Here is a 115343-nt window from a genome sequence, read left to right as displayed (position 1 = left end):
TGTCCGGAAACACATGAAATATCGTCAAGCGCAGAAAGTATTTGAGGGACTTGTACAGGAAATAAAATCTCAAGCGGGATTCCTTAGGACTTATAAGGAAGAAAATATCCGCCTTAGAGCAACAATAAGGGCGTATGAAATGAAATCCCGCCAGAATGGCTTTGATAATGATATGCTCATGAGGGAGGCAGAAGAGACGAATCCGGAAATTTTTATTCCCGAAGATATAAAAGCGGCAAAGGCTTTGCTCGATACTCCTATCACAGAATTGAAATTCGATATTCGGTCGCAGCGGATCATTTCTGAAGCTGATATAAAAACACTCCGGGAACTGCTACAAATCACTTCTCAATATGGGTTTAGGAAATTGCGTGATATGTTACGGAATTTCGGGCTGGTTTCACAAAAGAAAGTGGAAAAACGCTTGAAAGAGCTGAATGTACTGGACGTTGCCGGTAACTGTAATTTATATAGGTATCTGGATGAATGACACAGATTGGGCTGGAGTGTTTCTTTGATAGTATAATAACATGACTGATTTCTTCAAAAATCATTAAAATAGAAAACTTTTCTTCGTTTGTATTGTCTTATAGCCATAAACTTTTAAAACGAGAACTTATGGATGATATGATTAACAGGCATGATTCGATAGCCGAAGAAAATATCGAACCGAATGGTCGTCCGGCTAAGAACCAGTTTGAGGAATGGAGTGGCGAGGTTGCCGACCGTGCCGATGACGCATTTAAGAATGACAAGAAAGACGGTCCCATTAAAGACCGTGAGAAACGTATAAAAGAAATGGACGAAGTGATTAAAAAGGACCTTGAATAAAGGTCCTTTTTTGTTTTCTGCGATACGGAAAGATAGTACAGAAAGATGCATACGGATAAATAAAAATAAGAAATTATACTATCATCCAGTAAATCAATATAGGTATTAAAATTCCTATTATCGTTAGAATTCCGCCGATGCCCCACAATCCCTTTTTCCCGGGAACAATCAGTAACCCGGTGATGAGCAAAATAAACATGAGTAAGAGGAATGCATCGGAGGTTATTGTCCATAAAGAACCCGGATTGCGATGTAACTTATTCAATGCGGTTAGGAAAGCGGGACGATGCATTTCTTTGATAAATGCCTGCTGGCTGGTTGCATCCAACTTGATTACCAATTGCTCTTTGCCAAAGATGGTCAGTTTGTTTTTACTGAGGCTGAAACGGTTATACAGGTCGGGATTGCATGAGAGATCGGAGATAATCTTTCGTGCATCGGCTTCTGTAAAATCGTCTTTATTGGCAGGGAGCTGGAATATATAGTCCACTGTGCGTTCCTTTTTCTGATTCATGAATGTAAATTCTTTCCGGTGGTTGAGCAGGAAGCCGGAAAGGAGATAGACAAACAGGATGCCTGCACAAATGAAAGATACATAACGGTGCGTTAAACGTAAGTATTTTAGAGTTTTGGGAGATAACATTTTTATATAGAATTTACTAAGTTAGTGAATGTCCAATTCGTTTAATATGTATTGGGAATGTGAGTATTGCTCCAAAGTCCATAATACATAGCGGATATCTACTGCGATGTTACGGCTTTTCTCATTGCCTGCAGTTTCGTAATCGGAACTAAGTCCCTGCCAGATACGGTCGAAGTTGATACCCACCACTTCTCCTTTGGCATTCAATACCGGACTGCCCGAACTACCCGAAGTGGTATGTGCATCTGTCAGGAAACAACAGGTGGGTGTCACTTTCTGGTTAAAGTAGTTACTGGGTTGGCGTTGTTCGATGAGTTTGACGAAACGTGCCGGCAGATTGAAGTCCTTGTTTCCGGCATAAAGGCGATGACGGCTGAGCATTCCGTCAACAGTTGTAAATGGAGTATAGATGACTCCTTCGCTGGGAACGGCTGCCTTTACTTTTCCCGTAGAATAACGCAGGGTGCGGTTAGCGTCAAATGCAATTTGTGTCCCCTTGTTCTTTTCAGCGTATGCTTGCAGATACAAGGAGTAGAGTTTCATGTTTTTATTCTGATACGCTTGTTTCAAACGGTTTATTTTTTCTACATACACCAGATAGAAACCGAGTGACAACTGATACAGCCCATCTTGTGACAGTGCAGCTGTTCCTTGTGTCGGTACACTGTCCAGAAGTGCGAGCATACTTTCCTGATTACGCAAGGGGGAATGATCGTACAGGCTGTCTATATAGGCAGAAAGATGTTGAGGGTAATGCTTTTCTACCTTTTTCAATGCTGTGGAGTAGAAAATAGAATCTACGTGATCCAGATAATAAGCCAACATCTTTTTCATGATATATTTGTCGTCTTCAGGTCTGAAATCACGATAGAATGCTACGGTAAGCGGTTTCAGTTTGCGGATTTCTCCTTTCATGGCAGTCTTTACATTTTTGCCTTTTCTTTGTTCCATTTGCACCAGTTTTTCAAATTTTCCGGCAAAAGGGATGACGTTGGCACCGTAAAGTGCGACTTCGCGAAACATCTGGTCTGTGAAGTTCAGTTGGGTAAGACGTTCGTAGTTTGCTTTCATATCATCGAGCAATGTTGCCCCGTAGCGTTGCGTACGGGTGTCATCAGACAGAATCCATTCTGTCATCGCCTGTTCCTCCTGCTGTTTCCGGGCAATGATGCCGGATTCTTTCACACCACTGATCTCACCAATTGATTTTAGATAGACATTAGCAGCACTTCCGGCCTTAATGTTATAGTAGGAATAAAGCGAGTCGGCAGCCGTTTCTTTACGTTGTGTGTAGAAGTCGAGCTTGATTTTGGCAATATCTGCTTCTGCTTGCGTGTCTTTGAATACAATTTTCTCAAGGGCGAACGAAGGGACATATTGCCTTGTTTGTGCAGGATATCCGGCAACCATCACAAAATCATCGGGCTTCACTCCTTTGGTAGAGATAGACAAATGAGCGTCGGGTTGATAGGGGCGGTTCTGCTTGTTGTAGGCTGCCGGTTGGTTTTTATCGTTGGCATAAACGCGCAAGATGGCGAAATCGGCGGAGTAACGGGGCCATTGCCAGTTGTCTGTGTCGCCTCCGAATTTCCCTATCGAGATGGGGGGAGCGGCTACGATACGCACATCCTTGAAGCAGCGAAAGACAGCCAGGATGTATTGTCTGCCACCAAATAAGGAGTAGATTTTTCCTTCTACACCGCGACCTTTGGCTTGGGATTTGACAATTTTATTCCCGTTCTCATTGATCTTTTGGGTAAGTGCCTGATCGGTAAGATTTCCAGTATCTTGTGTGATTTCCGTCGTTACGTCTTTGATAGTGATTAATTGATTGACCTGTAAATTCGGAAGATAAGTCTCTTCGCTGCGTTGGGTAGCCCAGCAGCCATGCTTCACGTAATCGTGGTTTGCATCGGAGATATGTTCGAGATAACGTGCGACACAGTGGAAGTTGGTCAATACCAGTCCTTCACCGGAGATGAAAGAGGCACTGGCAGAGGGAGAAAATGTACTGTTGTCATAACTTAATGAAAGGATAGCATTCGACAAGCACGACTGGTTGATGTCGTAAATGTCTTTTTCACTAAGACGCAATCCCTGTTTTTTCATTGTCTGATGTACTTTTCCTTGTATTTGAGTAGGTAGCCAGAAGCCTCCATCGGCATGCACGGGTTGTATGCACAACAGGCAGAGGAGGTAGAAGGCGGAAATAATGGTAGTTAGCTTCATTGTATTTTGTTTTTTAAATAATTATTCCAGGTAGAAGGATTAGTTGTTAACTGTTCGCGGATGCGGGTAAGATGCTCGCTGACCGTCGGGGAGAAGAGTACACTGAAAGAGGAGGTACGTGCTTCTGTTAGCAATGATTGCAAGGTCTGGAGATAGCTTTCCTGCAAATGTCGTGTGAATATGTCCGGTGTCTTGTCCGTAAAAAGATAGTTGGCAGAGACTTCCAGATAATGGGCGTAGGTAAATCCTGCTGGTGTTTCGTTCGAAGAGATTCGTTCGGCAATGATTCTGCCAAACATCTTTTCAATAATTGTCTTTTGTGCTTTTATGATGGCTTCGGTTGGGTTGCCGGCATATTTGCATACGGCATCCGTCCGTAGGAAGTTGTATCCGCCAAGCAGTTCTTTCCAAAGAAATTCGACAGCTTTTCCGGATACTTCATCGGAGAAACCAATAAAAGGAATCACACGTTCCAGATGGTCGAAATAGGCTTGCTGCAAATCGGTATAGGTGGCGGGCATCTCCTCAAACGGGTTATCTGTCAGACTTTTTTTGTTCCATTCCGGCAATTGCGTCAATATTTGTTGAAGGTTGCGGATTCCGTAGGTTGCCGATGCGACAGGGTCGTTGCCGAGATCGGAGGTTTGAACGGTAGGATCAGTGGGGATGGTGCTCGGTGCCATGCGTCCGCAATGATACATGGGGTCGTTTTGTTTTTCATCTATCCATCCGGCTACAGTTCGGGTGTTCTCGCGGGAGAGATAGGCGTATCCGATACGGATGGCGTATCGGTCGTACACTCCCAACAGGGGAGGTAATACGTAACGGACGCCGTCTCCCGGTTGGGCGACATAATTGAACCGGGCATAATCCATGATGGACGGGGTGGTGCCGTAACGTTCTGTAAATTCCGGACGGCGCAGGTCTTCTGTATTATAGGCATACGAGGCTTTGAAATTATGTTCCAGTCCGAGGCAGTGGCCTATCTCATGGGCGGCGGCGTAACGGATTAATTGTGCCGTTATGTCATCCGGTAGTGTTTTCGTGCGTGCCGCAGGATGGTAGGCTGATGTTTGCAGGAAATACCATTTGCGTAGCAGGGCTATGACATTACTGTGAAACAACACATCTGCTTGCAGAATTTCTCCTGAACGCGGGTCTACCCAGTGTTTCCCCATTGCGTTCGGGAAATCGCTGACTACATATCGGAAACAGTTGAAACGTATATCGTTCGGATCGAACTCCGGTCCGGCTTCGGCGTATGTCTTTGCTTGCATAACTTCTTTAAAACCAATCTCTTCGAATGCTTTGTTCCAATCCAGTATTCCTTTGCGTATGGCTTTTTTCCAAAGAGGAGGGAAGGCATCGTCTATATAAAAAACGATGGGTTGTTGAGGCTTCACTTGTTTGCCTTGCAAATAACTGCGTACATCTTTAGGAGAGGGGACAATCCGGAAGCGGGTGATGTAGTTTTCCGCTGCGATTGAGGAAGTATCGAAGTCGAATTTCCGTTTAGGGATATTGTCATATCCTACCCGGGCATCGTGTATACGTGGTTGCATGGGTTGCTCAGGCAGTAGTAACAGCGATTTCCGTATCGTAGTGAGGAAAGGCTGGGTGGTTCCTTCAAAACCATACTGTACGCTGACTTCCAGGTTCTTTTCGTGGACGTCTACCTGAAGTATTTTATTGAGTTGGGGCAGGGAACGTCCTGGTGACGTTTTCCCTCCAAAAGGGTCTACACCTTCTATGGGCTCACTAAGAAATTTGCTCCAGTTTACAACAATCGAGCTGTCTGTCTCCTGTTCTATTTTCCAGGATTCCGCTATGGGAGTGATGGCATTGCGCGCATAAGCCGGATATGAAAGATGAGTTGTGTCCTCACATAAGTTTTTGGAGTCGGGACGTAACAAATATAACTGTTCTTTGTCATATTTGAAACGTATCCATACCGGATCATAAAGTCGCTGGCCTGCATAAAGTTTGACTTTATTATTGGGAGAACTGACGGTCATCACACGGGCTGCTAACAGAAAATCCCGGTTTATCAATCGTTTGGGTATTTCTACCAAACATCCTTTGGCGTTTTGCCGGATGTGAAACATGGGGGCAGAGTTACCCCAAAGGAGGGTGGGAAAGAGCAGCAGGAGTAGCAACCGAAGTTTGTTATTGGCAATTCTCATCATGATTGGTGTAAATTATCTGGTTGGTTTTTGTGGGGTGAGGAAGGTTAATGGTACAGTCCGAGACTTATTCCGAACATTTTGGAATCGGTTTTCTTGTCGGTCTTCAGATATGCTCCTGTGGCTTTGACGAACCACACGTTGGTGTGTTTCTTTATAGTTACAGGCATTTGATATTGTATTTGCAGTTTTCCGTGCGCATACGATGCTCCATAATAGGTCATGTCGGGTAAAAGCACACTTTGGGCGTATTCAGTGGACGGATCGTTGAGTGACAGGTCCGATGATAGCGAAATGTGATATCCGGCTTCTGCTTCTATCCATAATGAACGGTTGTTTTTGCGCAGGAATGAATATCCGCCTTCCATGCAGATAGTTGCCTGACGGACTGTAAGCGATGAAGACGGAAGATTGTATTGATCTTCTACCGATTGGAAATAGGCGCGTGCACCTGCGTAGGCTGTGGCTTCTCCGGTGTGATGATTACTCCACAACAGGCGGTAGTGCAGATTGGCATTGAGTAAATCGACGGTGTAACGTTCGTCATACGTGAGAAGTGTGTTCCAGTAGGAGGATTCGATACCTGTTACCGGATCTTTTTCTATTATTTTTTCCTGACGGTATTCGTCGGCTTTTCCTGTCTGATAATTAATGGAAATGTCGATGATGTGTTCTGTGCGTCCGGATTTGATCCGGTTCATAGAAAGCAGGTTGTAGGTGGTGGTGTGATATTTTCCCGGTGAATATTTGATGTCTCCCCATACGTCTTCGTTGCCTTTGGCGTATGAAAGGGTGGTAAGCGTTTGAATCCGTTCGTTCTTATATTGATAAGACAATTCACCGCCAAATTCATGGTTGACGAATTCACGTTCAAAACCGGAGTAACCACCAGTGGTACCATCTGCATTTTCCATTCCGGTGAAGGTGTAGTATTTGAGGTTCGGATCGGTTTGTACGGTGGTGATGTTGGGGATTTTTTCTTTTCTGCGATGGTAATAACCGCTAAGACCCAGCGAGTGTTTGTTCCACGTGTAGGTGACGGCAGGAGTCAGTTGATAGTCTGCCAGATTGGTGCGTGAACGGGGGTCTTTCAGTCGGGAAAGATCTCCTACTTTATAATCCAGTCGTGCGCCGAAAGTGAAGTTTTTGATAGGCAGAGTGGCTAACGCTGCCGAGAGGTCGAAGTTCTGGAAGTCGTACTTTCCTTTGATGGAGCTTCCTGAAAAGTAAGGATTGGAGTGGTGGCTACGCAATACGTCGCTCCATGAACGGTTGAATTGCCGTCCCATGTCAAAGGTAAAACGCCCGTATCCGTAGAGAAATTTCCCAATTTTTTGGTATCGTTCTGAAGTGAACAATAATTTGTTTTGCTCATCACCGTCCTGAACCCGATAGTGTGTGCCTTGCTGATGAGAGAATTCGAAATAACTGATTCCCCGGTTGGTCAGCGTATCCAAAGAGAGCCCGGCAGGATTCAGGGTACGTCTCCATAACTGGGTAGCATCGGCGTACTCGTATTTTTCTTTTGTCTGTAATTCGATATCTTGGGCATGTATGTACAGTGCAGTTACCATCAGACCGGTAAAGAGTATATATCGATGGTTCATCATCATTTCTGAATTGGTTTAATTATTTCGTGAAGTAGTTGAAGAGACTGTACCGGAAGGTTATATGTTCTTGGGGCACAGTCTCTTTTGTTTTCTATTATTTGTATTCCTTCGGTTTGATTTCACTTGATACGGCAAAATCGTTACTGCTGTTATTGGTATCAGCAAGAATGGTGCGCCCGTTTTCTGTCTTGGCTGTTTTGCGGTAAACTACTTCTCCGGTATATCCGGTGGTAGCCTCCGTGTATTGATAGCCTGCATCAATATAGTTGTAAAGACGTTTAGTGTTTTTATCTACTCCCGTACTTTTGTTTTTCAAACATTCTACACCATCCATTATGTATTTTACAGGGGTTTTGACAAACTTGCTTCCTTTATCCTTGCCGTCAACGTATACAGTTTCCCATGAGGTCACATCTTCATCTGTACTGAATAATACAACAGAACAGGGGCCACCTTGTACCAGGTTCATATTACTGATTGTGGGAAATGTTGTATATATCAGTTCCACAGCCGGGGTTGCAGGATTGTTGGTTGTTTTCCCCTGCGTATCTTTAGCCTCAAAGTCGGCTTTGGATAAATCTACTTCATTATTTCCTGTGTGGTCGATGGCGCTATTGGCAACGATTATCGAGGCTCCCGGTGCAACTTCTGCGACTACATTAGATGGGAAACGGTAAATCTGCTTTAGGTAAATATATTCCGGTGTGGAGCCAAGCGTATATGCAGGAGTACTTTCCGACTCTACCAGTCCGAAATAAAGTCCGGCTATATCAACGGTTTGGTCCGAGTTATTAAAGAACTCAATGTACTTACCTGCCAGATAATTTTTATTATTGTTGTCTTTGGTTCCTGCATAGTAAACTTTGCTGATAACAATTGATTGTTTGGCAGAAATACTTGTTTGAAGTTCGATGGTTGCTGACGAACCGACAGTATATTTCAATAGACTGCCGGAAATCACATAATTTTCATTTTGCGGATCGTTGCCTGTCATTTCTTCATATTCTTCTGCAGTGATTTCGCAGGAAGTAGAGATGTCATACAAATCGGGAATCACTCCTTCGAAAGTGGCTATACCTTTTTCGTTTGTAATGGCGGTGTATTTACCCATTGTAACAGTGTGCCCTGTATATAGAATGTCGGACTTGAATCCTTCGGGCATGGATACTTTCACTTGTACGGTCAATGCTTGTGTGGCATTGTCGTCAGAGGAACATGCAGCCATGATAACTGTGACAGCCGCAAACATCATTTTTGTAATAAAAGAAATTGTTCTATTCATATTGTGATTTATAAATTAAAGAATAATTCGACACCAAAACTGAAATTACCTGTATTACGCTGTACTAGCGTGTTGGAGGTAGAGTTTTTGAGAAAAGGTTCGTAAAAGAGTATGTTGTTGGCATAGAATGAAATGCCGCCTATATTGCCCAGCTCCTTGGTGAGGCGTCCCGCCATTAACCATGTAATAGGGGCTTTGCTTGGCACATTGTCTTTAGGATTCTTGCGTTGGCTTTTCAATGATACTCCTTTTATTTTGTAGTTCTCATCTGCCAGCATATCTGCTGTTATTTCATGATAAGAGAGGTCTGTGTCTATCCATCCGATAGGGTCCATCGGAGGATTGTTGCTCTTGGAATAATTGTACCAGATGGCTTGTGTTGAGAACGAAGCTACCATACGCAGTGCCGGGATATTGGTCACAATCCGCAGAGTGTTCGTAAAGCGGCGGTAAGTGCTATAGTTTAGCCCGGATGGATATACAATTTTGAATGGAATGGTATTGGTTACCTGATATTCAGTAGGTAGATCGGTAGGATTGCTACTGTTGATGTCTGTAGAGTAGGTCTTGGATTCCATATATGCTCCTGACAGATAGAATGAAGTGTGCAGTGCCGGAATCTCGCCGAAGTCAAAGTCCATTTCTATCCCTTTATTGATAGAGACATTCGTGTTTCCTATTTTACCGGTCGTACTGAGTACAAGGTCCGTGCGTTCTGGATTATCCCAATCTATTTTTGTAGCTTGTCCAGGAGTGATAATCAGTCCTTTTTCCGCAGAATAATAGTTGGCTGTATACGTAAAATATTCTGTGGCCGATCCGAATCCGTTAGCGGTTTTATCATGATAACCGATGAGGCTTAATTTATGCTTGTCCGATAACTTTATGTCGAACCCTGCCTCCCATTTGCGATTGGTCGCATTCTTCAATCCTTTAGTTCGTTGCACGTTGTACACTTGGGTGTGGTACATCAATATTTGTCCGACTTTGTCGTCTTGAGGCATATAATTGGCAGCTACACGGTCGATGTACTTTTTGTCGGGATAGAGATAATCTAAACCGGGAGTTTTTGAGTTGAGTCCGAATCCTCCACGGATATTCAGCCATTTGTTGACGGAGAACGAAGCATTTACACGGGGAGAGAAAGAAAAGGTTGCTTCATCCGCCCACGGCTGTAAGGTGGTGAAACGTCCGCCTAACTGTATTTTCAGAAATCTGTTTTCTGATATATCCCAACGGAAGTTATCTTCTATGTAAGCGGCCATCTGATGGATGCTCGGAATATCGGAGAAAGGACGGGGACGTCCGTTACTGTTGGGTTGCAATGGGTAACGGTCGTCATCATTATAATATCCGCGGGCATTATTCCAGTCGTAGTGGTATTCCACTCCCATTTTGAAGTTCTGATATGTTTTCTTTGATTTTACGAAGAACGTGTTGCTGACTTTGGCATATACATTTCCGGGACGGCTAAGGGAACCTCCGCTTGCCTGATATGAGCTTTGCTCGAAAGGCACATTATAATACCCTGTTTCTGTGGCAGTAAGTATCGGTAGCAACCCGGACGAATTGGCAACAATGGCGCTCTTTTCCATCTCTGTTTGAGTATAGCTGACACCTAATGTGTAATTAACAGTACGTGAGAATGGTTTATTAATTGATAGTTTGCCATTATGGCTTAGTGAGAACAGCTGGTTGCGATTCTTTTGAAAAGTGCCGTCGTCGATGGCATCCGGGTCTTTTCCATTCCAGTCTTTGCCCATCATGTAACGTACCTTTGTGTCTGTATGCCAGATACGTGAAAAATCTTTGCTGTATCCCAAGCTAAAGGTGTAACGGTCGAATGACTTTGTTTTCTGGCGTGGATCTCCCCATGCTTGTGCATAGTCGAGATTGAAATTCAGGATACCGGCATCTTTGTTTAAACGCAATCCTTTACCGAGCGAGTAATTCATTGTTCCGGGATTTATCTTTCCCTTGATCTGCCAGGGAGTTTGTCCGATTTTGGAATGAACAACTACAAGTCCGGAGGTTAAATCACCGTATTCGGCAGAAGGAATACCACGGATTATTTCTACGGATTCAATATCGTCCGCACTAATTTGGCGTAAGTCTGTTCCGACAAATGCGGTACTTGAAAATCCTCCTTGCGATAGTGTACCATTGTTGGACATGGGAACTCCGTCCATTATGATACTCGAACCGAAGGCATTGGTGTTATTGTTAACAAGAGTACGGAGCTGTACATTGGAACGGGATGTCAGATCTGTATTTTTCATTAAGTGCCCCGGTATGAGTTGCATCACATCATCAAGGCTCATAGCCTGTAAATGGTCTATCGCTTGTCTGCCTATAATGGAGCTGGTAGATTCTCCGGCCGCATTTTGTTTTGCTACCACTACTACCTCTTTCAAAGCTAGCGAAGTGGGAGACATGCGGATCGTCAGATCCAGGTTTTGTTCAACGTTGATTTCCCGTTGCACAGTCTCGAAGCCTACATACGAAATATTTAATATGTATTTTCCTGTGGGGACATTTTTTAGTACAGCCTTTCCCTCCATGTCGGTTGCGGCATAAGCTCCTAGCGGATTAAGAACGCAGGTTGCCATTGGTAGCGGCTGTTTGTTTCCCCTTTCCAATAACAGGATATGGATGTCATGAGTGGTGGTTTGCTTTTGAGCAGGATAGAGTAGAATAACGGATTCATTGATTTCGTACGTCAGTCCTATTTGCTTGCAAAGGTTGTTGAGTAAAGTGCTCAATGATGTCCCTTGCGGATAATTGAGTGTTACAGTCTGTTGGCCATTAATATTCTTCTCTTCATAGACAAAATGTACATTGGCAGCTTGCCGAATCTGGGTCAGTGCGGTACGTACCGGGATATTCCGTACTGATATGACCACATTTTGGTTTTGTGCCGATACATTGGCGGCAAACAGGATAATGGCTACTGTTTGCATCATCCGGATTAAAAGATATTTTTTCATATTTGAACAACGCTTTTTCCTGTTTAATATTGGGGACGGTTCTCTGTTATCTCAATAACATTTCCCTTCTGTCTGAAGTGTACATTAGAAATTTTGGATAATATATCTACTGCTTTTTGTAATGGTTGGTCGCGGAAGATGACTCCTGCAAACTTTCGTTCACGCAATTGCGGGTCGGTAAAGGTTATGTTGACGTTATACCAGCGCGAAAGTTGTTGCACAATAGTTTCCAGTGACGTATCGGTATATTCGTATATACCGTTTGCCCAGGAAGTATATTCCTGTACCTGAACTGTTTGTGTATTAATTGTTTTTGATTGTATGACAGCTTGCTCACCGGGTGAAAGAGATTTTTGTTCTGTCCCTTTCTTTTCCTCGCAGTATACTTTTACGGCTCCTTCTTCCAAGGTTACGGTAGTTTGATTCTTCTCGTAAGTATTGACATTAAACCGTGTTCCTACTACTTCTACTATACCGTACGGGGTATGTACAATGAAAGGATGGAGCGTATCTTTGGCAACTTCAAAGAGAGCTTCTCCTGTGAGGTAGACTTCTCTTTTATTACCGGTAAAAGAAACGGGATAAGTAAGGCGGCTTTCGGCATTGGCGTGTACACGTGTACCGTCTGAAAGCACGAGTTTATATTCTCCTCCTCTGGGTACATTTAAAATATGCTTTCCTGCATTCTTTTGTATACTCGTTTGAGTGTCGTATCTTAATTCTTTTTCTGTATTTTGAGCAACTTGCATGCCGTTTGCATTAAATATAGATTTATCTTGCGACAGCAGGTCGTAAGATTCTCCGTTATTTACAAACAGGGTTGCTTTCTGTTCCCCTCTGTGTGCAAATAGAGATTGGTCATATTCTGTGAGTGTGTAAAAACTGAAAGCTGCTATTAACAGGCAGGCAGCGGCAGTGCTGCTCCAATAGGTGTACATTCGTATCCGTTTACGGTGGCGGATGCGTTGCTGGATTGATTCCCATGCTTGTGCTTCATCGCATTGTGCCGCAAATTCATTTACCCGTTTCAACCGGTACCAGTTGAGCAAAGTAATCAGATTTTTCTCCGTTTTATTATGATCTTCTTGATTCATCTTTTCTCTCGTTTTATTATATGATCCGGAATTGTGTAAAATGGGTGTCAAAAACGAGAGACTTTTTTTCTTGGAAGATTTATGATAGGTTTATCAAGAATAAAGATACTAGAAGTAATTTCTCGTTTTTACGCAGTTTCTTCATCGCTCTGGCAAGATAAGTCTTTAATGTATTGACGCTGATATGCAGTTCGCTAGCTACTGCTTTATAGCTTTTGTTTTCAATAACGACACCATAGAGTGCTTTCTTTTCTTGTTCGGGCAATGCTGCTAAAGCTTTTTCCAACTCCTTTTCTTTTTGTTCACGTTCATTCTCTTCAAGGCTTTCACATATATATAGGTATTCTTCTTCGTTTAGAAGAATATCGCTGGAGTCTATCTTTTCTCGTTTTTCAATGAATTTCAGTGATGCATTGCGAATACAGAGATAGGCATATCCTTTCAGATTGTCAGTAATGGTTTTATAGAGCTTTTTTTCCCAGAATGAAATAAAAAAACTTTGAACGATATCTTCGGATTCGGAAAAGTCATCTGTAATCTGTACTGCATACATACATAAACGGATATAGTAACGCTGAAAGAAAAGGTTGAAAGCCTTCTCCTTATCCGTGCTGAATAGACTTACTAATTCTTTATCCGTTAAATGATTCATTTTTATAATAGAATTACGCAATGCAAAATAACATAAAAATCTTAAGATATAATACTTCTTGTTTATGTTTTTATGATAAAACGTCATTGAAATACCTATTTGTAGGTATTTGATATCTTTTTGAAAGTGTAGATGTTCAGTCGGAAATGCAGCTGTAAGGCCGGAAACATGGGAGATTTAGGCGTTTTTTTCTATGAGTTTTTCTTTTGAAGGGAATAGAGGGATGGAATAGTTATAAAAAAGAAAAAAGAGTTCTGTTTTAGAACCCTTCTGCGATGTTTGTGGAGCGTATCGGACTCGAACCGATCACCTCGACACTGCCAGTGTCGCGCTCTAGCCAGATGAGCTAACGCCCCTTTTCTATCTTATATGATAACGTTTGTAAACGAATCTTTTTTGTTGCCGCAAATATAATGCATTATTCTGAAATAATTGCTATGTTTGCGGTAAATAATAGTATGAAATTAAGATATGCTGATTTATAATACAACTTTTCAAGTGGACGATGACGTTCACGACAATTTCATGATTTGGATAAAAGAAAGCTATATCCCTGAAGTACAGAAACACGGTGCTTTAAAAGCACCGCGTATTTGCCGGATATTGAGTCATCGGGAAGAAGGAAGTGCGTATTCTTTGCAATGGGAGGTGGAAAGCAGTGGGTTGCTGCATCGTTGGCATCTGGAACAGGGAGTACGTCTGAATGATGAACTAACAAAAATATTTAAAGATAAAGTGATCGGGTTTCCGACCTTGATGGAGGTGATAGAGTGATTCAACCGGTAAAAGAAAAGATAATCCTGGGGATTGACCCCGGTACGACAATCATGGGATATGGTGTTCTAAGAGTGAAAGGAACCAAGCCTGAAATGATTGCGATGGGGATTATCGACTTGCGTAAATTTGCCAACCACTATCTGAAACTTCGCCATATCCATGAACGGGTATTGAGCATTATTGAAAGTTATCTGCCTGATGAGCTGGCTATTGAAGCTCCTTTCTTCGGTAAAAATGTACAATCGATGTTGAAGTTGGGCCGTGCACAGGGGGTAGCGATGGCAGTAGCATTGAGCCGGGACATTCCGATTACGGAATATGCTCCTTTGAAGATAAAGATGGCTATCACCGGAAACGGTCAGGCATCAAAGGAACAGGTGGCGGATATGTTACAGCGGATGTTGCGCTTTCCCAAAGAGGATATGCCTACTTTTATGGATGCAACGGACGGATTGGCAGCAGCCTATTGTCATTTCCTGCAAATGGGGCGGCCGACAATGGAAAAAGGTTATAATAGCTGGAAGGATTTTATAGCGAAGAATCCGGATAAGGTGAAGTAAAGCGACTGATTATAGGGATAGATAGGAAATATCTAGGGGAGGTTTAAATGAAGATGGGAAGTAATTATTTAGCAATATTAGGGGTGACTACAGTGACAACAGTAATGAGCTGCTCCCCTGCGAAAAAGGAATATGCTTCTTTTGAGCTGTATCCGGTTCGTACGGGAAGTCTTATGGAAATGGAATATACGCCGTTGGCAACCAAATTCTATCTTTGGTCACCAACTGCAGAAGAAGTACGCCTGATGCTATATGATGCCGGTGAAGGCGGACATGCTTATGAAACAGTAAAGATGGAGCCCACAGAAGATGGAACCTGGACAACTTCAGTAGATAAGAACCTGCTTGGTAAATTCTATGCCTTCAATGTAAAAATCAATGATAAATGGCAGGGAGACACGCCGGGAATCAATGCACATGCTGTCGGAGTGAATGGGAAACGTGCCGCCATTATTGACTGGAAGACTACAAATCCCGAGGGATGGGAGAGTGACAGACGTCCTTCTCTGAAATCTCCTGCTGATATGATTATCTATGAAATGCATCATCGTGACTTCTCGGTTGATTCTACTTCGGGAATTAAGAATAAAGGTAAATACCTCGCATTGACTGAACACGGGACCATGAATTCGGATCGGTTACTGACCGGTATCGATCACTTGATAGAACTGGGAGTGACACATGTACATCTTCTTCCTTCCTCTGACTATGCTTCTATCGACGAAACAAAACTGGAAGAAAACCACTATAACTGGGGATATGATCCGGCGAATTATAATGTGCCGGATGGCTCTTATTCAACTGATCCTTATCAACCTGCCACTCGTGTGAAAGAGTTCAAACAGATGGTACAAGCACTGCATAGAGCTGGTATCCGTGTGATAATGGATATGGTTTATAATCATACTTTTAATACTGTTGAAAGTAACTTCGAACGTACTGTTCCCGGTTATTTTTATCGTCAGAAAGAAGACGGGACATTGGCAAATGGTTCCGGATGCGGTAATGAGACGGCAAGTGAACGCCCTATGATGCGCAAGTTCATGATAGAGTCCGTTCTTTACTGGATAAAAGAATATCATATTGACGGTTTCCGCTTTGACTTGATGGGAGTACATGATATTGAAACCATGAATGAGATCCGGAAAGCTGTGAACAAGGTTGATCCTACCATCTGTATTTATGGAGAAGGTTGGGCAGCCGACACTCCCCAATATCCGGCAGATTCGTTGGCTATGAAAGGGAATGTTTCCCATATGCCCGGAATTGCCGTATTCTCGGATGAATTGCGTGACGGGCTTTGCGGACCTGTATGGAAAAAAGAGAAAGGTGCTTTCCTTGCCGGAGTTCCCGGAGCAGAAATGAGTGTTAAATTCGGTATTGTGGGTGCTATTAAGCATCCGCAAGTACGGTGTGATTCCGTCAATTACAGTCAGAAACCGTGGGCGGAACAGCCTACCCAGATGATTAGCTATGTTTCCTGTCATGACGGTTTGTGCCTTGTTGATCGCTTGAAAGCAAGTATGCCGGGAGCTACTCCCGAACAACTGGTCCGGCTTGATAAGCTTGCGCAAACAGTAGTCTTCACTTCGCAAGGTATTCCTTTTATCTATGCAGGAGAAGAGGTGATGCGCGATAAACAAGGAGTGGACAATAGTTATAAGAGTCCGGATGCAGTCAATGCTATCGATTGGCGACGTAAAACGACGAACGGAGATGTTTTCATGTATTATAAACGACTCATAGATTTGCGTAAGTCCCATCCCGCTTTCCGTATGGGAGATGCGGAAAAGGTCCGGAAGCATCTGGAGTTTCTTCCGGTGGAAGGACAAAACCTGATTGCATTCCGCCTGAAGGATCATGCGAACGGAGATAGTTGGGAAGATATTATCGTGGCTTTTAATTCCCGTATGACTCCTGCGCGTTTGGAAGTGCCTGTTGGTAAATATACAGTGGTATGCAAAGACGGCGTGATAGATGTGCGTGGATTAGGTACGCAAACCGGGCCGGAAGTGATTATTCCCGGACAGTCTGCATTGATCATGTATAAGTAACTTTTGTTTGAAGACAGAGAATCTTTCCGGTATACATTTCAATAACAATTTCGGTAAATCTACCTGCTTTATGAATATTTAGCGGGGCAATTCTTAATGATTATTCATGAAAACGGATTGAATGAATAACAATAACTGCTGTAATCCGTTCTTGTTAAATCTTTCTTTTTCCTCCTGTTCATTGGTGGTTTCAGCTTGGATGTAACATCGCAACAAGTTTTTGTAACATACGTAAACGATGATGTAACAAGCGAGTAATGATTTGAATCAGAATTTCTGGGTAAGTGGGAAGAAACTTCCTAAGTTTGCAAAGTGGAATCCCGATGGATTTCTTCTCTTGCTAAATTATCATGAAATAAAGACATATAAAAGAAAAGACAGAATGAATAAGTATTGGTTTTATAAGGTAGGGTTAGTAGTTGTGTTCCTTTGCTTCGCCTTGTTGGGCGGAGCAAAGGTTAAACTTCCGGCTCTTGTTTCCGACGGAATGGTACTTCAGCGTGGGGAACCTGTCAATATCTGGGGAACGGCTGATCCTGATGAAACCGTTGATATAACTTTCCTGAAAAAGAAATATAAGACTGTTGCCGATGTACAAGGTAACTGGAAAGTGACTTTGCCTGTTTTGAAAGCCGGCGGACCTTATACGATGACCATTAATGATATCGAATTAAAAGATATTCTTATTGGTGATGTTTGGGTATGTTCGGGACAGTCGAATATGGAATTGCCTGTTTCACGGGTTACAGATCGTTTTCGCGATGAAATATCTACGGACAGTAACTATCCGATGGTGCGCTATATAAAAACACCTCTCCTCTATAATTTTCATGCCCCGCAGGCAGATATTCCGGGAATTTCCTGGCAGGCAATGACTCCTGAAAATGTGATGCCTTTCTCTGCTTTGGTCTATTTTTTCGCTAAAGATATCTATCAGAAAACAAAAGTTCCGGTAGGAATCATAAATTCCAGTGTCGGAGGTTCACCGGTAGAAGCGTGGATCAGCGAGGAAGGGTTGAAGCCTTTTCCATTTTATTTGAATGAAAAGCGTATTTATGAGGCGGACGATTTGATGGAGTCGATGAAAAGAGAGGAAAGGAAGAAAAGTCATGCCTGGAATGTGTCGTTATATCAGGGAGACAAAGGGATGCATGAGGCTACCCCTTGGTATGCTACCGATTATGATGATAGCAATTGGAAAGAAACGGATTTGTTTGCTTCTGGCTGGGCAACAAACGGACTGAATACCATCAATGGCTCCCACTGGTTCCGTAAAGACTTTCAGGTGTCTGCAAAACAGGCGGGAGAGAAAGCGACTCTTCGTTTGGGATGCATCGTCGATGCAGATTCAGTCTATGTAAATGGCACATTTGTGGGGTCTGTCTCTTATCAGTATCCTCCCCGTATCTATACCATTCCTGCCGGATTGTTGAAAGCCGGAAAAAATACAATAACCATACGCCTGTTCAGTTATGGCGGTCGTCCTCAATTTGTAAAGGAAAAGCCTTATAAAATCCTTTTCGGAAAAGGGCAGCCTGAAAAAGGAGGGTCGGAGATCAATCTGGAGGGGAGTTGGAAATATCACCTCGGTGCTCCTATGCCCGCTGCTCCGGGACAAACAGCTTTCCATTATAAACCCACAGGACTGTATAATGCCATGATTGCTCCTTTGCTGAACTATACGGTATCCGGTGTCATCTGGTATCAGGGAGAATCGAATGTTTCGCGCAGAAATGAGTATAAAGATTTGCTGACAGCCATGATTACCGATTGGAGACAACGATGGAATAAGTCGGATATGTCTTTTTATATTATTGAGCTGGCGGATTTTCTTTCACCCACAGATAAAGGAGGACGCGCTGCCTGGGCGGAATTCCGGAAAGCGCAGGCGGAAGTAGCCGATACAAATAAAAATGTTATTCTGATTAAAAACAGTGATTTAGGAGAATGGAATGATATTCATCCATTGGATAAAAAGACGCTAGGGAAACGAGTGGCAGCAGCTATCTTGATAGAAATGAATACGAAAAACTGAAAATGACCAATTTATCTATTTTATGGAGAATACAATAAAGACCAATGAAGCGAAAGGTTTCTATAAACTCTCTTGGCTTCAACGTATAGGATTCGGTTCCGGTGATTTGGCGCAAAACCTTATTTACCAAACCGTATGTATGTATCTGCTGATTTTTTATACCAATGTATATGGACTTAAACCGGAAGTGGCAGCCGTGATGTTTCTTATTGTCAGGATAGTGGATGTGCTTTGGGATCCTCTGGTGGGTGCTTTCGTCGATAAGCACAATCCTAAACTAGGCAAATACCGTTCATACCTTATTTGGGGAGGAATTCCGCTGACAGGTTTTGCTATTCTTTGTTTTTGGAACGGCTTTTCGGGCTCACTGTTCTATGCCTATTTCACTTACGTTGGATTATCCATGTGTTATACATTGATTAATGTGCCTTATGGAGCATTGAATGCGTCACTTACCCGTGATACGAATGAAATCACGGTGTTGACGTCAGTGCGTATGTTTCTTGCCAATTTGGGCGGTTTGGCCGTGGCATACGGTATTCCGATACTGGTGAAGGTGTTGTCTCCCGATGGTAAAATCAATACTACTGCATCTGCTAACGCATGGTTTATTACGATGACTATTTATGCTGTTATCGGATTGGTATTATTGGTGTTTTGTTTTAGCCAGACACAAGAGCGTGTAGTTATGAACCGGGAGGAGACTTCTAAAGTAAAAGTGTCCGACTTGTGGGTAGAATTTTGTAGAAATAAACCTTTGCGTATTTTGGCATTCTTTTTCATTACTGCTTTTGCAATGATGGCCATTGGTAATTCTGCCGGTTCATATTATATGATTTATAATGTACGTGCACCGGAGATGTTACCTTATTTCATGGCCTTGGGCTCGATACCCGCATTCATTTTCATGCCGATGGTACCTGCCATTAAACGTGCTATTGGAAAAAAGCAAATGTTTTATGTATTCCTTTCAGTCGCTATATTGGGTATGGCATTGCTGTATATTATTTCTGTGGTTCCGGTACTCAAAACACAGATATGGCTGGTCTTTGTGGCGCAGTTCATAAAATCTACCGGAGTCATTATTGCAACAGGGTATATGTGGGCTTTGGTTCCTGAAGTAATTTCGTATGGCGAATATACTCATGGTAAACGTATTTCGGGCATAGTCAATGCTTTGACTGGTATTTTCTATAAAGCGGGAATGGCTCTTGGAGGAGTTGTACCGGGACTTGTTATGGCTTTTGTCGGATTCGACCAGACAAATGAAGTGTCACAATCGCCTTTTGCCGAACAGGGAATACTGTGGCTCGTGGCCGTTATTCCGGCATTGTTACTTTTGGTAGCTATGTTCATTATTTCTAAATATGAACTGGAAGATAATGTGATTGACAATATTAATGAGGAGATAGAATCGCGCTGTAAGAAAGGCGAATAGATAAGATGTAGAATGTTTATTACTCAAAAATATAACGTATGAAACTCAAACGAATAATTCTGTTGTTATTGACAGTGATGTTTTCTTTTTCTTATGGAGAAGTGTTTGCGAAAGATGGAAATTCGCTGAAAAAGGCTTTGAAAAACAAGTTTTTGATTGGCGTGTCAGTGAACACACATCAAAGTTCCGGTAAGGATGTCGCAGCTGTTGAAGTTGTAAAGAAGAATTTTAATTCCATCGTGGCGGAAAACTGCATGAAGTCTTCTGTCATTCATCCGAAAGAAAATAAATATAATTTTACGCAGGCAGATGAATTTGTCAGTTTTGGTGAGAGCAATCAAATGGCTATCATCGGTCACTGCCTGATTTGGCATTCACAATTGGCCCCTTGGTTTTGCGTAGATAAGGATGGGAACAATGTTTCTCCGGAAGTCTTGAAGAAGCGGATGAAAGACCATATCACGACTATCGTGAAACGCTATAAAGGCCGCATCAAAGGCTGGGATGTAGTAAATGAAGCGATTGAAGATAATGGAGCATATCGCAAGACAAAGTTTTATGAGATTTTGGGGAAAGAATATATTCCATTGGCTTTCCAGTATGCACACGAGGCCGATCCGGATGCCGAACTTTACTACAATGACTACTCTATGGCTCAACCGGGCAGAAGAGATGCAGTCGTGAAGATGGTAAATGGTTTGAAAAAACGTGGAATCCGTATTGATGCCGTAGGTATGCAAGGACACATAGGCATGGACTACCCGAAAATCAGTGAATTTGAGAAGAGTATGCTGGCCTTTGCCGGAACAGGGGTAAAGATAATGATAACAGAGCTGGATTTGACGGTGATACCATCACCGAATCCCAATGTAGGTGCAGAAGTTTCCGCTTCCTTTGAATATAAAAAAGAGATGAATCCTTATCCGGATGGATTACCGGAAGAGGTATCGAAAGCATGGACTGAAAGAATGAATGACTTTTTCCGTCTGTTCCTGAAGCATCATAACCTCATCACCAGGGTTACTCTTTGGGGAGTAGCCGATCAGAACTCTTGGCGTAATGACTGGCCGATGAGAGGCCGCACGGATTATCCGTTACTTTTTGATCGCAATTATCAGCCGAAGCCGGTAGTCGACCTGATTATCAAAGAGGCTGAAAAAACAAAATAAGTTTCTAACAGAAAAAATAGAAATAATATGAAAACAGAAAAAAGATATTTAGTTCCCAGTGATTATATGGCTGACCCTGCCGTACATGTATTTGATGGCAAACTGTATATTTATCCCTCGCACGATTGGGAAAGTGGTATTGCCGAAAATGATAATGGCGATCATTTTAATATGAAAGATTATCACGTGTATTCTATGGATGATGTGATGAACGGTGAAATAAAAGATCATGGAGTGGTGCTTTCCACAGAGGATATTCCTTGGGCGGGCCGTCAACTTTGGGATTGTGATGTGGTTTGTAAAGATGGTAAGTACTATATGTATTTTCCATTGAAAGATCAGAATGATATATTTCGTATCGGGGTAGCTGTGAGTGATAAACCTTATGGTCCTTTTATACCGGAAGCTAATCCGATGAAGGGAAGTTACAGCATCGATCCGGCTGTATGGGATGACGGAGATGGTAACTATTATATGTATTTCGGTGGATTGTGGGGTGGACAACTTCAACGTTACCGTAATAATAAAGCCTTGGAATCTGCTATTTTGCCGGAAGGAGAGGAGGAAGCAATCCCGTCGCGTGTCGCTCGTTTGAGTGAAGATATGATGGAGTTTGCCGAAGAACCCCGTGCAGTGGTAATTCTGGATGAAAACGGCAAGCCGTTGACAGCAGGGGATACGGAACGCCGTTTCTTTGAAGCTTCGTGGATGCATAAATATAATGGCAAATACTATTTCTCCTATTCTACGGGAGATACTCATCTGCTCTGCTATGCAATAGGTGATAACCCTTATGGGCCGTTTACTTATCAGGGAGTCATTCTGACTCCGGTGGTAGGATGGACTACTCACCATGCTATTGTAGAGTTTAAAGGTAAGTGGTATCTGTTTCATCACGATTGTGTGCCATCAGAGGGAAAGACATGGCTCCGTAGCCTAAAAGTCTGTGAACTTCAGTATGATGCAGACGGGCGAATCATTACTATCGAGGGAAAAGATGAATAATAGAATACATTAAAACAACCGCCTCTATCTGAAAAATATGCCTAGAAATATATTTGCATTGATATTCACTATCCTTTTTTGCTTTTCTTCTATTTGGGCAGAAGATGGAAGTGCCTTGTGGCTTCGTTATGCATCGGGAGCGAAAGCGGAAATCACCAGCAAGAAACAATCACCTACATTACGTATTGCGGTTTCCGAATTACAGAACTTCTGGCAGGGAGGAATCTCGGTTACTTTGGAGGTTCGGAGCAATAAAGAACTTCGTGCACTTGGAAATGAGGGATATACGATTCAGACCTCCAAAGGTGGCAATCAAATAACGATAGCTTCTTGCGGTGAACAAGGAGTACTTTATGGAACTTATCATTTACTCCGTCTGCAAGCTACCGGACAACTACCGGAATCAGCTTTGCAATCCCTCAATATCTCTGAACGACCTGATTATCGAATTCGTATCCTGAATCATTGGGATAACTTGGATGGTACAATCGAACGCGGATATGCCGGACATTCACTTTGGAAATGGGACGAACTTCCGTCTGTTGTCTCTCTCCGTTATGAAGCCTACGCTCGTGCCAATGCTTCTATCGGCATTAATGCCACCGTAATAAACAATGTCAATGCAAGTCCTAAGATACTATCTAATGATTATTTGCAGAAAGTCAAAGTCTTGGCCGACGTTTTCCGCCCTTATGGCTTGAAAATATATCTTTCTATCAATTTCTCTTCTCCCGCAGCTTTAGGTGGTTTGTCCACTTCCGATCCGTTGAATAAAGAAGTGATAGACTGGTGGAAGCAGAAAGCCAAAGAGATTTATTCTCTGATTCCCGATTTCGGAGGTTTCTTGGTGAAAGCGAATTCCGAAGGGCAGCCCGGTCCATGTGACTACGGACGCACTCATGCCGAAGGAGCCAATATGCTTGCCGATGTGTTGAGGCCCTATCATGGTATTGTGATGTGGCGCGCTTTCGTTTATTCTCCTACTGACAGCGACCGTGCCAAACAAGCCTATCTTGAATTTGAACCTTTGGATGGTAAGTTCCGGGACAATGTTATTGTGCAGATCAAAAACGGTCCGATAGATTTCCAGCCCCGTGAGCCATTCAGCCCGCTGTTCGGAGCTATGAAGAAGACGGCAGTTATGCCCGAGTTTCAAATCACACAAGAGTATCTTGGCTTTTCCAATCACCTTGCGTTCCTTGCTCCTATGTGGAAAGAATGTTTAGATAGTGATACTTATCTACAAGGCAAAGGCTCCACCATTGCCCGTGTGACGGATGGTTCGTTATTCCCTCATCCGCTCACGGCTATTTCCGGAGTGGCAAACATCGGTGATGATACTAATTGGTGTGGACATCCTTTTGCCCAAGCTAACTGGTATGCTTTCGGACGCTTGGCATGGAAGCATTCGCTCTCTTCCGAACAGATAGGAAATGAATGGTTGAAACAGACTTTTCTTCCCGTTACCGGTGCGCAAATCGATACTCCGGCAGGAGAAGTCATTCAAAAAGAGCAAATTGACGCTGAACTCTCCTTTCTCAACTCCCAAGTGCTTCAGAAATCGAGAGAAGCAGTAGTAGACTACATGATGCCTCTCGGCTTGCATCATATCTTTGCATGGGGACATCATTACGGACCGGAACCCTGGTGTGATATTCCCGATGCCCGCCCGGATTGGCTACCTCCTTATTACCACCGTGCCGACAACATGGGAATAGGTTTCGACCGCAGCAGTACAGGAAGTAATGCTACCGGACAATACCATTCTCCATTATGCGAGCAACTGGACAATGTGAATACCTGTCCGGAGAATCTGCTCCTTTGGTTTCACCATGTCCCTTGGAATCATCAGATGAAGAGCGGGCGTACACTTTGGACAGAACTGTGCTACGCGTATGATCGTGGTGTAAACGAAGTGAGAAACTTTCAAAAAGTGTGGGACAGGATGGAACCGTATATTGATTTCGAACGTTTTCGTGATGTGCAACACCGCCTGAAGATTCAGGCACGGGATGCTGTCTGGTGGCGGGATGCTTGTTTGCTTTACTTCCAGCAATTCAGCAGACAACCGATACCTTACGAATTGGAACCTCCCATACACGAGTTGAAAGATATGATGGAATACAAATTGGATATTACCAATTTTGAATGTCCACCTTATGGGTTTAGTAAGTAAACAAAGATATTCCCTATACGGAACGAATAAGAATATGTTTGCAATTTGGCGTCTTTTATGATAAAATTGTTACCTTTGCGGGCAATAATAAAACAGAATAAAAGAATATGAACCAAAATACATTCTGCATGGCGGGGGGCGTAGCACGCAACCCGCTTGTGCGTTTAGCCAAACCCATCACGGCAACTATCGGAGCGAATGAGCACATAGCCATTGTAGGTCCCAATGGTGGTGGTAAAAGTCTTTTTATAGATACCCTGATCGGAAAATATCCATTGCGTGATGGAACCGTGCAATATGATTTTTCCCCCTCTGCCACCCAGACTCTTTATGATAATGTGAAATACATTGCTTTCCGCGATACTTATGGAGCTGCCGATGCCAATTACTACTATCAGCAGCGTTGGAATGCTCATGATCAGGATGAGGCTCCCGATGTTCGTGAGATGTTGGGAGAAATCAAGGACGAGCAACTGCAATGCGAACTGTTTGAACTCTTCCGTATCGAACCGTTGCTCGACAAGAAAATCATTCTCCTTTCTAGCGGTGAATTACGTAAATTCCAGCTAACCAAAACCCTGTTGACTGCTCCCCGCGTGTTGATTATGGATAATCCGTTTATCGGACTGGATGCTCCTACGCGTGAACTGTTATTCTCTTTGCTCGAACGTCTGATGAAAATGTCGTCCGTACAAATTATTCTGGTGCTTTCCATGCTCGATGATATACCGTCATTCATTACTCATGTCATTCCTGTGGACAAAATGGAGGTCTTTCCTAAAATGGAACGTGAAGCCTATCTCGAAGCTTTCCGTAGTAGAGATGTGGTTACCTCTTTTGATGATTTGCAGCAACGGATTATAGATTTGCCATCTGATGGCAACAATTACGATTCGGAGGAAGTAGTGAAACTGAATAAGGTCAGTATCCGTTATGGCGACCGAACTATTCTGAAAGAACTGGACTGGACAGTCCGTCGTGGTGAGAAGTGGGCGTTGAGTGGTGAGAACGGTGCCGGGAAATCGACTCTGTTGAGCCTTGTCTGTGCAGACAATCCGCAATCGTATGCCTGTGACATCAGTCTCTTCGGACGGAAAAGAGGGACGGGAGAAAGTATTTGGGAAATCAAGAAACATATCGGTTACGTAAGTCCGGAGATGCACCGTGCTTATCTTAAAAATCTGCCCGCTATTGAGATTGTAGCCAGTGGTTTGCATGACAGTATCGGTCTGTATAAACGTCCTCAACCGGAACAGATGGCTATCTGTGAGTGGTGGATGGATATATTCGGCATTGCAAATTTGAAAGATAAACCATTCCTGCAACTATCCAGTGGAGAACAACGTTTGGCCTTGCTGGCAAGAGCTTTCGTCAAAGACCCGGAACTGCTGATTCTGGATGAACCGCTTCATGGCTTGGATACCTATAATCGTCGCCGGGTAAAGAAAGTGATCGAGGCTTTCTGCCGACGCAAAGATAAGACGATGATTATGGTGACACATTATGAATCGGAACTTCCCAACACTATAACAGACCGTATTTTCTTAAAGAGAAACCGGTAAACATTATTTTCTGATATTTATTTTTCTTTGAAATCAGGTTTTAGTTGAGCGGATGCGTAAACCAGAAACAGGACCCTTCTCCCGGTTTCGATTCCACTCCGATTTTGCCACCCAGCTGTGTGACGATACTCTGACAGATGGAAAGTCCCAATCCTGTGCCGGCAATGAAATTATTCAATTTCACGAATCGGGTGAAGATAGCTTCCTGTTTTTCCGGTTCGATGCCCATTCCCGTATCCTGAACCGAGAATCTGACTTCATTTCCGTTGATTTGGTAATCAATGACAATACTACCCTTGGAAGTAAATTTCAGAGCATTCGTTATAAAGTTCAGCAATACCTGATACAACCTGTTTTTGTCGCTGGTAAAAGTAAGTTCGGGAAGTTCCGGTGCTAAAAGAATCTCTACTTGTTCAGTAGCCTTTACCTGCATAGCCTGTAGCAGTTCGTTGCAAAGTTGTTGTGCATCCACTTGTTCCGGGATAATGTCGAAAGTCCCGGCCTCGATCTTTGACAAGTCAAGAATATCCGAGATCAGTTGTAACAAGAGTTTGTTATTCTCTTCAATAATTGTTATATACAGATGTTTTTCTTCTGCATCCTCCGCTTCCTCAAGCAGACTGGAAAAGCCTACTATCGCATTGAGTGGAGTACGTATCTCATGACTCATATTCGCAAGAAAAGCAGATTTTAGTCGGTCGGCTTCTTCAGCTTTCTCTTTGGCGCCAATCAGCATCCGCTCTGTCTCTTTCAGTTCGGTAATATCAAAGTTGATACACAGCATTTCGATGATATTATCCTGCGGCTGATAATTCCTGACTAATACGTTAACCCGTGTCCAAGTGTAATTTCCATCTGCTCTGCGGATGCGGACATCGCGGGATAGCTTGGAACTTTCTCCTTTTATCACTTTATCCAGGAAGTCGATCATCACAGCCCGATCTTCCGGATGGAAATGGGAATGAATACCGATGATTTCCGGCAATGGGGTACCCTCTTCTTCACCTACATTCATGTACCAGCTTCTCAAAGCATACCCGTCCCGACTCAAAGCATCGAAGTGTGCGTAACCTACTTTTGCATAATCTCCCACCAGATCGAAAAAACTCTCGAATTCCTGAATCTTATTATAGGCAATTGTATCTTCGGTCTTGTCTACATTTATTAAGAGGTAGTTGATAGGTGCGTGGTTGTGATCGTATAGAGTGGTGACTTTCGTTGTTAAGTCAATGAAACCGGTTGTACTGTCAGGCTGATAATATTTGTTGATTTTGGAAAAGTCATACCGGAATGTAAAATCTGCGTTCTCATTGTCTCTAATCTTTTGTTTTATTTCCTCCGGCAATATAGGATTCTCGAAAATGTTGACTCCCAGAATATCTTCTTTATTGGAAATACGGAACATTTCCATATCTTTTTTATTCAGGTCGACCATTTGACCGTCCTTATCATATAATTCGATGCCGACCGGAAGATTCTTATAAATATTATGCAGGATCCGCTCGCTATTTTGTAGAGCCTGATGTGCAGAGGCTATATGAATTCCCTCTTGTGTTTCGGCAATTCCATATACTTTGGTGTTACCGTTTTCGTCTGTTTCCTGAAAGCATGCCTTGCTGCGAATCCATACATGGCCTTTGGGAGTATCAAACAAGTATATTTCTTCTACAGTCTGTTGCAATTTGTCAAAAGACGGAAAAGTGGCGTATCCCTGGTCTTCTTTTAGAATACGCTTGTTGAAATCTTCGAAACTGATGAGCCCGTCTTCTCCTATTCCGAGTAGTTGGGAGATAAGTTCCGAACACTTGTAAGTCTTTGCTTTTAAGTCAGCTTCCCACCATCCTATATTCGCTTTGTTCATAAGCTTTTGTAGGAATTCACTTTCGTTTTGTTCGTTTATTTTCAAGATATGTCTGTATTATCAAGAGTTAGACAATAATTTGCTCGTAAAAATAATCATTTTTGTTGAATTCCACCTTAAAAAAGTAAAAGATAGTATGATTGTATCATAAGGAAAGTCTGTACTACAAAGAAAACGGGCATATATGAACAGAATATCAATAAATTATCTTCGTGTAAAAAAAATAATCGAAGCATTCTGTAAGCGTAAAGATAAAGCGAAGATTAAATCAACATCCAGATGAATGGGAACGGTCGGATATAGTTGTGAATCGTATCTTTCTGGGGAGAAACAAGGTGTCAAAATATTAAGAGCCAGACGATGGGAATAGAATATGTCTATAACAACAAATGCATTTATATGAATTATAATCTTTTTTAATAAATAGAATGTTTTTTGCTCTAATTGGTTATCTTTGCGCTCTATAAAATGCAAAAAGTAACAGGAAATACATGAATGATAGTCAAAATGCTATAACTGTTATATACAGGGAACATTGGCAAAAACTCTATATTCATGCATATAATCTGCTGAATGATGAGGAAAGTGCAAAAGATGTGGTGAACGATGTCTTTTGTTCGGTGCTTGAGAGCAGCGAACGGTTGACAACGGAAGAGGATCTGCTGCCGTTATTCTTCGTCATGGTGCGAAATCGTTGTATTGACCAAATACGTCATCAGAACGTGGTGTATAAAAATGCGGAAAGGTATCTGGAAGAACTTTACAGTGGCTGGACTGTGAAAGAATACCGTGAGTATGAAGATAAGATAAACCGGATGCAGGAGAGTATTCGCCAGATGGCTCCACAAATGCGAACCGTAGTGGAAGAGTTTTTCTTAAATGAAAAGAAATGTGCGGAAATCAGTGAAAAGTTACGTATTAGTGATAATACCGTTAGAACGCACATTGCCAGAGCTTTAAAGATACTCCGAAAACAATTAACCATCTTTTTTTAAAAAAAATCCTATCGGGGTGTCATCAGTTTCAGTAACCTCTACGTGTTTAATGAAACTATTGACACTATGATAGACCATTCAGATAAAAATTTAGATTATGCACTTCGTGCCATACAACATCCACAATTAAGGGAAACTGATGAATTCCTTCAGTGGATAAATATATCTGGTAATAAAGAACTTTTCTTGGAATTAATGGCTTGTAAGGAAGCTGTGATACGTGAGAATCTGGAACGGAAACGTAGAGTCAGGTCAAGAATGTATATAGGGGCAGCAGCTTTTACTGCGGCTGCCGTATTAGTGCTGGTTTTTCTGATTCCTTCGTTATTTCCGACTACTTCCCGGCAAATGGAACAACCCATACGGTTCTTTGCTGCAATCACTGATGGAGAACATGTGATGCTGCAAACGGATGGTCATAGTGAACAACTGCTGGAAGATAGTGTGATGAATCTTAAAGAAGTGGAAGCATTAACTTCGGACACAATATGTTGTCAGACTTTGACTACTCCACGCGGGAAGAGCTTTCTATTGGTGTTGTCGGATGGTACTAAAGTCTGGATTAATGCTGAAAGTAGCTTGCGTTATCCTGTGGCCTTTAATGGTAAGGAACGGCGTGTGGAACTGAAAGGGGAAGCCTGTTTCGAGGTTGCGAAGAATGAAAAATGTCCGTTTATTGTAAGTACCGATGGGATGGAAACTACGGTATTGGGTACTAAATTCAATATACGTTCATATAAAACGGAAGACCGGCACGTGACCTTGGTACAAGGAAAGGTGGAGGTTACGAATATGACCAGTCATCAATCCGTTATACTCCAGCCTGGTCAGGATCTCACTTATACGGAAAACGGAGAAGAAAATATATCACGTGTGAACATTGCGACTTATACAGCTTGGACTGAGGGAATGTTCTATTTTGAAGATGCATCACTGAAAGACATCATGAGCTCTTTAGGCAGATGGTATAACGTGAATATTGATTTTGAACAAGCGGAACTATACCATATCCGATTAAACTTCTGGGCTAACCGTGATGCCCGCTTGGAAGAAGCTTTGGAACTTCTGAATAAACTGCAAAAAGTACGTGTGGATTATCAAGACGAGACGATCACGATTAAACATATATAACTTTACAAATACAACTCTTATGAAAAAGCAACAATTTACATTGTCTTACAAAAAGGCAACGAGAAGGATCGTGTGGATGAAAACCGCCTTTTTATTGCTGATGTTTGTAACTGCCTTGCATGGATGGGCACAAAGTACGGACAACAAACTAATTTCTTTGGAACTGAAAGAGGTATCGTTGGGAGAGGCTTTGAAGCAGTTCAGTAATGTGTCCGGTTATAAGGTGAATTTCCCTAGTGAAGATGTCGGTCCGTACCGGGTAAGTGTCAGTATACGCCAGCAGGCACCTTTGTCTGCACTTCAGAAAATTCTGGAGGGAAAACCTTTTGAATATGAGGTGAACCAGCATTTCATTACTATCCGTAAAGTGAAAACCACTTCCACTGGCGTTGTACGAAAAACTAGAAGTGTAGAGGGGCGGGTGGTAGATGAAAAAGGCATCCCGTTACCAGGTGCAAATATCCGGGGAATCAATAGTCCGTTTGGAGCCATTGCCGATGTCGAAGGAAATTTTACCTGTAAGGTGCTGGAGGAAACTCACACTTTGGAGGTCTCTTTTGTCGGTATGCAGACAGAAAAAGTTTCTATTAAAGGACGTACCCATGTCAATGTGATTATGCATGAAGACAAACAACAATTGGGAGATGTTGTAGTGACCGGTTATCAGCGTATTAGTCGGGAGCGTTCTACCGCTGCTTTCGGCTTTGTGGATTCCGAACAGCTGACAAGACAGATGCATACGGACCTGACTTCTTCTCTGGAGGGGCAAGTGGCTGGTTTGCGTATGAATATAAATCCGAATAACGGTGATATGAGTCCCATCCTTCGTGGTGTAGGCACATTCTCGAATGATGTGGGAACAGATCCGCTGATTGTTGTAGATGATATGCCGACAAACTTAACTTTAAGTGAGATAAATCCTTATAATGTAGAGAGCGTGACTGTCTTGAAGGATGCAGCGGCAGCCAGTATTTATGGTGCTTTGGCTGCAAACGGAGTTATCGTGGTAACAACCAAGCAGGCTAAAGAGGAAGGAGCACATGTTAGTATCAATGCAGACTGGTTTATCACTAGCAAACCTAATTTCAATAGTTTGAATCTGGCGTCTACGAGTGATATTATTGATTATCAAACAGCAGTGTTTGATGCTAATGTGGCTGAACTCGGAAGTGCTTCCAGTTTTTTATCCTCTTATAAATCTGGATATTATTATCCATTGTTTCAGCTCTATTTAGATAGGGAAAATGGAGTGGTAAGTAATAGTGAAGTGGAGGCTACACTGAATCAGTGGCGCAATAATGATTACTATAAGGAGTATCGTGATAACGCTTGGCGCGCGGCTGTGACACAGCGCTATAACGTGTCTGTTTCTCAAAAAGTGGGGAACAGTAATCACTTCCTTTCTTTTAATTATGAAAATGATAAAGGGCGAACTATAAATGACAAAAGTAATAGAATCTCCTTATACTACAAATCGAGTTATGCTATCACTAGTTGGCTGAATGTGAATGCCGGAGTGGATGCCCGCTTGGGACGTAGTGACACGCCTAATAGTCTATTTACCGGTTATACCTTACAACAACGTTATGAAAGAATACTGGATGACGATGGCGGGCATTACAATTCTCCTTATGTAAATGTAAGCGGATATTCAGGTGGCTCTTACAATGGGGGAGTGGTAAGTCAGGCGGAAGGTGTTTCACCTTATAAATCATTTGGCTTCAATGTGCTTGATGCCTTAGGTGAAAGTGGTACAAAATCGCATGATGTTAGTATACGTCCGTTTGTCAGCTTGCAGGCTCGTTTCTTGAAGATGTTCAAATACAATTTTATGTATCAATATGAATGGAACAATAATAAAAGTGAGGTGTATGATGCAGAAGATTCTTATTTGATGCGTATGACGCACAATTCCATGATTGATACGGATGGGAACTCGGGTATGCCGAAAGGTGGACGATTCTATCAAAGTGAAGTGGGCAGTAACCGTTATACGGTCCGTAACCAGATAGATTTTGATAAAAATTGGAAGGATCATTCTGTAACAGCTATCGCCGGATTGGAATTTCGGGAAAATAAAATTCCTAAATTAACCAGACAGCTAATGTATGGTTACGATCCCCAAACGTTAACTTCCGATATAATAGATTGGCAGGCATATCGCGATGGAATAGGGACAAGTGCTCTTTCCGGTAATACTATTAAGTTAACAGGTTTGTCGGCTACATTACAGGAATCACGCCATCGTTATGCGTCTTTTTATGCTAATGCGGGTTATTCGTATCTGTCACGTTACAATGTCTCCGGAAGTATTCGCTGGGATCAGGCAGACTTGTTCGGACTTGATATTCGTAACCAACGTCACCCTCTGTGGTCGGTCGGTGCTTCTTGGGTTGTGTCGGGCGAGTCATTTATGAAAGAATTTTTTTGGCTTGATTTCTTGAAATTACGTATGACATATGGTATTAATGGTAATGTAGATCAAAGTTCGACTACCTATTTTGTGGTAAAGCAAAAAACTCAGAGTAATCCGATTAAGACGAATTATCTGACTTATGAAGATAATGATCTTCCGAATCCTAAACTTCGTTGGGAAAAAACTGCTACTTATAATGTGGGAATGGATTTCCGTCTTTTCAATAATGTGATTGCCGGTAGCTTGGAATATTATAACCGTTCTGCGTCAGATTTGCTTGTACGTCGATACATGGATCCCACTTTGGGAGCTAAATCACGTGTCGTGAACAATGGTAAAATGCGTAACCGGGGTATTGAGTTATCACTTACAACCAATATTATCAGGAAGAAAGACTGGAACTTTGCCATTGATTTCAACTTTGCTCATAACAAAAATAAAATGATAAAAGTGGATCATAGCGATTCGGATACATCGACAAGCTTTATCAAGAGTCCGCTGAACTACTTTATGGAGGGAACCAGTCATAATACGCTTTGGGCTTACCGTATCGATCGTATTGAGAATGGATATCCGGTAGCGGTGGATAAGGACGGAAATGATCTTGTAACATTTAATGAAGATGGAACGGTGGCTAACATCACTACCGGATCATCCCTTAAAGGTACAGATGATCTGGTAAATCTTGGTTCACTGACGCCTAAGTTCAATGGAGCACTGACTTTCAGACTAAGCTATAAAGGAATTGATCTGAATGCTTTCCTTGTATATGCAGGTGGTAATAAATTACGTAATAGTGTAGTGGATATGAATGATCAGGTGGGAAGTCAGACATTGAAAGATATTACTAATCGTTGGAGTGCTGATGACCCGAATGGAGATGTACGTATGTATATTGATATGCCTACAAAAGTGAAAACTTATGCGGGGACTTTTCAGGATTGGTGGCAGTATGGTGACATCAATGTGAAAGATGCCGGCTATGTGAAATTACGTAGCCTGAGCTTGGGATATAATTTGCCGTCTGATATTTGCCGTCAACTCCGGCTTAGTTCGTTGAAGGTGAAGTTGCAGGTGAACAATCTTTTTACTTGGTGTAAGGCAGGAAATGATATAGACCCGGAGAGCTACGATCTAAACGGAGGTACTCGTGGCATGGCCTCGCCCAAGACTTACTCTATTGGATTATCAACAAGTTTCTAATTATTAAAAAGACTATAGAATATGCGTAAACTACTTTATATATTGCCGGTTCTGCTGATATTGGGACTTGCTGCTTGTGAGAATTACGTGGATATAACTCCCACAGGGAAGAAGACTGTGGACTCTACTGATACTTATTATGAGCTGGTGGCTTTGCCTAACCGGTGTTATTATCCGTCGGCCTTTGCCCTATTGAGTGATAATGTCTGGTCAAAAGAATCGAATATTATTGGCAAAGAATATCTATCTTGGGATGGAATCAATATGACATTTAATGAAGATGCTTATCGTAAGGATTTGAGTGATAATAATTTATATGCAAATTGTTATGAATATATCTTGCGGTCGAACATTGTGATTTCATTGGTAGATTATAGTACAGGTGACAAGGGTACTAAGGAACTGGCAAAAGCGGAAGCAAAGATAATGCGTGCTTGGGACCACTTTATTTTAGTAAACACTTTTGCGAAAAGTTATAATCCAGAGACGGCGGCTACTGACGGTGGTGTTGCCGTTGTCAGAGAGTACAATCTCGAAGCTACTCCTACCAAAGCGACTGTGGCCGAGGTCTATGATTTTATCATCAAAGATATTGAGGATGCATTACCTTATCTGCAAGAAGAACCGGTGAATGTCTATCACCCGTCGAAAGCTTTCGGTTATGCTTTGGCTGCCCGTGTTTATTTGTTTCATCGCGACTGGAAAAAAGCTGAAGATGCAGCGGAAGAATCATTAAAACGAAATAACAGTTTGATCGATTATATAGCTTTGGAGGATGAGGGAGGGCCAATGAAGGTTTCAACTTATGCTAAAGGTGGAAACCCTGAAGTTTTGAATTATGCTTATATGGGTGGCGTTACCGAAAATCCGGCTTTTACTTATGGTATGATCAGCCCGGAACTAGTACAACTTTTCGGTACGAATGATGAGCGTATGAATCTGTTTTTCAAGACGACTGGAAATCTTGAATACTACTTCGATGAAGGGTCTGGGGCTGCTTTGTGGAATACGTCACTTACTTATGCCAAGTTCCAGTATATGGCTGTAGGTATGCGTACAGCCGAAGTTTATCTGATTCTGGCAGAAGCAAAGGCACGTCAGAACGATTTATCCGGAGCTGTTGAAGTCTTGAATCAGTTGCGTGAAAAACGAATCAAAGGAACAGAGGCAGTATTACCGGAACCGGCTACCCAGCGTGAGATGATGCAGGAAATCATTAATGAGCGTCGTAAGGAGTTGCTTTTCGGTTTTAGTCGTTTCTGGGATTTGAAGCGGTTTAATACGGAAGCGGACTATGCAAAGACGATCACCCGTGTTTTCCCGCTGGTTTCTACTAATGTCGAACAGAAGACATATACGTTGAAACCGGATTCACGTTTGTACGTCATTCCGTTCCCGTTGGCTGCCCGTGAGAAAAATCCGAACCTGACATTAAATACTAACGAATAAAATAGATAGAAAAACAATGCAAAAGATTTTGATGATAACTGTATTGCTACTTTGGGCACTGCAAGGAGCAGAAGCACGGGCCGGTGTTATGAATCCGTTTGAACATGGAAAGAAAAGTCTGGTGGTCCGTGAAGATACAGTTAAGAAAGACACTGTCAAGAAAGCGACAGCTTACGAGAAACTTTTGAAAGATGGAGGAAGTGAATGTCAGGGTATGTTTACAGTGCGTCATATCAAGGATGACTGGTATTTTGAAGTACCGGATTCTTTGTTGGGACGATTGTTATTGGTTGTTACTCGCTTTAAAGCTGTGCCGCAGGGGTTCAAAATGCTTAGTGGGGAAGAGGTGAACCGGAGTGTGGTTTATTGGGAACAACATAACGACAAGACGCTCTTTTTACGTGAATATGTACAGTCACAGTTTGCTCCCACAGGTGATAAAATTGCGGAAGCATTGAAGCAGTCAACGATAGATCCGGTTATTTGTAAGTTTGACGTTATCGGTAGAAATCCGGAGACTCAGGCGCAGCTCATCAATGTATCCAAGTTTCTTTTGGGTGATAATAAGACGTGTGGCTTTACATCAAGTGACCGTTCTATTCTTGGCATTGGTTCTTTAGCACAGGACCGTACATTCATGGATACTATAAAAACCTATCCCATTAATGTGGAAGTGCTTACTTTACGTACTTACAATATAACTTCCGGCAAGTTGCCGGCTGCGGCAACAGGTTCGGTGACAGTGAAACTGAATACCAGTATGGTGATGTTACCCAAAGAACCTATGCAGCCGAGATTGGCAGATGAACGGGTCGGATTCTTCCAAAATCCGGTGACAGAGTTTTCGGATGACCAGCAAGTCACGACCCGTGGAGCCATTATCCAGCGTTATCGGTTGGAACCGAAAGATCCGGAACGTTATCGCAAAGGGCAACTTACTGAACCTAAACGTCCTATTGTGTATTATATAGACCCGGCGACACCAAAAAAATGGATTCCTTATCTTAAAGCTGGTGTGAATGACTGGAATGTAGCTTTTGAAGCAGCCGGATTCAAAAATGCCATTATTGCCAAAGAATGGCCGGACGATCCTACAATGAGCCTGGACGATGCACGTTATAGCGTATTGCGCTATCTGCCTTCGGAATCGGAAAATGCTTATGGTCCGCGTATTGTAGATCCTCGTAGCGGAGAGATCATGGAAAGTCATATCTGTTGGTATCACAACGTAATGAACTTACTTAAGAAATGGTATATGGTGCAGTGTGGACCTTTGGATAAACGTGCGCAATCAATGACCTTTGATGACAAATTAATGGGGACTCTGATCCAATTTGTTTCCTCACACGAGGTAGGTCATACGCTTGGATTGCGTCACAATATGGCTGCCAGTTCGGCTACCCCGGTAGAGAAATTGCGTGATAAAGCATGGGTGGAGGCCAATGGTCACACAGTATCTATTATGGATTATGCACGGTTTAACTATGTAGCACAACCCGAAGACCGGATTTCAGAAAAAGGGCTTTTCCCCCGTATTGGCGATTATGATAAATGGGCGATAAAATGGGGGTATCAATACCGTCCGGAATTTAAAGATCCTTTTAAGGAGAAAGCAGCGTTGCGTGCTGAAGTCACGAAGAAACTTCAAGGCGACCGTCGTCTGTTGTTTATCGGTGATGAAGGAAAAGGGACTGATCCCCGTAGCCAGAGTGAGGACTTGGGGGATAATAATATGAAGGCCAATGAGTATGGTATGAAGAACCTGAAAAGGGTGATGGAAAATATTATGACTTGGACTGCACAACCTGACGGCCAATATGACGATTTAAATACGATTTATAAATCAGTGCGTGCCCAATATATGAAATATACGCTGCATGTACAGAGAAACTTGGGGGGCCGGTATACTAATAATCTGCCAGGGCAGGATCCTCATGATTACTTGCCACGTAGTGTGCAGAAAGAAGCTGTAGAATGGTTAGGACGGAATTTGCTTGTAGCTCCACTTTGGCTCTATCCTGATAAGGTAGTGAATTGCACGGGAGTGAAAGCTGTGGATGAAATTCGTGATCGCCAAAGTTCTATTATAGCCTTATTACTGGCATCGGGAATGTTGCAGAATTTGTATTCGGCTTCGATGTGTGCTTCGGATCCTTATCCGCTCGAGGAATATCTGGACGATGTGTTTGCTACAGTGTGGAAACCTTTGAATGAGTCAAATGAATTAGAGAATAATTTCCGCCGTCAGCAGCAACGGACTTACCTGGGATTTATTGAACGTATGATGAACCCAAGTGATAAAGATGCCGGAAATGTAAATGCGACGGTGAACCGTTCTGATATTTTGCTTTTTATAGAAATGCATTTGGATAAGATTGAAGAATATGTGAAAGAGCAGCTTACCGTATGTAAAGAAGGAGATTTCAATTATAGGCATTACACGGCTTTACTACGGAATATTAAGAAAGCAAAAGAAGAGTATTACGGAAAAAATGCCGAGATATCTTGAAGAAGGACCTTTAAAAGAAACGGAAAAACAGAACAGATTTTCTTGTATATATAAACTCTCTCTCTAACAGGCTTACTCTTCTCTGACGATAAACTTGTTTTGATTCATAAGCGATCAATACATGCAAGTTTTGAGTTAGAGGAGAGTAAGTTTTTTTATATGCCTAATTACTGCACCTTACTTCTTAGCTGAAAGAATCATAATTTCTGGGTATTGATAACTATTTGTTTTCTAGTGAACTTTGTGAAGAAACAATCTGTTGTATATATAAAAAGAAGAAAGGAGACTTTTAGCAATGAAAAAGATAGTATTGCTCCGTCATGGAGAAAGTGCATGGAACAAAGAGAATCGTTTCACCGGTTGGACCGACGTAGACCTGACAGAAAAAGGGGTTGCCGAAGCCGAAAAAGCCGGAGAAACATTGAAAGAGTATGGCTTTAATTTTGATAAAGCATACACCTCTTATTTAAAACGTGCAGTGAAAACGTTGAATTGCGTACTCGATAAAATGAATCTCGACTGGATTCCTGTCGAAAAGAACTGGCGTCTGAACGAGAAACATTATGGTGACTTACAGGGATTGAATAAAGCCGAGACTGCCGGGAAGTATGGTGAAGAACAAGTGCTCATCTGGCGCCGTAGTTATGATATAGCCCCCAATCCACTTTCGGAAAAAGATTTGAGAAATCCGCATTTTGATTACCGTTATCATGAAGTGCCCGATGCAGAATTACCTCGTACGGAATCGTTGAAAGATACCATTGAACGTATTATGCCTTATTGGGAAAGTGATATATTTCCTAGTCTGAAAACAGCTCATACGCTGTTGGTGGTCGCTCATGGCAATAGTTTGAGAGGCATCATCAAGCATCTAAAAAACATCTCCGATGAAGATATTGTCAAACTGAATCTACCTACGGCTGTGCCTTACGTATTTGAGTTTGATGAAAACCTGAATGTATCCAACGACTACTTCCTGGGAAATCCGGAAGAGATTAAAAAGCTAATGGAGGCAGTTGCCAATCAGGGAAAGAAAAAATAAAATAGTTACATATTAAAAAGTAAAGTTATGAGTAAAGTAGTTGAGTTATTAAGAGATCAGGCCTGTTATTATTTGGAACATACCTGTGAAACCATCGATAAATCATTAATTCATGTTCCGTCTCCCGATACGATAGATAAAATCTGGATTGATTCGGATCGAAACATAAGAGTATTAAACAACCTGCAATCTCTGTTGGGACATGGACGGTTGGCAAATACCGGTTATGTGTCTATACTTCCTGTCGATCAGGACATCGAACATACTGCCGGAGCATCATTTGCTCCCAATCCGATCTATTTCGATCCTGAAAATATTGTGAAACTGGCTATTGAAGGCGGTTGTAACGGAGTAGCTTCCACGTTTGGAATTCTTGGATCCGTAGCACGTAAATATGCGCATAAGATACCCTTCATTGTGAAATTGAACCACAATGAACTGCTCTCTTATCCGAATAGCTTCGACCAGGTGTTGTTTGGCACTGTCAAAGAAGCCTGGAATATGGGAGCGGTGGCCGTAGGAGCTACTATTTATTTTGGCTCGGAACAGAGTCGCCGTCAACTGGTAGAGATTGCCGAAGCTTTTGAATATGCTCACGAATTGGGTATGGCAACCATCCTCTGGTGTTACCTGCGTAACAATGATTTTAAGAAAGGTGCAGTCGATTACCATGCTGCCGCCGACCTGACAGGTCAGGCCGACCGCTTGGGAGTGACTATCAAAGCTGACATTGTGAAACAGAAACTTCCTACTAATAATGGTGGCTTCAAAGCCATTGGTTTCGGAAAGATCGACGAACGTATGTATACCGAACTGGCTTCCGAACATCCGATTGACCTTTGCCGTTACCAGGTAGCCAACGGCTATATGGGACGTGTAGGCTTGATTAATTCGGGTGGAGAATCTCATGGTTCTTCCGATTTACGTGATGCTGTCATTACAGCCGTAGTTAACAAACGTGCCGGAGGTATGGGATTGATTAGCGGGCGTAAAGCATTCCAGAAGCCAATGAACGAAGGAGTAGAATTATTGAATGCCATTCAGGATGTATATCTTGATCCGTCAATTACGATCGCTTAATCAGGGATGAATAGAAATAAATTCTTATCTTTGACTATTAGATCGTTAACCATTAAAAATTAAGAGTATGAAGTTTTTTATTGACACAGCTAATCTGGAGCAGATTCAGGAGGCTTATGACCTCGGAGTACTTGACGGTGTGACTACCAACCCTTCGTTGATGGCGAAAGAAGGCATTAAAGGAACGCAGAATCAGCGTGAACATTACGTCAAGATATGTAAGATCGTTGAGGGAGATGTAAGTGCCGAGGTGATAGCAACCGATTATGAAGGGATGATTCGTGAGGGCGAGGAACTTGCCGCACTCAATCCGCATATCGTAGTAAAGGTTCCTTGTATTGCTGATGGAATCAAAGCTATCAAACATTTCACGCAGAAAGGAATCCGTACCAATTGTACGTTAGTGTTTTCTGTAGGACAGGCATTGCTGGCTGCTAAAGCCGGAGCTACCTATGTTTCACCTTTTGTCGGCCGTCTGGACGATATTTGTGAAGATGGGGTGAAGCTGGTGGGAGATATCGTACGTATGTATCGTACGTATGATTATAAAACACAGGTGTTGGCTGCTTCTATTCGCAATACAAAACATATTATCGAATGTGTGGAAGTAGGAGCCGACGTGGCTACTTGTCCGTTGAGTGCTATCAAAGGATTGCTCAATCATCCGTTAACTGATTCAGGATTGAAGAAGTTTCTGGAGGATTATAAGAAAGTGAATGGCTGAATGTAAGTGAGATGCAATGATAAAATGGGTGGTGAACATCATCGTGGATATTTTTTGTCCGCATGATGTTCACCTTTTTTATTTTCCTTCTTTCCTTTTTTGTTTCTGTTTTTCTTTGTATTGAGTCGGCGTTTCTCCTGTGTATTGTTTGAAAGCCGTACTGAAATAGCGTGAAGTAGTAAATCCGATCTTCTCGGCAATTTCCGTAAAAGACATATCCGTATGAGTGATGAATGTGATCGCTTTCTCCATCCGGAATTTATTGATGTAATCATTGGCTCCCATATCGGTTAGAGCTTTCAGCTTATTGTAAAGGGAAGCCCGGCTCATTCCTATTTCTTTGCAAATAAGAGTGACATCCAGATTGCTGTTATCCAGATTCTCCTGAATAATTTTATTCAGTTTCAACAGGAAGGTTTCATCTGCCTGGCTGAATGTGCTTTCTTCCGGTGCAGGAACCAATCCTGCATTTAAATATCTCTTTTTGATAGATTCGCGGTTTCTTAACCGGTTACGAATGATTTCCATTAACATTTCTATCTCAAAAGGCTTTGTAAGATAGGCGTCTGCTCCATTCTTATAACCACTTAACTGGCTTTGTTTATCATCTCTTGCTGTCAGCAGTACAATAGGAATGTGACTGATGGTAATGTCTTCCTTGATGTTTTTACAAAGTTCGTATCCATTCATTCTCGGCATCATCACGTCACTGACGATAATATCTGGAGTATGGCTTCTGGTCAGTTGGAGGGCTTCCACACCGTCCGAAGCAATGATTATCCGTTTGAAATATTCTCCCAGTGACTTTTTTAGGAAATCCGTCAGGTCCGGATTATCATCCACCACTAATATACTGTAAAAACTCGTATCGAAATTACTCTCCTCCGGCAATTGTTCTTTACTGTCATCGCTCATCAATTCGTTCAGATAGGCTTTCGGTTGGCAGATAATCTCTTCTGATTGTTGGCGAAGTGGGAGTTCAAAGAAGAATGTTGCACCGGCTTCCTGATTGTCTAGGGCACCGATGGAACCTCCGTGTAATTCGACCAGAATCCTGGAATAGGATAATCCGATTCCTGTCCCGCTCTGTTCTCCTGTACCCTGATAGAAACGGGTGAAGAGTTTCTGCGTATTTACTTGTTTGAGACCGTTTCCCTGATCTATGATGGAGACACGGACCCTGTTTTCCTCTGAAAGCAACTCCGAAGTAATGATTATTTCTGCATCTTGCGGACTGTGTTTTAAGGCGTTGATAAGCAGATTGCTTAGAATAATCTCACACTTGTCTTTATCGAAACTAACAGTGTCGATATGCGGGTCAAGCTGATAACGGAGACATACGTTCTTTGCTTCGCCTTCGCTGGTGAAATCTTGTGATACATGTTCAATCCATTGATTGAGAGCGTATGGTTGTATCTGCAATTTGCTTTCTCCAACCTCCATCTTACGCACATCAAGTACCATATTGATAAGATTCTTCATTCGCTGTGACTGGCGATATATCGCTTTTATAGGTAGATATTGTGTATCTTCGGCAGAAAGCGATTTCAATATTCGGCTAAGTGGCGCATGTATGAGAGTCAATGGGGTACGCAGTTCGTGACTGATATTAATAAGGAAGCGCACTTTTTCTTCGTACACCTGTTGCTCATGTTCCTTCATTGCCCATTTCAGCTTTTCCTCTTTGCGTTTTAACGTTCTTCGGAAAGTTTCGATGACAGCAGCAGTAATGAACACTGCACAACTAATGATGAACCACCATGTTCGATACCAGGGAGGGAGAATCGTCAGTTCCAGTACCTCCTGACTGGGAATCCAACTACCATCTTTCGCTGTGCAGGAAGCCATGATCTTGTAACTTCCCGGAGGAAGTGAGCGTATGGCCAATTCGGGATTATATGATTCGATTTGCTGATCGTTCAGTCCTTCTATCTGATATCTGTATACTTTCTGCCGGAAGATATCTTTTTCTTTCGACATGATCCGAATGGTTATATTACTGTTCCAGGGAGCAGAAATTCCTATAGGGTTACTACTTAGCTTATCATTAACGGATTCTCCGTTGATAACCACATCCGAGAGTTGTAATTGCGGGAATTCGGTAGTGATTAAGGGCAAGTTGCTGTTAATATGCAGTAATCCTTTCACACCTCCCATATAGATATTCCCCTGTGAACTTAATAAACGGGGCTTGGATAGGTACTCATTCTGAATGACACCGTCGGATTCACCGAATAGAACAAATTTTCTTTCTTTGATTAACCAGGCGAAAAGCATATTGTCTGTTCCTATCCAGACTTTTCCTTGCTGGTCGCATACTATCAGAGTGACTTCTTCAAAGAGGGAGGTTGGTATCGGAGTTTGTTCTTGAGTGACAGGGTTATAATGTATTAGTCCGTAATTGTTTCCTATCCAGAAATTTCCATATTCATCTCGTGAGACAGAATTAATCAATGTGTCTTTACTGCATTGAAATATTATTTCGAGGCGGTTGGTACGGTTGTCCAGACAGAAGATATGTTTGCTGTCGTTCAGATATGTGTTATTCTGACTATTTGCTATAGGCAAAATGGTACCGATAATGTCTGCTCCTTGTTGTTCGGTAGCAATACTGAATGTTTGTTCTTTCAAGTTGTATTGGTAGATATGGTCTCCCAATAGCAGTACACTATGGGGGGAATTGAGGAATAGGTTTACTGTTTTTCCCCGGCTTCCGAGACGTTTGGAAGTTTCGGGATCAATAATAATAAAAGGAGTCTTCTTTCCCGTTGACGGGTTGAAAACAAATACGCCCTGTGAGAAAATAGAAAGCAATAGATTACCGGAGGTAAAAGGACAGATAGAGGCTACTTTATCTTCCCATGTGGAAGGAAAGTGGGTGAACTTTTCTGTAAGGGGATTAAAAAGGTTAATACCTCCACCGTCCGTGCCTATCCAAATGCGACTATCAGATTCCTGATAGAGGCTTAGTACGGTATTGTTACTTAATCCGCGGTCATTGCCCGGCAATACATCCGTATAAGTTTTCATGGAAACCTCCCGGATGCTGATAAGACCGTTGCGAATACTTCCTGCCCATATATTATTGTTCCGGTCATTATAAAGACAGAGAATGGAGTTAGCGGGCAGTGAGTAGTTATCTCTTCCCGGTACATGCTCCAATAAAGAGAAATTTCCCGTTTCAGGTTCAAGAATATTGATGCCTCCTCCATCCGTTCCGATCCATATCTTCCCTTCTCGTTCAGCAAGACTTAAGACGACATTATTGCTTAAATCCGAGTTATGTGTGGTATACGAAGCCAATGGTCTTCCGTCATGGGAAAAACAGCTTATGCCTTCGTTGTAGGGGGCTATCCATATCCGGTTTTGTGAATCAATAAGCATATTCATGATTTCCTTTCCGCAGTCAAAAGGAGGAGGTGTGTGTTTACCCGTATTTAAATCCAGAAGAAGTAATCCCTGCCATCGGCTGCAGCAAAGAAGAGTGTGCTCATTCCATAAACTTAGTAACGTGATATTGAAATTGGGCTCTCGATTAAACGTCTGTAAAAGGTGAAGAGAAGAATGCTGATAACTATAGAAATAGACTTTGTTTTGCGAGCCGAATAAAACTCCGTCTTTCATTAAACAAGTCGAGTAGGCTACTATATTATTTCCTTTCTCGTCCGTAGGTATGAAGAAATCATCACTTTGCCGTTGATAACATGCCACTCCTTTTTCTGTCAGAATCCAGATGTTATTCAGTTTATCTTCTGTTATCTGATTGATTTGGTTGTGGGGGATGGAATGAGGGTTGTCTGCTTGATGAGTATACTTTTTAAGTTCGTGGCCGTCGTACCGTCCTAGTCCGGAACGGGTTCCAATCCATACAAAACCTTGTTCATCGGTCAGGATGCATCGTACGGTAGAAGGTAACCCGTCTTTCAGGGAGATTTGCTTGTAATAATAATGTCCGGCTTGAAGGGAGGGAACACCGACAAACTGTATAATGAACGCTATACATAGCAGAATAAAGGTTCTTTTTCTCATGGTATTAGGTCAGTTAAACTGAAACAAAGATAATATATTCAAATGAATATTTGTTAAGAAAGCAAACTTATTTTATTATTCCTTTGAGTCAGAGAATGGTCTTTGAATGAAAATTCTTTTCTTTATTTAGCTGGATTCTCTATCTTTGCCCGAAAATATACGACTATGATTACCGAAGAACTACAGAAACTTTATCAGTCATATACAGGTGTTCCCGCTGAAAACATCGCAGAATTACCGTCTTCCGGTTCCAATCGCCGTTATTTCCGTCTGACGGGCATACAAACACTGGTTGGAGTATATGGAACCTCTATTGATGAGAATGAAGCTTTTCTTTATATGGCAGGACATTTCCGTAAAAACGGTCTACCGGTTCCCGAAGTTTACATTGCATCGGAAGATAAAACTTGTTATCTGCAAGAAGATTTAGGTGATACTTTATTGTTTCATGCCATTGAGAAAGGCCGGGCCACCAGTGTATTTTCCGAGGAAGAAAAAGAACTGCTCCGCAAGACGATCCGTTTACTTCCCGCTATTCAGTTTGCCGGTGCTGACGGGTTCGACTTTTCCCGTTGCTATCCCCAACCGGAGTTCAATCAGCGTTCTATCCTTTGGGATTTGAATTACTTCAAATATTGTTTTCTGAAAGCTACCGGAATGGAATTTCAGGAAGACAAACTGGAAGATGATTTTCAGAAGATGAGCGATGTTCTGCTACGTAGTTCTTCCGCTACTTTTATGTATCGTGATTTTCAGAGTCGTAATGTGATGATAAAAGACGGGGAGCCGTGGTTTATCGACTTTCAGGGAGGACGTAAAGGTCCGTTCTATTATGACATAGCCTCTTTCCTGTGGCAAGCGAAAGCGAAATATCCGGATAGCCTCCGTAAAGAACTGCTGCAAGAATATATAGACGCTCTTCGCAAATACCAACCGATTGACGAATCCTATTTTTATAGCCAACTTCGTCACTTTGTTCTTTTCCGTACGTTGCAAGTGCTAGGGGCTTATGGCTTCCGCGGATACTTCGAAAAGAAACCTCATTTTATTCAAAGCGTTCCCTATGCTATCGAAAACCTGCGTGAATTGTTGAAAGAAGAATACCCGGAATATCCGTATCTCTGCAGGGTTTTGCAGGAACTTACCGGACTGAAACAATTTACGGACGACCTGAAAAAGCGGCAGCTTACTGTCAAAGTGATGAGCTTTGCCTATAAGAAAGGAATTCCTGATGACTCTACCGGCAATGGAGGAGGCTATGTATTCGACTGTCGGGCCGTCAACAATCCCGGTAAGTATGAGCGTTACAAACCTTTCACCGGACTGGATGAACCTGTAATCACTTTCCTCGAAGAAGATGGTGAAATACTTCGTTTCCTCGATCATGCCTATGCTTTGGTAGACGCCTCCGTAAAACGCTATATGGAACGTGGATTCAGCAATTTGTCCGTTTGTTTCGGTTGTACCGGAGGGCAACACCGTTCTGTTTATTCAGCCCAGCATCTGGCAGAACACCTGAATCAGAAATTTGGTGTGAAAGTCGAACTGGTGCACCGGGAACAGAATATAGAACGTACGTTTGAGGCAACCATCTAAAGAGATTAACTATAAAGGAGGAAGTTACGAATAAAATGAAAGCAATGATATTTGCTGCCGGTTTGGGTAGCCGGTTGAAACCGCTTACCGATACCATGCCTAAGGCTATGGTTCCCATAGCCGGACATCCGATGTTGGAACATGTGATTTTAAAACTGAAAGCTGCCGGATTCACGGAAATTGTGATTAACATCCACCATTTTGGCGATCAAATACTTGACTTCCTGAAAGTCAATGAGAATTTCGGGCTTACCATACATATTTCCGACGAACGTGACTTGTTGCTCGATACTGGTGGAGGAGTCAAGAAAGCCCGTTCTTTCTTTGAAAATTCGGATGAACCTTTCCTGATACATAATGTAGACATTCTTTCAGATGTGAATCTGAAGGAATTATATGACTATCATTTACAGAGTGGCGGTGTGGCAACTTTACTGGCAAGCCGACGTAAAACCTCTCGTTATCTGCTTTTTGATGAAAAGAAGAAACTTTGTGGCTGGACTAACAAGGATACGGGACAGGTGAAGCCGGAGGGATTCCAATATGATGAATTATGCTATCAGGAATATGCATTCAGCGGTATCCATGTCCTTTCACCTGCCATTTTCCAATTTATGGATACGCCTCGTTGGGAAGGGAAGTTTTCTATTATGGATTTCTATCTTGCCACTTGTCGGCAAATAAACTATTCCGGTTATCTTGCAGAGAATTTACAACTGATTGACATCGGTAAACCGGAGACATTGGCTAAAGCTGAAAGTTTTCTATACCAAAGCACCAAATAAAGATACAGAAAGGGGCCAAAAGGTCCCTTTTCTAATATGTAGCAAAATATTTGTTTAACTTTGCCCGGCTGAACAAACGAAATTGCAATACTATACAAATCTTGCTACATGGAACAGATTCGGATAAATGGGATAGCTGATAATTTATTACATGACATTTTTAATGATTTGTCTGTAGGACTCGAGTTGTATGATAAGGATGGCATTATGATAGATGTCAATTATTCGCGGTTGAGATCAATGGGGATAAAAGACAAAAAAGACATTTTGGGTTATAATCTATTCAACTATACGAGTTTCTCTGATGAAATCAGAGAACAAATTAGAAAAGGGGAGACTGTGCGTTTCGTTGCAAAATATGATTTTGATGCCTTACGTCATCTTTTCCCTACTTGTTTGTCCGGTACTCGATTCTTTGAGATCACTGTTTCTTTCGTTCATAATGAAAAGTCTGAAATTACGAATTATATGGTGATAACTCAGGATGTCACCGAGCGTATCTTATGGCAAAACAAATATGATAATCTCTATGAAGAAGCTGTGCGCTCGAAAAAAGAACTCCTTGAGAGCGAACAAAGGATGATTCATTTGATTCGTCAGAATGAATTGGTGCTGAACAATATTAATTCAGGCTTGGCGTATATTGCAAACGACTATATCGTACAATGGGAGAATATCTCGCTTTGTAGTAAAAGCCTTTCGTATGAGGCTTATAAGAAAGGAGAACCTTGCTATTTGACAGCCCATAATCGCAACGCTCCTTGTGAGAATTGTGTGATGCAACGTGCCCGCCAATCCGGTCAGGTAGAGTCTATTTTGTTTAATCTGGATAACAAGCACGTCATTGAAGTATTTGCTACTCCTATATTTAATGAACAGGGAGATGTTGATGGTGTGGTAATTCGCGTGGATGATGTGACCGAGCGGCAGCACATGATTGGTGAACTTGAAAAGGCGAGGAGCCGGGCTGAACAATCCGATAGGTTGAAGTCTGCTTTTCTAGCAAATATGAGTCACGAAATCCGTACTCCTCTAAATGCTATCGTTGGTTTTTCCGACTTGCTGATGGTGACGGAAGATAAAGAAGAAAAAGAAGAGTTCATTCAGATTATCAATGCCAATAATGAATCACTTCTGAAACTGATTAATGACATACTGGATCTTTCGAAAATAGAAGCCGGCTCGGTAGAATTGAAATACGAGGATTTTGATCTGGCTGTTTATTTCAATGAATTGGCTGCTGCAATGCATCGTCGTGTAGTGAATCCACAGGTTCGTTTGGTTGCTATGAATCCTTATGAATCTTGTATCGTTCGTCTGGATAAGAACCGGTTGGCACAGATTCTCACCAATTTTGTAACTAATGCCATCAAATATACCTGCGAAGGAATGATTGAAATGGGATATGAAAAGATAAACGGGAGTATTCATCTTTATGTTCGTGATACAGGCATCGGCATACCGGAAGATAAAAAAGACAAGGTGTTCCAGCGTTTTGAAAAACTGGATGAGTTTGCGCAGGGGACCGGATTGGGATTATCTATTTGTAAAGCCATAGTTGAGGCTTTCAAAGGAGAGATAGGTTTTGAGTCGGAATTTGATAAAGGATCCCTGTTCTGGGCGGTTCTGCCGTGTCAGTTCGAATCGGTCGACAGCGGACTGTATATTTCCCGTCAGCGCCTTGGGAGGGAAGTGGAAAAAGAAGAACCTCATGCTTCCGAAGAGATGAAGTCTTCTAAAAGAGTGCTTGTAGTAGAAGATATTCAGAGTAACTTTTTTTTAGTATCTTCTATATTGAAAAATAAATTTCAGTTGTTACATGCTCCGAATGGGCTGAAGGCGGTTGAGATCGTCCGGACTCAACCGGTGGATCTGATATTGATGGATATGAAGATGCCTGTTATGGATGGGCGTACTGCAACTTCCGAGATCCGGAAGTTCAATACGGAAATACCAATTATCGCCTTGACCGCTCATGCTTTTGATGCCGACCGGGTGGCTGCTTTGAAAGCCGGTTGCGATGATTATCTAGTGAAGCCGATCAATGGAGCGAAGTTGATGCAGACGTTGAAAGAGTATGGTTGCTGAAAGGATCGGATTAAAAATGTGCTGATCTGAAAAAATGTATATTCCATTCATCCTGCTTTTAATATTTAGGTCAATGGTCAATGGCTTGCTGAAAAATGCGCTTCATTTTCATTTATAGAGTGTGAGATTGTATGCTGTTTTGCTGTATAGCCTTTGAAAGTGTTTCTTGTAGGTTCATTTTTTATGTTTATATGCTTCTTATTTTCCTATATAGAGAATATTCTGCTTTTTGTTTCAGTTGTTTATTTAAAGATGAACTAGCTTGCAAATAGTCTTTTCAGAAAACTTTTATACCTTGGTCGGTGACTTTGGGGCGGTTCCTCGGTGAGTAAGGAGGTATTGCTCACCGAGGAACGGTTTGTTGCTCACCGAGGAAGTTTATCAATTTCTTTGGGAAGAATGCATATTATCCGAAAATAAATGTAGTATTTCTCTTCTAATATGCATATATATGTAGTTTCTTAATGCTTTTTTATGTTAGGGTACTTTTTTCTGTTACCGTTTCATCTTCCTGAATATGAAAAATAGAACATGTATTCAGCTCAAAAGAAAAGTTAGGTCTTATCATAATTATAGCTTTCCTTATTTGACTTGAAAAGTGTTTAATGATGTCTATAACGCTATAATTTATCGATGAAATGGATGATTTCAGACAAAATTGGATATAAAATAGCGATTTTGGAACATCTTATTTTCATAGCCTTCATATTTTTGTAGCCGATAAGAGTTGTTGAATGCGTAGTTTTAATAACTCTTTTAAACTAAGAGTCTTTGAGATTTATTTTTGTTAGCTAATAAATAAAGTCTTTATTGTTAAATGTAATATTATGAAAAGAAAGAAGCTTATGAAAAAACAAAGCTGCTTTGTTGTTCTTCTGATGCTACTCCTGTTATTTCCGTCGGGAGTATTTGCACAGCAACAAATGATTAAAGGACAAGTAGTAGATGATAAGGGTGAAACTGTTATTGGTGCTACAGTCATGGTAAAAGGAGGGCAAGAAGGTGCCATAACCGATATTGATGGAAATTTCTCTGTAAAAGGTAAAGTTGGAGCCACATTAACTATTTCTTATGTAGGTTTTTCTCCTCTTGAAGTAAAAGTAACGAAACTGGAGGGTAATCGTTTCGTGCTCAAAGAAGACTCAAAAGTACTTGATGAGGTGGTAGTGGTAGGTATGGGGAAGCAGAAACGTAATACAATTACGGCTGCCGTAGCTACAGTTAAGTCCGATGCGATTGTCAATCGTCCGGTAACCGACGTGACTAGCGCGTTGCAAGGTAATGTCGCTGGTTTGAACTTTGCGTCAGATGCTGCAGCGGACGGTGTAGGTGGTGAGACTGGTGCTGAAATTAAATTTAATATTCGTGGAGTTGGTTCTATCAATGGTGGCGAACCTTATGTATTGGTAGACGGTGTGGAACAAAGTATGCAGAATGTTAATCCTGCCGATATCGAAAGTATCAGTGTTTTGAAAGATGCTTCCGCATCAGCTGTGTACGGTGCCCGTGCTGCTTATGGAGTAGTATTGGTTACCACTAAAAGCGGACGGAAGGAAAAGACACGTGTTACCTATCGCGGAACGGTTGGTTTCAGTTCTCCTATTAATATGCCGCAAATGATGAACTCATTAGAGTATGCCAACTATTGCAATCAGCGGGATGTGAATATGGGACGTACAGCTCAGATCTCAAATGCAACCATCGAAAAGATAAAAGGCTTTATGGCTAATCCTTATTCGGCAGAATTTCCCGGCATCGGTCCTAATCAAGCGGGTGACGGTTGGGCAGCAGCCGATAATGTTCAGTATGGTAATACAGATTGGTTTGATTATTATTTCAAAGACCGTGCGATACGTCATTCTCATAATTTGAGTGTACAGGGTGGTGGAGAAAAATCTACTTATTACATTGGTTTAGGATATACTTATCAGGAAGGTTTGATGGATCAGGTTCAGGATGATCTGAAAAAGTATAATATCAATACTAAATTTTCGGTTACAGCAACCGATTGGTTGAAATTCCACTTTAATAATAATGCAACGATAAACATAATCAATCGTCCGATGGCTAATCAGACTATTTTTTATGGTACGATAGCCAATACGGCTCCAACCCGTGTGACTCAATTACCCATTGAACAGGCGGAGTATTCTACTCCAACTTGGAATGAATTATTATACTTGAAAAAGTCCAATTATAATCAGAACCGTGTTTCGGATGCATTATCTTTCTCGGCTATTATTACTCCGCTGCAAGGATGGGATATCATGGGAGAAATGAAAGCCCGTTTGGATGTGGAAAATAATAGTTTCAAATTGAAAAAAAGCAATCATGCATTGCCTAACGGGCAAGTTATAGAGACTTCCGGCAACCGTCAGGGATATCAATATCCGGGTATGAGATGGCAAAATACACGTTTCGGTTCACTGACACGCGGTAGTGCTTTCAATTACTATCTGTCTCCCAGTTTGTCCAGTACCTACATGAATCAATGGGGGGATCATGATTTTAAAATCATGGCAGGTTATCAAATGGAATTGCAAGAAAATTCCAGTGAATATATGTATAAAGATGGAATGTTGAGCGAAGATACTTATTCATTTGACAATGCCGATGGAACCGTATATGCCGGAGAGGCTCGCACTCACTGGGCTACGATGGGATTTTATACCCGAATCAACTGGAACTATCAGAATACATATTTCTTGGAACTTAGCGGACGTTATGACGGCTCTTCCCGCTTTGCGCCGGGACATCGTTGGGGATTCTTCCCGTCTTTTTCTGCCGGTTATGACATTGCCCGTACTAAATACTTTGCCGATTTGAATATGCCGGTATCACAATTCAAAGTACGTGTTTCTTATGGACGTCTGGGAAATCAGAATGGTGCAGGATTATATGATTATCTGGGAGTGATGAGTCTTGACCCGAATAATGTGAATGCATGGTTACTTCCGGGAGGAGGTGATGTAATAGGTAAAGGAACAATCTCATTAACTCCGAAAATGATCAGCCCGTACATTACATGGGAGAAAGTAGACACCGCCAACTTCGGTTTGGATCTTATGTTATTGAAAGACCGTTTGTCTGTAACGTTTGATGTTTATCAACGTACGACCAAAGACATGATTGGTCCTGCTGAAGCTATTCCGGCTGTCAGCGGTATCATTCCCGATGATCGTGCAAAAATAAATAATGCTACTCTTCGTAACCGGGGTTGGGAACTCTCTGTCAACTGGCAGGATAAGTTGAAATGTGGTTTTAGTTATGGAATAGGATTCAATTTATTCAATTACAAGGCTGTGATTACGAAGTATAACAATCCTGAAGGTATTATTTATAACAACCATACCGGTTTGGATCGCAACAAAGGTTATTATGAAGGAATGGATATAGGTGAGATCTGGGGATTCGTAGCAGATGACTTGTTTATGACCAATCAGGAGATTGATTCATATCTGAATAGTAAAGATCTTTCTTTCTTTAAGAATGACAACCTTTGGCAAGTGGGTGATTTGAAATATCTGGATACTAATCGTGATGGTAAAGTAGATCCGGGAAAAGGAACATTGGAGGATCATGGCGATCTGAAGGTAATCGGAAATGCTACACCTAAATATTCATTTGGTATAAATTTGAACTTGGGATATAAAGGATTCTCTGTCTCTACTTTGTTCCAGGGAGTGGCGAAACGTGATTTTGCATTAGCGGGAAGTACTTATCTTTTTGGTGGAAAGAACTTCTTTAAAGAGCATCTCGACTATTTTAGTCCGTCGAATCCCCGTGGATATCTTCCTCGTCTGACAGATCCCAAAACAGTAGATTATAATACAAATATTGGTTACAATACAACACGCTATATGGTCAATGCCGCTTATATGCGTATGAAGAACCTGACCGTGTCTTATACATTCGACAAGAAGCTCCTGAAAACTATGAGACTGGAAAATTTGAGAGTATATTTTACGTGTGACAACCTGTTTACTATTACTAAGTTGCCTAAGGCTTTTGATCCTGAAACCTTGAATCAGGTAAATACTTGGGCGGGTGGTAGCAATGCTACAGCACCGGGACTTACCTCCGCTGCCAATGAGAACGGTAACGGTAAAGTATATCCGATGAACAGAAACTTTGTATTTGGTCTTGATTTTACTTTTTAATAAATAACAGAGAAGTATGAAACGATTTTATTTATATATAGTATTGATGGCAGGTCTTGGAATATGTGTATCTTCTTGTGCCGACTTTCTGGATCGTGAGCCGCTTACCGTACCGAACAACGAATCGTTCTTGTCCGGTGAAGCCCAAGTGCGTGGATATATCAATGGTCTTTATACAGCGCTTCCTTCATTGGCGAAATTCGGAATGGGAGTGCGTGGAGAAGAAAAGAACAGTGATAATATTCTTTCCGAAATTTACAATAAGCGTCTGAATGGTGAGGAAACCTTGTTTTCCAGCAGTGAAGACTGGGAAAACGGTTATAAAAATCTGCGTAATGTGAATTATTTCTTTCACTATTACCTAGTACCGGAAGACATGGAAACAGAAGAAGTAAAATCATTGAAAGGCGAAGCTTACTTCCTGCGGGCTTACTGGCACTTTGTTCAGTTGAAGAAGTTCGGTAATATTCCTATTATGGATGCTTTCTGGGATGAACATGCCACGATAGCCGGTTTGCAGATCCCGCAGAAAGATCGTGGTGAAGTTGCTAAATTTATCTTGGAAGATCTGGACAAAGCAGAGAAACTATTGTTCAATAGAAGCAAATACAGCGGTTTGCGTATTTGTAAGGAAGCGGCTATGTTGCTTGCCATGCAGGTTGCGCTATACGAAGGTTCGTGGGAGAAATACCACAAGAATGATGAATTTGCGGCTGCCACTGACCAATCGGCTTATTTCTTTGGAGAAGTGTTGAGATGGGGAGATATGCTTTTCGAGCAAGGTATAAAATTAAATACGAAAGAAACAGATGGCGGTGTAGTCAATCCGGGAGATGCTTACGGACGTCTGTTTAATCAAAATGATTATTCCAACATTTCAGAAGTATTGTTCTGGAGAAAATATTCGGTTACTGACGGTGTGTTTCATGCCTTGACCGGATTAGTGGGTGGAGGAGTTGTCGATCAGGATGGACCTGCCGGTATAGCCGGAGACTTGGTAAATACCTATTTGAATGCTGATGGAACGCCTGTTGATCCGAATAATAGCAAGTTTAAAGATTTTAATGAAACCTTTAAAAGCCGGGATTTGCGCCTCACAGAAACTATCATGAGCAGTGGCTATAAGTTTAAATCTACTGCTAAAGGTTCTCGTCCGATGAAAGTGGCAGATGCTTCTACCGGTGATAAAACAATCAATCCTCCTTTCCTGGCAGGTGATGGTAATGCTAAAAATGTAACAGGGTATCACATTCGTCTCGGAGTAGATACGACATACGTTTCAGGGGACTGTGAAACCGGACTGGTACTCATGCGTTATGCTGATGCATTATTGAGCTATGCCGAAGCTGCCGAGGAATTGGGCAAATGTGATGATGAAGTGTTAAGTAAAACATTGAAACCTCTGCGTGCACGTGCCGGAGTAACTTATGTGACACCTGCCAGAGATCCTAACTTTACAGATTATGGTTATACATTGACTCCCGTTATGCAAGAGATTCGTCGTGAGCGTCGTGTGGAACTGGCACTGCAGGGATATCGTCTGGATGATCTGATGCGTTGGGCTGCTGATAAGGTAATTGTTGGCAAACGTGGCAAAGGAGCATATTTGGGACATGATGGTGTTTTATACAAATCATTTGCGGAAGATAAACATGAAGCATTAGCCAAAGTATTGGTAGATGGCAACGGATGGATGGATCCTTTGCAGGAGTTGATACCGGGTGGTTATCAATTCAATCCTAAGAGAGACTATCTGTTACCTATTCCTCCAAGTGAACTGGAACTGAATAAGCAGATGAAGCAGAATCCGGGGTGGAAATAATAATCATAGACTTTATAATTAAAGATATACTGTATGAAAAAGATTTTAGAATGGACATATTTGTGGATGCTGCTTATATTACTGGCAGTGAGTATGTCAGGATGTTCTGACGATGATAATGTAAGCCCGTTGGCAGAACCTGTACCTTTAAAGATGACACTGAACAGTACGGATTTGGTAATGGGAGAGGTGCTGGAAATCACTTTTGACGTGACAGGTACGGAAGAAGGAAAAAAAGCGATGAATGAAGATCTGAATATCAGATTGAGTGCCACTACTGATAAGGGAGCAGTCGATCAGTTGGTATTTGATGATTTTCCATCGGTGGTTACCATGAGGCAGGGAGAGATGACTAAAACCGTCCGGGTTCCTGTAAAGAAAGAAGGACTGAATAGAGAACGTTCCATCGAAATATCTGCATTTGCACGTGGATATAGAATGGCAGGTGCTTTGCAAATTGTGACTGTCAGTGACTACCACTACTCTAAAGTTTCGTTGAAGAATAATGCCGATAATACGGTGAAGGAGGGACAGACTTTTGTATTGGTAGCTTCCGTCAACACTACATTGAAAGATGAACTTACCATTACTATTACTCCTAAGGCCGGAGAAGGAGAACGTTATGAAAATCTTCCTTTAGAATTGACTATTCCTGCTGGAGCGAACTCGGTAGAAAGTGCGCCGGTTACTATGATAAAAGATGTGAATACTACCGAGGATGAAGAGCTGACTCTTGATCTTGCTACAGTTCCTGTTCTTAGCCGCTATCCTTTACAGGCTACGAAGCTGACTATAAAGAAGACTGATATTCATAAAAATATGGGCAGTGAGGTAAGAGATGAACGCTGGTTATATGAAGATGCAGACCAGTTGTTTGTTTCACCGAAAAATGAAGCGGCTATAAAAGCTTGGGGACAGACTAATTATCAGGTAATGAATGAGGGAGATCCTCATCCGAATAGTGGAAAAGTGCTTCCGGAAGGAAAGTGGAAATTCTTTCGTGCATATGAATTTCATAAAATATCTTCGTGTTTAACGACGAAAGAAAGTAATGATAAAACATATGTAAGTAATGAATATCCTTTAGGTTTTGCTGACCAGAATACAGCGGCAGTAGAAACTGCAGGTTCTGTGGATAATGCTAAATATGCATGGGTTACAGACGAAGGTTATTTGAGAATGATTTCACTGAAAGAGCGTACTCCAGGAAATAATGGTACTAAAGATTTTGGAACTTCTGCTTTTTATTCCTGTAAGTTTATGCGAGGAAATGTAAATAGTCCTACTTGGGCATCCTCTAATATCCGTATTTATCCGGGAATGCGTATTGAGACGCGTGCACGTATTCGTGGTGCAGAAAATAGCGGAATGTTACCGGGTATCTGGCTCCAAGGTAATGAGCAGGTAGGAGGCGACTCGCAGTGGAATGTCTGGCCGGATTTTGGAGAAATAGACGTGATGGAAAATAACACCAAACATGGAAATTTAAGCTATAGAAGATCGGCGGAACAAACTTTCCATATCGGAAACACAGCTCCTGGAACAGGGGGAAGTCGGCATTATAATCCGACTGTTGCCGTAACCGACATTGCGGGAACAATAGATCAGTTCCAGATTTATTGGATGGAATGGGTGGATAATCAAACCGTGCGTATGGGAGTCAATGGTAAGACTACAATAACTATAACTGAAGCACAAGCGTTGGCTAATGGTGCCAGATGGCCGTTTACAGATAAAGTAAATACCGAGGGACTTTATTACATTCTGACGATGATGTTCCTAGGTAAACAGGCTCCGGATTATCCATCAATGGAAATGAGTTATCTGACAGCAAGGAATATGTTGAAAAATAATCCGAATGCGCTGATTCCCCGTATGGAGATAGACTGGGTTCGTTTCTATATCGACGATACCTATACCGATCATGATATGCCATATCGGAAAGATCTGATCCTTTATTAATAAACTGAATAAATAAACCTTTTTAATAAGATAATAATATGAAACTGAAATCAATTTTATGTGTAGTATTTGCGGCAACTTTATTAGGCAGTTGTAGCTATGATGACGGAGATTTGTGGGATGCAGTCAACGGACAGGAAGAGAGAATTTCCGCTTTGGAGAAATGGCAGAAGACAGTGGTTGAGCAACTGAATTCCTTGCAGGGAATTCTTACTGCTACAGATTATATTACCGATGTAGAGAAGGTGACAAAAGAAGATGGAACGGAAGGCTATAAAATTTCATTTCTTCATGCATCTCCTATTACGTTGTTTTACAACAAAGATGGTGAGGTGAGTGGAACAAATGAAGAAAGTATTGGCGTGGATAAAGGCGATGATGGTAAATGGTATTGGACATTGGGCGGTGAGCCCTTGCAGGTAGATGGTAAAACTATTTACGTAAATAGTGGAGATGCTATCAAAATGGAAACAAATCAGGACGGTTCTACCAAATTAACTATTGGTGATAACTCGGTGACGATACCGTCATATCCGGTTGCCCATCCTGTGACGGGCGTTACTCAATCGGGTAATATTGTTACAATTACATTGAACGGAGGTGCAACGGTAGAACTTCCTAAATATATCAACTGGAATGGCTATTTAGCAGCGGAATATAGTAAAGAGACTGCAGGAGAAGAAACTTATCCGATAGTGCTTCCGGAAGGCTGTATTATGAGAATGTTGGATACCAATCCTTCAAACTGGACAATACAAGTGACAGGTTCGGGAAATAACACAAAATTGAAAGTTGTTTATCCGGCAGCCGGAGAAGCTACAGTCGCTTTCTTGCTTTCGGATGGAGAAACTCAAACAGTAATTAAAACAGTGACGTTTAAGGCAGCTACAGATCCAGGTATCCAGTGGACTACTATAGAATATACAGGTGCGGCAATCACAATACCGGAGGGGGTATTGAGTGTTAAGGTGACAGGAACGTGTTCTGGAGGAGCTCCAAGTCTTAGAGATCACATCGCTACACCTCTAAAGACAGCAAGTGGTGTGGTAAATATTGATTTATCGGAATTGGTATATAGTGCTGCTATTCCAGCTAACGCATTCTATATAAATCTTCCAGCTTTGCCGGAAAAGGATAAGAATACATCCATTGAAACAATTATTCTTCCAAAGGGGACTATTAATATTTTCGATCGGGCATTCAAGAATTGTGTTGCTTTAAAAAGCTTGACTATTTTATCAGCAACTACCCTAGGATATAATGCTACGGCTTTCGAGGGCTGTGATGCTTTGGAATCTATCTTTGTAGCAATAGATAAAGTGGAAGCATATAAAACGGGTTGGAGTGCACTAGCGGATAAGATCAAACCGGTTCCCGAAGCGGGAGAGTAAAAGGTTTATTTTGTCATCAGATTTTTTAATGACATGAATGCCTTTCAATTAAAAGGGGGAAAATCCCCCTTTTTGTTACTTATAAGTATAGCAAGTAAATAGTGATTTCCTGTATTTTTTGATGAAATAAAAAGATTTGTAGAATATTGGACATTAATTGGTGATTTGTGGAAGTCTGAATAGATGGTTATCCTCTATCTTTGCTACTGCAATCTTATACAAAATAGTATTTATGGAAAAACTGCAATCAAACTTATTTTTTCCTTTAGCGGGAGTAGCTGCTATAGCTTCCCTAGCTTCTTGTGCAGGCAAGCAAAAACCTGCGGAACAGCAACCTCTGAACATTGTTTATATCATGACAGACGACCATACGGCTCAAATGATGAGCTGTTATGACACTCGCTATATGGAAACTCCGAATCTCGACCGTATTGCAGCTGACGGAGTACGTTTTACTCAAAGTTTTGTGGCCAATTCTTTAAGTGGTCCCAGCCGTGCCTGCATGATAACGGGTAAACATAGCTGTGCAAACAAATTCTATGATAATACCACTTGCGTTTTCGACAGTTCTCAGCAGACTTTCCCTAAACTCTTGAGAAAAGTCGGTTATCAGACCGCATTAGTCGGTAAATGGCATCTTGAGAGTTTGCCATCAGGATTTGATTACTGGCAAATCGTCCCCGGACAAGGAGATTATTATAATCCGGACTTTATTACGCAGGACAATGATACCATTCAGAAACATGGTTATATCACCAATCTTATTACGGATGATGCCATTGACTGGATGGAAAACAAGCGTGACCCACAAAAGCCTTTCTGCCTTTTGATTCATCATAAGGCTATTCATCGTAACTGGATGGCAGATACTTGCAATCTGGCTTTATATGAAGACAAGACCTTCCCGTTGCCGGATAATTTCTTTGATGATTATGAAGGCCGTCCGGCTGCCGCTGCACAAGAAATGAGCATCGTGAAAGATATGGATATGATCTATGACCTCAAAATGCTGCGTCCTGACAAGAACTCGCGGTTAAAATCACTGTACGAAAGATTCTTAGCCCGAATGGACGAAGGACAACGTGCTGCATGGGATAAATTCTATGGTCCGATTATCGATGACTTCTACAAACAGAATCCGCAAGGCAAAGACCTTGCCAATTGGAAATTCCAGCGTTATATGCGTGACTATATGAAGACGGTTAAATCGCTGGATGACAATGTAGGTCGTGTACTCGATTATCTGAAAGAAAAAGGATTGCTGGATAATACACTTGTGGTCTATACTTCCGACCAGGGCTTCTATATGGGCGAACATGGCTGGTTCGACAAACGATTTATGTATGAAGAATCCATGCGTACACCGCTTGTCATGCGCTTACCGAAAGGCTTCGACCGTAGAGGGGATATCACCGAAATGGTACAGAATATCGACTATGCACCCACTTTCCTCGAATTGGCAGGAGCAGAGGTGCCATCGGATATTCAGGGAGTCTCGCTTGTTCCTCTGTTGAAAGGAGAACATCCGGAAAACTGGCGCAAGGCACTTTATTATCACTTCTATGAATATCCGGCCGAGCACATGGTGAAACGCCATTATGGAATACGCACAGAACGCTATAAACTGATTCATTTCTATAATGATATCAACTGGTGGGAACTCTATGACATACAGGCAGATCCGACAGAGATGCATAACCTCTACGAGCAACCTGAATACGAGCCGGTAGTGAAGGAATTGAAAGAAGAGATGTTGAAACTACAAGAACAATATAATGACCCTGTCCGATTCTCCCCCGAAAGAGACAAGGAATAACCCTGAAATAATATCATGATAAAATATATCTTCATACTGTTGACCGGATTTCTGGCATCAATAGTGACAGGATGTGATAATACAAACTTAACACGCAGTATTTCTATGGTTCCGCGCCCGGCACAGATGATGCCGGGCAGTGGCAACCATTTATTCTCCGATCAGACAGTTTTTGCAGTGGAGAATGAGGAGCAGGCGGAAATTGCAAGAGGTTTGATTACTTTGTTTACTCGTACAGCCGGTTTTACCCCCAAACTGAATGTAGGAGGAGAGGGGAATGTCCGTTTGCTGACAGACCCTTCTTTGAAGAGCGAAGCCTATTCTTTGGAAGTTTCTCCCCAAGAGATCGTTATTAAGGCTTCGGATAACAAAGGCTTTTTCTATGCCTTACAAACAATTCGCCAATTACTTCCTCCCTCCATTGAAAGAGAAAGTTTGTTGGACAAGAAATTGGAATGGAGCATTCCGGTCGTAATCATTCAGGATGAACCACGTTTCGGATACCGGGCATTGTTGTTGGATGCATCCCGTTTCTTTATTCCTAAAGAAAATGTATTACGTATCATTGATTGTATGTCAATGCTTAAACTGAATACACTTCATTTTCATTTGACAGACGACAATGGCTGGCGGGTGGAAATAAAGAAATATCCCCGATTGACGGAAGTCGGTGCGTGGCGGGTGGATCATCAGGATTTGCCTTTTCCTGCCCGTCGCAATCCGAAAAAGGGAGAACCTACCCCGGTAGGAGGCTTCTATACCCAAGAGGACATCCGGGAAATGGTGGCTTATGCTGCTGAACGTCAGGTTGAGATTGTGCCCGAAATAGATATGCCTGCTCATAGCAATGCTGCATTGACAGCGTATCCCAGACTGGCTTGCCCGACGGTGAAGGATTATATTGGTGTATTGCCCGGCTTGGGAGGACGAAATTCCGAGATCATTTATTGTGCAGGAAACGACAGTGTTTTCAACTTTTTGCAAAATGTGATGGATGAAATCATGGAATTGTTTCCCTCACGCTATATCCATATTGGTGGTGACGAGGCTCAAAAAACACATTGGAAGAAGTGTCCGTTGTGTCAGGCACGGATGAAAAAAGAAAATCTGGCTGATGAAGAGGACCTGCAAGGATATTTCATGAAGCGGATAAGTGACTATGTACGTAGCAAAGGCAGAGAGGTGATCGGTTGGGATGAACTGACCAATAGCAGTTTTCTGCCGGAAGAGTCTATTATTCTTGGTTGGCAAGGGTTTGGACAGGCTGCATTGAAGGCGGCAGAGAAAGGACATCGTTTTATTATGACTCCGGCACGCATTATGTATCTGATTCGTTATCAGGGACCGCAGTGGTTTGAACCGTTGACATATTTCGGGAATAATACCCTGAAAGACGTGTATGACTACGAGCCGGTACAAAAGGATTGGAAACCGGAATATGCTTCGTTATTGATGGGTGTACAGGCTTGTATGTGGACAGAATTCTGTAATAAACCGGAAGATGTGGACTATCTTTTATTTCCTCGTTTAGCCGCGTTAGCCGAAGTAGCTTGGACACAACCGGATAAAAAAGACTGGGCTTTGTTCCTGAAAGGAATGGACAGGTATAATGAGCATCTTGCAGAGAAGGGAATTGTTTATGCTCGTTCCATGTATAATATCCAGCATAAAGTGACTCCCGAAAATGGTGTGTTGCAAGTGAAGTTGGAGTGTATTCGTCCTGATGTGGAAATCCGTTATACAGTAGATGGTAGCGAGCCGACGGCTAGTTCATCTTTATATACCGATTCATTAACGGTAACGGCGACTCAAACCATTAAGAGTGCTACCTTTGCACAAGGTGAGCAGATGGGGCAGACGCTTGTATTACCTATTGTCTGGAACAAAGCGACCGGCAAACCTATCCTCGGAAATAAACCGAATGAGAAACTCATGACGAACGGATTACGTGGTAGCTTGAAGTATACAGACTTTGAATGGTGTTGTTGGGAGAAGAGCGACCACATATCTTTTACGATAGATTTGCTGCAAAAAGAAAAATTGAATGCTTTTACTATAGGTTGTATCACTAATTACGGCATGGCGGTACATAAACCGAAATCAATCCGTATCGCAGTTTCAGATGATAACGAAACCTATCGTGAGGTAGCAGGTCTGAATTTTACTTTCCGGGATATATTCCGTGAAGGAACCTTTATCGAAGATTTCTCCATGGATATGAAAGGAACGGAAGCAAGATATGTCCGTGTAACGGCAGAAGGGGCGGGAGAATGTCCTGCCGACCATGTACGTCCGGGACAAGAGGCGAGAGTTTATTTTGATGAAATAATGATTGAATAATCAATATTGGTTATTTGAGGCATGGATTACACGGATTAACACTGTTGCTTTGCGTAATCATAGTACTGAAGCTGTGAAATCTGTGTAATCCGTGCCTTAAAATAATAGCTTTAAGAAATAGTATGAACTAAATTAATAATGAGTACTTAACCATGAATAACCTGAAGAAACGAACGTTTTTAATCTTATCAGCAGTACTGGCTGCCACAACTTTCATGTTAGCGCAACAACAACCGTTGCCCGAATGGCAAAGCCAATATGCGGTGGGACTGAACAAACTCGCTCCTCACACATACGTATGGCCTTATGCCAACGCTTCCGACATTGAAAAGCCGGGAGGATACGAGCAGTCTCCATTTTATATGAGCCTGAACGGAAAGTGGAAATTCCATTGGGTGAAGAATCCCGATAACCGTCCGAAGGACTTTTACCAACCTTCTTATTATACAGGAGGATGGGCGGACATCAACGTGCCCGGTAACTGGGAACCACAGGGGTATGGTACAGCTATCTATGTCAACGAGACGTACGAGTTTGATGATAAAATGTTCAACTTCAAGAAAAATCCGCCGCTGGTTCCTTATGCAGAGAATGAAGTCGGCTCCTACCGCCGTACCTTCAAAGTGCCTGCCGACTGGCAAGGACGCAGGGTTGTACTTTGTTGTGAAGGAGTTATTTCTTTCTATTATGTATGGGTGAATGGAAAATTACTGGGATATAACCAGGGATCAAAGACGGCTGCCGAATGGGATATTACAGATGTACTGAATGAAGGTGAAAATGTGGTCGCTTTGGAGGTGTACCGTTGGAGTTCGGGCGCTTATCTGGAATGTCAGGATATGTGGCGTTTGAGCGGCATCGAACGTGACGTGTATCTTTACAGTACCCCCAAACAGTATATTGCAGACTATAAACTGAATGCTTCTTTAGACAAAGAGAAATACAAAGATGGTATTTTCGGACTTGAAGTGACCGTAGAGGGACCTTCCGCTACTACTTCTTCCATTGCTTATACACTGAAAGATGCTGATGGTAAAGCTGTTTTGCAGGATGCTATCCGGATAAAATCCCGTGGATTGAGCAATTTTATCGCATTTGAAGAAAAGAAGCTCCCCGGTGTAAAGGCTTGGAGCGCGGAGCATCCTTATCTTTATACATTAATGCTCGAATTGAAAGATGAACAAGGCAAGGTCACTGAACTGACCGGCTGTGAAGTAGGTTTCCGTACCTCGGAGATTAAAGACGGACGTTTCTGTATCAACGGCGTTCCGGTACTGGTGAAGGGAACCAACCGTCACGAACACTCCCAACTGGGACGTACTGTGAGCAAGGAACTGATGGAACTGGACATCAAACTGATGAAGCAGCACAATATCAACACCGTGCGTAACTCACATTATCCCACGCATCCTTACTGGTATCAACTTTGCGACCGTTACGGCTTGTACATGATTGACGAGGCAAACATCGAATCTCACGGAATGGGATATGGTCCTGCTTCCCTTGCCAAGGATAGTACTTGGCTGACTGCGCACATGGATCGTACCCACCGCATGTATGAGCGTTCCAAGAATCACCCGGCTATCGTTATCTGGTCGTTGGGAAATGAAGCCGGAAACGGAATCAACTTCGAACGTACCTATGACTGGCTGAAATCGGTAGAGAAAACTCGTCCCGTGCAGTATGAACGTGCTGAATTGAACTATAACACAGATATTTACTGCCGTATGTACCGCAGTGTGGACGACATCAAAGCATATGTAAACGAGAAAGACATCTATCGTCCTTTCATTCTTTGTGAATACCTCCATGCAATGGGTAATAGTTGCGGTGGACTGAAAGAATACTGGGATGTATTTGAAAACAACCCGATGGCACAAGGCGGCTGCGTTTGGGACTGGGTGGATCAGTCATTCCGCGAAATAGACAAGAACGGTAAATGGTACTGGACGTATGGTGGTGATTACGGACCGGAAGGAATTCCGAGTTTCGGCAACTTCTGCTGTAACGGCTTGGTAGGTGCTAATCGTGAACCGCACCCGCATTTGCTCGAAGTAAAGAAAGTATATCAGAACATAAAAGCAACGCTCGCAAATCAGAAGAATCTGACCATCCGTGTTAAGAACTGGTATGATTTCTCTAACTTGAACGAGTATATACTGAACTGGAATGTGACAGCAGATAATGGCAAGATATTGGCGGAAGGTACGAAAATGGTTGATTGTGCGCCGCACGCCACCGTCGATGTTACTTTGGGTGCTGTAAAACTTCCGAATACAGTCCGTGAGGCTTATCTGAATATCAGCTGGACCCGTCGTGAAGCTTCTTCAATGATAGATAAGGACTGGGAAGTGGCATACGACCAGTTTGTACTTGCCGGTAATAAGAATTACACAGGCTACCGTCCGCAAAAAGCAGGCGAAACGACTTTCACCGTTGATAAGAAAACAGGAGCACTTACTTCATTGAATCTGAACGGCAAAGATTTATTGGCTGCTCCGCTGACATTGAGCCTTTTCCGCCCGGCAACGGATAATGACAACCGGGATAAGAACGGCGCACGCCTGTGGCGCGATGCAGGACTGGATGGTCTGACCCAGAAAGTAATTTCACTGAAGGAAAGTAAGACTTCGACTACTGCCCGTGTAGAAATTCTAAATGCGAAAAATCAAAAGGTAGGAACAGCCGACTTTGTGTATTCGTTGGATAAAAACGGTGCACTGAAGGTACACACTACTTTCCAACCTGATACGACCATCGTGAAATCCATAGCCCGCTTGGGACTGATATTCCGGGTAGCGAACTCTTACGATCAGGTTTCTTATCTGGGACGTGGGGACAATGAAACATACGTTGACCGCAATCAATCCGGCAAAATCGGTGTATATCAGACCACACCGGAACGGATGTTCCATTATTATGTTGCTCCGCAGGCTACGGGTAACCGCACCGATGTACGTTGGGCAAAATTGGCAGATACTTCCGGCGAAGGCATCTTTGTTGAGTCGGATCGTGCTTTCCAGTTTAGTATCATTCCTTTCTCGGATGTATTATTAGAGAAGGCCCGCCATATTAATGAACTGGAACGTGACGGATTGCTGACTGTACATCTGGATGCCGAACAGGCAGGCGTGGGAACGGCCACTTGTGGTCCCGGAGTATTACCGCAATATCTGGTTCCATTAAAGAAACAGAGTTTTGAATTTACCCTTTATCCGGTGAAATAGATACTGAATCAATAGGTTTTTAGATAATATATAAAGGTGGGGGTTGCACTGATTGGATGGAATATCGTAAGAAAGTATTCTGTGATAATCGTTGAAATCTGCACCTTTATTTTATCTTTGTACGATTACAATAATGAATAGACCATGAATAAACTACTAACCTCTCTTTTATTGTCTGTTACTCTTATGGGTGGAGTGCAGGCGCAGAAAAAAGAAAACTATTATGTGAAGCATGTTGAGTTTCCTCAGGGTGCAACTCTCGAACAGAAAGTCGATATGGCAGCACGGCTGGTACCCACTCCGCAGCAATATGCCTGGCAGCAAATGGAACTGACTGCTTTCCTTCATTTCGGAATCAACACCTTTACCGGACGTGAATGGGGCGACGGAAAAGAGGACCCCGCACTTTTTAACCCTTCGGAACTGGATGCTGAACAATGGGTACGTACCCTCAAGGAAGCCGGCTTTAAAATGGTGCTTCTGACTGCAAAACATCACGACGGTTTCTGCCTGTGGCCTACGGCTACTACCAAACATTCCGTAGCCTCTTCTCCCTGGAAAAACGGACAAGGCGATGTAGTGAAAGAACTTCGTGCTGCCTGTGATAAATATGATATGAAGTTTGGAGTATATCTTTCTCCCTGGGACCGGAATGCGGAATGTTATGGAGACTCTCCCCGTTACAATGATTTTTTTATCCGGCAACTGACTGAATTGCTCACTAATTATGGTGAAGTGCATGAAGTCTGGTTCGACGGAGCGAATGGAGAAGGTCCGAACGGAAAGAAACAGGTGTATGATTGGGATGCTTTCTATCAGACCATCCAACGCCTTCAACCCAGAGCTGTGATGGCAATTATGGGGGATGATGTCCGCTGGGTAGGAAACGAAAAAGGATTAGGACGTGCAACTGAATGGAGTGCAACTGTGCTAACTCCCGGCATATATACCCGTTCACAAGAGAATAATAATCGTCTGGGAGTTTTTGGTAAAGCGGAAGATTTGGGAAGTCGTAAGATATTGGAGAAAGCTACGGAATTATTCTGGTATCCTTCGGAGGTGGACGTATCCATTCGTCCGGGATGGTTCTATCATGTGGAAGAAGACAGCAAAGTGAAGTCTTTGAAACATTTGGCGGATATTTATTTTCAATCAGTAGGTTATAATTCCGTTTTGTTGCTGAATATTCCTCCGGATCGTAGGGGATTGATTAATGAAGCCGATGTGCAGCGATTGAATGAATTTGCAGTTTATCGTGAGCGGGTATTCGCTTCTAACAAGGTTGTGAATGGCCGAAAATATTGGAATGCAACTTTCGGCAGTGAAAAGGTTTATTCATTGAAGCCGAATGCAGAGATAAATGTGGTGATGCTTCAGGAGGATATAACGAAAGGGCAGCGGGTAGAAGCCTTTACGGTGGAAGCCCTGACTGATAATGGTTGGAAGGAAGTTGGAAAAGGTACGACGATAGGATATAAGCGTATGTTGCGTTTTCCGGCAGTTAAAGCCAGTAAGCTTCGCGTGAAAATAGACGAATGCCGGTTGACTGCATCTATTAGTCAGGTTGCTGCCTATTATGCGGAACCTTTGCAGGAAGAAACAAAGAAAGAAGACTGGAATAATTTGCCGCGTTCCGGATGGAAACAAGTGGCCGTCTCTCCATTAACGGTTGATTTGGGGAAGACAGTAACATTGAACAGTTTTACGTATGCTCCCGCGAAAGCCGAGGCTAAGCCAACGATGGCATTCCGTTATAAATTCTTTGTAAGTGTGGATGGTAAGAATTGGAAAGAGGTGCCTACTAGTGGGGAGTTCAGCAATATCATGCATAATCCGTTGCCACAGACGGTTGCTTTCAATCAGAAAGTGCGGGCACGTTTCATTAAACTGGAGGCCACTACACCTGATGCTGCCGTTGCTAAAGTAAATATGGATGAAATAGGAGTGATGGTGGCTCCCTGATAGAGCCCTCATCGGAAGATATGTTTAGAGAATAGCAGTGTAGACCGGCCTCTTGATTTTTAATGAATCAGGTGCCGGTCTCTTTTTTTTCTAAACCAAATGAATATTTTACTGTTATTAATTAAAAAAAGACAGAAGTTATGTTAGTAGTAGATTTAGGAAAATGGATGAATAAAACCCTCATAAATTGGGGAATAGATCCGGCTGTTGCCGATCGTTTTGATGAGACTATTATGGCTTTATTGATGATAGTGGTTGCCATCGTTCTGAATTACCTCTGCCAGGCGATTCTAATCGGAGGAATGAAACAGTATACGAGGCGGAAGCCCCATCAGTGGAATACATTGCTGATGAAGCGCAAGGTGTTTCATCATTTGATTCATACCATCCCGGCTTTTTTGGTTTATGCTTTGTTGCCGATGGCTTTTATCCGGGGAAAAGAGTTGTTGTTGATTTCTCAAAAGGTATGTGTCATTTATATTATTTTCTCTTTACTATTGGCTATCAATGGGATTCTGTTGATGATAATGGATATCTATGATGGAAAAGAAACGATGAAGGATCGCCCGATGAAAGGGTTTATTCAGGTCTTGCAGGTGCTTCTTTTCTTTGTAGGTGGAATTGTGATCGTTGCCATTATCGTGAATAAGTCTCCTGCCACTTTGTTTGCCGGGTTGGGTGCTTCGGCAGCTATTTTGATGTTGGTGTTCAAGGATTCCATATTAGGCTTTGTGGCAGGTATCCAGCTTTCTGCCAATGACATGGTCCGTCCGGGCGACTGGATAACATTGCCTTCCGGCGACGCAAATGGTACGGTACAGGAGATAACATTGAATACGGTCAAGATTCAGAATTTTGATAATACTATTTCCACTATTCCCCCTTATACGTTAGTGAGCAGCCCTTTCCAGAATTGGCGGGGAATGGTGCAGTCGGGAGGACGACGGGTGATGAAGAATATCACTTTGGATTTAACTACACTTCAATTCTGTACGCCGGAAATGCTGGACCGTTACCGGAAAGAAATTCCATTAATGGCGGATTATCAACCGGAAGAAGGAGTGGTTCCTACCAATTCTCAAGTGTACAGGGTGTATATTGAGCGCTATTTGTGCAGTCTGCCTGTGGTCAATCAGGATTTGGATCTGATTATCAGCCAGAAAGAAGCTACCATGTACGGAGTACCTATTCAGGTTTACTTCTTCTCCCGCAATAAGGTTTGGAAAGAATACGAGCGTATTCAGTCCGATATCTTCGATCATTTGCTGGCAATGGTTCCGAAGTTTGATTTAAAAGTTTATCAGTACTCGGATTAGTCAACCATCAACAGGGGAATATATATTCTCAAGTATTCTCACCACTATGAGAATTTATTCTCATAGTGGTGAGAACTTTTTCTCATTGCAATGAGAATATTTTCTCACTACGGTGAGAATGATCTCTTGTCAGAATATACTGTGACGTCGTTTAGTGAGTTCTAATCAATAGGGAATCAGTTCGAAGTCTGCATAAACAGGAAGATGATCGCTGATACCTCCCTGATATTTCATTCCTTTGTAGGTGCGGAAAGGTTCTTTATCCCCATATTTCTCGTCTTCTTTCAGTAAAAAGGGGAGAAGACAGACGTTTGCTCTTTCTTCACTGGTGAAAAAATGGCTCGATTGATTTAATAGAGTGCCCGATACAATCAGGTGGTCAAGCAACCCCCATTCACCGCGATATTTGTAAGAACCGAAGCTTTTTGACTTTGCTTTCCGGGCAAGCAGATGATATAGTTTTAATGAGGAAGGAACAATTGTTGAACGGTTGGTGGAGTTGAGTGTTGAGGCTGGATCTTGGGTAGTAATGGGAGGTGCTTCGGCTTCCAGTACTTTCTGGATAGATTGATTCGTGGGATAATCATTGAAATCTCCCATAATAATAACTTGTGGATTAGAACGAATATTCAGAATGTGATCGACTTCCGTGCGCAGAATTTGAGCTGCGTATAAACGATAGGGTTCCGATTCTTTAGCTCCACCCGAACGGCTTGGGAGATGGCAGACAAATACATCTAATGTATCTCCTGTCAGCAGAAGTCCGCTAACGTGCAGTAAATCTCTTGTCGGACGGTATTGTCCCAACGGAGGAATGGAGATAGAACGGGAAGATAACAACTTGAATAAATCCCGTTGATAAAGCAAGGCTACGTCAATCCCTCTCAAATCAGGGGAATCAGTCATTACATAACGGTAGTTAAGCTCTTTTAAAGGAGAACGGCGGGTCAGATCACGCAGCACCGTATCATTTTCTACTTCGCATAATCCGACTAGCGCAGGAGGATTCCATTCTCCAATAGCTGTGATTACGCGCGCCACATCAGCCAGCTTTTTCTTATATCTGCTATAATTCCAATGACGCAGCGCATCGGGAAGAAACTCACGGTCGTTCTTTAAACTATCATGATGCGTATCAAACAGGTTTTCTATGTTCCAGCTGACAACACGGAAAGGGATTCTTTCTTCCTGACAGGGAGCTTGTTTGCTATGATAGTCTTGTGCGATGACATAACAAGGAGCGAAGAAACTTACGACAATTAAAAACATTGTGAAAAAGAGCATGGCAACAGCAATTTTTTTTCGCTTGTTACCATACTCTTCTTTGTGATATTTGGTCTGTCTGTTATTTCTTGGCAGGTACATGTGCCAAGATATCCAATAGATGTTTCCAGAACTTCTCTACGGTAGGAATAAGCATCCGTTCGTCGGGAGAGTGAACGCCTGTAAGTGTCGGTCCGAAAGAAACCATATCCAACGTTGGATACTTATCAAGGAACAGGCCGCACTCCAATCCTGCGTGGATTGCTTTTACTTTCGCATCTACGCCGAATAAACGTTTGTATGATTCAACAGCTACTTCGAGGATGGCCGAATGTGGATTCGGTTTCCATCCCGGATAACCTTCTCCGAAAGTAACATTGGCTCCTGCCAGTTGGAATACGGCACGAACCGTGTTCGCCATATCGTTGCGTGCGGACAGTATAGAACTTCTCTGACTGGTTTCAATGCGGATGATATGGTTGGGCTTCATCTTGACAGATGCCAGATTGGTAGAAGTTTCCACCAGTCCGGGAATATCCTGGCTCATGGCATATACACCGTGAGGAGCTGCATACAGAGCTTTTAATAAACGGGCGGTAGTATCTTGGTCGATAGCCATTTTGCGTGGATTTTCCGATTCGAGAACCAGTTTTAAGTCGGGTTCTACAACGGATAATTCGTCTTCCATTTCGCTGGTGAAGATATTCAGTTCGGTGCGGACATCGTGTTTGGCATCTTCGGGAACAGCACAGATGGCATAAGCCTCGCGGGGAATAGCGTTGCGCAGGTTACCTCCGTTGATTTCACATAGGTACAGATCGTGTCTGGTAGCCATGCGGGAAAGGAAACGGTTCAGAATTTTGTTGGCATTGCCACGTCCCAGGTGAATGTCGCCACCGGAGTGACCGCCTTTCAGCCCTTTCACTTCCACCTTGAAGAAGAAATATCCGGCGGGAACTTCCACTTCCTTATAAGCAAATTCTGCAACGGAGTCAATACCTCCGGCACATCCGATAAAGATTTCCCCTTCATCTTCCGAATCGAGGTTCAGAAGGATGTCACCGCTCATAAAGCCTTCTTGCAGGGCAAAAGCTCCGGTAAGTCCGGTTTCTTCGTCTACGGTAAACAGACATTCCAGCGGACCGTGCTCAATGCTGTCGTCAGCTAGGATAGCCAGCTCGGTAGCTACACCGATACCGTTGTCGGCTCCGAGGGTAGTACCTTTGGCTTTCAGCCATTCACCGTCAATTTCCGTTTCGATGGGATCGGTGAGGAAGTCATGTTGAACGTCGTTATTCTTTTCGCATACCATGTCGATATGCGATTGCAGAACGACGGTTTGCAGATTTTCTTTTCCCGGAGTAGCGGGCTTTTTAATCAATACGTTGCCGGCTTCGTCCACCTTGGTTTCCAGATTATGTTTTGCTCCGAATGCCTTCAGGTAGGCAATCATTTTCTCTTCCTTCTTCGAAGGGCGCGGCACTTGGCAGATTTCCTCGAAATACTTGAATACGCCAGCCGGCTTTAAGTCTTTTTTTTCCATGCTGTTTCTATTTTATAATAGGAATAGAAGGGCTGTTTTCGCTTCTTCTATTGCTAAATATGGTTAATTTGATTGACTTATCTGAACTCATATCTCATTAAAGCCTATCTTTGCACTCACAAAATTAATAGAAATGGTTGAGACTATACTGATAACTTTGTTAATAGTTGCTATTTCCCTGGTATTATTAGGGGTGAAAGTATTCTTTACGAAGGGTGGGAAGTTCCCGAATGGTCATGTGAGCGGGAATAAAGCGTTGCGTCAGAAAGGAATCGGATGCGCACAGTCGCAAGATCGCGAAGCACAAAAGAAACCGCGTTTTTCTATTAACGAGTTGGAAAAAGCCTTGAACGATAGTATGAATTAAATTTATTAAAAACAATACTTATTAATTATGAATAGAATGAACTACCTCATGAACGGTTTGGCTGCTCTTGCGTTTATCGTTTTATTTTCACAATGTGCTGGCAAAACTGACAATCAAACTACAAATGCTCCGGCGCAGGCTAATGCCGAACTGTCAGGAATGAAAATTGCCTATGTTGAAATAGATACGCTGCTTGCCAAATACAATTTCTGTATTGACTTGAATGAGGCGATGGTAAAGAAGAGCGAAAACGTTCGTATGACATTGAATCAGAAGGCTACCTCTTTGAACAAGGAAAAACAAGATTTTCAGAAGAAAGTTGAAAATAATGCTTTCCTGTCACAAGATAGAGCGCAGCAAGAGTACAACCGTCTGGTGAAGTTGGAACAAGATTTGCAAGAGTTGAGCAACAAACTTCAGAATGGTCTGATGGAAGAGAACAATAAGAATAGCTTGCAATTCCGCGATTCTATCAACGCTTTCCTGAAAGAATATAATAAGACTCACGGATATAGCCTGATCTTCAGCAACACTGGTTTCGATAACCTGCTTTATGCTGACAGCACTTTCAATATTACAAAAGAAATTGTTGATGGGTTGAATGCAAGATATTCACCTGTGAAGAAATAAATGATATTAAACTGTTCCGTTCCTTATAAAAAGGACGGAACATTATCGAATTAAAAAAAGTTATGCCTGTTCAAGACTGCGAAGCCATGAACGGGCTTTTTTTATGATCTTTCTTTTTCTTCTTCCTGTGGAATACGGAAAGCGGTGTAAAGTTCGAGGATGGCAGCAACTGTGAGGCAGGCAATCCATTCATTGCCTCGTGTGGTAAACATAAAGGCTCCGGTCAGGATAAGTGCCAGTGCACCGAATATCTGCTGAACGCGCAGGCGTTTCAATGTTTTGCTCTTTCCTTTGACGGGTGTGTTCACTTGTGCCAATGCGATACATCCGGCTCCAACAGTATATATGTAAGGAGCGTATATCCATCCGGTGATAAATACGGCTGCTCCGGCGAGAGCCATTATGGCGCCCACGACAAAAAGGGCAGGTACTAATTGTTTCATTCTTTAATCTTCAAAAACGTAAATATCTTCGTTGGGTTTCTTCATCAGATACTTTTCACGGGCGATCTGTTCGATGGCGTCCGGATTGGTACTTATTTCGTTGAGACGTTTGGTATTCTCTTCGTAATCTGTCCGGTACTTTTCTATCTCTTCTTTCAACTGGCTGATTTCCCGTTCATATCCGAAACGACGAATCAGGCTGTTCTCGTCCAGAAAGCCAATGATAACAGCAAATGCAACGACCGTAATGAGGTACTTGCGTCTGCATATGAAACTCCAGATACTGATTAGTTTACCCATAATTTCTCCTTTTAATATCTGCAAAGATAAAACTAATAACTTAAAAACTTATCGCTTCGGCTTCAAAACTTCTCTCTTTATCCCTTATTACTTATCACTTTTTTTGTGTACATTTGCAGAATAAGCGAAAATTCAAAAAACAGAGAGAATCCCGGATATGGAAAACTATATCGTTTCAGCCCGTAAATACCGTCCGTCCACGTTCGAATCGGTGGTGGGACAGCGGGCGTTGACTACTACGCTGAAAAATGCAATTGCTACCCAAAAACTGGCTCATGCTTATTTGTTTTGCGGACCGCGCGGGGTAGGAAAGACGACTTGCGCGCGTATCTTTGCCAAAACCATTAATTGTATGACGCCCACCGCTGACGGAGAGGCTTGCAATCAGTGTGAGTCATGTGTAGCTTTCAACGAACAGCGGTCATACAATATTCACGAACTCGATGCTGCTTCCAATAACTCGGTGGATGACATTCGCCAATTGGTGGAGCAAGTACGCATCCCGCCACAGATTGGTAAGTATAAGGTATATATCATCGACGAGGTGCATATGCTCTCGGCATCTGCTTTCAATGCGTTCCTGAAAACGCTGGAAGAGCCTCCCCGCCATGCAATCTTTATTCTGGCTACTACGGAGAAGCATAAGATTCTTCCTACTATTCTTTCCCGTTGTCAGATTTATGACTTTAACCGGATAAGTGTGGAAGATACGGTGAGCCATCTGTCGTACGTTGCTTCGAAAGAAGGAATCACGGCAGAGCCGGAAGCGCTGAATGTGATAGCCATGAAGGCGGACGGTGGTATGCGTGATGCTTTGTCTATCTTCGACCAGGTGGTTAGTTTCACCGGAGGAAATATCACCTATAAGAGTGTGATTGATAATCTGAATGTACTTGATTATGAATATTATTTCCGTCTGACGGATTGCTTCCTCGAAAACAAGGTGAGTGACGCATTGTTGCTTTTCAATGATATATTGAATAAAGGTTTTGACGGAAGTCACTTTATTACCGGATTATCGTCTCATTTCCGTGACCTGTTGGTCGGGAAAGACCCGGTGACATTGCCTTTGCTGGAAGTGGGAGCGAGCATACGCCAACGCTATCAGGAACAGGCGCAGAAATGTCCGCTACCTTTTTTGTACCGGGCTATGAAGCTGTGTAATGAGTGCGATTTGAATTACCGCATCAGCAAAAATAAGCGTTTGCTGGTAGAACTGACCTTGATACAGGTTGCACAGCTTACCACCGAGGGGGATGACGTGAGTGGTGGGCGTGGCCCTAAGAAGACTATAAAACCCGTATTCACTCAGCCTGCCGCAGCACAGCAGCCGCAGGTAGCTTCTGCCACTCAGGTTCAGCAGGCTCCAGTTCATTCGTCTCCGTCTTCAGTTACAACACAGGCTGCTAATGGCACTACTGCCCAGTATCCGCAGGCTTCTGCGGCTGTGCAACCGGGAGCACCGGCTTCTCCTAGGGCGGCTTCGTCTGCTCCGTCGCAAGGAGCGGGAGTTGCTCAGACTGCCAAGGAAGAACGGAAAATTCCCGTGATGAAGATGTCCAGCTTGGGGGTATCTATCAAGAATCCGCAGCGTGACCAAGTATCGCAGAATGCGACTACAACTTATGTTCCTAAGGTGCAACAACCGGAAGAGGATTTTATGTTCAATGACCGGGATTTGAATTATTATTGGCAGGAGTATGCCGGCCAGTTGCCGAAAGAACAGGATGCTCTCGCAAAACGTATGCAAATGCTCCGTCCGGCGTTGCTTAACAACTCAACGACTTTTGAAGTGGTAGTTGATAATGAGTTTGCTGCAAAGGATTTTACAGCTTTGATTCCCGAATTGCAGGATTATCTTCGCGGCAGACTGAAGAACAGTAAAGTGATGATGACAGTGCGGGTAAGTGAGGCAACAGAAACAGTGCGTCCTGTGGGACGTGTCGAGAAATTCCAGATGATGGCTCAAAAGAATCAGGCATTGATGCAACTGAAAGATGAGTTCGGGCTGGAATTATATTAATGTACTTACTTCTATCAGATTACCATCCGGATCTCTGAAATAAATACTCCGGATGGCACCCTGCGCACCTTGACGCTGGACTATACCGACTTCTATTTCTATTCCTTTGGATTCTACTTCGGCTTTTATTTCCTCTATGTTTCCTTCTGTCAGTAAACAGATGTCCGCACTTCCGAAAGCAGGATGCTTGGCGGCAGGAAGGAACTGTGCTTTTCCTACGTGAAGATTGATTTTCTGATTACCGAACTTGACGGCAAAGCGTTGGTTGCTTGTATCGGCTTCCATTCCCAGGACTTTTGTGTAGAAATGTAGGCTTTTATCTATATCGGACACCGGTATGACGATATGATCGATATTCTTGATTTTCATATCAATGTAGGCGTTGATTCATGCGGTCTTCATATCTGTCTGAAGGTTTTCTTCCCGGCATGACAATCCACAGGATAATATATATAATCACTCCGGCGAAAGCGGTGAAGAATGTAGCCAATATATATACTATTCTCAATAAAGTAGCATCCCATCCGAAATATTCAGCTATTCCGGCACATACACCTGCAATCATTCGATTGGAAGAGCGGGTTAATTTCTTTTCATTTTCCATGATATACTATGTTCTTTTAGTGCAAATGCTACACAAATATAGAGAATATATTTGGTTTATGGGTTAAACGGAAAGATTTATGTATTATTTGTTAGCATTTATATAGGTAGTTGTTAGCTTGATATTTATCTCTGAAAAGGCTAATTAGTCAACTATTAGCCAACAGTGGTAGTGATACTATTTCATTAGTGTCATGTTACCAATAGTACTTAGAGGTGCTAAGTCTTTTTCTTCTGTTTCATAACTAAATCTGTTTAAAGTGTAGTCTCAATAGGTCTTAGTCTGATTTGAGTATCAATGAAATAGAGCTTATCATCAATACCATACAGTACATTGTTAGGCACTGCATCAAAGACCTCATACTCTGCATTGTGGAATTCATCTTCATAAACCATCTCGAAACCTAATGCTTGCATATGTTCTGCTATTTCTTCCTCTGTAGCTTCTCTTTTAGCTCTGACATAAGGTTGAACTAACACGGCACAAAACTCATGCTGACTGTTATAAGCAAAGCCAATCATCTGATAGGTGACATTGCTAAAGAATAGATTATGTGCTTCTATTCTGATAAAGAAGTTCTCAATGTCTTCACCTGCATACTCAAAGTTGTTTAACTTGAATACAACATCTTCATGACCTGTGAATACTTCATTTTCTCCACCTTTACTAAGGTAAGATAAAGGGAGAGAGTTAATGTTAATCCATAAGTCATGTTGAGTAGCAAATAGCTTTAGCTCTTCAACTTGCCTTCTCTTATAGCCTTCTGTTGGTTCAACATTTCCTGCTGCTTCTTTTTCTCTTCTAATGAGATTGGCTGCTTCTGCCAAGAGGCTATTGACTTGAGAGTACTCTCTATCCATTGCTTGTGGAATTCATTAATATAGGTTCTTTCCATGCTTTAATCATTTAAAGTGGTTAATGCAAATGTAGCAAATCTATTTGGTTCATCAAACATCTTTTTCATTTTAATAAAGGTAGGCATACTGCTCTAATGTCATTGCACTACATCTTTGAACTGGTTTTGACTGTTAGGATAATCATAATGATGATAAGTATGATTGTTCCTATGAGTAACATGATACCAGACCATTTTCTGGTTGCTTCTTGCTTTGGTATCTCCAAATTTTCAAAAGGTGAGTTAGGTATTCTAATAACACCTCTGTCATAGTCATTATATCTTTTCTTTACCTAATAGAACAAATGTCTGATACATTCTATTGGAAGGTATTCTCTTACCTTTCTTCTCTAGTTTTGCAACCTGTCTAGCTCTCTTCTTCTGAAGGTAATCCATGAACTCCATCATCAGTAATTTGGTAACTTGACTTGTGTTCAACTTATCCTTTCCTAGGAAGGACTTGAATGCATTAAGGGTTGATTTATAGTTGACTTTACCCTTAACTTTTGTAGTTTCCAACCATTCATCACATAACTGGAGAAAGTCTATGGGAGTGTTCTTTTCTTTCTGGATATAGTCAAGTATATCACTAATGGTTAACTTGGAAGATTCCAAGGGTAAACTAACACATAACTCCTGATAGTGTCTAACTAATCTATCAGTTTCCTTGATATACTTAGGGTTCTTTAGTTTGAAGTCTTTGGTTAGGTCTTCTGTTCTCACAAAGATATGTGTAGCTAACCTTTTTACTTCTCTGTTATAGGTCATTCTAATCTTTACATTGAAAGTTCCACCAACAATTAGCCAACAAATACCTCACAAGGTAGTCTTTTTATCTAATTTTAGCTATTGAATGTCTACCTCCTGAAAGCAGAAAACCCTCATAAGCGATTGACTTACAAGGGTTTTTGTTGGGTGGAAGACCGGACTCGAACCGGCGACATTCAGAACCACAATCTGACGCTCTAACCAACTGAACTACATCCACCATGTCTGCGTTTCTCTAACGCGGTGCAAAGATAGATATTATCTTCTAATCTCCAAAAGATTCTGCTATTTTTTTTCGAAAAAAGTATATTCTTTTATTCCCCGATTGTGCTTGCTGAAAAGGGTTCGCGCATCATTTACAAAGATTTTCAGAGAGTTACGTGCTTGTAAAGGAATTGAATCAATCGGCAAATTGACAGGGAGCAATTGATGATTTTTTTTTCCTGATTGAATGGGACGGGCTGTCCATACCAAACTATAATCACAATTATTGAGGCGGACAGTGCTGTCTTTTACTAATTCCATTCTTACCATCAGTCCTCCGTCAGTGCGGCGGGCGGACATATTGGAAATATAATTTCCCAGCGAATAGACTACGAGATGTTTGTCATTCGTCAGGCTGTCTGTACGAACTTCGATGGGTTGAACTACGTGAGGATGGGAGCCGATGATATGGTTTACTCCTTTTTCAATCAGCCAATTGGCGAGGAATTTTTGCTCTTTGTCCGGGAGTGACTGGTATTCGATTCCCCAATGCATACAAGCTATGATGGCATCCGGCTTCATTGCTTTACTCTCTTCAATATCTTTGGCGATGATGGCTGTATCGATATAGTTCACGATATTAGGAGAGGTAACGGGGATGCCGTTTGTTCCATACGTGTAGTTGAGCAGAGCGATGCGGAATCCGTTCTTTTCTAATAAAAGAGGATATTTCTTTTCGCGTTCATCAGCGTTGATATACGTGCCTGCGTGTGGAACCTTTAAAGAGTCTATTAATTGAATGGTTCTCTCCAGTCCGGATTTACCACGATCGAGACTGTGGTTGTTGGCAGTCACTAAAACATTGAAACCTGCATCGTGAATTGCGGTCAGAAATTCGTCCGGCGCGCTGAAAGCAGGATAACCTTTGTAAGGTTTGCCTCCTAATGTCACTTCCAGGTTGGCGATAGAGAGATCGGCTTTTTTTATCTCTTCTTTGACATACGCAAAGCATGTGGAGTAATCATAACCGGTCGATGTTCGTGCAGCGTTGATTTGTCCCTGATGTTGCATGAGGTCACCTACAAAAAGGAGGCGTAGGGTGTCGGTGGGTAAGATGCTGTCGGAAAGTCCGTCCGATAGGGTGTCAATGATAGAATCTCTCTTTGCCTGCGACCGGGAGGTGCAGGACAAAGAGAGAAGCAAAATCATCAGAAACAGGGTATGTCTCATTGATAAATAGCTTTCTTACCAGCTAAGAGTGTATTTTTCATTAACGATACAATCGTCATTGGTCCGACACCACCCGGTACGGGAGTGATGAATGAGCATTTCGGTGCAACTTCGTCAAACTTTACGTCACCTGTCAGTTTAAAGCCGGATTTCTTGGTTGCATCCGGCACACGGGTAGTACCTACGTCAATAACTACCGCGCCTTCTTTCACCATTTCGGCTTTTACGAAGTTCGGTTGTCCCAAAGCAGCGATAATAATATCAGCTTCCTGACATTCTTTTACCAGGTCTTTGCTACGGCTGTGGCATACGGTTACTGTGGCATCGCCCGGATAGGCTTTCTGCATCATCAGGGCAGCCATCGGTTTGCCGACAATATTGCTGCGTCCGAGTACGACGCATTTTTTTCCGGAAGTTTCTATGTTATAACGTTTCAACAATTCGAGGATGCCGTTGGGAGTAGCAGATACGTAACATGGAAGTCCGATGGACATACGGCCTACGTTGATCGGGTGGAAACCGTCTACGTCTTTACGGTAATCAATTGTTTCGATTACTTTCTGTTCGGAGATATGTTTGGGTAGGGGAAGTTGTACGATAAAGCCGTCCACGTCGTTGTCTTCGTTCAGTTCACGTACTTTGGCAAGCAGTTCTTCTTCGGTCACGTCACTTTCATAACGGATGAGGGAAGACTTGAATCCACATACTTCACAGGCTTTTACTTTGGCAGCTACATAAGTCTCGCTACCACCATCGTGTCCTACAAGAATAGCGGCCAGGTGCGGGCGTTTTTCGCCATGAGCCACCATTTCGGCTACTTCGGCTGCAATCTCTTGTTTTACTTGTTCGGAAATTGCTTTTCCGTCTATCAGAGTCATATTTTCAGAGTATTTATTGGTGATGGACAAAAGTAAAATAAATAACTGAACTCTCCAAAGGGATTGGAATTTTTGTCAAGAGATGAGTGGTATAAAAAAGAGGGAGCCGAAACTCCCTCTTCTTACTTATCATTAGATTTGGATCTATTGAATGATTACTTTTTCATCTTAGGCATCATCTTACCCATTTTGCTGCTAGTCACCATTTTCATCATTTTGCGTGTCTGGTCGAACTGTTTCAGCAGGCGGTTTACTTCCTGGATAGTCGTTCCGCTACCTTTGGCGATACGCGTACGGCGTGAACCGTTCAGTATTTCCGGGTTGGAACGTTCTGCCGGAGTCATGGAATAAATAATGGCTTCGATGCTCTTGAAAGCATTGTCGTCAATATCAATGTCTTTGATTGCTTTTCCTACTCCCGGAATCATGGAAGCTAGGTCTTTCAGATTACCCATTTTTTTGATTTGTGCAATCTGGCTAAGGAAGTCGTTGAAGTCGAATTGGTTTTTGGCAATTTTCTTCTGTAAGCGTTTGGCTTCTTCTTCATCGTATTGTTCCTGAGCACGTTCTACCAATGAAACGATGTCACCCATACCGAGAATACGGTCGGCCATACGGGCAGGGTGGAACTGGTCGATTGCTTCCAGTTTTTCACCTGTACCTACGAATTTAATCGGTTTGTTCACTACCGAACGGATAGAAAGAGCCGCACCACCGCGGGTATCACCATCGAGTTTGGTCAGTACCACACCGTTAAAGTCCAGACGTTCGTTGAATTCTTTAGCAGTGTTTACAGCGTCCTGACCGGTCATGGAGTCTACCACGAACAGAATTTCGTCCGGGTTGATTGCTTTTTTGATAGCGGCGATCTCGTTCATCATCTGCTCGTCTACTGCCAGACGTCCGGCTGTATCGACGATAACGAGATCGTATCCTTTGGCTTTGGCTTCCTGAATGGCGTGTTGTGCGATTTCTACCGGATTCTTGCTGTCCAGTTCACAGTACATCGGTACTTCAATCTGTTCTGCCAATACACGCAACTGTTCGATAGCTGCCGGACGGTAAACGTCACAAGCGACCAATAATGGCTTACGGTTCTTCTTGGTTTTCAGCATCCGTGCCAGTTTACCGGAGAAAGTGGTCTTACCCGAACCCTGCAAACCTGACATCAGGATAACTGCCGGACGGGCGTCGATATTGATCTCGGCTGTCTCTCCACCCATCAACTGTGTAAGTTCATCATGCACGATCTTCACCATCAACTGGCTTGGCTTCACAGCCGTAAGAACGTTCTGGCCAAGCGCTTTTTCTTTCACCGTATCCGTGAAATTCTTTGCAACCTTGTAGTTTACGTCGGCGTCGAGAAGTGCTTTACGTACGTCTTTCAGTGTCTCCGCCACGTTGATTTCGGTGATTTTGCCTTCACCTTTCAGAATCTTGAATGACCGTTCTAGTCTTTCACTTAAATTATCGAACATAGTTATTTAATTACGAATTACTAATTACAATTTACTTGGGCAAAAGAGAGACTTTTCCGTCTACTCTTTATTTGAGCTTGCAAATGTACAAAAATCTCTTGTATTTATATCTTTTTATTTTGCCATTTTGCTTTTTTGAGATAAATATAACTTGTGATCAACAGTAAGCTATAATACACAATCTCAATTGTAAAGCAGATTTCAATCGGTGCTTTCAGCCACATTCCGATGAAAACTATGTAGGACCCGTAGATGATGATTGTAATTGTTTCGAGCAACAGGGCTGCTTGTGTATTTCCTGTTCCGGAGATGCCGTTGAACACCACGTTGGCTACAGATGCGATAAGCATGGCGCAACAAATAACGTATACTGAGGGCACGGATTCCGTAATGAGTGCCGCTTCACTGGTGTAGATGGAGAGCAGGAACTCTGGAAATAATGCTGATACTGCTACTAATCCCAGCATGATGAAAAAGGAGAACCGGGCAATTTTATTGATGAGCGGCATCACGTGCTGGATACCTCCCGCACCGATGGCGTTGCTGACAAGACTGTTGGTGGTAGTAGCCAATGCATTGACCGGAATCAGCAGTACGACGTAGATACTCCGGACGATATTGGCAATCGCCAGTTCCCGTTGTCCCAACCGTTCTACGGCTACGAAGAATACGAACCAGGTAGCCATTGACAGGAAATATTGCAGCATAGTGAAACAGGAGATACTAAGTATCCGCATCAGCAATGCCGGGTCGAATGTACGCAGACGGTTCAGACCATATTTCTTCAAATCGACGGTGAGGTATGTGTAAATGACGAAAAAGAGAATGGAGGAAGCTTCTGCCAGTACGGAGGCGATAGCCGCTCCCTTGATACCCATTTCCGGCAAACCGAACTTTCCGAAAATTAATGCGTAGTCCAGTACTACATTGGTTAATGCCATGACGATGGCATTGATCGTTAGTACTTTAGTGCGTGTAATGCCGATATACAATGCCCGGAACATGACATTGATGAACGAGAAAAAGAATCCGTAAATACGCCAGTCCAGAAACTCCATCGTTCCCTCGTAGATGGATTCTGAAGAAACCAGCAAACGCATGATGTTTCCGCCGAATGCTTTGGTGAATCCGAATAGCAGCAGTGCCATCACGAACAGGAACATGACTCCTTGAATCATGACGGGACCGACATCCGAATAGCGTCCTTCGCCGTTGCGTCGTGCTATGACTATCTGCGAACCGGTACTGAATCCGAATGCGATGGTGAATACGCATATATAGAATAACCCACCCATAGCCGATGCTCCAAGGGCTACCTCACTCACGTGTCCGAGGAATGCTGTGTCGGTGACATTGATGACATTTTGTGCCAGCAAGCTTAGTAGTATCGGATAACTGACACTCCAAATCTGTTTGTTGGTGTACATAATTAAGTGTTTAAGTTTACACTTTGCAAAGATAGTGCTTTATTTCGATTCGGAAACGATGGGGTAGATGAAAACAATTTCCGGACCTTCGGGAGTTTTATCGTTGACGAGATAGTTTCCTCCGAAATGTTTTAGCAATAACAGGTTTATATCATGCCGGATGATGGTTTCCTGTGATACGAATGCATGGTCTGCCAAAGGTGAATTAGTGATCCGGAAACGGAGCATATCTTCATCCCGGTTTAATGTGAATCGGATGATTCGTGCTTGTCTTTGTTCTTGCGGGTATACCAGTGCGCTAAGCAAGGCCTGCGTCAGTCGTGTTATATCGGTATGGATTTGAGCGTCTGTTTCACTGGAAAACTCAATCTGGATACTTGTTTTCTCGTTTTGCATCTGCGCCATGCAACATGCTTCCTTACATAGGGTAGTGGCATCATAGTCTTGCAACTGGAACTTCATCATTTGGGCTTCCAAACGGGATAAGTCGAGAACGTCATTGACAAGTCTCATTAACTTCTCCGAACTTTTGTGGATGATGTTTGAGTATTCTTGCCTTATTTCCTTGTCTATGTTGGGTTCACTGGCTATGAGTTGTGAGAAACCGACTACATTGTTGAGCGGGGTACGGATGTTATAGCTCATGTTGGACAGGAAGCGATTTTTTATTTCATTGGTTTTCCGCACGTTTTCTGTTGTTTTCCGGATTTCGTTTTCTGCGTATTTGAGTGCTTTCCGTACCATAAAGAGTCGCGCCATAAAGATAAAAAGCAGAAGCAGGATAACAAATATAAAGATCAGATAGGTGAGCTGGAGCCGGTTGTTTTCCCTTTTTTGATCCAGTTCTGTTTTTTCGATATTGTATTTGCTCTGTATCTGTGCCATCTGATTGTTTGAGAGTACAGTGGCTGTCGAGTCTTTGATGGCGAGTGCCTCCTCATACAGAGGGATGGCTTTTTCGCTTTGCCCTGCCTGTTTCCATATTCTGGCCTTTTCGAGTAGCTGTTCGGCATAGTCGCTTGTGAAGTCTTTCTTCAACATCGACAGTGTCGTGTCGATATAATCCGATGCCTGTTGGTAGTCTCCAATTGCTTGGTGATATTTGGCAAATGTGTCGAAATAGAGTACTTTATACATGAAATAAGTATTCTCATCCAGATATTCTTTAGATTTTACAAGATGTTCATAAGCTTGTTGCGGCTGATGGGTATTCAGGTAATAATAGCTGTAGAACAGTTCATTGAACAGATATACATCGGCAAACCCCGTTTTTAAAGATGGGTTCGCACTGATATGGTTATGAAGGGTGTTTTCCAGTTCCTGCAGATATTTGAGTAGTTTTTTATTATCCTTCTTTTCTTTGACAACGGATACTAACTGTGATAATACCGAGATACGGACCACCGGATTTTCTGTCGGGGTGAGTAGCTGGTAGGCAGTCTCCAGTGCTTCTATTCCTTTATCCCAGCGCTGACTGCCGATATATGCATTGCTCAGGCATTGATAGGCGGCTATACTTCCTCGGTTACTATTCCTTTGGGAGGCTTGTTGTTGCATCTTTTGAGATTCGTTGATAGCAAGTTCATATTGTTCGTTGAATGTGTACAGATCTATCTGGAAACGTTTGGCATCAAAGAAGTAATTCCATAAATCTGATTTCCGGGCATGAGGCTCCATTATGGTGAGCCATTTCGCTACACTGTCTTGATTATTACGATTGTAATAGTATAAGATATGGTAGTAAGCGGCCAGACCGGCGTATCTGTCGTTTCTCAGTTGCAATGCTTCTTTCATTAATACATCTGAATATTGGATACATTGCTGGTTGTTTTGTTCTATTCTGATGATTTTATTAAGAACATTCAGCCGTGTCGTATCGTATGGTAACGTTTGCAACACCTTTATCAGGCTATCTGATTCCAAAACAATCTCGGTACTGGCTTTTCCGGTGAAGAAGGCGCAGCATAATAGAAGGAACAGGAGCAGGACTTGTTTCATTCGGCTTCCTCCTTTCCTGGTTGCTCATGGTAAATAGGGTGTGTGAACAGGAAACGGGCTCCTTCCTTATAATTGGAGTCAATCCATATTTTGCCGCCCAGCTGTTCGACAATGAGTTGGCAGATAGACAAGCCGAGTCCTGTGCCTTGAGCATTTTCATTTAGTTTCTCAAAACGGTTGAATATTTTATTCTGATTCTCCGGAGAGATACCGCAACCGGTGTCGGTCACAGAAAACAGTGCTATATCTTCTGTCTGTTTTTCCAGTTCCATGGTGATGGAGCCTTGCGGAGTAAATTTGGTTGCGTTGATGAGAAGGTTGATTAATAATTGTTGCAACCTTGCATTGTCTGTCGTCAGTTCTAATGAATGGAGAGAGGTTGAAAAACGGACGTTTGCATTTGTCTGTTTTATTTTCTCAACCATGTCGATAACATTTCTGCATATTGCTACTGCATCACACCGCTCATATTTGAATTTCATCTTGCCCACTTCGAGACTGGACAAGTCGATTACGTCGTTAATCAGCTTGAGTAACAGTTCTGAATTTTGCTGAATAATATCGCTACACTGTTTCCGGGTCTCGTTGTCGATGGATTCTTCCGTCAGGATAGAGGAGAAGCCGGACAACGCATTGAGTGGTGTCCGAATTTCATGGCTCATGTTGGAAAGGAAAAGGCTCTTTGCCCGGATGGAATTTTCTTCTTGCTTTTTCGCTTTTTCCAGCTCCTGTTGTGATTGGCGCAGTTTTTTATTCCCTCGTTTGACCAAAAGGATGAAAAATACAATCAGTATGACAATGAATAGGATGGTAAACCAACTCCAGAAAAGGATTGTCTTCTGTCTGTTTAAGTTGTCCAGTTCGTTTTTGTCTATTTGGTAGAGGGTGTGTAATTCGTTGATTTGGCGAATATAATTCATTGCGTCCAAAGAGTCTTTGTACGTATTGAATATTTCATAGGCTTCACATGCTTCCTTGCCTTTTCCCATCAGGGCAAGTATGTGGGCACGATCCTTTTGTACTTGCAAGGATGTGTATGAGTTGGTAGTTCTCGTATGCGAAAGTAATTCATCAAGTGTGGTTAATGCCTGAATGTACTCTTTAGATTCAGTGTAGTAGCAAGAGTACAAGTATTTAATCATTAAATGAAAATATGGGTACAGATGCTGCTGACTGATTTGCTTGGCTTGCTGTATGTGGTTTAATGCTTCGGGAAGATGGTGTGTCTGAATACGGTAGAATGCCTGACAGTAAACTAGATGAAAGTCGTCTTGTGGATTCCCGCCTTTGTCAGTAACAGATTCGAGTTCCCGGATATTGTCTTCTATATCTGTCATTTGATGATATTTGAGCTTGGTCAGAATGAGTTGGGGCAGAATTGTTTTGACATATTGGCTGGCATGAGGGATTTTCCGGATCACTTCTAATGCTTCCCTGTATGATTCGATGGCGGCTTGTGGCGTTGATGAACTTAAATAAGTATTTCCAATGGCGTGTAATGCGAGTGCTGTCCCCAGAGGATAATCCATTTCTTTGGCTTTCTGGTACATCTGGTTGGCCTGATTGATGGCAAGACTGATGTTGCCTTCTGCTATCAAGGCCTGAACGGTCAGCAAATTTATTTGAAATAGGAGTGGATATTGTTGTTTCTTTTGTAATTCCGGTTCTAAAAGTTTTTCCCAGGCAATGATGCTGTCGATAGGGATGTCCGGACTGAATGGATGATTATATTCAAGTAAAGGTTGTAATAAAGAAAGACGATCTGAATTTGTACGTGCTGCATATAAGGTGACCGATATTAATACGGTTACGACTATTGCAATTATATGACGTCTGTATTTTTTCACTTGATATAAGAATTGCTTGCTTGTAAGTTTATCTGCAAAAGAACTAAAAAGAGTGAAGATTACAAAGAAATCTTCACTCTTTTTTATAATTTATTTTCTTTTGAGTATCTCTCGTGCCCCAGGGCCCTCGTGGTTGGGGTAGCCGGGAGTATGGTTTCTGCATCGTGGATCGGCATCTACTTTCAAACTCCGGTAATCATCTTTGGTGCGGGCGATGTAATCATCAAGCATGGCACGGTGTTCGGCGAGAACCTTACTGTATTTAGGGTCTTTGGCGAGATTCTTGCGTTCTCCCGGATCCTTTTTCATATCATATAGCTCTTCTCCGTTACCTTCCAGATAGTGAGTGTACTTGTATCTCGGTCCGCGTACCATACGTCCGGGAGTAACGACATATTCATATTCGCTATGCCATTCGGAAACTACATAAGGGTGAGTTTTTTTCTGTTTCTCCCCTTTTAATATAGGTGCAAGGCTGATTCCCGGTTTTTCGGCCGGAACGGGAATTCCTGCCAAATCACAAAGGGTAGGCAGAAGATCTAACGTAGGCTGTGTCAATACTTGGTCTACGGGCTTTTTCTGTTGTTTGATGCCAGGACCTGCAAAGATAAACGGTACGTTGGTCATTTCGTCATAGAAACTGATGTGCTTGGTCACCATGCGGTGTGAAGCCATTCCATCACCATGGTCAGCCATGATAATAACGATTGTGTTTTTTCCGGCAGGAGTGGAGTAGAGGGCTTTCAATACGCTGTCTACTTGCTTGGAAACCATCTTGGTATAGTGTTGGAAAGCGGCAATGTAATGACGGTAATTCTCTTCATTCCAATGAGCGGCCTGGGTCATGCGGCGATGGCTGCAGCAGATGTATTGCACTGGTTTAGGGATATTGCTCCAGTCTTCTACATCGAAATTGGCCGGTAGCTCCGGAAGGGTTCCACTGATGGCGCGGTCGGTATGTATTCCTTCGTTTGCTCCTACAAATCCGCAGATATTGTGAGGGTTCTGAAAATCGGCAATACAGATGAATGGTTCTTCCGGCGGATTACTTAGATAAGCAACAGCGTCTTCACATGTTCCTACGTCCAGGAAACTGTCGTTATTGACCGGGAATTCCGGATCGGTGAATGGCTTGGCTACCGGTTCTTTATGCTTGAATCCTCTAAGTGAACCCATGTCGTGTGTTTTTCCGAAGTGTACGGCTTCATAACCGTTTTCAGAGAAAAGGCTTCCTAATGTCGGTATGTTTTCGGGAATACGTGAGTTGATAGGTTCGCTGGAGTTGGAGCGTACATTGGTTTGATGAGGCATCATGCCACTCCATAAAGCAGCACGTGAGGGTTGGCTGAGAGGGCAACCTACATAAGCATTGGAGAAGATAACTCCTCGTGAAGCGACTTCGTCAATAGGGAGGGTACAGCCTTGTGTTTGTCCGTAAGCTCCCACAACACGTTGTGTAAGATGGTCGCACTGAATAATCAGGAAATTGGGCTTTTCTTGAGCCTGTGCTGTCACGCTGCACAGGGCTAATCCCATGAATGGATAAATAGTTTTCATTACTGGTTAGAATTAAGTAATATTTGATTTGGAAGCAAAAATAGGAAAAAAGGAAACGTAAAAAAGGGTGAGGTAGTGGTTTTGGACGCAAATGAAAGTATTTTGTACAAAAATGAAAGGTTGGCTGGCCGTTAGGGGGGGACTATCGGTGATGGGAGTTGAATGATAAGTGATAAATGGCAGGTGATAAGTCATAAAACGGGTTACTGAAAAAGAAAACGGTGAATAAACTGCACTTGTTATGGCGCAGTTTGTTCACCGTTCATTTATAAGTTTGCTGTTGATTAGCTGTTCATGCTCATCAGGAATTCGTCGTTGTCTCTGGTTTTTTCCAGACGGTCTTTAACGAAGTCCATTGCTTCGATCGGATTCATGTCGGCAAGATATTTGCGTAATATCCACATGCGGTCAAGGGTTGTTTTATCAAGCAACAGGTCGTCGCGACGAGTGCTGGATGCGGTAATGTTGACTGCCGGGAAGATACGTTTGTTGGACAGGTTGCGGTCGAGCTGCAACTCCATGTTACCTGTACCCTTAAATTCTTCGAAGATAACTTCGTCCATTTTAGAACCGGTATCGATCAGTGCGGTAGCAATAATGGTCAGTGAACCGCCGTTTTCAATATTACGGGCAGCACCGAAGAAGCGTTTTGGTTTATGAAGTGCATTTGCATCCACACCACCAGAAAGAACTTTTCCGGATGCAGGAGATACTGTATTGTATGCACGAGCCAGACGAGTGATAGAATCAAGGAAGATAACTACGTCGTGACCGCATTCTACCAGACGTTTTGCCTTTTCCAATACGATACCTGCAATTTTTACGTGACGTTCTGCCGGTTCGTCAAAAGTAGAAGCGATTACTTCTGCATTAACACTGCGAGCCATGTCAGTTACTTCTTCCGGGCGTTCATCAATCAGCAACATAATCATGTAAACTTCCGGGTGGTTGGCTGCGATAGCATTAGCTATATCTTTCATTAATATGGTCTTACCTGTCTTTGGCTGGGCAACGATCAATGCACGCTGACCTTTACCGATAGGAGCGAAAAGATCGACAACACGGGCAGACATAGAGTCTGAATAACCGCCTTTGCAGAGTTTGAACTTTTCATCCGGGAAGAGAGGTGTCAGATGTTCGAAAGGAACACGGTCGCGAACGAAAGCTGCGTCACGTCCGTTGATTTTCGAAACCTTTACCAATGGGAAATATTTTTCTCCTTCTTTGGGTGGACGGATAACTCCTTCTACTACATCACCGGTTTTCAGACCAAATAGTTTGATTTGAGACTGTGATACATAAATATCGTCCGGAGAAGAAAGGTAGTTGTAGTCGGAAGAACGGAGGAATCCGTATCCATCCTGCATAATTTCCAGAACGCCTACTCCGTTGAGAATATCATCGAATTCATAAGGCTTTTCGCGTTCAATAACCTTGCGTTCCTGCTGCTGTTGTTGTACCGGAAGATTTTCACCCGCATTGTTCTGCTGAGCGGCACGTGGCATCGGTAAGCGTTGTTGGTTTTGGTTCTGATTTTGATTTGGAATCTGAGCCTGATTCTGGTTATTGTTGTTACGCTGGAAATTATTATTGCTATTATTATTGGCGTTATTGCCATTGTTAGTAGCATTATTATTGCCGTTGTTATTGTCGCGTGGGCGAACAATACGCGGACGTTGCTGCTGGGATTGCTGCTGTTGAGATTGTTGTTGCTGTTGAGGATGAGGTGATTGTTCCGGTGCTGTCTGTGCTGATTCTGTTTTGGTAGCTTCGAATTTTCCGAATAGTTCGGTAGGAAGCTCTATTTTTTCAGAAGGCAGATCTTCGATTGGAATAAAATCATCGTCGTCAACGTTGGACAGGATATTACTTTCCTCGTCGATAACGGGGGCAGCTTTCTTTTGTGGTTTATCTATAACCTTTTTCTCTACAACAGGATTGTTAGGTTCTGCAGCCGGTTTATTTGTTTCTGCAACAGGCTTATTCGCTTCTGATGCAGGTTTGTTTTTTGCTTTCTTCTCGGCTGTTTGCTGTTGTACCGGAGCCGTTTTTTCCTCAGTACCAGTAGCTTTCTCTGCAACAACAGGCTTAGACTCCACTACTTTGGGTGCTGCCGGTTTTGCATTTTCTACTTCTTTTTTCTCTTCTGCGTCAGAGTTCTTACGAGGACGGCCTACTTTACGCTTGGGAGTAGCAGTGTTTTCTGCTTTAGCTTCTACAACAACAGTTTCTTTTTCTTTGTTTGTACTCTCTTCTTTTTGGGAAGGTTGTGGTGCCGCTTTTACAGGAGTGGGCTCTTTTGTTTTGTTAGCCTCTCCACTCTTTGTTGCGGAAACCACCTTGTCTTCTTTTTTGGTAGGAGCTACCCGTGAACGCTTTTTCTTTTGTTCTTCATTTTTGCGTTCTTCTTTTAGTTTATCTGCGGCAACTTTTTTTGTAGCTCCTACAATGGCCTGTTCATCGAGTATTTTATAAACAAGGTCTTCTTTTTTGTATGAGTCTGCTTTTTTTATGCCTAACTCTTTGGCAATAACTTGAAGTTCCGACAGATTTTTGTCGTTTAATTGGATAATGTTATACATATAGTATGGTAAGTTATTAATATTTCTTTTTTTGCTGAATTATGGACAGCATTACTACAGCTCATGGCTACAGATATGCGAGCATACGTTTTGTTTTTTATTCTGAATTAGGGATGTATATGTTGAATCGTAGAATGTTTCAACGGGGCAAAGATAATAATTTTTTTTGGTTTCATGAACAATCAAACATTTTTTTCCACGTAAAAGTGTATCTTTGCTACATAAAAGAAAATAGTATGACAGTAAATGAAGCTCATTTAATTTATTTTTCGCCTACACACACATCTAAACAAGTTGCGGAGGCGATTGTTCACGGAGCGGGCATAAAAAATATTTTTCCTATCAATGTGACACAGCAGATTGCAGATGAAATTGTGATTCCTACATCTTCTTTGGCTATTATTGTAGTGCCTGTGTATGGAGGACATGTCGCTCCTCTGGCAATGGAGCGTTTGCAGTATATCCGTGGAGTGGATACTCCTACCGTTTTGGTAGTGGTTTATGGAAATCGTGCTTATGAAAAAGCTTTAATGGAACTGGATGCTTTTGCTATTCCTCATGGATTTAAAGTAATAGCCGGGGCAACTTTTATTGGAGAACATTCATATAGTACCGACAAATATCCGATTGCAATGGGACGTCCTGATGAAACGGATTTAGCCTTTGCGGTGGAGTTTGGGAAGAAAATCATGGAAAAAATACAGACAGCTGATAATATGGATACCCTTTATCCGGTGGATGTACGTGCTATCAAGCGTCCGAGTCAGCCATTTTTTCCTTTGTTCCGTTTTTTGAGGAAAGTCATCAAGTTACGTAAAAGTGGGACACCGCTTCCCCGGGCTCCTTGGGTGGAAGATGAGAATTTGTGTACCCATTGCGGGTTGTGTGTGGTCCGTTGTCCGGCAGGGGCTATAACGAAAGGGGACGAGCTACATACGGATGAGGCTAAATGTATTAAATGTTGCGCCTGTGTAAAAGCTTGCGTTAGGAAAGCAAGGGTATATGATACCCCTTTTGCAGTTTTGTTGTCAGATTGCTTCAAGAAACAGAAGTTGCCTCAAACTATTTTGTAGATCACGACGCGCTTGGTCGTTTCATCAATACGAAAGCGGTTGTCTGTTCGTTCGCCTATCAGCCATGCGATGTGTTCTCCACAGCAGAGTACCCATTGGCGTTCTTTTTGGCTGATAGAAAATTTGCGGTCGGTCAGATAATCGCTTATTTTTTTCTTTCCTTTCATTCCAAAAGGGATAAAAGTGTCTCCCGGTTGCCATTTCCGGTAATGAATTTCTCCATTCAGTTTGTCGGCATCAAAACAGGCTATTTCCTTTTCACGTGGAATGAGAAAATCCGGGGTGTACTCTCTTTCCTCTTTGATGATTTGAAAAGGAGGAAGAACCTCATTTTCAGATTCAATGGTTTCTATTAATAAGAATTCTCTGTCTTTTATCACTCTCCATTCTTTGCTGCAGAATTGCTTGCCCGGTTGGCTATGAAGCGAATGGGCGATATCTTTGATTTGTGCGGAATTGAATCCTAGAGGATGCAGGACTTCGAATAAGATAGCTTCGGGTGCCGGTTCCTTAACCAAATCACTGATTCGGACACCTTCTGCTGTAATGATTTTCTTTTTAGTCGCCTCTATACATTTATTATATATAGTGGCTACATCATTCAGATAATTACTTGTATCTATCAGAGTGTTTTTGACTGACGGATTAATTTCCTGCATGAGGGGAAGGAGGTTGAGCCGGATCTTATTACGGGTATATTCGTCTTCCAGATTGGTGCTGTCTGTCACATAATCTTGTCCGATGTTTTGCAGGTAACGAATTATTTCTTCCCGGTTGATGCAAAGCAGAGGGCGTACGATGGCTCCATTACGGGGGCGGATTCCTAACAGACCGGTAATTCCTGTTCCCCGAATCAGGTTAAGTAGTATAGTTTCTATGCTATCATCTTGGTGATGGGCCACAGCTATAACATCTGCCTGACATTCTTTTCTAATTTTCTCGAACCATTGGTAGCGGAGTTCCCGTGCGGCCATTTCAATCGAAATATGTTTTTCCGTTGCATATTGGGTCGTGTTGAAATCAATGGTATGTAAATGGATTTCCATTTTTTCGCAAAGTTGGCGGACAAATAACTCGTCCCGGTCTGACTCTTTGCCTCGCAAGTGGAAATTACAATGTGCGGCTTCGCAATGATAACCTGCTGTATGCAGAATATATAGCAATGCTACCGAGTCGGCACCACCACTCAATGCGATCAGGATTTTATCATCCGGTGAGAACAAATGTTCTTTTTCTATATATTTTGTAACGCGTTGTTGTATCATGCCTGCAAAGATACGAGTTTATCAATAAGTTTTTTTATTTTTTCTGAATCTTTTAGAGGATGAAAAAGGCTGCTATTTAAAAACATTCTAAATAATTTGCATGCTCCGAAGTTATGAATTATCTTTGCCAAAAATTTTGAGAGTTATGCGTTTGTCCGAATTAAAAACAGGAGAAAAAGGTGTTATTGTAAAGGTATTGGGGCACGGTGGTTTTCGTAAACGTATTGTGGAGATGGGCTTTATTAAAGGTAAAACGGTTGAAGTGCTGTTGAATGCCCCGCTAAAAGATCCCATAAAATATAAAGTTTTAGGTTATGAAATTTCTCTTCGTCGTCAGGAAGCTGAAATGATCGAAGTGATCAGCGAGGAGGAAGCAAAGAAGCTGGCCGAAAAGACCGTTTATCATGAAGGATTGCCTGAAGACCTTTCAGTAAAAGAAGAAGATATGAAACGGTTGGCGTTAGGTAAACGCCGTACCATCAATGTTGCTTTGGTCGGAAACCCGAACAGTGGCAAGACTTCTCTGTTTAATCTTGCATCCGGTGCTCATGAGCATGTCGGAAACTACAGCGGTGTAACCGTGGATGCCAAAGAAGGTTATTTTGATTTCGAAGGCTATCATTTCCGTATTGTCGATTTGCCGGGAACTTATTCTTTGTCTGCTTATACGCCGGAAGAAATCTATGTCCGTCGTCATATTATCGATGAAACTCCGGACGTGATTATTAATGTGGTCGATTCCTCCAATCTGGAGCGAAACTTATATCTGACTACCCAATTGATAGATATGAATGTCCGCATGGTAGTAGCTCTGAATATTTATGATGAGTTGGAAGCCAGTGGAAATACCTTGGATTATCATCTGTTGAGCAAGTTGTTCGGGGTGCCGATGTTGCCTACTGTCAGTAAGAAAAATCGTGGATTGGACACCTTGTTTCATGTTGTTATCAATCTGTATGAAGGAGTAGACTTCTTCGACAAACAGGGAAATATGAATCCGGAAGTTCTTAAGGATTTGACTGAATGGCATGACTCCTTGGTGGATCGCAAGAAACATGAGGAAGAGCATTTGGAAGATTATGTGCGTGAACACAAAAAGACGGGACGTGTCTTCCGACATATTCATATTAATCATGGACCTGATATCGAAAAAGCGATTGAGGCTGTAAAAAGTGAAGTGTCTAAGAACGAATTTATCCGGCATAAATATTCTACCCGTTTCCTTTCCATTAAATTGTTGGAGAATGATCCTGATATTGAACGTATTGTGCGCACATTGCCAAATGCGGATGAGATATTCCATGTCCGTGACAAGATGTCGAAGCGTGTTCAGGACACAATGAATGAGGATTGTGAATCGGCTATTACGGATGCTAAATATGGATTTATCAGCGGTGCACTGAAAGAGACATTCACAGATAATCACTTGGAGCAGGCGCAGACAACGAAAGTGCTGGATTCGATCGTAACTCATCGTGTTTGGGGATTTCCTATTTTTTTCCTTTTTATGTATCTGATGTTTGAAGGTACGTTTGTCATTGGAGAATATCCGATGATGGGGATTGAATGGGTTGTTGAGCAGATTGGTGACTTGTTGCGCAATAATATGGCAGAAGGTCCATTTAAAGATTTGCTGATTGATGGAATTATTGGTGGGGTAGGAGCGGTTATTGTCTTTTTGCCGAATATCTTGATTTTGTATTTCTGCATTTCTCTTATGGAAGATTCGGGTTATATGGCTCGTGCGGCTTTTATCATGGATAAGATCATGCATAAAATGGGATTGCACGGAAAATCATTCATACCTTTGATTATGGGATTTGGGTGCAATGTGCCTGCTATTATAGCTTCCCGTACTATTGAGAACCGGAAGAGCCGCCTTATTACAATGTTGGTGAATCCTTTGATGTCTTGTAGTGCGCGTCTGCCGATTTATTTATTGTTGGTGGGTGCTTTCTTCCCGAACAATGCAAGTCTGGTGTTGTTAAGTATTTATGTGATTGGTATTGTATTGGCTGTGGTAATGGCCCGCTTATTTAGCAAGTTTTTGGTGAAAGGTGATGATACTCCATTTGTGATGGAGCTTCCACCTTACCGGATGCCGACAGCGAAATCGATCTTCCGTCACACATGGGAAAAGGGAGCGCAGTATTTGAAAAAGATGGGAGGAATTATTATGATTGCTTCTATTATAATCTGGTTCCTGGGATATTATCCGAATCATGATGCTTATGAAACGGCTGCTGAACAGCAGGAAAATTCTTATATCGGCCAGTTGGGGCGTGGCATAGAGCCGGTTATAAAACCACTGGGATTTGATTGGAAACTAGGTATTGGCTTGCTTTCCGGTGTGGGAGCGAAAGAGTTGGTAGTAAGTACATTAGGTGTCTTATATGCAGATGATCCGGATGCTGATTCGGTAAGTTTGGCAGAACGAATTCCGATTACTCCATTGGTTGCTTTCTGTTATATGTTGTTTGTATTGATTTACTTTCCGTGTATTGCGGCGATAGCGGCTATAAAACAGGAATCGGGTAGTTGGAAATGGGCGCTCTTTGCTGCTTGTTACACAACGGGCTTGGCTTGGCTTGTATCATTTGCTGTTTATCAGATTGGAGGACTGTTTGTATGAATAATTGGCAAGATTGGGTAGTCGGAGTACTGGTTGTACTCTGTATTGCCCGCGTTATATATGGAATATTTCTTTTTTTTCGTCGTACGCGAGAAAATCAGAATCCTTGCGATAGCTGTGTAAGTGGCTGTGAACTAAAGGATATGATGGACAAGAAACGCGGAGAGTGTGATGTAAAGAAAAAAAGTACAAAGAAAAATTGCTGCGGATAGTTGGTAGTTTCAAAATTTGTACTACCTTTGCAACCGCAAACGAGAAATAATGGTTCCTTGGATGAGTGGCTTAGTCAGCGGTCTGCAAAACCGTGTACGGCGGTTCGAATCCGCCAGGAACCTCAAGCAAAGCTCCGAAACTACTTATAATAAAGGGTTTCGGAGCTTTTTGTTTTTGAAGAGGACGCAAATAGGGGCGCAAGCTTTGGATAAGTTTATTTACGATGCACCGATAAACGCTTTTTTTTCAACGTGTACCCAGACTTGCTACTTGAAATGTAACGGTAATTAATAAAAAAATGCTGCTTATCTGATGTGATAAACAGCATTCATTCTGGAGAGCCTCTTGTCGGATTCGAACCAACGACCCCGAGATTACAAATCACGTGCTCTGGCCAACTGAGCTAAAGAGGCATTTTTCTTTTGCGGGTGCAAAGGTATGAATTTCTTTTAAAAATGCAAATACATCGCATACTTTTTTTATATTTGCAAAGTTACCAATGATTAGATGAAAATGAAAATTATGAATGTATGTAGTATGGCGCTTTTAGCCATAGGTATATGGGCTTGTTCCGGACAGAAGAAAGGAACGGCGAATGTTGAAGTTGCAACAGATAGTGTAGAAGTAGCTGCGGATGCAAAATCTGTTCAGGCAGATAGTACAGGATATATTGTCCGGGTAGGAGAGATGGCTCCGGATTTCACGATTACCTTGACAGATGGGAAACAAGTGAGTTTATCTTCCCTTCGTGGTAAAGTAGTCATGTTGCAGTTCACAGCAAGCTGGTGTGGAGTTTGCCGTAAAGAAATGCCGTTTATCGAGAAGGATATTTGGTTGAAGCATAAAAATAATGCAGACTTTGCTCTGATTGGCATTGACCGTGACGAACCGCTTGACAAAGTACTGGCTTTTGCTAAATCTACCGGAGTCACTTATCCGTTAGGACTGGATCCGGGAGCTGATATTTTTGCGAAATATGCATTACGTGAATCCGGAATAACGAGAAACGTGTTGATTGATAAGGAAGGGAAAATTGTAAAGCTGACTCGTTTATATAATGAGGAAGAGTTTGCTTCTCTTGTGCAGGCAATTAATGAAATGCTGAAATGAAAGAAAACCCTCATCAGATGTTTCTAACGGAACAGGTATGAGTATATAAAAATAGTAACGCTATCCTGATGTGATGGCGTTACTATTTTGGTTATATAGTGACGCTATCCGGAGTGCATACCGTCACTATATGATGATGTATTTTCAAGCAATGCTAAGTTTGACCAGATAATCGTAATGCTTTCCTTCTTTTATCAATTCTGCCTTAAAACCACATTCGGAAGCATATAAGCTAAGAGTCTGGAAATCTACATATAACCAGTCGAATGTGTCTCCTTCTACATCTTTATACTGCATTTGGAAGTCAATCTCTCCGTAATAATCTCCGGCAAGGTCGATGACTATGCTACCGTCTTCCTCTTCAAAAAGATAACGCAAATCACTGGAATCCATAAGTATGCATCCACCAGGGCGGAGAATACGTTTCATCCGTTGGAAAAAAACGGGCATATTATTCAGCCGTCCGATAATTCCGGAACCATTCATGAGCATTAGGATCGTATCGAATGTTTCGGAAAATGTTTCATCAAAAAGGTTGATGAGGCGGGGATCGTTCACTCCGCGTTGTTTCATTACTTCGACAGATAAGGGAGAAATGTCGATGGCGCATACGTTTTTTCCCATTTCCTGAAGTGCCAGCGCATGGCAACCACTTCCGGCACCTACATCCAAAATCCGTCCGGTAGCCATTTGCAGGGCGGTACGCTCTAGTATAGGCATAGACTGTATATTACGAAACAGTTCTTTGACGGGAATTTCATCTTCTTCGAATTGAGAAGAAAATACCCGCAAACGATCAGCTCTGTGATGGTTGAAATAGTCAGAAATAGCGGCTCCCATCGGGTCCTTTTCTGCAGAAAGAATTGTTGTTGCCATTGGTGGTTACGATTGTTAACTTTGCAAAGATAAATAAATCCGCAGAAAAGGGTTATCTTTGCCATCGGAAATATTGAATACTAATAAATGATTATATGAGTATAGAAGAAGCAATCATGGGTGGCATCGTTTTTAAAGGTAAGAAAGATAAGCCCAAAGAAGAGGAAAAGGTGAAAACGAAAGCGAAAAAAGCGACGTATATTCGTGGACAGCATGGTTCGGGTGCAGCGAAGATGAAAGCAGATATCCGGAAGAAAAGAGCTAGTCGACATAAAAAATAAAAGTATGTTTATAAATATAATAGTTTGTATAGTTGCTGTTATACTTCTATTGCGAGGTGCTTTTCTTGTTCTGCAAATGGGAATCTTGTGGATAATTCATTGCAAGATAATAAAAGCGTATAGCAAGAAAACATATGGGAAGGTAGTGGATATAGAGATACTAAAGTCTGATGGTGTGAATATTACTGATGTATGTATACCAAAAATAAAATATAAATTGGAGGGAGAAAAAGAGGTATGTTGCCAATTTCTTCCTTCTGCTCCAAAGAGTGAAAGGGAAAGTCATGTTTATCTTTATCCAAAACAGTATCATGTAGGTGATAAGGTTGTCATATTGTATGATAAAAATAAGAAAGATGATATGTTTGTGTTGCCAAGCATGCAAATAATGAGGCTGTTTATTAGCCATTTTGTTCTTGGTAGTTTTTTTATAATGTCGGCAATTTTAGGGCTATCCTTTGTTTTTTAGAAACAGCGTTCTATATATAAAAAAGGTGGGGCAGGATAATTATCCTGCCCCACCTTTTTATATAAAATCACTTCTGTGGAAGTATTTCAATCCAGTAATCATCCGGGTCGTTAATAAAATAAAGCCCCATGGCAGTATTCTCAAAACATACACAATTCATTTCTTTGTGATAGGCCCTGATTGCATCGTAATCACCGGCTACACGAAAACAGAGGTGACTTTCGTTTTCCCCCAGTTCGTATGGAGCAGTATGATCTTTGAGCCATGTCAATTCCAATAGGAATCCCGTTTCATTATCTGTCAGGTAAACCAGTGTGAATGAACCGTCGGATGCTTCTTTCCGATGATGTTCTTTTAAGCCGAGTGCTTTCTCATAAAAAGCGATACTCCGCTCCAGGTTTGTAACGTTGATATTAAAATGGTCAAATTTACTTTTTATTTCCATTGTTGCAATTTTCCTTATTTTTTCATTAAGAGTTTCACAATTTCTCCAACATAGGTACGGGGTTGTCCGGCTTGCGGAGTTATCTGTGAAGGCATTTTCTTACATTCGATAACAGCTGAAGGAGTTGTTTGGTTCGGAGCATACAATTTTAGTGTATAGCTGTCTGCCTTTTCTATTGCGTCATAAGGTTGATCGGGTGAAAGTGTGCAATATGCAACAGCTTTTCCTGATTGATAACCCAATGCACCACCTGCATTTGCAGTCATATTGGTCATGTTGAACTCATCTTTTCCGATGCTGATCACTAATTTGCCACTTCCCATTAAAGCATATACTTCGCCCGGAATTTGTTTCAAATCAATTTCTGTATAACCGGATGCGTCGGATGCAACTTTGGTAGCCGGAGTGGCGGGAGTCAAAGTAGCCGCAGGAATGGTGGTTTGAGCAGATTCGGTAGTGGTAACTTTACCTCCTTGACCGATAATGATCGGACCGGCAGCGGCCACAACAGATGTTTTTTGTTGCTCTTCTTCTTTTTTCTTTTTCTCTGTCTTCGGACGAGTATCAGGTGCTCCGAAAGCTACTGCTACATCCATAAACATATCATCTGCGAAATCTACAGTTTTTCTACGCCATTTAGCTAAGCCGCGCACTAATTTGGTCTTTGCTTTATTGAGCGCATATTTATCGGTGATCCATTCTTCTGCTTTGTATTTCTCTGTTTCACGGTAAGTGAAACGGATTTTCTCAAGCTCTACCAGACAGTTGCCGGGTTTACAGGTTACGGTAATCTGATAGTTGACCAGTGTACGGTCTAATGAAAGGGCGCTTGAACTGAAAACAACCCATTCTTCTCCAACACCGGCAATTGTCCCCTTTGCTTCGTCAGAGAAAACAATGCGGCTATCAATATTTTTATTTTCTTTCAGACGTTCGTCCATCCACTTTGTCATTGTGTCGTAGATTTGTGCCTGACTCATTCCGGGAATCTGGAATTCTTTGGAAAATACTACTTTACCATCTACTTCAGGAACAGCTCCTACAAGGTACCTGGTGTCGTCTTTCTTCTCTTTTGCAGAATCTGCCTTCATCGCCATCGGCAATGCAAGGAACAGGGTAAGAAACAGAATCGTAAATTTATTCATAATTATCATGTGTTTATTTGGTAATCTCAAAACTTTCGCCCCGATGGGTGATGCTGATAAAACGGCATCCGGCATTTTCAGCAAAACTACGAAGCGCATTTCCCCCCTCATAATCTTCACTGAAGTGCATGGGCACAAATATAGTAGTTTTTATTTGTTCGATGAACTGTTTTGCCCCTTTCATGTAATCTTTTCCCATTCTCCGATCCACCGGGAATAGTACTAAATCGATGTTTGGCGCTTTTTCTTTTAAATATTTAACTTCTGCAAGGAAATCACCATTGGCTTTTCGGATCTCTTCTTCAGTAGATTCCTCACTCCAATGCCAGTTGTTCAAGTCGCCGGCATGGAAAATACTCCAATCTTGCAGGTGAAGCAGGAACGAACTGCCGACATCCGTTGAGCCGAAAGCATCGATACGAATTGTCTCGTCTTCGTATGTTTCTCCTTTTTTAATATAGAAAGCATCTTCGGCTTTGGCACGATGGGATTTCAAGATATCTTTGGAGAAAATATATTGAATGTCGGGGCGTTGTTCTTTCCAGGTCAATATCTCACGGTTAAAGTGGTCGGGATGGAAATGGGTGGCCAATACATATAGCTTACCCGGCCTTTTCAGGAGATAATCATGTACGATTCCCCGGTTATGTTCCGTTTCGGAAGAATCTTTGTAGTAATCGATGATAACGGTTGCACCTTCCATTTCGATGGCGAAACCGCTGTGATAAATATAATCCAGTGTCATAAGCTGACTATTTTATAGTTGCAATATTACGTATTCTAGTTGGAGTTGCCAAGAAAAATCGACGAAATCAAGGAGCAAGACGACTGATTTTCCATTCCCCGTCCGGTTGCAGGGTATATAGAAAACGGTCGTGCAGACGGTTGGGACGTCCTTGCCAGAATTCAATCCTTGTTGGGGTAACGGCGTATCCGCCCCAATTATCAGGTCTTTCCACTTCTTTTCCGATCCACCGGGCTGCCTCCCTGACAAAAGACCGTATTAATTGCATTCTGCTTATTATAGGTTGACTTTGGGGAGAAATTCGTGCACCGACCCGACTTTTATAAGGACGTTTCCGGAAATATTCATCCGATTCTTCCGGAGGAACTTTCGTCGCTATTCCCTCTATATGTATTTGTCTTTCGAGGGCGTGCCACACAAAAGAGAGGGAGATATACGGATTTTGTGCCAATTGCCTGCCTTTACGGCTTTCATAATTGGTATAAAAGACAAATTTTCCATCATGGAGCCCTTTTAATAATACGGTACGGGTAGACGGTCTCCCTTCGGGAGATACGGTTCCTACAATGACTGCAGTCGGTTCGTCCACCTCTGCCTCAATTGCTTCTTGTAGCCAACGATTGAAAAGCGAAAGCGGGTCGCCGGGAAGTTCACTTTCCCGCAACCCGCCTTTCGTATATTCCTGTCGGATATCTGCTATGTTTAATTTCGCCATAAGATTATCTGGCTGTTTTTAGTTCTTAATTTCTAATGATGGAATCACATAGGTACTTCTATTAATAGGATATGTGAATCTTTCAGTGTCTCCAGTTCGAAACTGTTGGTATCGTAAACACCCATACCATCGCGGCGTTTCAATACTTCGCCGTCTACTACAATTTCTCCCTCAATGAGGAAAATATAGACGCCTGCATGACTTTGATGCATATGATAACCCAGTTTCTTTCCGGCTTCAACTTTACCGATTGAGAACCAGGTGTCTTGTAAAAGGGAAGCAGGTGTACTGCCGTCGGGAGATACGATGACTGCCAGTTCATTCGGACGTTCCAGCTCTGCAATGCTGAAATCCTGGTAAACGGGACGGGTGTTCCGTTCTCTCGGCATAATCCAGATCTGCAGGAATTCTACCGGTTCTACAGGGCTTGCATTCACTTCACTGTGGAAGATTCCCGTTCCGGCACTCATTGTCTGAATTTCTCCAACAGTAATGATGCGGCTGTTCTTCTTGCTGTCTCCATGTTGCAGATGTCCTTTCAGAGGGATGGAGATGATTTCCATATTCTTATGCGGGTGAGTCTGAAAACCTTCTCCGGGTGCAACCTTATCATCATTCAATACGCGAAGGGCACCGAAGTTGATACGATTGGAGTCGAAGTATTCGTCAAAACTAAAAGTATGGTAACTATCCAACCAGTCATACTGGGAATGTCCTCTTGTATCTGCTTTATGTATTACTTTTTTCATAAAATCTGTCCTTTCTCTTATTTGTTTATATGTTTTGTAAACAAAGAAAGGAGCTTAAAAGTTTTATTTCTTCACTTCATTTAGCAAAGGCTTATGTTTGATAAAATCTTTTATGTTTTGCAGGGTGGTCGCAGCAATATTCTCCATCGCTTCATGTGTGAAAAAAGCTTGATGAGAAGTGACGATCACATTGTTGAATGAAAGCAAACGGGCAAGTACATCATCGTCGATAATACGGTCGGATTGATCTTCGTAGAAGTATTCACTTTCTTCCTCATATACGTCCAGTCCTGCAGAACCTATTTTTTTGTTCTTCAATCCTTCGATCAGTGCGTTGGTATGAATCAGCTGTCCACGGCCGGTATTGATAATCATTACTCCGTCTTTCATTTTGCTGATAGAGTAGTCATTAATCAGGTATTTGGTCGCTTCGGTGAGCGGACAATGTAAGGAGATGATATCCGAATTGTGATATAGTTCGTCCAATGAAGTATAAACTATTTGTTCTTCACGGGCGAAGTTATGGTCCGGATAGAGGTCGTAAGCCAATACGTTCATTCCAAACCCTTTTAAGATGTGAATCAGTATTTTCGCTATTTTTCCTGTGCCGATGATGCCTGCTGTTTTTCCGTGCATGTCGAATCCCATCAGGCCGTGCAGGGAGAAATTGCCGTCTTTGGTACGCCAGGAAGCACGGGGGATTTTCCGGTTTAGCGATAACATAAGAGCTACGGTGTACTCTGCAACGGCATAAGGAGAGTAGGCAGGAACCCGTACTACGGTAATTCCGGCAGCGGCGGCAGCATCTAAATCTACATTATTAAATCCGGCACAGCGTAGTGCCAATAATTTTACTCCGTTGGCTGCCATCACACGGATTACTTCTGCGTCGGCAACGTCGTTCACAAAGATACAGACAGCATCCACTCCTTGTGTCAGTAGTACGTTGTTTTTATTCAGATGTCCTTTGTAGTAGCGTATCTCAAACCCGAACTCTTTGTTTTTGTCATTGAAAGAGGACTCATCATAAGGCTTTGTGCCGAAAAATGCAATTGTATAGGCCATAATATTATTCTATAAATTATATAATATTTAAACGTTGGAACAGGTGAATTTGTTTAATCAATCCATCATTCGAAAAACAGATTGTTTCATTAGAAACAGTTTAATTTTTCAATTAAAATGGTGGGTAAATGAAAATAAATGCACAAATATATGCTCCCTGTGCAATATTGTTATATCTTTGCGCCGAAATAATTTTAAAAAAGATTTAGATGAGAAAAATTTCGTTGATTGGTCTTGTAATGTTGATCGTTTCAATTCCAACTTTTGCCGGAGATTATCTAACCAATACGAATCAGAATGCTGCTTTCTTACGTATGTTAGCCCGCGGCGCTTCCATCGATGTTGATGGAGTTTATAGTAATCCTGCCGGACTGGCATTTCTTCCCAAAGATGGTCTTCAAGTAGCACTTACAATTCAAAGTGCATATCAAACCCGTGATATTGCTGCAACAAGTCCTTTATGGACCTTGGATGGACAAACTACCGTGCGTAAGTATGAAGGAAAGGCTTCTGCTCCCGTTATTCCTTCCATACATGCTGTATATAAGAAAGGTGACTGGGCGTTTTCCGGTAGCTTTGCCATTGTAGGTGGTGGCGGAAAAGCTTCATTTGATAAAGGCTTACCTATGTTTGATGCGGCTGCTATTAGTCTGGTAAATACAATAGGTCAGGGGATGTTGACTCCTAATCAATATACTATCAATTCAGCTATGGAAGGTCGTCAGTATATTTATGGTTTTCAATTAGGAGCAAGCTATAAAATTAATGAGCACTTCGCTGTTTTTGCTGGTGCACGTATGAATTATTTTACGGGTGGCTATAAAGGTTTCCTTGATATCAATTTGAAAGAGGGTGTAGCAGAACAGTTGGGTGCTGAGATCGTAAAACAACTTATGCTTGGCGGTATGTCTTTAGATGAGGCAAAACAGGCAGCATTGCAAAAATCGCAGCAGCTGAATGATGCGAAACTTAAACTGGACTGTGATCAGACAGGTTGGGGATTGACACCGATTATTGGTATTGATGCTAAGTTCGGTAAGTTGAATCTGGCTGCAAAGTATGAGTTCAAAGCCAATATGAATATTGAGAATGATACACATGAAATAATTGCTCCAGCTGCTGCCGCAGATTTTATGGCACCTTATCAGAATGGTGTGAACACTCCGAGTGATCTTCCTGCTATGCTTTCTTTAGCTGCAAGTTATGAGATCTTGCCATCATTGAGAGCTTCGGTAGAATATCACTTCTTTGATGATAAGAATGCCGGTATGGCGGATGGTAAGCAGAAAACACTGAAACATGGTACACACGAGTACTTGGCGGGTGTCGAATGGGATATCAATAAACTGTTCACAGTCAGTGGAGGTTATCAGAAAACAGACTACGGATTGAGCGATGCTTTCCAATCAGATACAAGTTTTTCTTGTGATTCTTATTCAGTTGGTTTCGGAGGCCGTATTAATTTCACGCAGGCATTGAGCCTTGATGTTGCTTATTTCTGGACTACGTATAGTGATTACACTAAAGAAAATGTACGTGGATTAGGTGCATCTATTGATAAAGACGTTTATAGCCGTACCAATAAAGTATTTGGTGTGAGTGTGAACTATAAGTTCTAGATTTCTAATCCTTTATATGTATAGAAAAGCCGTCTCGACACCATGTTCGAGACGGCTTTTTTGTTTTACTGTTCTATGTTAGTTTAGAAAGAATACTGTACCAGCATATTCAACCGGTTGGCGTGGCGGGTTGAAGAACTGAAATCAGTACGCCATCCTCTTAAATATTCTACGCCCACTTGCAGGTTACTGCTTACATTCCAGAAAGCATTAGCCACTAAATACTGTCCTTTCCGATAGGATTCCGGATTTTCACTTGGATATCCGTTTTCAGAATAAAGTCTGGATAAACTATATGTGCCGGATATAAAGATGCTCGGACAAAGGTTATATTGCAACCCTGCATACCATCCCAGCATCGGGAGAACCTGCATTTTTCCCTCATTATCAGGATCGGGAACGATATCTACGTTCAGATTACTTAAATCGTTCAGGTAAGATCCGATACCTTTTCCATAATTAAACTGTCCGAATGCCTGTAATTTCTTGGTAATATTGAATGTTGTAGATGCTTGCAACCCGAATCCGGTGGCGGAATAGGCTTTCTCATGTACGTTACTTGAGTAAGTCATACTACGGACAATAGCACCTAATTTAACGTGACTGCTACTATTCCAGTTATACTGTACGGAAGTGGCGAAGTCCGGCATCCGTTGGGTGTTGATAGACAAGTCATTGTTGGTTGTACCGTCTACTGAAGGCATTTCCATTGAAACACCGAATTTCCAGTTTTTCAACTTATCGTACATATAACTCAATTGCGTGGTGCGGTAAAATGCCGACCCGTTAGGACCTGCAAAGTCGATGGTAGGAGGCAGTGCGGAGAGGTCCATGAACGAACCGTAGCTGTATCCGATCGTGAAACCGAGGAATTGTGCATAAGCGTTCTGCAATTCAAAGGTTTTTCCGTCACCCCGGAAGTTTCCGGCTGTGTAGACAACGAAGTCTCCCAGATGTTTCGTACGTCCTACCAGTTTGAGGAATAGGGTAGAAGTGGTGATGTCCATCTGGAATTGATTCTTGGCAAAATTGCCGCTTCCGCGTTGTGGAATCAATGCCGGATAGAAATCGACATCATTTACGATACCGTTAAAGTCATACTCTGCCGTTGCACGGACATATCCTCCGATGCCCAAGGCAAATTTCCCTTTTTGGTCGGTGAGCAGGAAGCGGGGAGCATTCGGGTCGTGGAAACGCATCTGCGAACGGTCGTTCATGATTCGGATGATTTCATCTCCTGCTTTGTTCTTCGAAACAAACATGATGGAATTGGGTTCTTCATCTTCGATGATTACTTTCTTTTGTGCATGAGCACAGAGGGGAAAAATTCCTATCCCCAGTAGCATGGCTACCATTTTAAAGCTTGTTCTCATTATCAGTTAAGTTTTAGGTGAATGCCCAATGAACAACTAAAAAAAGAAATGGTTGAGAGGGGCAAAGGAAAAATAGCCAAACTAATCGGAAGAATTGCTATTTATAATGATTCTAAAAAAGCGGATCTTTGTATCGTACTAATTAGATAAAAGAAATACGATGATGGAAAAAGTGGATTTTACTAAAGGAATATTGGCGATACAACCGGATTTGCATCGCTTCGCATATAAATTGACGGCAGATCGTGACTCTGCCAATGATTTGGTTCAGGACTGTGTGTTGCAAGCATTGGATAATCGTGAAAAGTTTACATATAGTAAGAATCTGAAAGGATGGATGTATACGCTTATGCGTAATATTTTTGTCAATAACTATCGTCGTACAGTTCGCGAAATGAATCTGATTGATGACAGTTATTCTATCAATCAGCAACATTTGATCGAGGATGAAGATGCCGACAGGTTTGAGTTTACGTATGATATGAAACAACTGTATCGGGTGATACATTCCATACCGGAAGAAATGAAAGTTCCTTTTCAGATGTTTGTTGCCGGATTTAAGTATCGAGAAATTGCCGAAAAATTAGGATTGCCGATGGGAACGGTAAAGAGCCGTTTGTTTTTCATCCGTAAGCGGTTGAAAGAGGAACTGAAAGATTTTTCCTCCTGATGCAGATGCCTGATTGAGTGATGTGTTTTAAGGTCAAAGTGATTAGCCTTCCTGTCAGAATACGACGACTGATGGGAAGGCTTGTTTATTTTCTGCTGAATGCCGTCCATCAACGTTTTAATACTATCTTCAACATAGGGATAAATCCACGGCAGTAGCATAGATATCGCCTTAGTTGTTCGGAAACTCCGAACAACTGGAGCTTGTTGAAGTTTTCTTTTTTCAGAGATAAAACAATTTTATATTTTCGCTCTCCGAAATAGTTAAAAAAACAGTCTTCCCACCGTAGTAACCGATAAGAAGACTTGATGTTCCATGATATATTTTTTGATTAAACATCCACTTAGAACAACAGAGCGACTAAAAGGATTTCGATGTTAGGGAAATTTCATGATTGTTTTCATTCATCCAAATATTTATAGAGATAGCACCCTTCTTCATCATCAAGGATATTCAACTGTTTCAGTCGGTTGATTAACTTATTTAGTGAGGTCGGACCAATGTTCGGTAGTTTATTTATTCTATTCCATCCGTATTTATAGGTGATTTTTAATAAATCCCGAAGTGTCTGTACACCGTTTTCACCTAGCACCCGACTTGACCTTGGGTCAAACTCAAAGTCACGAATAGGAGTATTGAGCAGGTGGATGGCATTTTTCTTTTCCCGGGCTGCCGGACTTTCCTTTTCTAAACTATTCTTGCTGAATAGATTTCTGCCGAAGTTCATTTCGTATAGTCGCAGTGCCGCTTTGAGATACGTCATTTCGTCTTTGTATGTCTTTAGAAATCCGATTCGGGATTGAATATCCCGAATAAGTATCTGAAACTCTCTTCGAATATAAAAGAAATCTTGGCAGGATTCTTCTGCATATTTTTTGAAATTACCTTCCAGTGTGACAAACAGGAACATGCGTCTTCTGTTTTCATTTTGAATCATTCCGGCAAGTTCTTTTATTATCAGACGCATCATTGGGGTTAGTGGCGCTAATGATTGGAGAATAAATAGATTTTCTTCGTTTTCTCTTATGAGTTTTTCTTTGCGTCGTTCAAACTCTTCATTTGTAAGGGCAAGCTGTGTGTTTCGTTCGATACATTCCAGCAAACTGTTTTCATCCAGCATCAGGTAATGGTCAATTTCTGTGAAAGTAATTTCCTGTCTTTTGCACCACGTATTGATACGTCTGATAGATACTTGATACTTCTCTGCGGCTTCTTCAATGCCAATCCATTGTTTTGTTGTCATACCTCATTTGTTTTTTTAGTGTATGCGCCGCAGCCGGATTATAATAAAATAAGAGGCACGGACGATACATATATTCCTATCGTAGAGGCAGTCGCAAGCCCGTAGAAGCAAAATATAGTATGCCCGCACCTGCACTTATATGTCTTAATTTGGATATAAGTTCAGTGCGGACATCTAATTTTAGCTTCTACTTCGAAAATGCGACTTTTCTACGAAGATAAATTAAATGTCCTAAAACATGAAGATTGGCTGTCAATAATGGTCCAATCCTCGCTGCAAATATAAATATTTTTTCGAGAAGAAAGGATATGAAAAGGTCGTTTTTTGTCAATCTCATAGAAAATAAATAATCGCTAAAAAATAAGTTGGGACACTTTTATATACTGTTGCAGATGAACAAGCCGGACAACTGCACCAAAAATTACTTTAAATGGTACGATAAGGAATATATTTTAGGCACGGATTACGCGGATTAACACGGTTTTTAATAGTCTATCCAATCTCTTAAAACCGTGAAATCCGTGTAATCCGTGCCTGTTTTTTTATGACTTGACTTATTTCAAAACGATTATAGTATGAGTAGAAAAAGATAGGTGTTTAAAATGTTGTTCTTTTCTTTTTGCCCTCTCGCTTTTTTCTTATACCTTTGCCCCCGAAAGATAAAAATAAAGTATGATGCCGTGAATAGCGGTCGTGTATTCTAGAACACCACGTAAAAAACAGGAATAATGAAAGAGAAAGTATCTGTACCCTTTATGCTGCTGGGCATTCTGTTTAATGTCTGTCTCATTGCAGCCAATCTTCTTGAAACAAAAGTAATCCAGGTGGGTAGTCTGACCGTGACAGCCGGATTATTAGTTTTTCCTATTTCTTATATTATTAATGATTGTATCGCCGAAGTTTGGGGATTCAAGAAAGCGCGGCTCATCATTTGGAGCGGTTTTGCCATGAACTTCTTCGTGGTTGCTCTTGGGTTGATAGCTGTTGCCATTCCGGCTGCTCCTTTCTGGGAGGGTGAAGAACATTTTGATTTTGTATTCGGCATGGCGCCTCGTATCGTGGCTGCCAGTCTGATGGCTTTTCTGGTAGGCTCATTTCTCAATGCGTATGTGATGAGTAAGATGAAAGTAGCCAGTCAGGGGCGTAACTTTTCGGCCCGTGCCATCTGGTCTACTGTAGTAGGTGAGACTGCCGATTCACTGATTTTCTTCCCGGTAGCTTTTGGCGGAATCATTGCTTGGAAAGAACTGCTTATCATGATGGGGATTCAGATTGTGCTGAAATCCATGTATGAAGTTATGATCCTTCCGGTGACAATCCGTGTAGTGAAAGCCATTAAGAAGGTAGACGGTAGTGATGTGTATGATACCGATATCTCCTATAATGTGTTGAAAATCAAAGATATTTAAGATAGAATATGAATAGAGAAGCAGCATTGGTTGTGTTTAGCGGTGGACAGGACTCTACTACTTGTTTGTTTTGGGCAAAACGCAACTTTAAGAAAGTATATGCCTTGAGTTTCCTGTATGGTCAGAAGCATCAGAAAGAGGTGGAGCTTGCACGGGAGATAGCCCGGAAAGCAGAAGTGGAATTTGATGTGATGGATGTTTCCTTTATCGGACAGTTAGGTCACAATTCATTGACCGATACTACGATGGTGATGGATCAGGAAAAACCAGCAGATAGCGTTCCCAATACCTTTGTTCCGGGACGTAATCTGTTTTTTCTAAGTATCGCGGCAGTATATGCCCGTGAACGTGGCATTAATCATTTGGTAACGGGAGTTTCCCAAACGGATTTCAGCGGTTATCCCGACTGCCGTGATGCCTTTATTAAGTCTCTTAATGTAACTCTCAATCTGGCTATGGATGAACAATTTGTGATTCATACCCCTTTGATGTGGATTGATAAGGCAGAAACATGGGCATTGGCCGACGAACTGGGAGTGCTGGAACTGATTCGCACCGAGACTCTGACTTGCTATAATGGCGTTCAGGGAGATGGTTGTGGGCACTGTCCGGCTTGTACACTACGTCGGGAGGGATTGGAGAAGTATTTAAAAAGTAAGAATCAATAATATCTCTACATAGAGATTAAAATGCATTTTTTTGTTGTCATCTGTCACATTGTTGTAGGTAAGTGTTTGATTATGAAATGTCTAGTCTGTGACGGCAAGTAGTGACAGCAGCTAATTTTGATATTTTGCTGTCACTACTTGCCGTCACCGGTACGTTCTAATTAATAAATGGTAGTAGCTTCTATCCGGAACGTATAGGCTTAGATTAGTTTCAACAGCATGAAACTGTTGTTTCATCGGTGAGAAACTAGAGTTTCAACGGTAGGAAACTAAAGTTTCTAACGCTTGAAACTATAGTTTCAAGGCTTGAAACAGTTTGTTCCAAGTAATGAAACACTTTGTTTCAGCACGGGAAACACATTGTTTCAGGCAATGAAACTCACCGTAACAAGTAAGATGAGGAGAAAGCAAACGTGGGTTAAGAGTTGATGGTGATAGGTGATAGATGCGGTGATAGGTTGTAAAATGAATCTTTCACCACTGAAACCTCGATGAATAAAGCGTTTGAGACTGGACGGTGATAGGTGAAAGAGGAAATGCATTTTTTTGTTTAGGGTAGAGGTTGTAGTTAACGAGTGCAATGACTGAATTAAAAGACCAACTTTCCTTGTTAGGAAGAAAAACCGAGTATAAGCAAGATTATGCTCCTGAAGTACTGGAAGCCTTTGATAATAAGCATCCTGAAAATGATTACTGGGTACGTTTCAACTGCCCGGAGTTCACAAGTCTGTGTCCTATTACCGGACAGCCGGACTTTGCCGAAATACGTATCAGCTACATTCCTGATATAAAAATGGTGGAAAGCAAGAGTTTGAAACTCTATCTTTTCAGTTTCCGCAGTCATGGAGCCTTTCATGAAGATTGTGTGAATATCATCATGAAAGATCTTATCCGGTTGATGAATCCCAAATACATAGAAGTAACCGGGATATTTACTCCTCGCGGTGGTATTTCCATTTATCCGTATGCCAATTATGGTCGTCCGGGAACAAAGTTCGAACAGATGGCAGAACATCGTTTGATGAATCGGGAATAATAAAAATAAAGGAATTCACTTGCTAAAAATATCGAATATGACTCATCATGTGCCTGTTGAATTGCAAAACTATGTTCGGCAAAGTATTATCCCTCAATACGCTAACTTTGATAAAGCGCATCAAATAGACCATGTAGAAAAGGTTATGGAGGAAAGTCTGAAATTAGCGGCACATTATGAAGTCGATTATTCGATGGTTTATGTCATTGCTGCTTATCATGACCTGGGATTATACGAAGGACGTGAATTTCATCATATAACCTCCGGCAAAGTGTTGCTAGCGGACGAAACTTTGCGGCGTTGGTTTACGGATGAGCAGCTGTTGCAGATGAAAGAGGCGATAGAAGATCATCGGGCTTCTAATAAACAGGCTCCCAGAACAATCTATGGAATGATTGTTGCCGAGGCTGACCGAATTATTGATCCCGAAGTCACTTTACGTCGTACCGTACAATATGGGCTGTCTCATTATCCGGAGATGGATAAAGAAGAGCAATACGCCCGTTTTCGGAAACATCTAACTGAAAAATATGCAGAAGGAGGGTATCTGAAGTTGTGGATATCCCAATCGGATAATGCCGGACGGTTGGCAGAACTTCGTCAACTAATTGCGGATGAAAAAAAACTTTGTAGAGTTTTTAATAAAATCTATGAAGAAGAGAATAATACAGTTTTGTGAAATATAGCTATTAGCTTGCGTTCGATTCATTTTTTATTTTTATCTTTGTCATATTAAGGATTGCAATACGATAGATAATGGAAGAATATATTACTCGATTTTCAACATATCTTTTTTGGGATGTCAATAAAGATGATTTGGATATGGAGAAGCATTCACAATATATAATAAAGAGAGTGCTTGAATATGGTATGTTGCAAGATTGGAATATTGTAAAACAATATTATGGACTTGGGAGAATCGTCGAAATAGCTAAAGGGTTTCGTGAATTGGAGCCTCGGGCTTTAGCTTATCTTTCTGCCATTTCACAAACTCCTAAAGAACAATTTAGATGTTACACTTATCAACGGTCGAATCCACAACACTGGAACTTTTAAAACAGTTGCAACAGTTACCTGTACTTTGTAATACTCGTCTAGTCGGTGGTACTGCATTAGCTTTGCAATTAGGACATCGAAAGTCGGTCGATTTGGATTTTTTTGGTCAGATTAATGTAGATTCTCAAGATTTGAAGGAAGCTTTGCGAACACTTGGGACACTGACTATCTTAAATGATTCTAAGAATATACACATTTACGTATTGAATGAGGTTAAAATAGATATCGTGAACTATACTTATCCTTGGCTTGATGATGTCGTATATAAAGATGGGATACGTTTGGCAAGTCCTAGAGATATTGCGGCAATGAAAATTACTGCTATTGAAGGGAGAGGTACTAAAAAAGATTTTGTAGATATTTACTTTTTGTTGAAAAAGTATTCATTGAAAAATCTGTTGGATTTCTATTCTCAAAAATATCCTGACTCATCTTCTTTTATGGCTATGAAAAGTTTAGCTTATTTTGAAGATGCGGAGGAGGAGCCAATGCCTTATATGTTTGTGGATGTATCTTGGGACGAAATTAAAAAGTCTATTTTGTCTCGTTTATAATAGTATATGAGATAAGTTACTATTCATGATGATACGGCCCTCCATTCAATATAGTCATCGCCCGATAAATCTGCTCAACGAATATCAGCCGGATCATCTGATGTGAGAAAGTCATCTTGGACATTGAAATCTTTTCGTGTGCCACTTGATAAACTTTTTCAGAAAAGCCATAAGGCCCTCCGATAATGAATACCAGTCGTTTGTTGACCGTGTTCATTTTCCGCTTCATATATTCGGCGAACTCCAGAGAACGCATTTCTTTTCCGTGCTCATCGAGCAATACCACCACGTCGCCCGGTTGAAGAGCTTTCAGTATCAGTTCCCCTTCCTTTTCTTTCTGCACTTCCATTGAAAGGCTCTTGGTGTTTTTCAGTTCGGGGATCACTTCCATATCGAAAGTGATATAGCGTTTAGTACGCTGGATATAGTCGTTGATCGCAGTTATATAGTGTTGTTCTACGGTTCGTCCTACGACGAGCAGGGTTGTTTTCATACGTTTACAATTCTGATTATTGCACAAAAATAGGCATTTTTTATGTTATTCTGCAATTAATGCTTACCTTTGCCTATCATTAGTTGAAAGTTTAAAGCTTTAAACTTCAACTTAAAAGCTTGTATTTATGAAAAAACGAGTGCTTGCAGGAATGACCGCTTTGCTTCTTTCTCTCTCGTTGCTGATGGCGCAGGAGATACCGGCAGGAGTGATAACGGCATTTAAAAGAGGAAGCTCGCAAGAGCTGAGTAAGTATATGGGGGACAAGGTAAACTTGGTGCTCCAAGGTCGCTCGACAAACGTTGACAAACAGAAAGCAACAGCTACCATGCAGGAATTCTTTACGAAGAATAAAGTCAGCGGATTTAACGTGAACCATCAGGGAAAACGGGATGAATCAAGTTTCGTTATCGGTACGTTGGCTACTACTAATGGGAACTTTCGTGTGAACTGTTTCCTGAAGAAAGTGCAGAATCAATATTTAATACATCAAATAAGAATTGACAAGATCAATGAATAAGGAAAAAGAACTGATCGACAAGTTGATCGATCTTGCTTTTGCAGAAGATATAGGTGATGGTGATCATACCACCCTTTCATGTATTCCCGCTACGGCAATGGGAAAATCAAAATTGCTTATCAAAGAAGCCGGTGTGTTGGCTGGCATCGAAGTTGCTAAAGAAATCTTCAACCGTTTCGATCCTACCATGAAAGTGGAAGTGTTTATCAATGACGGAACAGAAGTGAAACCGGGTGACGTAGCAATGGTAGTGGAAGGAAAAGTGCAATCTTTGCTTCAAACCGAACGCCTGATGTTGAACGTGATGCAGCGTATGAGCGGTATTGCAACAATGACCCGTAAATATGCAAAGGTGTTGGAAGGCACAAATACCCGTGTGCTTGACACCCGCAAGACAACTCCCGGTATGCGTATCCTTGAAAAAATGGCAGTGAAAATCGGTGGCGGAGTAAACCATCGTATTGGTCTGTTCGACATGATTCTTCTGAAAGACAATCATGTGGACTTTGCCGGAGGTATCGACAAAGCCATCACCCGTGCCAAAGAATATTGCAAGGAAAAAGGCAAAGACCTGAAAATAGAAATAGAAGTCCGCAGCTTCGACGAACTGCAGCAAGTTCTTGATCTCGGTGGAGTAGACCGTATCATGTTTGATAACTTCACTCCCGAAATGACGAAGAAAGCAGTAGAG

The 115343-nt window shown here is 42.0% G+C and carries 86 protein-coding genes, 4 tRNA genes and 1 pseudogene (2 of these 91 running past the window's edge); 51 read left to right on the top strand and 40 right to left on the bottom strand.

What is annotated here, in order from left to right; translation table 11 throughout:
• Together AB3G73_RS09425 and AB3G73_RS09420 are read left to right on the top strand one after the other, a co-directional pair.
• A protein-coding gene (locus AB3G73_RS09425; RefSeq protein ID WP_148364703.1) for a hypothetical protein crosses the window boundary here: on the top strand, window positions 1-490 show its 3' portion. It extends 377 nt beyond the left edge of the window; 490 of the gene's 867 nt are visible here — the last part of the coding sequence; its start codon lies off the left edge, out of view; the stop codon is at window positions 488-490.
• A gap of 128 nt (window positions 491-618) precedes the next feature.
• Window positions 619-831 carry a hypothetical protein gene (locus tag AB3G73_RS09420; RefSeq protein WP_117934125.1) on the top strand — a complete coding sequence of 71 codons (213 nt, stop codon included), beginning with the start codon at window positions 619-621 and terminating at the stop codon, window positions 829-831.
• A gap of 73 nt (window positions 832-904) precedes the next feature.
• Here the strand turns inward: AB3G73_RS09420 and AB3G73_RS09415 are convergent, their stop codons facing one another.
• The 9 genes from AB3G73_RS09415 to AB3G73_RS09375 all read right to left on the bottom strand — a co-directional run bounded on the left by AB3G73_RS09415 (window position 905) and on the right by AB3G73_RS09375 (window position 13867).
• Window positions 905-1474 carry a PepSY-associated TM helix domain-containing protein gene (locus AB3G73_RS09415; protein WP_004321502.1) on the bottom strand — a complete coding sequence of 190 codons (570 nt, stop codon included), beginning with the start codon at window positions 1472-1474 and terminating at the stop codon, window positions 905-907.
• A 21-nt stretch (window positions 1475-1495) separates the two neighbouring features.
• A complete protein-coding gene (locus tag AB3G73_RS09410; protein ID WP_367744637.1) occupies window positions 1496-3703 on the bottom strand; it encodes a S46 family peptidase in 2208 nt (735 codons plus the stop codon).
• Window positions 3700-5889, bottom strand: a complete 2190-nt coding sequence (locus tag AB3G73_RS09405; protein WP_320979700.1) for a zinc-dependent metalloprotease — start codon at window positions 5887-5889, stop codon at window positions 3700-3702. Before AB3G73_RS09405 ends, AB3G73_RS09410 begins: the two co-directional genes overlap by 4 nt.
• 44 nt (window positions 5890-5933) lie before the next feature.
• Window positions 5934-7499: a DUF6850 family outer membrane beta-barrel protein gene (locus tag AB3G73_RS09400; RefSeq protein WP_367744634.1), complete on the bottom strand. Its 1566-nt coding sequence runs from the start codon at window positions 7497-7499 to the stop codon at window positions 5934-5936.
• 91 nt (window positions 7500-7590) lie between these two features.
• Window positions 7591-8778, bottom strand: a complete 1188-nt coding sequence (locus tag AB3G73_RS09395; protein WP_195649541.1) for a DUF4876 domain-containing protein — start codon at window positions 8776-8778, stop codon at window positions 7591-7593.
• 8 nt (window positions 8779-8786) lie between these two features.
• Window positions 8787-11765 (bottom strand): TonB-dependent receptor, encoded by a 2979-nt coding sequence (locus AB3G73_RS09390; RefSeq protein WP_259023259.1) that lies wholly within the window; start codon window positions 11763-11765, stop codon window positions 8787-8789.
• Window positions 11766-11788: 23 nt separating this feature from the next.
• The gene (locus tag AB3G73_RS09385) at window positions 11789-12859 is read right to left on the bottom strand and encodes a FecR family protein (protein WP_367744630.1); all 1071 of its coding nucleotides are present in this window, start codon (window positions 12857-12859) and stop codon (window positions 11789-11791) included.
• Window positions 12860-12938: 79 nt separating this feature from the next.
• Window positions 12939-13511: a sigma-70 family RNA polymerase sigma factor gene (locus AB3G73_RS09380; RefSeq protein ID WP_122137782.1), complete on the bottom strand. Its 573-nt coding sequence runs from the start codon at window positions 13509-13511 to the stop codon at window positions 12939-12941.
• Window positions 13512-13793: 282 nt separating this feature from the next.
• Window positions 13794-13867, bottom strand: a tRNA-Ala gene (locus AB3G73_RS09375).
• 115 nt (window positions 13868-13982) lie between these two features.
• Between AB3G73_RS09375 and AB3G73_RS09370 the strand changes: the two genes are divergently transcribed.
• The 9 genes from AB3G73_RS09370 (at window position 13983) to AB3G73_RS09330 (ending at window position 26287) form a co-directional block, all read left to right on the top strand.
• Window positions 13983-14285, top strand: a complete 303-nt coding sequence (locus AB3G73_RS09370; RefSeq protein WP_195358337.1) for a DUF4286 family protein — start codon at window positions 13983-13985, stop codon at window positions 14283-14285.
• Window positions 14282-14848: a crossover junction endodeoxyribonuclease RuvC gene (gene ruvC / locus AB3G73_RS09365; protein ID WP_004300848.1), complete on the top strand. Its 567-nt coding sequence runs from the start codon at window positions 14282-14284 to the stop codon at window positions 14846-14848. The genes AB3G73_RS09370 and ruvC overlap by 4 nt, the downstream gene beginning before the upstream one ends.
• 47 nt (window positions 14849-14895) lie before the next feature.
• The gene (gene pulA / locus AB3G73_RS09360) at window positions 14896-16902 is read left to right on the top strand and encodes a type I pullulanase (RefSeq protein WP_148364707.1); all 2007 of its coding nucleotides are present in this window, start codon (window positions 14896-14898) and stop codon (window positions 16900-16902) included.
• Between the two features lie 382 nt (window positions 16903-17284).
• Window positions 17285-18937 (top strand): sialate O-acetylesterase, encoded by a 1653-nt coding sequence (locus AB3G73_RS09355; RefSeq protein ID WP_320979315.1) that lies wholly within the window; start codon window positions 17285-17287, stop codon window positions 18935-18937.
• A gap of 22 nt (window positions 18938-18959) precedes the next feature.
• A complete protein-coding gene (locus AB3G73_RS09350) occupies window positions 18960-20375 on the top strand; it encodes an MFS transporter (RefSeq protein ID WP_148364709.1) in 1416 nt (471 codons plus the stop codon).
• Window positions 20376-20413: 38 nt separating this feature from the next.
• Window positions 20414-21544, top strand: a complete 1131-nt coding sequence (locus AB3G73_RS09345) for an endo-1,4-beta-xylanase (protein ID WP_148364710.1) — start codon at window positions 20414-20416, stop codon at window positions 21542-21544.
• Between the two features lie 27 nt (window positions 21545-21571).
• Entirely contained in the window at window positions 21572-22549 is a 978-nt protein-coding gene (locus AB3G73_RS09340; protein ID WP_148364711.1) for a glycoside hydrolase family 43 protein, read from the top strand.
• 37 nt (window positions 22550-22586) lie between these two features.
• On the top strand, window positions 22587-24725 hold the full coding sequence (locus tag AB3G73_RS09335; protein WP_148364712.1) for an alpha-glucuronidase: 2139 nt from the start codon (window positions 22587-22589) through the stop codon (window positions 24723-24725).
• A 107-nt stretch (window positions 24726-24832) separates the two neighbouring features.
• Complete coding sequence (locus tag AB3G73_RS09330; RefSeq protein ID WP_367744618.1) at window positions 24833-26287, top strand: ATP-binding cassette domain-containing protein; 1455 nt, start codon at window positions 24833-24835, stop codon at window positions 26285-26287.
• A gap of 40 nt (window positions 26288-26327) precedes the next feature.
• On the opposite strand, the gene AB3G73_RS09325 is transcribed toward AB3G73_RS09330, so the two are convergent.
• A complete protein-coding gene (locus tag AB3G73_RS09325) occupies window positions 26328-28148 on the bottom strand; it encodes a PAS domain-containing protein (RefSeq protein ID WP_195649526.1) in 1821 nt (606 codons plus the stop codon).
• Between the two features lie 491 nt (window positions 28149-28639).
• Here AB3G73_RS09325 and AB3G73_RS09320 point away from each other — a divergent pair, with 491 nt between their 5' ends.
• From AB3G73_RS09320 to fsa, 8 genes are all read left to right on the top strand, one after another.
• Window positions 28640-29143: an RNA polymerase sigma factor gene (locus AB3G73_RS09320; protein WP_148364714.1), complete on the top strand. Its 504-nt coding sequence runs from the start codon at window positions 28640-28642 to the stop codon at window positions 29141-29143.
• A gap of 66 nt (window positions 29144-29209) precedes the next feature.
• Window positions 29210-30274 carry a FecR family protein gene (locus AB3G73_RS09315; RefSeq protein ID WP_367744616.1) on the top strand — a complete coding sequence of 355 codons (1065 nt, stop codon included), beginning with the start codon at window positions 29210-29212 and terminating at the stop codon, window positions 30272-30274.
• A gap of 19 nt (window positions 30275-30293) precedes the next feature.
• Window positions 30294-33893 (top strand): SusC/RagA family TonB-linked outer membrane protein, encoded by a 3600-nt coding sequence (locus AB3G73_RS09310; protein WP_367744614.1) that lies wholly within the window; start codon window positions 30294-30296, stop codon window positions 33891-33893.
• A 21-nt stretch (window positions 33894-33914) separates the two neighbouring features.
• Window positions 33915-35342, top strand: coding sequence for a RagB/SusD family nutrient uptake outer membrane protein (locus AB3G73_RS09305; RefSeq protein WP_148364717.1), 1428 nt, complete (start codon window positions 33915-33917; stop codon window positions 35340-35342).
• A 16-nt stretch (window positions 35343-35358) separates the two neighbouring features.
• Entirely contained in the window at window positions 35359-37851 is a 2493-nt protein-coding gene (locus AB3G73_RS09300; protein ID WP_367744613.1) for a zinc-dependent metalloprotease, read from the top strand.
• Window positions 37852-38146: 295 nt separating this feature from the next.
• A complete protein-coding gene (gene gpmA / locus AB3G73_RS09295; protein ID WP_148364718.1) occupies window positions 38147-38893 on the top strand; it encodes a 2,3-diphosphoglycerate-dependent phosphoglycerate mutase in 747 nt (248 codons plus the stop codon).
• Window positions 38894-38920: 27 nt separating this feature from the next.
• On the top strand, window positions 38921-39973 hold the full coding sequence (locus tag AB3G73_RS09290) for a class I fructose-bisphosphate aldolase (protein ID WP_148364719.1): 1053 nt from the start codon (window positions 38921-38923) through the stop codon (window positions 39971-39973).
• Window positions 39974-40040: 67 nt separating this feature from the next.
• Window positions 40041-40697, top strand: a complete 657-nt coding sequence (gene fsa, locus AB3G73_RS09285; RefSeq protein WP_148364720.1) for a fructose-6-phosphate aldolase — start codon at window positions 40041-40043, stop codon at window positions 40695-40697.
• 78 nt (window positions 40698-40775) lie between these two features.
• Here fsa and AB3G73_RS09280 read toward each other — a convergent pair whose 3' ends face one another.
• Window positions 40776-44726, bottom strand: a complete 3951-nt coding sequence (locus AB3G73_RS09280; RefSeq protein WP_367744607.1) for a two-component regulator propeller domain-containing protein — start codon at window positions 44724-44726, stop codon at window positions 40776-40778.
• Window positions 44727-44891: 165 nt separating this feature from the next.
• On the opposite strand from AB3G73_RS09280, the gene AB3G73_RS09275 reads away from it, so the two are divergent.
• The 12 genes from AB3G73_RS09275 (at window position 44892) to AB3G73_RS09220 (ending at window position 69191) form a co-directional block, all read left to right on the top strand.
• Window positions 44892-46322 (top strand): RNase adapter RapZ, encoded by a 1431-nt coding sequence (locus AB3G73_RS09275; RefSeq protein WP_367744605.1) that lies wholly within the window; start codon window positions 44892-44894, stop codon window positions 46320-46322.
• A 35-nt stretch (window positions 46323-46357) separates the two neighbouring features.
• The gene (locus AB3G73_RS09270) at window positions 46358-47107 is read left to right on the top strand and encodes a nucleotidyltransferase family protein (RefSeq protein WP_167511756.1); all 750 of its coding nucleotides are present in this window, start codon (window positions 46358-46360) and stop codon (window positions 47105-47107) included.
• 108 nt (window positions 47108-47215) lie between these two features.
• The gene (locus AB3G73_RS09265) at window positions 47216-49195 is read left to right on the top strand and encodes a response regulator (protein ID WP_367744603.1); all 1980 of its coding nucleotides are present in this window, start codon (window positions 47216-47218) and stop codon (window positions 49193-49195) included.
• A gap of 827 nt (window positions 49196-50022) precedes the next feature.
• Complete coding sequence (locus tag AB3G73_RS09260) at window positions 50023-53355, top strand: TonB-dependent receptor (RefSeq protein WP_217721167.1); 3333 nt, start codon at window positions 50023-50025, stop codon at window positions 53353-53355.
• A gap of 16 nt (window positions 53356-53371) precedes the next feature.
• On the top strand, window positions 53372-55177 hold the full coding sequence (locus AB3G73_RS09255; protein WP_320979692.1) for a RagB/SusD family nutrient uptake outer membrane protein: 1806 nt from the start codon (window positions 53372-53374) through the stop codon (window positions 55175-55177).
• 33 nt (window positions 55178-55210) lie between these two features.
• The gene (locus tag AB3G73_RS09250; RefSeq protein ID WP_195649518.1) at window positions 55211-57139 is read left to right on the top strand and encodes a DUF5006 domain-containing protein; all 1929 of its coding nucleotides are present in this window, start codon (window positions 55211-55213) and stop codon (window positions 57137-57139) included.
• A gap of 38 nt (window positions 57140-57177) precedes the next feature.
• On the top strand, window positions 57178-58530 hold the full coding sequence (locus tag AB3G73_RS09245; RefSeq protein WP_195649517.1) for a PL29 family lyase N-terminal domain-containing protein: 1353 nt from the start codon (window positions 57178-57180) through the stop codon (window positions 58528-58530).
• A 232-nt stretch (window positions 58531-58762) separates the two neighbouring features.
• On the top strand, window positions 58763-60346 hold the full coding sequence (locus AB3G73_RS09240; protein WP_148364731.1) for a sulfatase: 1584 nt from the start codon (window positions 58763-58765) through the stop codon (window positions 60344-60346).
• Between the two features lie 15 nt (window positions 60347-60361).
• Window positions 60362-62686, top strand: coding sequence for a family 20 glycosylhydrolase (locus AB3G73_RS09235; RefSeq protein ID WP_367744599.1), 2325 nt, complete (start codon window positions 60362-60364; stop codon window positions 62684-62686).
• Between the two features lie 152 nt (window positions 62687-62838).
• Entirely contained in the window at window positions 62839-65913 is a 3075-nt protein-coding gene (locus tag AB3G73_RS09230) for a glycoside hydrolase family 2 TIM barrel-domain containing protein (protein ID WP_367744598.1), read from the top strand.
• 144 nt (window positions 65914-66057) lie between these two features.
• Window positions 66058-67875, top strand: a complete 1818-nt coding sequence (locus AB3G73_RS09225) for an alpha-L-fucosidase (protein WP_367744596.1) — start codon at window positions 66058-66060, stop codon at window positions 67873-67875.
• A gap of 140 nt (window positions 67876-68015) precedes the next feature.
• Window positions 68016-69191: a mechanosensitive ion channel family protein gene (locus AB3G73_RS09220; RefSeq protein WP_148364735.1), complete on the top strand. Its 1176-nt coding sequence runs from the start codon at window positions 68016-68018 to the stop codon at window positions 69189-69191.
• Between the two features lie 165 nt (window positions 69192-69356).
• Here AB3G73_RS09220 and AB3G73_RS09215 read toward each other — a convergent pair whose 3' ends face one another.
• Complete coding sequence (locus tag AB3G73_RS09215; RefSeq protein WP_367744595.1) at window positions 69357-70556, bottom strand: endonuclease/exonuclease/phosphatase family protein; 1200 nt, start codon at window positions 70554-70556, stop codon at window positions 69357-69359.
• Window positions 70537-71997, bottom strand: a complete 1461-nt coding sequence (locus AB3G73_RS09210) for an aminoacyl-histidine dipeptidase (RefSeq protein WP_234132775.1) — start codon at window positions 71995-71997, stop codon at window positions 70537-70539. Before AB3G73_RS09210 ends, AB3G73_RS09215 begins: the two co-directional genes overlap by 20 nt.
• Before the next feature lie 133 nt (window positions 71998-72130).
• On the opposite strand from AB3G73_RS09210, the gene AB3G73_RS09205 reads away from it, so the two are divergent.
• Entirely contained in the window at window positions 72131-72364 is a 234-nt protein-coding gene (locus AB3G73_RS09205) for a hypothetical protein (protein WP_004300805.1), read from the top strand.
• 27 nt (window positions 72365-72391) lie between these two features.
• Window positions 72392-72994: an OmpH family outer membrane protein gene (locus AB3G73_RS09200; RefSeq protein WP_004300804.1), complete on the top strand. Its 603-nt coding sequence runs from the start codon at window positions 72392-72394 to the stop codon at window positions 72992-72994.
• A gap of 101 nt (window positions 72995-73095) precedes the next feature.
• On the opposite strand, the gene AB3G73_RS09195 is transcribed toward AB3G73_RS09200, so the two are convergent.
• Window positions 73096-73437: a hypothetical protein gene (locus tag AB3G73_RS09195; protein WP_148364738.1), complete on the bottom strand. Its 342-nt coding sequence runs from the start codon at window positions 73435-73437 to the stop codon at window positions 73096-73098.
• Between the two features lie 3 nt (window positions 73438-73440).
• Window positions 73441-73737 carry a septum formation initiator family protein gene (locus AB3G73_RS09190; RefSeq protein WP_148364739.1) on the bottom strand — a complete coding sequence of 99 codons (297 nt, stop codon included), beginning with the start codon at window positions 73735-73737 and terminating at the stop codon, window positions 73441-73443.
• Between the two features lie 157 nt (window positions 73738-73894).
• Here AB3G73_RS09190 and AB3G73_RS09185 point away from each other — a divergent pair, with 157 nt between their 5' ends.
• Entirely contained in the window at window positions 73895-75760 is a 1866-nt protein-coding gene (locus AB3G73_RS09185; protein ID WP_148364740.1) for a DNA polymerase III subunit gamma/tau, read from the top strand.
• On the opposite strand, the gene AB3G73_RS09180 is transcribed toward AB3G73_RS09185, so the two are convergent.
• From AB3G73_RS09180 to rho, 13 genes and pseudogenes are all read right to left on the bottom strand, one after another.
• Entirely contained in the window at window positions 75752-76129 is a 378-nt protein-coding gene (locus AB3G73_RS09180) for a VOC family protein (RefSeq protein WP_367744592.1), read from the bottom strand. The genes AB3G73_RS09185 and AB3G73_RS09180 overlap by 9 nt on opposite strands.
• Before the next feature lies 1 nt (window position 76130).
• Entirely contained in the window at window positions 76131-76364 is a 234-nt protein-coding gene (locus AB3G73_RS09175) for a PspC domain-containing protein (RefSeq protein WP_234132779.1), read from the bottom strand.
• A gap of 254 nt (window positions 76365-76618) precedes the next feature.
• Window positions 76619-77224 carry a hypothetical protein gene (locus AB3G73_RS09170; protein ID WP_217721160.1) on the bottom strand — a complete coding sequence of 202 codons (606 nt, stop codon included), beginning with the start codon at window positions 77222-77224 and terminating at the stop codon, window positions 76619-76621.
• A gap of 229 nt (window positions 77225-77453) precedes the next feature.
• Window positions 77454-78072 (bottom strand): annotated as a pseudogene (locus tag AB3G73_RS09165) (phage integrase SAM-like domain-containing protein); the annotation flags it as partial.
• Window positions 78073-78172: 100 nt separating this feature from the next.
• Window positions 78173-78248: transfer RNA gene (locus AB3G73_RS09160), tRNA-His, on the bottom strand.
• 64 nt (window positions 78249-78312) lie between these two features.
• The gene (locus AB3G73_RS09155) at window positions 78313-79461 is read right to left on the bottom strand and encodes a CapA family protein (RefSeq protein WP_195649506.1); all 1149 of its coding nucleotides are present in this window, start codon (window positions 79459-79461) and stop codon (window positions 78313-78315) included.
• On the bottom strand, window positions 79458-80339 hold the full coding sequence (gene folD, locus AB3G73_RS09150) for a bifunctional methylenetetrahydrofolate dehydrogenase/methenyltetrahydrofolate cyclohydrolase FolD (protein WP_148364743.1): 882 nt from the start codon (window positions 80337-80339) through the stop codon (window positions 79458-79460). The genes AB3G73_RS09155 and folD overlap by 4 nt, the downstream gene beginning before the upstream one ends.
• A 155-nt stretch (window positions 80340-80494) precedes the next feature.
• On the bottom strand, window positions 80495-81817 hold the full coding sequence (gene ffh, locus AB3G73_RS09145; protein WP_004300796.1) for a signal recognition particle protein: 1323 nt from the start codon (window positions 81815-81817) through the stop codon (window positions 80495-80497).
• A 104-nt stretch (window positions 81818-81921) separates the two neighbouring features.
• The gene (locus AB3G73_RS09140; protein ID WP_195649505.1) at window positions 81922-83244 is read right to left on the bottom strand and encodes an MATE family efflux transporter; all 1323 of its coding nucleotides are present in this window, start codon (window positions 83242-83244) and stop codon (window positions 81922-81924) included.
• 39 nt (window positions 83245-83283) lie between these two features.
• Complete coding sequence (locus AB3G73_RS09135) at window positions 83284-85242, bottom strand: histidine kinase dimerization/phospho-acceptor domain-containing protein (RefSeq protein WP_367744590.1); 1959 nt, start codon at window positions 85240-85242, stop codon at window positions 83284-83286.
• Entirely contained in the window at window positions 85239-87089 is a 1851-nt protein-coding gene (locus AB3G73_RS09130) for a HAMP domain-containing sensor histidine kinase (protein WP_298046917.1), read from the bottom strand. The genes AB3G73_RS09135 and AB3G73_RS09130 overlap by 4 nt, the downstream gene beginning before the upstream one ends.
• Window positions 87090-87179: 90 nt before the next feature.
• Complete coding sequence (locus AB3G73_RS09125; RefSeq protein WP_167511758.1) at window positions 87180-88646, bottom strand: sulfatase; 1467 nt, start codon at window positions 88644-88646, stop codon at window positions 87180-87182.
• A 284-nt stretch (window positions 88647-88930) separates the two neighbouring features.
• A complete protein-coding gene (gene rho, locus AB3G73_RS09120) occupies window positions 88931-91228 on the bottom strand; it encodes a transcription termination factor Rho (RefSeq protein ID WP_217721156.1) in 2298 nt (765 codons plus the stop codon).
• Window positions 91229-91464: 236 nt separating this feature from the next.
• Between rho and AB3G73_RS09115 the strand changes: the two genes are divergently transcribed.
• Window positions 91465-92301 (top strand): 4Fe-4S binding protein, encoded by an 837-nt coding sequence (locus AB3G73_RS09115; protein ID WP_195649502.1) that lies wholly within the window; start codon window positions 91465-91467, stop codon window positions 92299-92301.
• Here AB3G73_RS09115 and tilS read toward each other — a convergent pair.
• The gene (gene tilS, locus AB3G73_RS09110) at window positions 92286-93566 is read right to left on the bottom strand and encodes a tRNA lysidine(34) synthetase TilS (RefSeq protein WP_367744586.1); all 1281 of its coding nucleotides are present in this window, start codon (window positions 93564-93566) and stop codon (window positions 92286-92288) included. The two genes, AB3G73_RS09115 and tilS, sit on opposite strands and share 16 nt — an antisense overlap.
• A 145-nt stretch (window positions 93567-93711) precedes the next feature.
• On the opposite strand from tilS, the gene feoB reads away from it, so the two are divergent.
• The 3 genes from feoB (at window position 93712) to AB3G73_RS09095 (ending at window position 96533) form a co-directional block, all read left to right on the top strand.
• Complete coding sequence (gene feoB / locus AB3G73_RS09105) at window positions 93712-96198, top strand: ferrous iron transport protein B (protein WP_148364750.1); 2487 nt, start codon at window positions 93712-93714, stop codon at window positions 96196-96198.
• Window positions 96195-96410 carry a hypothetical protein gene (locus AB3G73_RS09100; protein ID WP_148364751.1) on the top strand — a complete coding sequence of 72 codons (216 nt, stop codon included), beginning with the start codon at window positions 96195-96197 and terminating at the stop codon, window positions 96408-96410. The genes feoB and AB3G73_RS09100 overlap by 4 nt, the downstream gene beginning before the upstream one ends.
• A 51-nt stretch (window positions 96411-96461) precedes the next feature.
• Window positions 96462-96533, top strand: a tRNA-Cys gene (locus AB3G73_RS09095).
• Window positions 96534-96750: 217 nt separating this feature from the next.
• Here the strand turns inward: AB3G73_RS09095 and AB3G73_RS09090 are convergent.
• Window positions 96751-96824, bottom strand: a tRNA-Thr gene (locus AB3G73_RS09090).
• 94 nt (window positions 96825-96918) lie between these two features.
• On the opposite strand from AB3G73_RS09090, the gene AB3G73_RS09085 reads away from it, so the two are divergent.
• Window positions 96919-97521, top strand: coding sequence for a TlpA disulfide reductase family protein (locus tag AB3G73_RS09085; RefSeq protein ID WP_195649489.1), 603 nt, complete (start codon window positions 96919-96921; stop codon window positions 97519-97521).
• Window positions 97522-97665: 144 nt separating this feature from the next.
• Here AB3G73_RS09085 and AB3G73_RS09080 read toward each other — a convergent pair whose 3' ends face one another.
• A complete protein-coding gene (locus AB3G73_RS09080; RefSeq protein WP_117934028.1) occupies window positions 97666-98397 on the bottom strand; it encodes a bifunctional 2-polyprenyl-6-hydroxyphenol methylase/3-demethylubiquinol 3-O-methyltransferase UbiG in 732 nt (243 codons plus the stop codon).
• A gap of 95 nt (window positions 98398-98492) precedes the next feature.
• Between AB3G73_RS09080 and AB3G73_RS09075 the strand changes: the two genes are divergently transcribed.
• Together AB3G73_RS09075 and AB3G73_RS09070 are read left to right on the top strand one after the other, a co-directional pair.
• Window positions 98493-98678 carry a hypothetical protein gene (locus tag AB3G73_RS09075; RefSeq protein WP_004300779.1) on the top strand — a complete coding sequence of 62 codons (186 nt, stop codon included), beginning with the start codon at window positions 98493-98495 and terminating at the stop codon, window positions 98676-98678.
• Between the two features lie 4 nt (window positions 98679-98682).
• Complete coding sequence (locus AB3G73_RS09070) at window positions 98683-99147, top strand: DUF3592 domain-containing protein (protein ID WP_258981349.1); 465 nt, start codon at window positions 98683-98685, stop codon at window positions 99145-99147.
• A 67-nt stretch (window positions 99148-99214) separates the two neighbouring features.
• Here the strand turns inward: AB3G73_RS09070 and AB3G73_RS09065 are convergent, their stop codons facing one another.
• The 6 genes from AB3G73_RS09065 to AB3G73_RS09040 all read right to left on the bottom strand — a co-directional run bounded on the left by AB3G73_RS09065 (window position 99215) and on the right by AB3G73_RS09040 (window position 104011).
• Entirely contained in the window at window positions 99215-99592 is a 378-nt protein-coding gene (locus AB3G73_RS09065) for a VOC family protein (protein WP_004304308.1), read from the bottom strand.
• 14 nt (window positions 99593-99606) lie between these two features.
• Complete coding sequence (locus AB3G73_RS09060; RefSeq protein WP_367744578.1) at window positions 99607-100737, bottom strand: DUF4468 domain-containing protein; 1131 nt, start codon at window positions 100735-100737, stop codon at window positions 99607-99609.
• Between the two features lie 13 nt (window positions 100738-100750).
• Window positions 100751-101482: an MBL fold metallo-hydrolase gene (locus AB3G73_RS09055; RefSeq protein WP_148364802.1), complete on the bottom strand. Its 732-nt coding sequence runs from the start codon at window positions 101480-101482 to the stop codon at window positions 100751-100753.
• Between the two features lie 67 nt (window positions 101483-101549).
• A complete protein-coding gene (gene pdxH, locus AB3G73_RS09050; RefSeq protein ID WP_259023248.1) occupies window positions 101550-102197 on the bottom strand; it encodes a pyridoxamine 5'-phosphate oxidase in 648 nt (215 codons plus the stop codon).
• Between the two features lie 44 nt (window positions 102198-102241).
• Window positions 102242-102946, bottom strand: a complete 705-nt coding sequence (locus AB3G73_RS09045; RefSeq protein ID WP_148364804.1) for a pirin family protein — start codon at window positions 102944-102946, stop codon at window positions 102242-102244.
• A 63-nt stretch (window positions 102947-103009) separates the two neighbouring features.
• A complete protein-coding gene (locus AB3G73_RS09040) occupies window positions 103010-104011 on the bottom strand; it encodes a 2-hydroxyacid dehydrogenase (protein ID WP_195649410.1) in 1002 nt (333 codons plus the stop codon).
• A gap of 209 nt (window positions 104012-104220) precedes the next feature.
• Here AB3G73_RS09040 and AB3G73_RS09035 point away from each other — a divergent pair, with 209 nt between their 5' ends.
• Window positions 104221-105630, top strand: coding sequence for an OmpP1/FadL family transporter (locus AB3G73_RS09035; protein ID WP_367744572.1), 1410 nt, complete (start codon window positions 104221-104223; stop codon window positions 105628-105630).
• 83 nt (window positions 105631-105713) lie between these two features.
• On the opposite strand, the gene AB3G73_RS09030 is transcribed toward AB3G73_RS09035, so the two are convergent.
• Window positions 105714-107003, bottom strand: a complete 1290-nt coding sequence (locus AB3G73_RS09030; RefSeq protein ID WP_074559100.1) for a DcaP family trimeric outer membrane transporter — start codon at window positions 107001-107003, stop codon at window positions 105714-105716.
• 163 nt (window positions 107004-107166) lie between these two features.
• Here AB3G73_RS09030 and AB3G73_RS09025 point away from each other — a divergent pair, with 163 nt between their 5' ends.
• Window positions 107167-107673, top strand: coding sequence for an RNA polymerase sigma factor (locus AB3G73_RS09025; RefSeq protein ID WP_074559099.1), 507 nt, complete (start codon window positions 107167-107169; stop codon window positions 107671-107673).
• 400 nt (window positions 107674-108073) lie between these two features.
• On the opposite strand, the gene AB3G73_RS09020 is transcribed toward AB3G73_RS09025, so the two are convergent.
• A complete protein-coding gene (locus tag AB3G73_RS09020) occupies window positions 108074-108916 on the bottom strand; it encodes a DNA-directed RNA polymerase subunit alpha C-terminal domain-containing protein (RefSeq protein WP_217721148.1) in 843 nt (280 codons plus the stop codon).
• Between the two features lie 728 nt (window positions 108917-109644).
• Between AB3G73_RS09020 and AB3G73_RS09015 the strand changes: the two genes are divergently transcribed.
• The 6 genes from AB3G73_RS09015 (at window position 109645) to AB3G73_RS08990 (ending at window position 113639) form a co-directional block, all read left to right on the top strand.
• On the top strand, window positions 109645-110325 hold the full coding sequence (locus tag AB3G73_RS09015; RefSeq protein ID WP_148364806.1) for a queuosine precursor transporter: 681 nt from the start codon (window positions 109645-109647) through the stop codon (window positions 110323-110325).
• An 8-nt stretch (window positions 110326-110333) separates the two neighbouring features.
• A complete protein-coding gene (gene queC / locus AB3G73_RS09010; protein WP_004300765.1) occupies window positions 110334-110993 on the top strand; it encodes a 7-cyano-7-deazaguanine synthase QueC in 660 nt (219 codons plus the stop codon).
• A gap of 580 nt (window positions 110994-111573) precedes the next feature.
• Window positions 111574-112029 carry a preQ(1) synthase gene (gene queF, locus AB3G73_RS09005; protein ID WP_004304260.1) on the top strand — a complete coding sequence of 152 codons (456 nt, stop codon included), beginning with the start codon at window positions 111574-111576 and terminating at the stop codon, window positions 112027-112029.
• A 37-nt stretch (window positions 112030-112066) separates the two neighbouring features.
• Window positions 112067-112708, top strand: a complete 642-nt coding sequence (locus AB3G73_RS09000) for an HD domain-containing protein (RefSeq protein ID WP_148364808.1) — start codon at window positions 112067-112069, stop codon at window positions 112706-112708.
• A 77-nt stretch (window positions 112709-112785) separates the two neighbouring features.
• Complete coding sequence (locus tag AB3G73_RS08995; protein WP_004311349.1) at window positions 112786-113085, top strand: hypothetical protein; 300 nt, start codon at window positions 112786-112788, stop codon at window positions 113083-113085.
• Window positions 113040-113639, top strand: a complete 600-nt coding sequence (locus AB3G73_RS08990) for a nucleotidyl transferase AbiEii/AbiGii toxin family protein (protein WP_298046947.1) — start codon at window positions 113040-113042, stop codon at window positions 113637-113639. The genes AB3G73_RS08995 and AB3G73_RS08990 overlap by 46 nt, the downstream gene beginning before the upstream one ends.
• 19 nt (window positions 113640-113658) lie before the next feature.
• On the opposite strand, the gene rlmH is transcribed toward AB3G73_RS08990, so the two are convergent.
• Window positions 113659-114132 carry a 23S rRNA (pseudouridine(1915)-N(3))-methyltransferase RlmH gene (gene rlmH / locus AB3G73_RS08985; RefSeq protein WP_074559125.1) on the bottom strand — a complete coding sequence of 158 codons (474 nt, stop codon included), beginning with the start codon at window positions 114130-114132 and terminating at the stop codon, window positions 113659-113661.
• Between the two features lie 127 nt (window positions 114133-114259).
• Between rlmH and AB3G73_RS08980 the strand changes: the two genes are divergently transcribed.
• Together AB3G73_RS08980 and nadC are read left to right on the top strand one after the other, a co-directional pair.
• On the top strand, window positions 114260-114652 hold the full coding sequence (locus AB3G73_RS08980; protein WP_148364809.1) for a DUF4783 domain-containing protein: 393 nt from the start codon (window positions 114260-114262) through the stop codon (window positions 114650-114652).
• Window positions 114645-115343: the 5' portion of a carboxylating nicotinate-nucleotide diphosphorylase gene (gene nadC / locus AB3G73_RS08975; protein ID WP_004314515.1), read on the top strand. It continues 150 nt past the right edge of the window; the window shows 699 of its 849 coding nt (coding positions 1-699); its start codon is at window positions 114645-114647; the stop codon falls past the right edge of the window. The genes AB3G73_RS08980 and nadC overlap by 8 nt, the downstream gene beginning before the upstream one ends.

It is taken from the genome of Bacteroides sp. L008 (assembly GCF_040812255.1).
Lineage (GTDB): Bacteria > Bacteroidota > Bacteroidia > Bacteroidales > Bacteroidaceae > Bacteroides > Bacteroides vicugnae.
The sequence above is the reverse complement of the archived record's forward strand: the minus strand, read 5'-3'. Positions and strand labels throughout refer to the sequence as shown.

Excerpts from the sequence above, each read along its gene's own strand:
- AB3G73_RS09265 (WP_367744603.1), top strand. The coding sequence starts at position 47,216 with ATGGAACAGATTCGGATAAATGGGATAGCTGATAATTTATTACATGAC.
- AB3G73_RS09370 (WP_195358337.1), top strand. The coding sequence starts at position 13,983 with ATGCTGATTTATAATACAACTTTTCAAGTGGACGATGACGTTCACGAC.
- feoB (WP_148364750.1), top strand. The coding sequence starts at position 93,712 with ATGCGTTTGTCCGAATTAAAAACAGGAGAAAAAGGTGTTATTGTAAAG.
- AB3G73_RS09345 (WP_148364710.1), top strand. The coding sequence starts at position 20,414 with ATGAAACTCAAACGAATAATTCTGTTGTTATTGACAGTGATGTTTTCT.
- AB3G73_RS09100 (WP_148364751.1), top strand. The coding sequence starts at position 96,195 with ATGAATAATTGGCAAGATTGGGTAGTCGGAGTACTGGTTGTACTCTGT.
- ffh (WP_004300796.1), bottom strand. The coding sequence starts at position 81,817 with ATGTTCGATAATTTAAGTGAAAGACTAGAACGGTCATTCAAGATTCTG.
- pdxH (WP_259023248.1), bottom strand. The coding sequence starts at position 102,197 with ATGGCGAAATTAAACATAGCAGATATCCGACAGGAATATACGAAAGGC.
- AB3G73_RS09195 (WP_148364738.1), bottom strand. The coding sequence starts at position 73,437 with ATGAAACAATTAGTACCTGCCCTTTTTGTCGTGGGCGCCATAATGGCT.
- AB3G73_RS09325 (WP_195649526.1), bottom strand. The coding sequence starts at position 28,148 with ATGAACAAAGCGAATATAGGATGGTGGGAAGCTGACTTAAAAGCAAAG.
- queC (WP_004300765.1), top strand. The coding sequence starts at position 110,334 with ATGAATAGAGAAGCAGCATTGGTTGTGTTTAGCGGTGGACAGGACTCT.
- AB3G73_RS09250 (WP_195649518.1), top strand. The coding sequence starts at position 55,211 with ATGAAAAAGATTTTAGAATGGACATATTTGTGGATGCTGCTTATATTA.
- rlmH (WP_074559125.1), bottom strand. The coding sequence starts at position 114,132 with ATGAAAACAACCCTGCTCGTCGTAGGACGAACCGTAGAACAACACTAT.
- AB3G73_RS08980 (WP_148364809.1), top strand. The coding sequence starts at position 114,260 with ATGAAAAAACGAGTGCTTGCAGGAATGACCGCTTTGCTTCTTTCTCTC.
- AB3G73_RS09025 (WP_074559099.1), top strand. The coding sequence starts at position 107,167 with ATGGAAAAAGTGGATTTTACTAAAGGAATATTGGCGATACAACCGGAT.
- AB3G73_RS09305 (WP_148364717.1), top strand. The coding sequence starts at position 33,915 with ATGCGTAAACTACTTTATATATTGCCGGTTCTGCTGATATTGGGACTT.
- AB3G73_RS09065 (WP_004304308.1), bottom strand. The coding sequence starts at position 99,592 with ATGGAAATAAAAAGTAAATTTGACCATTTTAATATCAACGTTACAAAC.
- AB3G73_RS09045 (WP_148364804.1), bottom strand. The coding sequence starts at position 102,946 with ATGAAAAAAGTAATACATAAAGCAGATACAAGAGGACATTCCCAGTAT.
- AB3G73_RS09260 (WP_217721167.1), top strand. The coding sequence starts at position 50,023 with ATGAAAAGAAAGAAGCTTATGAAAAAACAAAGCTGCTTTGTTGTTCTT.
- AB3G73_RS09175 (WP_234132779.1), bottom strand. The coding sequence starts at position 76,364 with ATGGAAAATGAAAAGAAATTAACCCGCTCTTCCAATCGAATGATTGCA.
- AB3G73_RS09270 (WP_167511756.1), top strand. The coding sequence starts at position 46,358 with ATGAAAGCAATGATATTTGCTGCCGGTTTGGGTAGCCGGTTGAAACCG.
- AB3G73_RS09035 (WP_367744572.1), top strand. The coding sequence starts at position 104,221 with ATGAGAAAAATTTCGTTGATTGGTCTTGTAATGTTGATCGTTTCAATT.
- AB3G73_RS09390 (WP_259023259.1), bottom strand. The coding sequence starts at position 11,765 with ATGAAAAAATATCTTTTAATCCGGATGATGCAAACAGTAGCCATTATC.
- AB3G73_RS09180 (WP_367744592.1), bottom strand. The coding sequence starts at position 76,129 with ATGAAAATCAAGAATATCGATCATATCGTCATACCGGTGTCCGATATA.
- AB3G73_RS09310 (WP_367744614.1), top strand. The coding sequence starts at position 30,294 with ATGAAAAAGCAACAATTTACATTGTCTTACAAAAAGGCAACGAGAAGG.
- AB3G73_RS09115 (WP_195649502.1), top strand. The coding sequence starts at position 91,465 with ATGACAGTAAATGAAGCTCATTTAATTTATTTTTCGCCTACACACACA.
- AB3G73_RS09355 (WP_320979315.1), top strand. The coding sequence starts at position 17,285 with ATGAATAAGTATTGGTTTTATAAGGTAGGGTTAGTAGTTGTGTTCCTT.
- AB3G73_RS09255 (WP_320979692.1), top strand. The coding sequence starts at position 53,372 with ATGAAACGATTTTATTTATATATAGTATTGATGGCAGGTCTTGGAATA.
- AB3G73_RS09215 (WP_367744595.1), bottom strand. The coding sequence starts at position 70,556 with ATGTACCTGCCAAGAAATAACAGACAGACCAAATATCACAAAGAAGAG.
- AB3G73_RS09220 (WP_148364735.1), top strand. The coding sequence starts at position 68,016 with ATGTTAGTAGTAGATTTAGGAAAATGGATGAATAAAACCCTCATAAAT.
- AB3G73_RS09400 (WP_367744634.1), bottom strand. The coding sequence starts at position 7,499 with ATGATGATGAACCATCGATATATACTCTTTACCGGTCTGATGGTAACT.
- AB3G73_RS09320 (WP_148364714.1), top strand. The coding sequence starts at position 28,640 with ATGAATGATAGTCAAAATGCTATAACTGTTATATACAGGGAACATTGG.
- AB3G73_RS09200 (WP_004300804.1), top strand. The coding sequence starts at position 72,392 with ATGAATAGAATGAACTACCTCATGAACGGTTTGGCTGCTCTTGCGTTT.
- AB3G73_RS09335 (WP_148364712.1), top strand. The coding sequence starts at position 22,587 with ATGCCTAGAAATATATTTGCATTGATATTCACTATCCTTTTTTGCTTT.
- pulA (WP_148364707.1), top strand. The coding sequence starts at position 14,896 with ATGAAGATGGGAAGTAATTATTTAGCAATATTAGGGGTGACTACAGTG.
- AB3G73_RS09225 (WP_367744596.1), top strand. The coding sequence starts at position 66,058 with ATGAATAAACTACTAACCTCTCTTTTATTGTCTGTTACTCTTATGGGT.
- AB3G73_RS09245 (WP_195649517.1), top strand. The coding sequence starts at position 57,178 with ATGAAACTGAAATCAATTTTATGTGTAGTATTTGCGGCAACTTTATTA.
- AB3G73_RS09380 (WP_122137782.1), bottom strand. The coding sequence starts at position 13,511 with ATGAATCATTTAACGGATAAAGAATTAGTAAGTCTATTCAGCACGGAT.
- AB3G73_RS09125 (WP_167511758.1), bottom strand. The coding sequence starts at position 88,646 with ATGAAAACTATTTATCCATTCATGGGATTAGCCCTGTGCAGCGTGACA.
- AB3G73_RS09060 (WP_367744578.1), bottom strand. The coding sequence starts at position 100,737 with ATGAATAAATTTACGATTCTGTTTCTTACCCTGTTCCTTGCATTGCCG.
- AB3G73_RS09420 (WP_117934125.1), top strand. The coding sequence starts at position 619 with ATGGATGATATGATTAACAGGCATGATTCGATAGCCGAAGAAAATATC.
- folD (WP_148364743.1), bottom strand. The coding sequence starts at position 80,339 with ATGACTCTGATAGACGGAAAAGCAATTTCCGAACAAGTAAAACAAGAG.
- AB3G73_RS09000 (WP_148364808.1), top strand. The coding sequence starts at position 112,067 with ATGACTCATCATGTGCCTGTTGAATTGCAAAACTATGTTCGGCAAAGT.
- AB3G73_RS09315 (WP_367744616.1), top strand. The coding sequence starts at position 29,210 with ATGATAGACCATTCAGATAAAAATTTAGATTATGCACTTCGTGCCATA.
- AB3G73_RS09415 (WP_004321502.1), bottom strand. The coding sequence starts at position 1,474 with ATGTTATCTCCCAAAACTCTAAAATACTTACGTTTAACGCACCGTTAT.
- AB3G73_RS09030 (WP_074559100.1), bottom strand. The coding sequence starts at position 107,003 with ATGAGAACAAGCTTTAAAATGGTAGCCATGCTACTGGGGATAGGAATT.
- AB3G73_RS09075 (WP_004300779.1), top strand. The coding sequence starts at position 98,493 with ATGAGTATAGAAGAAGCAATCATGGGTGGCATCGTTTTTAAAGGTAAG.
- AB3G73_RS09275 (WP_367744605.1), top strand. The coding sequence starts at position 44,892 with ATGATTACCGAAGAACTACAGAAACTTTATCAGTCATATACAGGTGTT.
- queF (WP_004304260.1), top strand. The coding sequence starts at position 111,574 with ATGACTGAATTAAAAGACCAACTTTCCTTGTTAGGAAGAAAAACCGAG.
- AB3G73_RS09190 (WP_148364739.1), bottom strand. The coding sequence starts at position 73,737 with ATGGGTAAACTAATCAGTATCTGGAGTTTCATATGCAGACGCAAGTAC.
- AB3G73_RS09085 (WP_195649489.1), top strand. The coding sequence starts at position 96,919 with ATGAAAATGAAAATTATGAATGTATGTAGTATGGCGCTTTTAGCCATA.
- AB3G73_RS09240 (WP_148364731.1), top strand. The coding sequence starts at position 58,763 with ATGGAAAAACTGCAATCAAACTTATTTTTTCCTTTAGCGGGAGTAGCT.
- AB3G73_RS08995 (WP_004311349.1), top strand. The coding sequence starts at position 112,786 with ATGGAAGAATATATTACTCGATTTTCAACATATCTTTTTTGGGATGTC.
- AB3G73_RS09235 (WP_367744599.1), top strand. The coding sequence starts at position 60,362 with ATGATAAAATATATCTTCATACTGTTGACCGGATTTCTGGCATCAATA.
- AB3G73_RS09015 (WP_148364806.1), top strand. The coding sequence starts at position 109,645 with ATGAAAGAGAAAGTATCTGTACCCTTTATGCTGCTGGGCATTCTGTTT.
- AB3G73_RS09405 (WP_320979700.1), bottom strand. The coding sequence starts at position 5,889 with ATGATGAGAATTGCCAATAACAAACTTCGGTTGCTACTCCTGCTGCTC.
- AB3G73_RS09170 (WP_217721160.1), bottom strand. The coding sequence starts at position 77,224 with ATGGATAGAGAGTACTCTCAAGTCAATAGCCTCTTGGCAGAAGCAGCC.
- AB3G73_RS09080 (WP_117934028.1), bottom strand. The coding sequence starts at position 98,397 with ATGGCAACAACAATTCTTTCTGCAGAAAAGGACCCGATGGGAGCCGCT.
- AB3G73_RS09020 (WP_217721148.1), bottom strand. The coding sequence starts at position 108,916 with ATGACAACAAAACAATGGATTGGCATTGAAGAAGCCGCAGAGAAGTAT.
- AB3G73_RS09185 (WP_148364740.1), top strand. The coding sequence starts at position 73,895 with ATGGAAAACTATATCGTTTCAGCCCGTAAATACCGTCCGTCCACGTTC.
- AB3G73_RS09300 (WP_367744613.1), top strand. The coding sequence starts at position 35,359 with ATGCAAAAGATTTTGATGATAACTGTATTGCTACTTTGGGCACTGCAA.
- AB3G73_RS09395 (WP_195649541.1), bottom strand. The coding sequence starts at position 8,778 with ATGAATAGAACAATTTCTTTTATTACAAAAATGATGTTTGCGGCTGTC.
- AB3G73_RS08990 (WP_298046947.1), top strand. The coding sequence starts at position 113,040 with ATGTTACACTTATCAACGGTCGAATCCACAACACTGGAACTTTTAAAA.
- AB3G73_RS09230 (WP_367744598.1), top strand. The coding sequence starts at position 62,839 with ATGAATAACCTGAAGAAACGAACGTTTTTAATCTTATCAGCAGTACTG.
- AB3G73_RS09340 (WP_148364711.1), top strand. The coding sequence starts at position 21,572 with ATGAAAACAGAAAAAAGATATTTAGTTCCCAGTGATTATATGGCTGAC.
- AB3G73_RS09040 (WP_195649410.1), bottom strand. The coding sequence starts at position 104,011 with ATGGCCTATACAATTGCATTTTTCGGCACAAAGCCTTATGATGAGTCC.
- fsa (WP_148364720.1), top strand. The coding sequence starts at position 40,041 with ATGAAGTTTTTTATTGACACAGCTAATCTGGAGCAGATTCAGGAGGCT.
- AB3G73_RS09070 (WP_258981349.1), top strand. The coding sequence starts at position 98,683 with ATGTTTATAAATATAATAGTTTGTATAGTTGCTGTTATACTTCTATTG.
- AB3G73_RS09330 (WP_367744618.1), top strand. The coding sequence starts at position 24,833 with ATGAACCAAAATACATTCTGCATGGCGGGGGGCGTAGCACGCAACCCG.
- AB3G73_RS09135 (WP_367744590.1), bottom strand. The coding sequence starts at position 85,242 with ATGAAACAAGTCCTGCTCCTGTTCCTTCTATTATGCTGCGCCTTCTTC.
- AB3G73_RS09410 (WP_367744637.1), bottom strand. The coding sequence starts at position 3,703 with ATGAAGCTAACTACCATTATTTCCGCCTTCTACCTCCTCTGCCTGTTG.
- AB3G73_RS09350 (WP_148364709.1), top strand. The coding sequence starts at position 18,960 with ATGGAGAATACAATAAAGACCAATGAAGCGAAAGGTTTCTATAAACTC.
- AB3G73_RS09055 (WP_148364802.1), bottom strand. The coding sequence starts at position 101,482 with ATGACACTGGATTATATTTATCACAGCGGTTTCGCCATCGAAATGGAA.
- tilS (WP_367744586.1), bottom strand. The coding sequence starts at position 93,566 with ATGATACAACAACGCGTTACAAAATATATAGAAAAAGAACATTTGTTC.
- gpmA (WP_148364718.1), top strand. The coding sequence starts at position 38,147 with ATGAAAAAGATAGTATTGCTCCGTCATGGAGAAAGTGCATGGAACAAA.
- rho (WP_217721156.1), bottom strand. The coding sequence starts at position 91,228 with ATGTATAACATTATCCAATTAAACGACAAAAATCTGTCGGAACTTCAA.
- AB3G73_RS09155 (WP_195649506.1), bottom strand. The coding sequence starts at position 79,461 with ATGAGACATACCCTGTTTCTGATGATTTTGCTTCTCTCTTTGTCCTGC.
- AB3G73_RS09205 (WP_004300805.1), top strand. The coding sequence starts at position 72,131 with ATGGTTGAGACTATACTGATAACTTTGTTAATAGTTGCTATTTCCCTG.
- AB3G73_RS09280 (WP_367744607.1), bottom strand. The coding sequence starts at position 44,726 with ATGAGAAAAAGAACCTTTATTCTGCTATGTATAGCGTTCATTATACAG.
- AB3G73_RS09140 (WP_195649505.1), bottom strand. The coding sequence starts at position 83,244 with ATGTACACCAACAAACAGATTTGGAGTGTCAGTTATCCGATACTACTA.
- AB3G73_RS09210 (WP_234132775.1), bottom strand. The coding sequence starts at position 71,997 with ATGGAAAAAAAAGACTTAAAGCCGGCTGGCGTATTCAAGTATTTCGAG.
- AB3G73_RS09290 (WP_148364719.1), top strand. The coding sequence starts at position 38,921 with ATGAGTAAAGTAGTTGAGTTATTAAGAGATCAGGCCTGTTATTATTTG.
- AB3G73_RS09385 (WP_367744630.1), bottom strand. The coding sequence starts at position 12,859 with ATGAATCAAGAAGATCATAATAAAACGGAGAAAAATCTGATTACTTTG.